The sequence below is a fragment of the Vibrio sp. 03-59-1 genome, assembly GCF_013114135.1.
GTDB lineage: Bacteria > Pseudomonadota > Gammaproteobacteria > Enterobacterales > Vibrionaceae > Vibrio > Vibrio cortegadensis.
This window is the reverse complement of the sequence record NZ_VTYA01000008.1, coordinates 115,344-203,304: the sequence shown is the minus strand read 5'-3', so window position 1 is coordinate 203,304 and position 87,961 is coordinate 115,344. Positions and strand designations below refer to the sequence as shown.

Below are 87,961 nucleotides of genomic sequence, written 5' to 3'. Positions count from 1 at the left end.
CGCTTAAGAGAATATGGTGGAGGGGGACGGATTCGAACCATCGAAGGCAGTGCCGTCAGATTTACAGTCTGATCCCTTTGGCCACTCGGGAACCCCTCCAGGGTATTTCTTACTTCTTTATAAGAAGTAAACTAAAAGAATGTTTTCCCAACTCATCCCTCAAGTGCGGAGCGCATCATAGCAAACTCGTTAAAGCTGTAAAGGATTTTTCGTATGATTTTGAGTTGAATGCTGCCTTTTTGGGCAAGGAAGCCGGAAAATGCGCATTTTGTCTATTAAGACAGCGATATTTATACGAGGTAATTGAGATTGATGTCTCTATTTCTTTGGTTCTTTTACATTTTATCTATCGGCTTTACATTCCTTGACGAACAAACCGTTAATCTGTTGGTAAACTAGAGTCATCAATATTGGTAATAACCTCTTTTATATAAGTAGTCGTATGAAAAAAAATACAATAGTGGCGCTCTTCGCCATTTCAGTTGTTGCATTTAGTTCGGTTTCTAACGCTAAGCGTCCATCTACAGGAGGGAGAACGGTAGCCGTTGTTGCTCAAACTGTTTCTCAGCACGATATATCTCAATCGCTTTCACTGATTGGAAAACTTGAGGCCAAACAATCTGTGGTCATTTCTCCTGAAGTTTCAGGAAAAGTAGAGCAAATTGCGATTTACGCAAATCAGAAAGTGAAACAAGGCCAGTTATTGGTTCAGCTAAATGATGACAAAGCGAGTGCCGCAGTTAAAGAGGCGAACGCTTATTTAAAAGATGAGCAGCGAAAGTTGAAAGAGTTTGAACGTCTGGTGAAGCGAAATGCGATCACTCAAACGGAAATTGATGCACAAAAAACCAATGTTGATATTGCTCAAGCTCGTTTAGAAGCGGCAAACGCAAATTTACGCGATTTACACATCAGTGCGCCATTTGCTGGAACTGTCGGCTTTGTTGATTTCAGCCTGGGTAAAATGGTGAGTGTCGGGAGTGAACTCATCACATTGGATAACCTTTCTCTGATGCAGCTCGATTTACAAGTGCCTGAACGTTACTTATCTAAGCTATCAACTGGTATGAAAGTGATCGCGACGAGCCAAGCGTGGGGCGATCAGTCTTTTGCTGGTGAAGTGGTTGGGATTGATTCTCGTATTAACCAAGAGACACTTAACCTGCGCGTACGAATCGAATTTGCTAATCCGGAGAGTAAACTCAAACCGGGCATGCTAATGGCGGCTACTATCGATTTCCCTGCAATCAGCGCACCCATCATCCCAGTACAAGCATTGCAATACTCGGGAACGAAACGATATGTATACATTATTGATGACCAAAATAAAGCACAGCGTCAAGAAGTGCTTCTAGGTGCTCGCGTAGGTAATGAAGTCGTTATCGAGAAAGGATTAGAGATCGGGCAAAACATTGTTGTTCAAGGCTTGGTTAATATGCGTGATGGCGTTGCGATTAAACTGGTTAATGCTGCCGGAGAGCCTGTTGAAAAAAATGATGCATCTGCAATGATCAGCAACGAACCAGCTTCAAGTGTTCATGCTGAGAAGGAGCAACAATAATGTGGTTGTCTGATACAGCGGTAAAAAGGCCAGTTGTCGCGATTGTTCTAAGTCTATTGCTTTGTGTATTTGGTATCGTGTCATTTAACAAACTTGCTGTTCGTGAGATGCCTGATATTGAAAATCCAGTGGTGTCGGTCAGTACTCGCTATGAAGGGGCGTCTGCCACCATTATGGAGAGTCAGATCACCACAGTACTTGAAGATCAGCTTTCTGGGATCAGTGGTATTGATGAAATCAGTTCAACCACAAGAAATGGCAGTTCTCGAATCACCATCACATTCGATTTAGGTTACGACTTAAATACTGGGGTGAGTGACGTTCGAGATGCAGTTGCGCGGGCTCAGCGTGGTCTTCCTGATGAAGCGGATGATCCTATCGTTTACAAAAATAACGGTAGTGGCGAAGCGTCGATGTACATCAATTTAAGCTCCGACATCATGGATCGCACTGAACTGACCGATTACACCGAGCGTGTATTAATGGATAGGTTCAGCCTGATCTCAGGAGTGAGTTCGGTCGATATCTCTGGCGGCCTTTACAAAGTGATGTATGTGAAGTTGAAACCTGAACTGATGGCAGGGCGCGGTATCACCACCACTGATATTACCAATGCTTTACGTTCAGAGAATATCGAAAGCCCGGGCGGTGAAGTTCGTAATGATTCGATTGTCATGTCAGTAAGAACGGAACGTCTTTATCAGCAAGCGGATGATTTCAACTACCTTGTAGTGAAAACCACCAGTGATGGTACGTCGATTTACCTTAAAGATGTTGCTGATGTATTTCTTGGCGCAGAGAATGAAAATTCTACGTTTAAAAGTGATGGCGTAGTCAACGTAAGTATGGGCATTGTGCCTCAGTCGGACGCGAACCCATTAGAAGTAGCAAGTCTCGTTCACGAAGAAGTCGCTAAGATCCAACAATTCTTGCCAGAAGGTACTCGCTTAGCGGTTGATTATGACTCTACCGTGTTCATCGACCGTTCAATTTCAGAAGTCTACAACACACTATTTATTACAGGTGGATTGGTCATACTGGTTCTGTATGTCTTTATTGGGCAAGCAAGAGCGACGTTGATTCCCGCAGTGACGGTGCCAGTATCGCTGATCTCCTCATTTATGGCGGCATACTATTTTGGTTTCTCGATTAACCTGATCACTTTAATGGCACTCATATTATCAATTGGTTTAGTAGTCGATGATGCCATTGTGGTGGTTGAAAATATTTTCCATCACATTGAAAAAGGTGAAAAGCCATTACTCGCGGCATATAAAGGTGTACGTGAAGTGGGCTTTGCGGTAGTGGCAACCACCTTAGTTTTGGTCATGGTGTTCTTACCTATCTCCTTTATGGACGGCATGGTCGGTTTGCTCTTTACTGAATTTTCAGTGTTGTTAGCGATGTCCGTTATTTTCTCTTCACTCATCGCACTGACGTTAACGCCAGTGTTAGGGAGTAAGATCCTTAAAGCCAATGTGAAACCAAATCGCTTTAACCTCTTTATAGAAAGAATCTTTGCCCGTCTTGAAGAGGGATATCGAGGTTTAGTGAAAAGAGCCGTGCAGTGGCGATGGATAGCTCCAATCATCATCATGAGTTGTATTGGTGGTAGCTTTGCTTTGCTTAATCATGTTCCCGCTCAACTGACACCGCAAGAAGACCGAGGTGCGATCTTTGCGTTTGTTCGTGGTGCGGATGCAACCAGTTACAACCGCATGAGCTCTAACATGGACTTAGTTGAGCAACGTCTAATGCCACTGTTGGGCCAAGGCGTGTTGAAGTCATTCAGCATTCAGTCTCCAGCATTTGGTGGAATGGCGGGTGACCAAACCGGCTTTGTCATCATGATTTTGGAAGATTGGGGAGACAGAGACCAAACCGCGCAACAAGCATTAGGCTTGATCCGTAAAACCTTGGTCGATATTCCAGATGCCAGAGTCTTCCCTATGATGCCGGGGTTCCGTGGTGGATCGAGTGAGCCCGTTCAGTTTGTCTTGGGCGGCTCGGACTATAAAGAGTTACAAAAATGGGCAGAGATACTCAAAACAGAAGCCAACAATAGTTCACTTATGGAAGGCGCAGACATCAACTACTCAGAGAAAACACCTGAGTTGGTGGTGTCCGTTGATAGAGATCGTGCGTCACAGCTCGGCATTAAAATTTCCGATATTTCCGAAACACTCGAAGTCATGCTCGGCGGCAAAAGTGAAACAACCTTTGTTGATCGCGGTGAAGAGTACGATGTGTACTTACGTGGTGACGAAAATAGCTTCAACAATGCGGCGGACTTGAGCCAAATTTACATGAGAACCGCGAGTGGCGATTTAGTGACTCTTGATACGGTCACGAAGATCGAAGAAGTCGCGTCATCGATTCGACTTTCTCATGTCAATAAACAGAAATCGATCACGTTGAGTGCTAATTTAATCAATGATGCAACGCTTGGCGAGGCATTGGATTTTCTTGATGCAAAAGCCATTGAACTCTTGCCTGGCGATATTTCAGTTGATTACACCGGTGAATCTAAAGACTTCAAAGAGAATCAGTCGAGTATTTTAATCGTATTTGGTCTAGCACTGCTGGTGGCGTACTTGGTACTAGCGGCTCAGTTTGAAAGCTTCATTAACCCAATGGTGGTGATGTTTACCGTTCCAATGGGCGTCTTTGGCGGCTTCCTCGGGCTGGTTGTGATGGAGCAAGGGCTTAATATTTATAGCCAAATCGGCATGATCATGTTGATCGGGATGGTGACCAAAAACGGAATATTGATAGTTGAGTTTGCAAACCAATTAAGAGACCGTGGTATTGAATTTGAACAAGCGATTGTCGATGCCGCTGCTCGTCGTTTAAGGCCAATATTGATGACTGCATTTACTACGCTAGCAGGCGCAATACCATTGATTATGTCAACGGGCGCTGGTTATGAAAGCCGAGTCGCGGTTGGTACGGTGATCTTCTTTGGTATGGCGTTTGCGACACTAGTGACACTGTTCGTGATTCCTGCGATGTATCGCCTGATTTCGGGTCATACCCAATCGCCTGGTCATGTAGAAGCAGAGCTGAATCGAGAATTAGATCACGACACAAAAGGGCGAACAAGCCACGGATAAATGAAGTAAACAGTGCTAACATACAAGCATAAATACTAAGAAGAAAGGGAAAGTAAAGTGGCTGATTTCAAATATAAAAATCTGACTCAAGAGCAACAAGACAAACTAGATGCAGCAGCATTTCGACGCTTACTGGCGCATTTAGATGATAATAAAGATGTGCAAAATATCGATCTGATGATCCTCGCGGGTTTCTGCCGTAACTGTTTTAGTAAATGGTATAAGGCAGAAGCTGAAACCCAAGGATTGGATCTCGATATTGATGATGCCCGTGAACGAGTGTATGGCATGACTTATGATGAGTGGAAGCAGAATCATCAGCCCAAAGCAACGCCAGAGCAACTTGCTGCCTTTGACGCAAAACAGAAGTAGTTAATCAGACATCAGTAAACGTCATAAGATAAAAGCCTACAGCACATTGTTCTTTCAAATTGAAAGTGTCTGTAGGCTTTTTTAATCAACGTATTTTAGGATGAGATAGAGCGAGCGTAAACGGCTGCTCAATATAAACGGCTACTCAATATAACCCGTCAACTCAAATGCTTCTAAACGTTCCAAGTAAGGTTGAAGATCACCAATATTATTCGCGACCCACTCAGGGTTGTAATAAGTATCTAAGTAGCGCTCGCCACTGTCACATAACAGCGTAACAATGGATCCCGTTTCTCCTTTGGCTTTCATTTGAGCCGCCAATTGTAGAACGCCATATAGATTAGTACCTGTTGATGCGCCTACTTTTCGGCCCAATACTTTTTCTAACCAGTGAGCAGTAGCCACACTTGCAGCATCAGGGATCGTCTGCATTTCATCAATCACACCTGGGATGAAACTCGGTTCGACTCGTGGCCTGCCAATGCCTTCAATTTTACTGCCGCAATCTCCGGTGAGGTTGGTATTGCGAGTACGATAATAGTCGTGGAAAACAGAGTTTTCAGGGTCAACCACGCATAGCTTGGTGTTGTATTTTTGGTAGCGAATGAAACGGCCAATCGTTGCTGATGTCCCTCCTGTTCCGGGGCTCATTACAATCCAAGTCGGTTCTGGGTGATCTTCCAGTTTCATTTGGCTAAAGATTGAATTGGCAATGTTATTGTTTCCGCGCCAATCTGTTGCGCGTTCAGCGTAAGTAAACTGATCCATATAATGGCCGTTTAATTCATCGGCTAAACGGCGAGATTCCTGATAGATCTCATCGGTTCTATTCACTAAGTGGGCAGTACCGCCATAGAATTCAATTTGTTCGATTTTCTTACGTGCGGTGCATTTAGGCATCACTGCGATAAAAGGTAAGCCAAGAAGACGGGCAAAATAAGCTTCAGATACCGCAGTGCTACCAGACGATGATTCAATAACCGTCGTCTCTGGCCCAATCCAACCGTTACTGATCGCGTATAAGAAGAGAGAGCGAGCCAAACGGTGTTTCAATGAACCCGTCGGATGGGTACTTTCATCTTTTAGGTAGACATCCACTCCTTCAATACTAGGAAGTTCAAGCTTAATAAGATGAGTGTCCGCAGAGCGTTGAAAATCGGCTTCTAATTTGCGAATTGCATTGTTTATCCATTGGTGATCAGTACACATGAGCTATCTCCTAACTTGGTATAAGATTAATTTACCTACAAATTGGGAGAAAAACTTCACAAAAAAGACTCTGATTCTGGTAAAAAGGAGAATATATTTCTCTGTGAAAGGTTTTTGATGAAATGGATCTTGATAACGCTGATAAGAAAATTCTCTCAATGCTGCAAGTTGATAGCACTTTGTCATTAAATGATTTGGCTGAGGCGGTGAATTTAACCACCACACCTTGTTGGAAACGGCTTAAACGATTGGAAGATAAAGGGATCATTGAAAAGCGAGTGGCGTTGCTGAACCCTGAAAAGCTTGGCTTGTCTTTTACCGCTTTCGTAATGGTTAAGACCAGTAATCACTCACATGAATGGTACAGCCAATTTGTTGATACGGTGACGCTTTTTCCAGAGGTGATGGAGTTTTATCGCATGGCAGGGGAGTATGACTACATGCTCAAGGTTCTCGTTAAAGATATGAAATGCTTTGATAAGTTTTACAAGCGATTAGTGAACAGTGTTGATGGCATCTCAAATGTCACCTCGACTTTTGCGATGGAACCGCTGAAATACACAACGGCGCTCCCCATTTAATCATTCACAATGAATGTAGTTTGCGCCGTATGAAAGGAATTCAAAACATAGCGTTATTCATTAGCATTATTTCGTAAAGCGCATCACCCCTTCTTGCACGGCAGTTGCCACTAAATCACCTTGGCGATTGTAAATTTCACCACGTACCAGTCCACGGTTGTTACTTGCCGTCGGGCTCTCAATGGCGTATAGCAACCATTCATCGAGCTTAAATGGGCGATGGAACCAAATGGAGTGGTCGATGGTAGCCACTTGGAATTTTGGCGTCATCAGTGATACTTCATGCGGATGCAATGCCGTGACCAGAAATCCCCAATCAGACGCATAAGCCAGCAGGTATTGATGAATTAAATGGTTATCGGGCATCTCACCATTGGCTTTGATCCATAAGTACTGCTTTGGCTCTGTTTTCTTTGGAGCAAGTGGGTTGACGATAGTGACTGGGCGCATTTCGATCGGTTTTTCACCACAGAATGTCTTACGTAATTTTTCAGGTAAGAATTCAGCAATATGGCTAGCAAGCTCAGATTCAGACGCAAAGTTTTCAGGGCCGGGAACCTCTGGCATCGTATTTTGGTGTTCGAATCCTGGTTCGTTACCATGATAAGAAGCAGTGAGATAAAAAATAGGACGTCCGTTTTGAATCGCTTTCACTCGGCGAGTGCTGAAGCTTCGCCCATCCCTTAAGTTTTCCACATCGTAAATGATAGGTTTTTCCGGATCGCCAGGGTAAAGAAAGTAGCTGTGGAATGAGTGAACAGAACGGTCATCCTCTACAGTATAGCGCGAAGCAGAAAGTGCCTGACCAAGAACTTGTCCCCCATAGACTTGTGGTAAGCCTAAGTTTTCGCTCTGGCCTCTAAATAGCCCTTCTTCTAGCTTTTCGAGTTGCAGTAAGCTTAGTAACTCTTTAAGTGGTTTACTCATTTTATATACCTTAATAGAAGCTTTCAAAGAGCTTAAAATTTGTGAATTAATGGTTCAGTCAAAGTTCTGTCAATAAGTTACAAACATTCAAGACATAGTGACAAAGCCTATCTATAATTACGCTCATTACAATATATATCCTGAATTCAATACGTTAAGAGAGTATTCATGAAAAAGGCACTTTTACTTGTTATATCTGTTATCTTCGGTGGCGCATTATTTGGCTGTCAGACTTCGCCACAACCTGAGTTAGAGACCAGTGCCGTACAAACGATTACTGGTAGTGTGGCATATCGTGAGCGTATTGCATTACAACCGGGTGCGTTAGTGACCGTTATTTTAGAAGATATTTCATTAGCTGATGCGCCTGCTAAAGTGATAGCGAAACATCGCTTTGAAACAAACAGCAAGCAAATTCCTTTAGATTTCCAGCTTGATTATGACAGCAGGAAAATTCAAAGTAATCATACTTACAATGTTCGTGCAAAAATTGAAGTGGACGGTAAGTTACGTTTTATTACCGATACGGTTACCCCTGTAATCACTGATAATAACCAAACACAACACGTCGCTTTAATGCTTAAAGGTATTCGTAACTAAAGTTAGAACGCAATTTTTTCGACATTAATCGATTCATTTTCATCAATGGCAGCCAATCAAGGCTGCCATTTGTATAATCTTAGCTTTATTTTTCCTATCGAGCTCACCTCAATTCCTTCCGCTTGCAATTGGCTTTTTTGCCGTTCAAACGCATCACCCTTCAGTGAGATTTCTCCTTTACTGTTTATGACCCTAAACCAAGGTAATTTACTGCCTTCAGGAAGATTCCCGAGTGCTTTACCTACATGCCGAGCATAGCCTGGGAAACCAGCAAAACGGGCCACTTCTCCATAAGTGGTGACTTTCCCAAAGGGAATTTGGTGAATTACAGCAAAGACTTGCGGTAAAAAATGATCCATAATAAAAATTCCTAGTTCAAGTTGCCACGGATTGGTAGAAGGAGGAGCTATGGTATTTTCAACAATTCAGTTCTTGATCACAACAATATTAGCGATTGTTTGTGCGCTTGCCATTAGCTTAAGCGCTGGAGACATTCCTGTTATCGCTTTAATTATCCCTGCTTTATGGGTTTTACCTCAAGGTGGAGTCGCAGGGCTAGTATTTCTCGCCGCGATGACGATTTACGGGCTCACACTTCCAATGCAGTCAATTACACTTTCTGTCAGTGTTTGGGTCCTGTTCCCTCTATTAATGGTGGCATTTTCGAAGCGAAGTTCGTTGGGAATATTACTGACGGCAAGTTTGGTGGTGTTGACTCTTCAAGTCGGGATCATGGTGACACAAAATGCAGGCAAGCTGGACGGAACACCGTGGGTTACGATCATCCAAACACTCGTCGTTGTTGCCATATGGTGGGTAGCGAATTATTGGAAAAGTGAAAACCGAAAAATTGTCAGTCGGCACAGCTGGTGGTCTTTGGGGTTAATTATTCCGTTGTGGGCGGCGGGTTTATCTCATGCCGCATTGGTTTCCCTTTGTATTGTGGGCATCATTGCCTCAATGGAAATGCTGACAAAATCAACAAAATTCAAGTGGAACCAACTTCTCTGCTGGACGCTACCGACGGTCGGTTTTGCTGCATTAATTATCTCCCCGAATGTGGATGTCCCTAATCCGGTATTTGTTGTCTGGTTATGCTTACTAGGAACCGCTTGGATGACCGATTATATTATTCGTTCAGATGAAGAGCCTAGCGAGCTTTGATCTCGTCACGCCTTGATTTTGGCAGGGTACGGGTCTAGAAAAAGAAGTAATTAAAGCTTGAGCCATAAAGTTCTAATTACTTAGAAAGCTTTAATTACCTAGAAACTGGATTTATTGAGAGATTGGAAACAGTAGAGATTAAATAGTCTAGACGTATACATATCTTCAATATATGGTTAAGTGCATAAGATACCATATGAGTATTCAGTGTGGTGTCATCAAAACTATCTTTAGGGTATGTTTAGTGGCGAATATATTTCGAAATCTGCGACCAATCTTATGGTTCGTCGTTTGGGTCTCCATCGGCTTTAGTGGTGTATTTCATGCTACGGCGAGCGAAAGTGTTCCACAAAGCAAAATGCATTACTCCGTGGCAACCGAAGCGGATGATATTGTCACACGTATTCTGTTTGACGCCCTCGCTGAAGAGTTTGAACTCTCTATTCAATATGTCGATTACCCAAGCTTTGATTCAATTTTACGAGCGGTAGAAGTGGGGGAGAGTGACTTCGCCGCGAATATTACTCACACAAAATCTCGTTCGCTACGTTTCGATTTTTCCCGCCCTACCAATATAGAATATACTTTTCTTTATAGTCGGCTAGATACAGAGTTGGCCGACATTTCAAAGCTTGGAGTGCCTAAAAATACAATTTATGGCGATCTGATTCAGGTTAACTACCCACAAATAGAGTTGATTGAGTATGACGGCACCCATCAAGCGTTGGCGTTGCTGAATAACCATTCGGTGGCGGGGGTTGTGGATGCGATAAATCAATTGGAGCCAATGCTGAGTCGTGGGTTCGATGCAAAAATGTTGAACGATAAGATCTCGATTAAGCCTGTGTCTATCGTTTCGATGAAAGGCACTCATGCATCCGAGCTTTCCTATTTTGTCGATTACTTACACTCAGAGAAAATACAGAAACGTTTAAGAGAGAAGGTTGAGCAGTATCAGTTCGATTTACGCCAACAGGCACTAAGGCGCGAAGTCTTCAATAGTGGATTAGATCTTCGTAAACCTTTACTTGTTAAACTAGAAAATATGACTCCTTTTGCTATATACCAACCTGATGGTTCAGCGAAAGGCAACAGTGCGGACGCCATTTTCCAAGCATGCGATATTTTAGGGTTTCAATGCCAACTGGTCAGTTCCGCAGAAGAGACATGGGAAAGCATGTACCAAGATTTACTGATGAATCGAATTGATGTGCTTGCTCCACTGAATATCTCTGAACCACGTAAAGCTTTAGTTAATTTTAGTACTCCGCACTACACAGCAGAATCCCTGCTAGTCAAGCGTATAGGTTACAAACCAGATGTTTACCGAAACGCATCAGAGCTGATTACCGAAAACATTGGAGTCATAAAAGGTGATTTTTTCGATGAATTATTGACTCAACTTTTACCTCAAAAATATCTGTTTCGCTATCGCAACGATGGAGAATTAGTGGATGCATTACTTGATGCCGAGGTTGACTATATTGCGCTTAATAACGCTACGTTAAGCGCTTTATTGAAAGAAAAAAGTTTGCTTCCGATCACAAGAGATCACTCAATCGACAAACTCTTCCGTTCCGATGTTGCTCTCGGTTTCCCAAAAACGGATAGAGGTGAGAAATTAGCGTTTTTCTTCTCAAGAGCGTTACAGGTTATTGATACTGATAGACTGAATAGATTCTATGATCAGGCTCCAGATTGGCGAAGTACTCATGAAGCGGAGCAGAAACTGGCTAGTCGAACGCAAAGTGTTTTTATCGTCCTACTTTGCTTTATGTTTTTGGTGGCGATTTATTTACACACCCAATCGAATACAGATAGCTTAACCAAACTTGGAAATCGGCGCAGTTTACGCCATCGCTACCGAAGAGGATTAAAGCCATCTCAAACATTGGTGTATTTAGACATTAATAAGTTTAAGCAGATTAATGATACTTATGGCCACCATGTCGGGGATCTTATCCTTCAAGAGTACGCTCAGCTGATTAAAAGAGAGTGGCAAGGACGTTGTTTCCGAATTGGTGGCGATGAATTTATTTTGGTTGGAGAAGTTCCCGAACATAAGCTATCCGAATTGCTCAATCGCTTAGGTAGTTTTAACTTTCAACGGCCAAAAGAACAGATTGAATTTGCAGTAAAAGTTTCTATGGGGATCTACTTGCCTAGAGAAGGCGAATGCAGTTTAAGAGAAGCGCTGAGGAAAACAGACCGCTCAATGTATGATGCTAAAAATAGCGAAGGTACTGAATTTATGTTTGTTAACCCTAGAATTGTGGTGAACGATGAGGGCGGAATGGCTTCGAATGTATAGTGATTATACTAAGCGATGTTTTATTGCGCACTTGAACTAAAAAGTTGGCTTTCGTACCTTGTGGGGCTTGCATTAGTGTCAGGGATGCTTGATAATCCCCTCACTCTTTGACGAGACGCTCGTTTAAGAAAAAGAATCTATGGAGGCCCTGGTCCTCCCGCAACACTAACTTGTGAACTCGGTCAGATCCGGAAGGAAGCAGCCGCAGCAGGCGACGTGTGTGCCGGGATGTGGCTGGGGCTTCCACCCATTAAAAATGTCGCTGAAATCATATCCTGTCCCAAAAAAACTATAACCTGTCCTTTTAAAAGTCAAAAAGTGTCCTATGCTTAATTTAGTTGTTTTCTTACAACAATTAGGGGCGCACATGTATATCCGTAATCTTCGTAAACCATCACCGAATAAAAATATCTTTAAGTTTGCTAGTACAAAGAACAAAGATACGATTATGTGTGAGGGAAGCCTAGAAAAAGATTGTTGCTACCATTTTGAGTACGATTCCGAAGTTGTGAGTTTTGAATCCCAACCTAAAGGGTTTCTCTATGACTTTGATGGCAAGAAACTTCCTTATACACCTGATTTTTTAGTGATTTATACTGATGGTTGTTATAGCTTTGTTGAAACCAAACCCTATTCAAAGACATTAAGCAAAGAATTTAGACTGAAGTTTCAAGCACGTAAGCAAGCCTCCAAAAAGCTTGGATTTGATTTGATTTTGGTCACAGACAAACAGATTCGAACGGGTTATTTCTTAAAAAATAGTGAAATGGTGCATCGCTACAGTGGGTGTATTGAAGGTGATACGTTAACGGATACAGTATTTGAAGTACTGCTGCTTTCAAAAACAACTAAAATTTATGAGTTAGTCCAAGATACAGGCTTTTCTATCGGTGAGGTGTTTGCTTCAGTACTCCGGTTGATTTCTGTTGGAAAAGCTAGAGCAAATTTTGACTTGGAAGTGCTAAATGGGAACAGCACTATTTGGGTTAACTAAATGAGCCGACACTTTAAGGATGAATTCGACCCTATCATTTCGGAAGAGGCAGAACAGGAGTTTTTATTACTGCCTGAGACGAAACGAACTCAGCTCCAATATGACTCGTTAAATAATACAAAGACTTATGATCGGGATTTAGATTCCTTCCCTCCGGAACAAAAAGAAAAAGCTCTAGAACGGTATAAATTGCTTTGTTTAGTTAATAAAGATCTCAAGGGTGGTTGGACTCCCAAAAATCTCAACCCGTTGATTGACCTACATTTCGATAAGATATCCCTCCCTAAGCCAAGCTATAAGACGCTAATACGGTGGCATAAAGCTTTCAGTGATAGCCATGGTAACTTTACAAGTTTGGTTGATAAGAATCACCTGAAGGGTAATCGGGGGCCGAGGGTTACTGGAGATGAAGTTTATTATGAAAGTGCTTTAGAGCGGTATCTCGATGCCGTTAGACCTTCAATCAGTGCTGCGTTTCAAGTTTATTGTGACGAAATAACCATCGCGAATGAAACATTAGTTTCAGATCAAATACCTATGGTGTCATATGAATCTTTTAAGAATAGAATCAAGAAAGAACAGCCTTATAGCGTAGCGCTAGCTAGGCATGGAAAGTATTATGCCGACAAGCTTTATAACTACTATCAGTCAGTTAAAATGCCTACTCGGATCCTAGAACGTGTTGAGATTGACCATACGCCATTAGATCTAATACTACTTCATGATGATTTGATGATTCCCTTAGGTAGAGCCTATCTAACGCTTCTAGTCGATGTATTCAGTGGTTGTATCATTGGTTTTCATTTAGGTTTCAAAGCTCCAAGTTATGTATCTGCTTCAAAAGCTATTCTCCACTCTATCAAGAAAAAAGACTACATTTCGTCGTTACCTATTGAATTTCAAAATGAATGGCCTTGTCGAGGGAAGATAGAAAATTTGGTTGTTGATAATGGTGCTGAATTTTGGTCCAAAAGCCTGGAGGATGCTTGTACTGAATCAGGTATTAATATTGTTTTTAATAAGGTAAGAAAGCCATGGCTAAAACCTTTCGTAGAGAGAAAGTTTGGTGAAATAATTCAGGGTATAGTCGGTTGGGTTCCTGGAAAAACATTTTCTAATGTGCTTGAAAAAGAAGACTATAAACCAGAAAAAGATGCAGTTATGCGCTTTAGTGTATTTGTTGAAGAATTGCACCGGTGGATTGTTGATGTACACAATGTTAAAGCAGATACGAGGCATACTCGTATCCCTAATTTGTATTGGCAGAAAAGTTTCGAAGTACTGCCACCAATGCAGCTTTTAGCGGAAAAGGAAAAATCTTTTAGCATCGTTATGGGTATTCTTCATATTGGAGCGCTAACGAGTAAAGGCATTAAATTCAAGCATCTGGAGTACGATTCGGAAGCCCTGTCGCAATATCGAAAACAATACCCACAATCTAAAGAGTCTAGAAAAAAGAAAATAAAAATTGACCCTGATGACCTCTCTACCATCTATGTTTTTCTTGAAGAGTTATCAAGCTATTTAGAGGTGCCTAGTAAAAATGCTGATGGGTATACAGACAAACTGAGCCTGTGCGAGCATCAAAGGTTAGTGAAAATACACCGAGATTATATTAAGGGAGAGATCAACGCGCTATCGCTAGCAAAAGCAAGAATGGCGCTACATGCTCGTATTCAGAGTGAGCAAGTAAACCTAGCGCAGATGTCGTTACCGGAAAGAACACGAAAGGCAAGTGGAACTAAAAAAACAGCTGAGTTAACAGGGGTTAATAGTGATAGCTCGGGCAATCAGTCAAACGTTCACACTTCAATTACTAACGAAAAGGAATCAAGCGAAAAAAAGGTGGAACCGCTTAACGATTTTCGTTCTAGGTGGAATCGACGCAAAAAAGAGAGGAATAGTTAGTGTCTCAACCAATGTCCAACTCTCCAATTGATCTAGTTTTGTCGGATTATCATGATTCCTTCACTATCTACCCCGAAGTAGAGAAAGTATTTGCAGGTCTTGATTGGTTAATTAAGCGTAGGAAGTTTGGAGCGTTCGTTCCTTCTATGTTATTAACTGGCGGTACAGGTGCAGGAAAATCAGCTTTGATTAAGTATTATGTTGCTAACAACCTTTCAGCAAAGGAGGTGCTGATAACTAGAGTTAGGCCAACACTACATGAAACCTTGCTTTGGATAGCGAAAGAACTCAGTGTTTATAAAAACCGTAAAGCTAAAGCGTCAGATATTGGTTTGGAGACGCATGTCAGTACGTGTATTAAACGAACTGATTTAAAATTACTAGTGATCGAAGAGTGCCAGGAACTGTTTGAATGTACAACACACAAAGCAAGGCAAAATATCAGGGATCGTCTTAAGATGATCAGTGATGATTGCCGGCTGCCGATTGTTTTTGTAGGTATCCCAAGCGCTAAGTTGATATTGGAAGACTCTCAGTGGGAACGACGGATTATGGTTAAAAGAGAGTTGCCATACATAAAAATAACAGATGAGGCATCAATAGATCGTTACATGGATTTATTGGAGGCGATGGTAAACTCAGTGCCTATGCCTTTTGAGATCGATCTAACAGATGTCGATCTTGCAATGAGGTTATTGGCGGCCAGTCATGGAATGGTGGGAATGCTGAAAGAACTCATTGCATCAGCCCTAGAGTCAGCATTATTAGCAAAACAGCCAGTTATTCGAGTTGGTGACTTTGCCATAGGTTATGAAGCGATTTTTGGGATAGATGTATCAAACCCTTTTATTATTGAAATTGATGATTTAGCGATCAAGCAGATCGAATCCTATGAGGAATACGTGCCTGATGCAGAAACTGGTGAATTGAAATTTGTCGGTCAAATATTCAATAATCTCTCAATGAAGCAACTATTGGGTTAAAGCTAGCTTTTCAGATTCTCCAACAAAGCCACCTTCTCTTCATCACTCATCTTATCAATCGCACACGCCAAATCAGCGCTCAATTCGCTCCTACAGAAAAAGTAATTCAGAGGAACATCTAGTTCTTCAGCCATGCGCTCAAGCGTACCAATATCAGGTACATGTCTGCCTTTCTCGTAATGATTCATACGACCGCTAGCAGAACTTTGTTCCATACCAATTTTCACCCCTAGATCTTTTTGGGTGATTTTGGCTTTTTTACGCGCAGCTTTGAGCCTCGCGGGGATTGGGTTGTTTTTTTGCACTTACACATTTCTTTTCAACCTTTAGATAACTTAGATTGTCTAAGTTTTACTGATTTTTGTATACTTAGCAATCCTAAGTTTTTAAGTGTGTAGATGTTCAAATGAAACAACCAACAAAAATAAATAGTGATATGTTTAACCTATTGATAGAAAAAGAGATGAATAACTTTACTGTCATAGAGGCCAGAGATGCCTTTGCGCTAACAAATAATCGTTTCGAAAAAATAGACGATGCAAGAAAGTATGTTTATAGGCAAATACTCTCATTTGAACGGAAGGGGTGGATCTCATCAAAGGGTTCTGGACGGAAAAAAAGATACTCAAAAACAACACTTTTTTTGCAGAATTCATTTGCTCCTAGAGGTTCTAAAAAGAGAAGTCGTAACTTGATTGAAATGATACAAGTTGGCGCTGATTTTCCCCTTAACAAATTGGTTGCGGAAAAAAATCAACATGAAGGAGAGCTAGCGATCATTCTTGGCGAGGTTGAAGAATATCAATTGCTTATGGAAAGGTTCCCTCACTTGAAAGAATCATTTATGCCATTGTTTTCAGAGGCAAAAGATCGATCTGCAAAACGACTAGGTAAAATTAACGCTCTATCAAACATCCTAAAGGTAGTAAGTTCCAGGACTGTAACATGCTAAGAAAATGGCAATCTCACTGTGTTGATGCAGTAATCAGAAAGTATTCACAAGACCAGCCACATTTTTTATGCCAAGCAACTCCTGGTGCGGGAAAGACTGTTATGGCCGCAGAAGTGGCAAAACGACTATTTGATGAAGGTAAAATTGATTTAGTGGTTTGTTTCTCTCCATCTTTAGCGGTCGCCGAGGGCATGAAAAACACCTTCTCTTGGAAGTTAAAGTGTTCTTTTAATGGCGGACTCGGTTCGCTTGGGGCGTCTTATACTTATCAAACGATTCGTTTTCTGGATGACACTTTTTGGAACACAATAAAAAAATACCGAGTGCTTGCTGTTTTCGATGAAATTCATCATTGCTCATCAGATTGTCATGGGCAAGCGAACGTCTGGGGAGAGCAAGTATTAACGAAGATCCAAGGTATGGCTAAGTTTACGTTAGCCTTATCAGGAACACCTTGGCGTTCTGATTCTGTCCCTATTGCCATGGCTGAATATACTGATCCCGAAGGGCAATTAATTTGTGACTATCAATATTCACTTAAGCAAGCGATAGAAGACGGTGTATGCCGTGCTCCTCAAATAGCTTTAATTGATAATGAGCATCTAACCATTGTTGAAGGCCGTGAAACTAAATCCTTTTCATCCATACTAGAGCTCCTTAAACAATCTGATGCTTCATATCAAAGTGTTATACATAATGAAGCAGCAATGAATTATGTGCTTGAGTGCGGCTGTAGAAAATTAAATCAAATACGATTGGAGTCGCCTAGAGCTGGCGGATTGATCGTGGCTGCGTCCATCAAGCATGCAAAACAGATTTTAGCCAAATTAGTTGATAAGTTTCAGCAGTCTGCATGCATCGTGACTTACCATCACGATGAACCATTAAAAGAAATTGAAGCGTTTAGGCATTCAGATACTCAATGGATAGTGAGTGTAGGCATGATCAGTGAAGGAACAGATATTCCTCGCTTACAAGTCTGTTGCCATATGAGCTCGATAAAAACAGAACTCTATTTTAGACAAGTTCTCGGGCGAATATTAAGAATCAATGATTCACCCAATCAAGAAGCGTGGCTGTATACCTTTGCTGAAGAAAGTTTGATTGGGTTTGCTGAAAGAATTGAGCAGGATATTCCTGATAGCTGCATGTACATTAAACAAGAGAGTAATGTGCCAAGTACTATTGATGAAAAGCGCCTGCCATCAAGCACTGTAGTTGAAAGCGTTCAATCTAATCACTCCCAACCAAGTTTACTCAGTTGGGGAGAAACTTCAGATGTCATTAATTCACATAATGCAGGGCTAGCTTTAGCATGGGATGAATTGCGCTTGGGCCAATTTAAAGAGCGAGTTATCGCCGCGTTTATCTAAATAGATTCTGCTTCAATCTCTTTCAGTGTTTTTCCGGTAGGACTTCTCCAGTAATCAGGGCCGCTGCAAGGGTAACCGAGTAGTACTGCGGCGGCTTGAGAGGCGCTAGTAAATAGAATGTCTTCGGCTGCTACTAGGCGGTCTCCTGATGACGCTAGAATCCCCTTATCTTCTAGGTTACTACGTAGCTTCGTATAGCCTTTAGATAAACTAGGTTGAGCTATTGTTAATGCCTGAGAGCCTTTCAAAACGACAATACCTTCATCCGTAAGCATTGCCTTAGCATTGACTTTTTTTACCTTGAGCTGCAGCACCATACTCTCTGGTTCGCTTGGTAAGGGAGCATTCGTTTGAGACACCTTCGATTCCAACAGCTTGTGCCCTAAAGAACCGATAACAGTGCGAATGTTGTCAATAAAAGTCTCCATCGCATCTCTTTCACCTCTGGGCAATGAAGATGTCGGTGGCTGCTTGTCATTATCGAGGTCATATCGTTTTGACTCTAAGATAATTTCGATCAAACGAGCTTCAAGGTACTTAACGTGTGCTTTCGTTAAGTTTTCATCTTTGTTGGTAAAGCAAATGGCTTCATTCCAGAACTCTTTGCCTGCTAAATGTTGTGATAAGCGTTTTTGAATATGTTCAGCTTCTCCAACGTAAACAAGGCTATTGCCACTCTCTGCGTTGTAACCAAATAAAAAGTAAACCCCGGGCCGCTGAGTTTCTTCCCATTCAGAGAGTTCTTTGATGTGTACTCTAGGAACCGCAATAGCCTGACCCGTCCAGTTCACAATTTCAGCATGTCGAATACCTGTCACAGAGCCGTTCGCCAAGTATATTTTGAGTTGCGTTCCTCTAGTCATCATCATTCTCTTTTAACAACAATCGATGCGCTAGATACTATCTAACTGAATAAAAAATAGCACTTTTATTTATGATCAATTCAATGTGATGCACATTAACGTATAGCTGGCTATGTATGATAAAATCGCGCGATAGACCTACACATCACTAAGTTGTTTTCTTCTTGTTAAGAAGGTAACAATTTATCAAAGAGAATCATCATGCTAACAGGTAAAATTCGTAATCAAATCGACCAAGTTTGGGAAATGTTTTGGACAGGCGGCGTCGCTAACCCAATCTCCGTTATCGAGCAGATCTCCTTTCTTCTATTTATTCGTCGATTAGATGAACTGCAAAAGACGGCTGAGCGTCGTAGCCAAGCGACAGGTCTACCAATGAACAACCCAACCTTTTCGCCTGATGAGCAAGTGCTTCGTTGGAGCAGCTTCAAAGATAAAGATCCAGACGTGATGATGGAAATCGTCCGCGACCGTGTGTTCCCTAAAATCAAGTCCCTACAAAATGAAGGCAGTTTTGCCGAGCACATGAAAGATGCGATCTTCATGATCCCATCTTCAAAGTTATTGTCACAGGTCGTGGATTTACTTAGTGCAATCGACATGAATGACAAAGACACCAAAGGCGATCTGTACGAGTACTTGTTAAGCAAATTGCAACAGTCGGGCGTGAACGGTCAGTTCCGTACCCCGCGTAACATCATCCAAATGATGGTCGAGCTGATGCAGCCTAAAGTGGGCGACACCATTTGTGACCCGTCATCGGGCACCTGTGGCTTCTTGATGGCGGCTGTGGAGTATGTTGAAGAACATCATGCGAAAGAAGTGAACAAGCCTGATAACCGCAAGCACTTCAACAATGAAATGTTTACTGGCTTTGACTTTGATAAACACATGCTACGCATTGGTGCTATGAACATGCTGCTGCACGGCATTGAAAACCCAAGCGTGCATTACCGTGACAGTTTGCAAGACCAAGGTGACGAGAACATCTCAGAAGCCTATAACCTTATTCTGGCAAACCCGCCGTTTAAAGGCTCTGTTGATTTTGACATTGTCGCGCCAGATTTGCTGCGAGCGTTAGGTAAAAACCCTGTAGTCAAACAACCTAAGCCTACATACAAAATTGAAAAAGACGAAAACGGTAACGACATTAAAGTCGAGGTGAAAAAGAAAAAGCCAACTGAGAAATCAGAACTGCTGTTCTTAGCTCTAATTCTTCGCATGCTCAAAGTGGGTGGTCGTGCGGCGGTTATCATCCCTGATGGCGTGCTATTTGGTTCGACTAAAGCGCATAAAGCGATTCGTGAGCAAATTGTATCTAAGCAGAAATTAGAAGCGGTAATTTCACTGCCTTCTGGTGTATTCAAGCCCTACGCTGGGGTAAGTACTGCCATTCTTATCTTCACTAAAACTAACAGTGGCGGTACGGATAATGTTTGGTTCTACGACATGCAGGCCGACGGTTACTCACTCGATGATAAGCGTACTCCGCTTTTCAAAGACGGTGAAGCAGCTACGCACGAGCAAAGCAATATTACCGATATCATCGCACGCTTTAACACGCTAACTAACGAAGACAACACACCAAACAGCAACAGCCCTGAATACTCGCGCAAAAAGACCGAGCAGAGCTTTATGGTACCTATTGATGCGATTACCAGTAACGACTTTGACCTAAGTCTTAACCGCTACAAAGAAGTGGTGTACGAAGAAGTTCAACACGATGCGCCGCAAGATATCCTGAAGCGTATTAAAGCCTTGCAGGACAAGATGACGAAGGGTGTAGCTGAGCTGGAGAAATTGCTGTGAGTTTATTTAAATCCCTTGGCCAGATTGCAAAGAAAAAAGGTCTTATGGTCGATGGGGATTGGATCGAGAGTAAAGATCAAGACCCTAATGGTTCAGTTCGCTTACTTCAATTAGCTGATGTAGGTGTGTGTCGCTTTGTAGATAAATCTTCACGTTTTATGACTGAAGAAAAAGCAATAGAGTTGAGGTGCACCTTTTTAGAAGAAGGCGACATATTGATAGCCAGAATGCCAGACCCTATTGGAAGGGCCTGTATTTTCCCCGGTAGTCATCAAAAGTGCGTTACTGTGGTCGATGTTTGCGTATTGCGAGTTGATCCTGAAGAGTTTGATAACCGTTGGTTGATGTACATGATCAATTCCACTGGCTTCTATCATCAAATATTGGAGTTTGTTTCTGGCACAACCCGTCAAAGAATCGCCAGAAAGAAGTTAGAGTTGCTTGGACTTGAATGCCCCCCACTAGAAACCCAAAAGCAAATCGCAGCGGTGCTAGAAACTGCCGACCAACTGCGTAAAGACTGTCAACAAATGGAGCAAGAGCTAAACAGCCTCGCTCAGTCAGTGTTTATCGATATGTTTGGTGATCCGGTGACGAATCCGAAGGGCTGGGATAAAGCGCCACTATCAGCAATTATTGAGGAATTCTTGGGTGGAAAAAGCTTAGTTGCTGCTGATGATCAAAATACAGAGTATAAAAATCGAGTACTAAAGATTAGCGCTGTTACATCAGGTGAATTTAAACCTAAAGAATCTAAACCACTACCTAATGATTATGAGCCTCAAGGTGAGCATTTTGTTAAAACGGGAGATTTGCTATTTAGTCGTGCTAATACGACAGAGTTGGTGGGTGCGACAACAATGGTTTTTGATGAGCATACAGGCTTAGTCCTTCCCGATAAACTATGGCGTTTTGTATGGAAAGATGAGAAGTCACTTTCTCCTGTATTTATTTGGCAACAGTTATGCGAAGCCGGTGTTCGAAAGGAAATTAGTAAGCTCTCGTCAGGTTCTGGTGGTTCAATGAAGAATATCTCGAAAGGCAAGTTAAACACTCTTCAAATAGTTTTGCCTCCTTTGGAATTACAGCAAAAATTTGAACGTATTTATCTGAAACTAAGAGTTGAGCTGAGCAATAACCAGCAGCAAGCTAAATTTGCTGTTCAAGCTTTTAATTCCCTCATGCAAAAAGCCTTCAAAGGCGAGTTAAACCTATAACGAATAATAGCTTTTACCTAAAGAGCTGTGATGTAAAAAGGAAATTCAATGTCAGATACGGTTAACGGTTCAACGAGCAACTTCGGCTTTATGGATGTTGCCCTTAACGGTGGCAACGATGTGTACACCACGCGTTGTGCCGAGATTCAAACTCGCGCCAAAAATGCGGAAAGTAACATCAAAACCGATCCTCGTATTGCAGGCTTTTACGCCCGTAACGCACTGGAATTGATGGTTGAAACCGTATTTGACATTGATAATTGGCTTACTCGTCCACGTCATGATGCGACGTTAATGTCGCTTATTCATGATAAGGACTTTAAGCAAAATTTAGAAACTCACTTGTTTCCCAAGCTCAAGCTAGTGATCCAAGTGGGTAACGAAGCGGTACACAGTAAAACGACGCTGCCACAGCGTGATGCCCTACAAGCTGTAAAAGAGCTGCACCATGTGCTGTATTGGTTTATTCGTACCTATACGCCCGCCTTTGCAAACAGAGAGTTGAATCGTAACCAATTTGTCGTTCAACCGTTTGATGAAGCGCTTATTCCACAACAAGTCTCAATTGATGCCACAGTTGCGACCAAAGCTCTGAGCAGCATTAAACGGGTTAAAGAGCTAGAGAAGCAGCTAGAGCAAGACGATAAAGTCGAGCGTGAAGCCTACTTACAGCAGCTTAAAGAGAACGAAACGTTAAAAGCAGCAAACCAAGCATTACTTGAGCAGATAGAGCAAGCTAAGCAAAGTGCTGAAAAAGTCACGGATGCGCACGACTATAACGAGGAAGAAACTCGAACTTATCTTATCGATGTACTTCTACACGAAGCTGGCTGGAAACTAGAACATAAGCGAGACCGTGAATACCCTGTATCAGGTATGCCAATTTCGCAAGCTAACCCTAATGGGAATGGGTTTGTTGACTACGTTCTATGGGGTGACGACGGTACAGCGTTAGCGGTTGTTGAAGCAAAACGCACTCATCGCCGTGCAGAAGACGGACAACAACAAGCAAAGCTCTATGCTGACTGTTTAGAAAAAAAGTGTGGTGTGCGACCAGTTATCTTCTACACCAATGGCTATGATACCCATTTGTGGGATGATCATTTCTACCCGCCGCGTCAAGTTCAGGGCTTTTATACCAAGGCCGAACTTGAGCTTATGGTAAAGCGTCGTACCGATCGCAAATCCTTTTTCGAATGCGGCATGCCTAACAGCAATCTTGTTATTAATAACGAGATCACCAACCGTCACTATCAAAAATCAGCCATCACCAAATTATTGCAGGACTTTGAGCTAGAACATGAGCGTAAAGGGTTATTTGTAATGGCAACGGGTACGGGTAAAACGCGTACCGTGATCAGCCTTGTTGATTTGTTGGTGAAAAACGATTGGGTTAAGAACGTTCTGTTCCTTGCCGACCGTAACGCATTGCTTACCCAAGCTAAGAAGAACTTCGTTAAGCTACTGCCTCGTGTAAGTTGTTCTATTTTGGATTCAGGGCAGAGCAAGAATAACATCGACAGCCGTTTGTATTTCTCTACCTACCCAACAATGAAGAATCTATTGGATCGTGGCTCAGATGAACGCCCGTTTGGTGTCGGTCATTTTGATTTGATTATTGTTGATGAAGCGCACCGCTCAGTCTATTCCAAGTATCGCCAAATTTTTGAGTATTTTGACGGCTTCTTAGTGGGCTTAACCGCGACACCAAAAGATGAAGTCGAAAAAGATACTTATGGCATTTTCGAACTACAAAAAGGGATGCCAACCTACGCTTATGAAGACGATAAAGCGTATGACCAAGGCTACCTTGTACCACCGACCAAAATCTCTGTTGCGACTAAGTTTTTACGTGAGGGCGTGAAGTATAAAGACCTGTCAGACGAAGAGCAGGAAGAGTGGGAAAACAAAGCCGAACTCGAAGATCGCGACGAAGTGTTGCCGTCAGAAGTGAATAAGTTTCTGTTTAATGAAGATACCGCAGAAAAAATGTTTGCTCAGTTAATGAGTAAAGATGATCGCGGTGGTATCCATGTTGAAGGTGGTGATGTCATCGGTAAAACCATCGTTTTTGCAGCCAATAATGATCATGCCGTTTTCCTTGAGAAGATGTTCAATAAGAACTATCCGAAATGGGCAGGCAAGCTCGCACGCGTCATTACTTTCAAAGAAACCTACGCCCAAAGCCTAATCGATGAATTTGGTGGTGACGAAAACAAAATTGATGAGTTCGACCCGAAGAACCCAACCTGCCGTATCGCAATTTCTGTAGATATGTTGGATACCGGTATTGATGTACCGGAAGTGGTCAACCTTGTGTTCTTCAAAGTGATCCGCTCTAAAGTGAAATTCACACAGATGATTGGCCGTGGCACACGTTTGTGTAAAGACCTCTTTGGTCCTAATGACGACAAAAAGACGTTCAAGGTCTTCGATTACTGTCAGAACTTTGAGTATTTCGATGCTAACCCCGAAGGCATAGCTGTGGGTGTAGCAAAACCCGTGACTCAACAGGTATTCGAGAAGCGCGTTCTGCTTAGTACATTGCTCAATGACCAGCTAAACAATGAAGAGTTTCGCGAACAAAACCCTGAAGATTGTCAGCGCTATACAGAGCTAAACCGCTATCAACTAGACATGTTGCACCACCTTGTGAGTGGCATGAATCTCGATAACTTTATCGTAAGACCAAAGCGCCAAGCGGTAGAGCCCTTCTTAGAAAGAGAGCATTGGGACAATATTGATGATACCAAGTTTACCGAGCTAGAGAGCCAAATCTCTGCGCTACCAACTGAAGCTGAAGCGTTTAATTCTGATGAGCAACTTAATCACTTATCACACCGTTTCGATAGTTTGGTGTTAACCATGCAATTGGACCTGCTAGAGAAAGGTATGTTGTCTGAAACAAGCCGCGGACGAGTGGTTGAGTTTGCGGAGCAGCTTGAAGCGAAATCGACGATTCCAGCAGTACAAGCGCAGCTGCAACTTATCCAAGATATTCAGACCCAAGAGTTTTGGCAGGATATCCATTTAGTGACGCTAGAAGATATCCGTCGTAAGTTACGAAATCTAATGTTTGCGTTGGACAAAGATAAAAAAGAGATGGTGTACACCAACTTTGAAGACGAAGTTCAAGGTGTCCATGACGTGACAAACGTGTACAAGAATCCAAGCGTTGATTTAGCCCAGTATCGCAAGAAAATTGAGCTCTATATTCAAGACCACCAAGATCAGCTAACGATTCAAAAGCTCAAGCGCAATAAATCCATCACTCAAGCCGATTTAGACGTCCTAGAAGGCTTACTACTGGATGCAAGCGGTATGAGTGACGTGGAAGCTTACCGTGAGAAGATCTTACAAGAGAAGCCGCTAGGCACGTTTATCCGTGAACTCATAGGTTTAGACATGAATGCAGCCAAAGAAGCATTCAGCAGTTTCCTTGATGAAGAGTCTTACAACGCTGAACAGATTCAATTCGTCGATCAAGTGATCGATTACTTAGTTAATAACGGCATTATCGATATGTCACAACTCTTCGAGCCACCATTTACAGATAACCACGGCGAAAGCGCCTACGGCTTCTTCGATGAAGGGACCGTGGTGGAGCTGTTTGGAGTGATTCGCAAAGTAAATGCGAATGCTGTGGTTGAAGAGAGCAAGAGTGCTTAGGTCGAAATAGAATTACTTAATTTATAAGCAAATTATAACAATGAACCAGAATTTATATACGTCAATGACCAATTTGTTCTCGGTTAGCTAGTGTAATACTTTTTAGAGGACAAAGAATGGAAATAAAATGTTTAGACCCTTTAGGGATTAATGGTTACGAAAGAGAAGCGAATGAAAAGCTAGAGGTGACTTTACCTAACAATTGGAAAGGTTACTCATCCCTAGAGATGCGGGGGAGACAGAGTGGTGAATTTGAAGGTGATCTAATCCTTATAACGCACGATAGAATAATAAATGTTGAGTTTAAAAAATGGTCTGGCAGGATATTTTCTCGTGATCGCAAATGGGTTGTTCAGTTTCCTGGAGGTAGGGAAGAACATCGGACGAATGGTGTTAGTCAGGCCAACAGGTCTGCGAAGATATTAGCGAGCAAGTTACGGGAAAGATTAAACAACAAGTTTATACCTTATGTCGATCATTGTGTTGTGTTGTGCGGAACAGCAACCAAATATGATCTTCCACAGGATGAGCAGGATTATGTATTTTCACTAGAAGAGTTTTCGACCATTGGTGATCCTAAAGTTTACAGCAAGTACTTTGGTGATAAGTCTAAGAGGATCACTAGAAAAGAAGATGCACCAAACAAAAACCTAAAGCAATGGGATAAAATCTTTTCTAATAACAGCGCTGACTTCAAAGCAAAAAATTACTCTGCTAATAATTATGTATTACAAGGACAGCCTCTATTTCAGCATAGAGATGGACTATATTCGGAATACCATAGCCAACGTTCTGATAATCATAATTATAAAGCGCTGATGCGCAGGTGGAACTTTACTTCTCCTTGTATCGTCGAACATGCTAGAACACCTGAGCAAAGATCTCTAATTGCACACAGAGAAAGTGATGTACTTGGTTATATCGCCAATCAAGATGAAGAGCTTAAAGATACATATCTTCGACTAGAGTATTTACCTAGCGAGTTATCTTCTGATTTTGTTGAATTGTATGAATGGCCGAATAAAAAAGACCGTCTCGATACATTTATTAGAAAGAACAGTACAAAACTGACTGAAGAAAATAGACTCAATCTAATTCAGGCTCTGGTAAGTCGTTTAGCTAGTCTTCATGATATTGATGTGGCGCACCGGGACCTTGGCAACCACAGTATCTGGGTATCGCTTCCAAGTAAGGTCGTATTGTCTAATTTCCTAACAGCAACCTATCCAGACCCGCAAAATAAAACAGTGTCTAATATTCGTAAAATCCTTCAGCACAACCAGATTGCGACACCTGAAGAGTTGTACGATGATTCTGACGGTACACATTTTACTCGTGATGTGTATCTAGCTACTGCTGCATGTCACTATATTGCATTCGGTAAGCCACCTATAAAAGAAGATGGTATTTACCTCTGGGAGCCAATTAAAGATAGTTCGATATGCCAAAGACTCGAGAAATGGTTTGAAAGGGGGCTGGAGCTTGAAGCTGCTGCTCGTTTTAAGGATCTTCGAGAAGCTCTTACTGAACTTAATAAATTATTGAATGTAGGTGAGTCTGCCGGTGAAGATAAACTAGGTCTATTAGCAAACTATCATTCTTCAAAAAACATCTATGTTGATTTTGGAGGCACTAGCCCAGTAAAGGTTGATGGCACATTCAATTTTTTAAAAGCTATCGATGATTCATTTGGTCTGAAATCTTGGTTTGGGGTGAGTGATGTATCAGCTGATGGTGGAGTTAATAGTCAGCTGCTGTCATTTTTTAATAGGTTGGACATTAGAAAAAATGCAGATATAAAGTGCCTTCCTAAAATTATTGACTATGGTTTAAACCCACAAATGACCTGTGCCTTTTTCCAATTTGAGTGGATAGAAGGCAGTACCTGGAAACAATTTGTTGAGACACAATCAATTGATGATCCTACGTTAAAGGTCAAGCAGTTGCTATCGTCACTAATTGAGTTACATTCGGCAAGCATCCATCATGGCGATATCCACCCAGAAAATATAATTATCAACGACAATGGCTTGGTATTTATCGACATTATCGAGCTGGATGAGAGTAGATATACCCCTACTTACTCTCCTGACAACCATGAAAATATTTCTAAGGCAAACATAGACCGTTACGCTATTGTGAAGATAATTAGTGAATTGTCAGTCGCAAAACAGCTAACTCATCTAGGCAAATATGTAAACCAACTGCTTGAACTTCCTGAAATATCAAGCCAAGAAATTATAAAACTGCATGATGAGTTAGAGGGCATCATTAGTCCTTCTCCTCTCAAGTTGGTGAATACTTTTAAAATTTTTCATAAAAAACTTCAACTCAGACAGAGAAAGCTTCTGTCTGATGATGGTAAATATTACCTAGATTTAGAAATAAACAAAGGCAAAGATGGCGATTTAGTTTCTGTTCGAATCACCGGTGTGAAACATCGCTTGAGCATGCTGATTCATCCAGAAAAGAAATTTGTTGTTTCAGCCAATTTTGATGAGATTAGACATAACGATTTCATCAAAAACAAGAAAAGATCAATCCTAGAGCTAAGTGGAGAGATTCATTTTTGCAAATCTGAGGGCGAAGCTTCTGAAGCGTTTTTTGATGAAATACTTGAAAGTCCGGTATACCAAGAACTTTGTAAAGGTGTTGAAAGCTCGGAGGGAAGTAACTCTAACCAAGGCACACTTGCGTCAACCAACATAAAAGGCTCCAAAGTAACGGACGCAAGAGATGTTTGGAAAGCACTTGTTGAAACCGAGCACGAAAGTAACCCAAAAATTGAAATATCTACAGACCCGCGAATTCAAGGTGATAAGTATACATTCCAATATACTAGTGAAAGCGCATCTTTAGATTTTAACCTTAATACAGAACGTGTTTTTGTATATGCAGAAAGGCATGGAGAGCTTAGAAGAGTAGGAATTGTCGTTGATATTGGTCCAAATTCGATGGCCATAAACATCAGAGGTAAAGTGAGAATTGAGCTAGGTGATACCTTGGTTCTTGAAGGTGCACTGACGGCATCATCATTAAATAAAAGGAAATTAGCGACGGAAAATTTGGTAAATAACAGAAGTGTTATCAGTAATATTGCAGATTACTTTTCCCCAGGAGTGGCAGTTAAACCAACTGAACAAGCAGAACCAACTGATGCAGAGTTAAACGCGTATACCGAGTTAGATTGTGATGAAAACGTGATCTTTAGGCTAAATGAACAGCAGAGAGAAGCTTTCAAAGGGTTGTATAAATATGGTCCAGTAAGCTTGCTTCAAGGTCCCCCTGGTACGGGTAAAACGGCATTTATTGGCTCTTTCATCCATTACTGTATTTCTAATGGGGCAAGAAGGGTCCTCTTAGTTAGTCAATCTCATGAAGCTGTCAATAATGCAACTGAGAAAGTGAGGTCACTATTTGGGAGAAATGATACTGAAATAGATATTGTTCGTCTTGGTGATCAACATGTGCTTTCAGAGCAGCTTGATGATGTTGGAGAGAAGGCACTTCAAGAGCATTATAGAGATAGGTTTAAAGCTGAATATGAGGAGCGTATTACGAGGGTTGCTCGAGAACTAGGTATTGATGAAGAGTTTACGAAAATTGCTACTGAATTTGAGAGGTCATTTGGCAAGCAACTAGATGGTATTATTTCTCGTATGAAAGATACAGATAGTATTACGTCAAATACACTGACGAAGAAAATTGAAGTGTTTGACAAAAAGTTACCTGAATTCTTTTCTCGTAAAATAGGTATGGAATTGAACCTTGGCAGTATTGAGCTCAATTGTTATCGAGAATTTATTTATTCGGCGTTATCTAGACACTATGAAATTTTTTCGGGTGACTTGGTGTCAAAGTTTAAAAACATCATTTCTATATCAAATGAGTGGCTTAGTGTTATGGCTTCAAGTCAGTCTCAATTCCAAAACTTTCTATCAAAGACTCGGACTTTAGTGTGTGGTACTTGTGTTGGTATAGGGCGTAATCATTATGGAATCCAAGAGAACATTTATGATTTAGTTGTTATTGATGAAGCTGCTAGATCACCAGCAAGTGAACTTGCAATAGCAATGCAGGTAGGGCGTAAGGTTCTTTTAGTTGGAGATCATAAGCAACTCCCTCCCTTGTTTGATGAAGAGCATATCAAGGCTGCCAAAAGAATTTTACCAACAGTTAGTACTGATGAATTCAAGCGTAGTGATTTTGAAAGAGCATTTGTTTCCAGCTATGGAAAAACTGTAGGGCGTTTTTTGAAAATTCAATATCGAATGATACCGGCTGTTGGTAACCTAGTATCGGAATGTTTTTACTCAGAAGAAGGTGGTTTAGAGACTGGCAGGGGCGTAACGAAAAAAGCTTATTTAGAGCTATTTGAAGAGACCTGTACGCCAGTGACTTGGATTGATACGAGTAAAGCTAAGAGGAAGTCTTTTGAGTCTAAATCAACAGCTAAGAATGCAAATAAGAAAAGTTACGTCAATCGATACGAAGCTGAAATTATATTAGAGCTTCTAAGTAAGCTATTTGGCCATAAAAATGCGGAAACTCTCCTTGTAGAAGGTGATGATCCTAAGATCGGCATTATTTGTATGTATGGTGAACAAGTTAAGTATCTAATTCGTGAAATTAATGGCGTAGCATGGGCTCGAACGTTACTAGAAAGAGGAATAATAAAAGTAGATACGATCGATAGTTACCAAGGTAAAGAGAACGATATTGTTATTGTTTCTTTAGTCAGAAGTAACTCCAGCGGCAGTCAAGGTCATGTTTCTTCAGAGAACCGAGCAAATGTAGCACTCTCTCGTGCTAAGGAAGCATTGTTCATAATTGGTAATTCGGATATGTGGCTGAATCACAATGAAGGTTCTGCGTTTGGTCGAGTATATAAGTATATTTCAGAGCACAGTGGTAAAGAGTACTCGATTGTAAATTCTCAATCTCTGGAGGCTAAAAAATGAAGATTCAATTAAGTAAGGTTTGTTTTGGCTTACCAATGAAATCTTTTTTTATGGATTACACCGTTAGTAAGAAGCGTGAGTTACCAGTTGTTAAAGAGTTTGTGATCAGACTTATTTATTCATTGACTTCCACGAGTTTGGAGACGATTCAGGATTACTTTGGTTTAACGAGTAAAGAAATGTTGGCGATTGTTGATGATCTACAAGAAGAAAATTTGGTTAAGTGGGAAGATGGGAAGATAAAACTTACTTACTATGCGATGAGTAAGTTTACAGAAGAAGATGGGAATTTGAGACCTACTTTCTTTGAAGTCACTGATGAAGCCTCCGCTGTTGAATTTGAATTGTACAGTTTTCAAATGCTGTCGACTGATGTGAAACGTTCTGGATCTCAAGACTTTAGCATTTCACTCAGTTTACCCGACGAATGTTATCGTCATCTACTGAGTAAAGCACAAAGTGCTTTTGACAAAAATTTCAATTTGTTTAGAGAACTAGTGTTGAAAGAGGATGTTTTTTCTGAGGTAAAAGAACTTTATAAAATCAACCAAGTGTCAGACAGGTACGATTCAACCCTTCCTCTAGAGGTTGAATATTTTGTGGACACGGATTTTCCTAATGCCCTAAAAATGGAGTACGTTTCAAATACTATTGATGAGTGGGATGAAGATAAAGCAATGTTCTCACTTATGGACTCTACGATTGAAGTTGATACGAAGAAGGATCAGCATGATAGTTTTAACGAATACCTTGAAGCATCAAATGATCCACTTCTTGTTCAGTATTGGGATGACAGCACAAGAACACTCAATATTAAAGCTTTAGTAAACCATTATGAAAATGGCTTAACAAAACTAAATGATGATACATTTATGCTACTTGGTAACTTTTATACTGAGAGTAATCGAGACATTATAACGAGTCGACTTGAAACTATATTTGAAGATAAACCAGAGAATTCAGGTTTGATTTGGCTTACCAATGCTGAATCTAAAACGTGGGGGAAAACTACTGACTTAAGTAAATTAGTAGATGAAGTTTACAGTCTCTTCGATAGAAGGAAGAAAACGTCAAAAGTAGTTTTAGGTATGACTTGTGAGAGTTATCAAGAATCGATGACTCTTAGGAATAATTTTTGGAAGTTATCTGATGCTGACCTCATGGATTTACCAGGTAGATTTGGTGGTGAAGATGCAGAGTTTATGATTATTCCAGGCCTAATGGTTGCAAGCCTGTTCCATGTACAATTAGATGATCAACGTGATGTTTCATTTCCTGTAGGTTATGTGAGTTTTGAACCAAAGTTTATTTCCGAAATTTCTAGCAAACTTCTAGATTGGACAACGCTTCAACCTAAATATAATGATTTTTTTGAGAAGAAAGGTGTGAAAGAAGAACAAAAAGTTCGGAATAAACTCTTTATGCCAATACTTCAACAAGACATAGTATAACAGGATATGGAGCAACCTGAGAGCTTCGCAGGTTGTTCTTTTTTCTGCTCTAAATCTTTTCCTAGTTTAATCACAATTTCCCTTAAATTAATTTGATTTATGGTGGTTAACGGTAATACTAAAACTTAGATACTCTAAGTTTTAGTGGTGACATGTGAATACGAACATTCAACTTTACACTGACGAATCGCTCGAAAGCTTCTTGTTGCGCTTATCGCTGGAGCAAGGCTACGAGCGATTTTCTCATTTCGCCGAAGACATCTGGTTCGACACGATGGATCAGCATGAGGCGATGGCTGGTGCTTTCCCCCTAGAGCTCAACCGAGTCAATATCTACCACGCTCAAACCACAAGCCAAATGCGAGTTCGTGTTCTCATCCATCTTGAGAACCAATTAAGGCTTAATAACTTTGGTGTACTGCGCCTAGCGTTATCACATTCAAAAGCTCAATTTTCTCCTGAATATAAAGCTGTTCATCGTTTCGGCGTTGATTACCCTTATGCTTTTCTTCGTAAACGCTTCACTCCTATTTGCCCTAAATGTATTGGCGAAGCACCCTATATTCGGCAGCAATGGCACTTAATTCCTCACCAAGTATGTGCACATCATGGTTGTAAGCTCATTCATCATTGCCCTGAATGCAACTCACGGTTTGAATATCAACATTCTGAGAGCATTAGCCAGTGTGAATGCGGTTTTGAACTCCGAAACTCGTCAGTAGAAGATGCGCCAGAGGCTGAGTTCTTGGTCGCTCGATGGTTGTCAGGAAATGATTCAACCCCCTTGGGATTGATGAAGAGTGAAATGACGTTATCTGAGCGCTATGGCTTTTTACTTTGGTATGTAAATCGTTATGGCGATATTGATAACATTAGCTTTGAATCATTTGTGGAATATTGTCGCTCTTGGCCAAAGGCATTATCACAAGACCTTGATGCATTGAAAGAGAAAGCAGAGCTTGTTCGAATCAAAGATTGGAAAAAGACGTTCTTTAATGAAGCTTTTGGCAGCTTGCTGAAAGATTGTCGCCACTTACCGAGTCGAGAACTAAACAGAAACGTTGTACTTACCGAAGTGCTCCATTATCTGACGGAGCTTGTAACGGATAACCCCGTGTCATCTAAGGGAAGCATTGCAGATGTGTTGTTAAGTCCTCTAGAGGCTTCCACATTGCTTTCCTGCGCAACGGATGAAGTGTATCGGTTATACGAGTTTGGGGAAATAAAAGCAGCTATCAGGCCGAGAATGCATACTAAAATAGCCAGCCATGAATCAGCATTCACGCTGAGGAGCATCGTAGAAACAAAGTTAACTCGGATGTGTTCTGAATCCGATGGTTTTAGCGTTTATTTACCGGAGTGGTAAGTATGACAAAGTTAGTCGGTTTACTAGAAATTGAAGACACTGCTGTAAAACAGGCGGTATTGAAAAAGTGGTTCATGCCTTACACTGCGGATGTTGAGGTTGATGGGTTTGAGGAAGACGCGTTAATCGTACTACTTAACCTGAGCTCTCACCATAAAGGCGATAAATGTAACGATTGGTTAGATGAAGAGCGTGCAAAAAAGTATTTAAGTAATGCAAAAGATTTCGATTCATCACTGGCAGAATTGAAATGGTTCCACACTCATAACCTGAAGTTTCCGGATTGTCGGGTGCGAGAGCAGCGTTTGATTGCGAAGCCACTACCTACAGATGAAGTTTTTATTTCGGGAAGAAGTCTTGAATCCAGTTTGGGCTGGGCGCATAACTCGGCATTCTATCGGCATGTTTTGTGGTTATTGAATCCTTTTAGTTGGCAATCAAAATCAACGAATATTCTCACGCTTATTCGAGAGGGCAATCCCATTTGGTTGGATTTATTGCAAGGCTTTGGGTTAGGTGTTGAATCTCTCGTTGTTTTGCAAAAGGCAATTAACGTCCAAGTTCCTGATTCAATCTTTCCAATGGCTGTGAGTTCGTATAGTAAGCAATTACGATTTCCGTGGGGTGATGACTATATTTCCATAACACCTGTTGTGAATCATTCGGTTCAGAGGGAGCTAGAAATTAGGGCGCGAGATAAAGAGGGTAAGTTCAGCTTTGTTACGTCATCACTGCCTAATTCAGCAAGCATTGGAAACCTATGCGGCAGCCTCGGTGGGTATATGAAAGCGATGAACTATCCGCTTGAGGTCAAACTTGCACCGGAAGCAAATCTAGCGGCTAGCCGTAACAAAAGTGGCCGTTACTTTGATGACTATCAGGTGACGAATTATAAGATATGTCAGGTATTAAATAGACTCAGTGGCGCTGAACCACTGAAAACTAAAAAGCAAAGAGATAAAGCGCGTAATGTCCAAAGCAAGTTACTAAGAAAGCAGATAGCGTTGTGGATGTTGCCGTTGATTGAGTTACGAGATCGAGCTGATTTAGCTCCAAGTGAATGGCTTTCGGAGCATGGTGATACTTTAGCTCGTGATTTTTTGACGTTGCCAGAATCCGACCTTAAATCACTTGCAACACAGTTTAACCACCGACTTCATTATGCGTTCCAGTCTAATAATTTTACCCATAAGTTCGCTTATCACCCAAGGTTGTTACAGGTCGTAAAATCTCAAATCGTATGGATACTGAACAAAATGAGCAAGCCAAGTGTTGACGATGATATCGGCCAAAGCGAGCAATACATTTATTTGTCTTCGATGCGAGTTCAGGATGTCGTGGCAATGAGTTGTCCATATTTGTGTGGCGTACCATCACTCACCGCGATATGGGGATTCATGCACCATTATCAAAGAGAGTTTAATCATCTAGTTGAAAGTGATTCAGCGTTTGATTTTTCAAGCTTTTCCTTTTTTATTAGAAGTGAAAACATTCGGCCAACAGCAAAATTGACCGAACCTAACTCAGTTGCTGCTAAACGAACTATTTCTAATGCCAAGCGGCCAACGATACGTAGTGAGCATCTTTCCGATTTAGAGATAGATATGGTAATTAGAGTCAACGGCAACGAGAGGTTGTCAGACTACTTAACCGAGTTGAAGGCGGCGTTACCTACTGCTTTTTCGGGAGGCTACTTATTCCAGCCGTCGATCTCATCTGAGGCTAACTGGCTGACAACATTTAGAAGTCAATCTGAGCTATTTCATACCATCAAGGGCGCTCCAGCCTACGGGCGTTGGTTGTATCCTAGTGAGCAGCAGCCTATCAACTTTGATGAACTTGAGGATAAGGTTACCTCCGACAGTGACATTATTCCGGTCTCAATTGGCTATCATTTGCTGGAAATCCCCAAGCAGCGTGATAATACGATAACAGGACTCCACGCTTATTCAGAAAATGCGATAGGTATAGCAAAGCGTGTAAACCCTATTGAAGTTCGATTTAGTGGGCGAAGTCACTATTTTGATCGTGCTTTTTGGTCGCTAGAATGCAATAGCGAAACTATTCTTATAAAAAACTATAGGAATTAAATGCTTATGGATTTGTGTAGCCAACTTAATTATGTGCGTTCACTTTCTACTGGTAAGGCGTATTTTTACTACCTATCAAAAGATGATGAAATGCGGCCTATTGGTGTTGATAGAACGCGATTACGAGCACCAAAAGGAGGGTATGCTGAAGCGTACAAAGGTAATAACTTTTCTCCTAAAAATGTAGCTCCCCAAGATCTAGCTTATGCCAATCCTCAGTATATTGAAGAGTGTTATGTCACCCCTGGTGTTGATGACGTTTATTGTGCTTTTCCACTTCGCATTCGCGCCAATTCACTAAGTCCTGACGTTTGCAATGACGATAGTGTGCGTGATGCTTTACTGACGTTGGCTGCCACCTATAAAGATCTTAATGGTTATCAAGAACTGGCTCATCGTTACGCAAAAAATATCCTGTTAGGTACATGGCTATGGCGAAATAAAGAGTGCCGATCTTTGTCTATCGAAGTGGTGACTAGTGATAAGGAAAAAATCGTGCTTGAAAATTCAACCAACCTTTCTTGGTATGGACGCTGGGATGAGAAAGCCACAGAGAGCCTTGAATTATTGACGGCTTACCTTACGCGAGCGTTAACTGATCGTTCTGAATATTTCTACATGGATATTCGAGCCAAGTTATCTGTTGGTTGGGGGGATGAAATATACCCAAGCCAAGAGTATCTCGACAGCCGAGAGGATGGGGTCCCTACCAAGCAATTGGCAACGGTAGAACTGAAAAATGGTAAAGAAACGGCTGCCTTTCATGGCCAGAAGATAGGAGCGGCATTGCAATCAATCGATGACTGGTGGCATGAAGATGCGGATAAACCTCTGCGGGTGAATGAGTATGGAGCCGACCGAGAGTATGTGATTGCGAGAAGGCATGTTGCATTGAAGAATGACTTTTATCACTTGCTTAAAAACACTGAGAGTTGGACGAAGCAAATGAAAAAAACAAACGTCATCCCAAATGAAGTTCATTTTATTATGTCTGTTTTGGCCAAGGGTGGCCTCTTTAATGGTTCAAGTGGTAAGGCTAAGCGAGGACGAGTATGAAGCAACGGTATTACTTCTGTATACGTTACCTTCCGGATCGTGCCGACTGCGGGCTTCTAGCAGGGCGGTGTATCAGCCAAGTGCACAAGTTTATGGTCAATAATCAGCAGGCGGTGAATCAAATAGGAGTGAGCTTTCCGAACTGGGGAGTGGATTCGATCGGGAATACCATCGCTTTTGTTTCAGAAGATAAAGAGCTTTTGATTGGACTATCATTTCAGCCTTACTTTTCTGTTATGAAAGAAGAAGAGCTTTTTGACGTGTCAGTTGTAAGCGAGGTTATCGACGGTATCTCTGAAGTGAGATTTGTCCGAAATCAGACGATTGGGAAAAGCTTCATTGGATCTAAAAAAAGAAGGATGAAACGAAGTATGGCTAGAGCAGATCTAACAGGTACAGCACGATTACCTGTTGCAAATGAAGACCGGGAAGTTGAGCATTTCCATCGAGTTCTAATTTCTAGTGGCACATCCAGACAGGATTTCATCTTACATATTCAAAAAGAACATGTTGGAGACCGTAATATAGCGAACTTTAATAGCTATGGATTAGCGACCAATCAAGATAAACGAGGGACAGTTCCTGATATTCACTGTTGACCCTTTTCCTATGAGAGCTTTTAGATGCAATAAAAACAAAGAGTTACATCGGTGACGCAGATAAAGGTATTTTTTGATTTTTGTGATGAATATAGATGGCTATCAGGTGGTTAGTGCCTATAGTTAATAGTGACCTGTCGCATAGACAGCTAGGAAAAAGTAGCCGGATTAGTAGCCGGATTTTTATTAAGTGACCTGTCGCATAGACAGCTAGGAAAACAAATAACCCAATCCTATATACTAACCTCATGTGACCTGTCGCATAGACAGCTAGGAAAGACATTAGCTGTTGGTGTTGTTATATCTCGTGGTGACCTGTCGCATAGACAGCTAGGAAATCACTTAACTGAGCATCAATTATTTATGAAGAGTGACCTGTCGCATAGACAGCTAGGAAATGACTTCTAGAGGAATATCGTTCATAAACACAGTGACCTGTCGCATAGACAGCTAGGAAATTGTAGTACTCAAGGTAGGGCAATCTAGACTGGTGACCTGTCGCATAGACAGTTAGGAAAACTGCCGAAGCCCACTTTAGACACATATCATCGGGACCTGTCGCATAGACAGCCAAGAATAGATCAGGAAGAAAGCAACCAATCTGCTGAACAAGCAGAAATAATTAAAACCACTGGGCCTCGGCTTGGTGGTTTTTGTTTGTGCTAGATGCAACTTATTTGTATCCATAAGTATTCATAACGTATCGCTATTGGTAATAGAACTGGCTAATGTGCAAAACATGCCATTGCTTATTAACAACTTCTGAACATTCCTCGTCAGATGAACTGTTGCAAAATTTGCAACAGTTCATATCTGCCCTTTTCAATTCAGGACATCTTCTCATCATACTTTGCGGAAGGTTGCTTGACCTATATTTTCGAATCAGTGTAGTGTCTACTGATCTGGGTTCCTACTAGTTTGTCTTCTAATGAAACTTTCATGTCATCAGTTGAATTGACGAAATTACGATCTTTGTTTATCTTAATATGAACACCAACCGATTCACTCACGATACGTGAACACTAGTACTAATAGTCAAGGTAACCAAGTAGGTAGAAGACTAGGGCAGCTCCCATTACTAGTGCGTATTTCGGCTGACGTGACCCCTGATTTCGTTTTTAATCGACCACCTTTTTAAGCCTCTCTTTTCTCTTCCTTAGTTTTACTCCAAGTGGTCGATTTAAGCCAGTTTTCTCATTGATTCCCCCCGTAACTCGATTCTATGACTTTGATGAACCAACCTATCTAAGATCGCATCAGCGATCGTCGAGTTGTCGATCATCTCGTGCCATTCTTTTACAGGAAGTTGGCTGATAATGATCGTGCTGCACTCTTGGTATCTATCTTCTAGCACTTCGAGAAGGTTACTTGCATGCTCTTGGCTGAGTTTTTCCATTCCCCAGTCATCGATAACCAACAGTTTTTTCTTAGACAAGCTCAGTAGCAGCTTTTGATAGCTGCCATCAAGGCGGCTACTACTCAGGTCATCAAGTAAACGATTTAGGCGATAATAACGACTTGGGTAGTGTTGCTCACACGCCTGCTCGGCAAGCGCACAAGCAACATAAGTTTTACCTGCACCTGTTGCACCTGTAATCAGGACGTTCTGTCGTTTTTGTAAATAAGTGCCTGATAATAACTCTCCCATCATTGCTCTTTTTAAGCCTCGCTCTGGGCGGTAGTCCAGTTGATTACCGCTAGCGCTTAGGCGCAGCTTGGCTTGTCGTTTAAGTCGTTGGATTTTGGTTTGCTCTCGGTTCACCAGTTCATGATCAAGGATTAGTCCTAACCTTTCTTCGAAGCCTAGTTCTGCATAGGTAGCGGGTTGTGTCCTTTGTTGTTCCAGTGCATCTGAAGCATGGCTTAGGCGTAGTGATTTTAACTGTTGGATTAATGCGTCCATATCGTTTCTCCTAGTGGTAGTAGTTGGAACCACGAACATTAGTGTGCTTAAGGTTTGGGGTGTCAGGTGAAGGCTGTGAGAGTGTGCCTTCACGATGGTTCTTCAATAAGTTTTTGACGAAGCTAAGGTATGGCTTCCCTGCCATTAAAGCATCTCGACAAGCTTGTTCTAACCGAGCGTCTGAGTGCTTTTTGGCAAGGCTTAGTAACCCAAAACAACTTCTAAAGCCCAATGCTTCATGCTCTGGGCGTTTGAGCAGTATCTGAGTAAGTTCGCCTGCCGCTGGCCCAATAGTTTTTCCCCAGCGGATAAAGCGCTCAGATGTCCATGACTGGTATTGATGGTTGCTTGGCATATGCTCGTGAACGGTAGAAAGTGCATATTCCTTCTGGCTTGTGCAGTGTTGAGCAACGATGCTCCCTTTGTGATAGATACGTATTATTTGGTGAGTTGCTTCAAGCTCAACTTGTTGCCCAACAAGTTGGTGTGGCACTGAGTAGAAGTGCTTTTTATATTGGATGTGATAATCAGGGGAGACGGTTGCTCGTTTAGTTTCGATATACACATATGGTTGCGATGGCAGTGGCTTTAACGCTGGGCGGTCAACTTTGTTGAACAAGTCATGTCGATTGACACCAAGCTGCTTCATCTCTCGTTGGTTTAAGTCATGCATCAGCTCTCGGATAGCCAGATTCAGCTCCGCCATTGTATGGAACACTTGATGACGAAGGCGCATCATTATCCAACGCTCTACGATGAGAACTGCGTTCTCAGCTTTAGCTTTATCTTTTGGCTTGTAAGGTCTGGCAGGCATCACGGCTACACCGTAATGTTGTGCCAGTTTTCGGTAGCTCTCATTGAGAATAGGGCTATGACGGTCTGCTTTCGTTACGGCAGATTTCAGGTTATCAGGTACAAGTAGATTCGGAGCACCACCAAAATGATTAAAGGCATTCACATGAGCCATGAGGAAGTGTTCAAGCCCTTGGCTCTCACTAGCCTCGACATAGGTGTAATTTGAGGCCCCTAAAGTGGCGACAAATACCTGAGCATGTCGGCATTCTCCTGTATCAGGATTCACAACAGGGATCGTGGGGCCACAGTAGTCAATGAAGAGCTTGTCACCAGCATGGTGAAGTTGGCGCATGCTGCGTTTTTGTGTCTTTAGCCAACGCCTATACAGTTCGCAGAACTGCGTATACCCATAGGCTTTGTCTTGATGTTGATGACAATACTCTTCCCAAAGCAAAGCTTTGGTCATCCCTTTACGCTTTAACTCTAAGTAGCAGAGAGTAAAATCAGGCATCACTTTATGCTGAGAGGATGAGCGACCATCAAACAAGGCTTGGGTGATTTGATTTTCATGATGAGCCTCTTCCAGTGGCCACGTGAGGCCACTCGATTTAAATCGAGACAGATGCTGAGATACAGTGGAATGAGCAATATTGAGGCAAGCTGCGATCTGTCGATTGGAAAGATTGCACTCGTATCGGAGGCGTAAGATTTCCTTAATTTTATTCATTGGCATTCTCTTTTTCGGCATGATTTATCCTTAGTGCTCTCAACATGAAAGACTCAGGTTAAACCTATTGATTTAAAAGAGAAAAGAGGTTTATTTCGGTAAATCGACCACCGATTTCGGAAATGCACCGAAAAGTGGATGATTAAAAACGAAATGAGTGGTCGGTTAAAAACGGATTTGGTGGTCGATTAAAACCGAAATAGGCGGTCGGCTAGCTCCGAAATGTGCAACTAGTTGATGAGATCTCAATAGAGCCATTGTGAATCCTAATTGAAGTTATCCTATAAGGGAGGCTTCGCTGACCGTCTTGTGCTAAAAAGACACTCAGCATGTAATTAGGATATTACTATGCCTGTAAAAACACTCCACACTTCTTCTGAAGCTAAAAAACACTACAAAAGCATCTCTTACGAAACCCTATTAGCAAGCTGGCTATTACAAGATGGTTGGGAAGTATTTATGCCCATGATCGATCATGGCATGAAGACCGATGTGCTTATTTCTGATGGGAACAAATTCTACCGTCTTCAAGTGAAGTCGGTGGAGTGCTTTGATGAAAGCACGGTTGTTACTGATCAATGGCAGAATGCACAGATTGATTATGTAATATATTTCTCAAGATGTTCAAATTGGGGATACATTACGCCGCCTTTTAAGGGAAGGAGGAGGGTTAATCACCCCGAGCATGTAAGGTTTCACCAACACCCAAAGAACTTTCTTAAAGCTTTTGGTCGGGCTTAATAAGCTCTATTCAGCATGAAAAATCGTGAATAGTTGGTTAATAACATACTACTGACTAACTTTGTTTACACACCGACAGAATCGCTTGGTGATCACAAGTGGAAGTACGGACTTTGTGACTCGGAAATGCCCCTTTCCTTGACAGCTGCGTTCAGACTCACAAATCATAGTGAGGTGATTTGACCTACTTTTTCTTATCTGTGTAATGTCTACTGCGTGAGGGTCGTACCAATATTCACCGATATAAAATTGAAGACAGTCTTCCGTCTACATTGTGATGTACCGCACCGTGAGTACTTTGATTGGCTAACATGTTTTCGATAGAGGTTTTTGTAAGGTGATGATTAGGTAATGGACCTATATGAATAGCAATAATAGCCTCTGGAGGAAAAGCTAGTTTTATACACGGAATAACAACGTTGTCTTTAACACGGAAGTACACATCTTGTGATCGCGGTAGTAAAACTACCGTTCGCTTTTCTGATTCTTCCCTAAAACCGTGATTCTTCATCCTTAAAGCTGCGCGGCAGTAAGCTGACAAGTCATTTCAAACGAATAACGACCAGCCAGCTTTCTCAGTACTCCATTCTTCAAAGTGTAGCTTAGTAAGCCAATTTTCGAATAGCTCATGTATTATCTGCGCTTTATCGGCCTCATCATATGAAGTCAGTGAAATTTAAACTTTTAGGTCTAATAATGTGATATGGATAAAGAAATTGTCATTATGTTGTTGTATATTTGACCTTCACTCTCCTTTGTTCACTCTAGGAAATGAGATTCATGAAGAAGATTAAATTAGGAATTTGGTTGGCTATCACCTCAGGTGGCTTAGTGGGTTGTCAATCTACAATTATGGAAACACTTGAAGAGCACAACATTTTAGTAATAAACAAAGATGCAAGCCTCTTCGGACCCGGATCCGGACCTTCCGTTAAACAAATTGATACACACGGCAAGCTAGCTGGCTATCCTTATCTGTTGGAAAAACATCCAGATATAGGGAAAATCCCATATGCTTATAAGCACAAACCTCATGTGATTAAAATGACCGAAGTGTATCTTGGTATGCCAAGGGAGGAGCTTGGCAAAATAGCAAAAATACACCCTTTGCAACGAAAAATGGAGTATGTGGCAAATATTATTCCGCCAAGAGATAGGGTTGATAAGCAATTCTATGGTTTTGAGAAGCCTATTGCACCAGCAGGTCGGAACAGCATAAACAATTGTCCGCATGTAAAAGGTGAGTACAAAGACTATAATTCTGTCTTAGGCTACAGTTCTTGTGGGGAGTTTCCTTTACGGGGAATAAGCACAAAATCAATTCCTGCACTAAGGTACGCTCAAGATATTAAAAATGCAACTGGCTACGGGTTATACAAGGCTCAGTATGATGAAGTATATAATGGATTTAGCTTCGCTAAAGGTTATGCATTTAAACCAGAAGAATTGTATTACTCCTATCGAGTAACTACTGATATGCATGATAGAGTGGTTGCGTTTTCAGTAACTAAGCGTTTTCCTTTCAAAGCTGGCTTTTTTGAAGAGAAAGAAGCTGGGCTTAAGGAACAAGCCAAGCTGCTAAATGTGCCATTCAAAGAGTTTAGCGAGGGCTTTAATGTCTCTGGATTACGTTCAATTGCCTATACTGTTGGTGCAGACCAGGGTTATATGCTAATGAGAAACCCGTGGGGCTATGCCGTAAAATATGCAACAATTCCACTATACATGGTCTCAACTATAGAAGATGACATAAAATATGGCATACTTTCAAGTAAAACTCGTGCTCCATACGAAATCACATTATCTTGTGATTTAGATAATAAGGACTACTGTTACGTAAATTACCAACAAAACGCTATTTTCAGTTCGTACCAAGCGTCTGCTGAAATATTGACTAGTAAAAACAAAGCGAAAATAAATGAAAAAGTTCTTGAGTACGTTAACAAATAGAAGAGAATATAAGAACCCGTAACAATGCGTAATGCCGATGAGTTAAGGCATTAATTAACGGTTCAATTGAACGCTCCTATCAATGTGTAAGAATCCGATATCAGAGAACTGATATCGGATTCTTTTATGCGTTTTGAAAGTGAGTTGGCAATAAAACCCAGATGGGCTTTATTTGCAACGTATACGTCTGAGCACATACTTGAATTATGTGTGTAGTAATATTTGCTGAATATAAATAATCTGTTTAAGAGTGACTCGCAATACGTGGAATTTTCACTATGCGTTGGTTTTAGTGTTCAAGGTGGTATGCAGTAGCGCTTGTACTGCGTTGCTCATCCCTTAACAGGGGGTTCTTTTCCATACGTGAGCTAATCCGTTACACCCTAATTTAGTAATATAACTGACTCAGTTTTATCCAAAAGTGATTTTGGTGGCGTTTAAAGTGGTAGCTGTGCTCTTATCCAAGTTTGTAAGGCTAAGAGCTGTTGAGCATTTTCAGTACAGGTTTGCAGGTTAGCCACATCTTCCGCTAAGACTTCGGCATTTCGCTTATATGCAGAGGTTGGGGCGGAACCATTAACGAGGGAGGCGGGTTGCTGAATACCGATTGCTCGATTATGCGCTCGCACTGATTCGGCGCGGATGTGCAACCACTCAGCATCATTAGCAACACACTGCTTATCATTGTTATTTTGAGCATACTCGATCACCTTTTTTTCTATCTCTCGATATTGAATTCGTATATCTGGCTTTTGGTTGGCAAGTTTTACCGCTAACTGAAACGCCTCATCCTGTTTCTTCTCTATTTTTTCAAATAGCGCATCTTGCGTTTTTGCGGCTTTGGCGTGAGTACTTATCACGCCATAGTCGTAAGAGTAATACGCGACTAAGCCAAGAACGGCGACCACGCATAGGGTTTTAAATAGGGTTAGATAGCTTGCCAACATTATCACCATCCATTCAAACAAACGTGTTGTTCTTTGTTTCGACGTTTAGGAATACCCCCGCAATTACTTTCAACAATTAAGCAGTTTTTACCATTGACGTAAATCCACCTTGGGTATTGATTACATGCTGCGATGCTATCGCCTTGGTTGAACAGTTTAAGCAAGGTGGAATCTGCAAAGTTTCCTGCGCCAAGGTTATAGACAAAACTCACCATCATGTCGAACTCGCCTTGGCTTGGCGTTTGAGTGATATGCTGATTCACCACTCGCTCAGCAGCAGCGATATCTTCAACAAAATATTCTGCAACTTGTTGTTCGGTCAATATGACTTCAGGGTTTACGCCTTGAGTATGACCAAGACCAGCCGTCCAAACGTCAGCACTACATTGATAAGGTTTAAGGCGGCACCCTTCTTCACCAGCAACATGACGAAGACCATTTTCACTTGTCTTGAGCTCTGAGCCGACATTGAAGACGATGGCCAGCACGGAGGCGATCGAACACACAACGCCTTTTATCGCTTTGGTTTTTAGGCTCATGCGGCACCGTCCTGTTCATTTAGCTTAGCGAGTTTCGCTTTATTCAATTGAATGGATACGGCGTAGTGCTTAATCGCCATAATGCCAGTGACAATACCCACTGCCGCTGCGACTAATTGTGCAATGTCATCTACGCCAAAACTCAACATCGTGGACATAATTGATGTGACAGCTTTCTTAAGTCCGGTGGCATCTAACAGTGATAATACGAATGCTTTCACTCCAGTGTCGTTCATTAATTTCTCTCTCGTCGCTTGTGATTAGTGCCCCCATTAACAAGTTTAAAGCGTTGAGTTTTAAAGAGTAGCGGTTGGGTTTCTAGTGAAGAGATATAGAGGTAGGCAAAAGAAAACCCAGCAAATGCGCTGGGTTTAGGTTAGTTAATTATCGGCATTCCGCTTTGAGTAGTAGGACGTTCAGGTCGAGTACAATAAGGGAAACCGTCAACGTCTGGGTAATCCCGCAACAATTGTAAGTAGTTATTGAGTTCAATGAGATAGGGATGATCAATTTCTTTTTTGAGTTCGGAGACAATCAAGATTTCCGAATTACGCCATTCTCGCTCTTCTGTAATTTTCGATTCTAAGCGAGTCGCGTCTGTGGAAGCTACCGACTCGATGACAACAGCCATAGCACCATCAACCCAACGCTCTTCAGTATAACGCTCTCCATTTTGAGGTTTCTCATTCACCTCTTTATTGTCCAAAAGTTTGTTACACACGTCCACAATGTGTGTGTGATCACCAAGCGATTCTGTCGTACCTTAATTACTAGGTTCTGCTTATAGCAAATTGTGGTCGCTCTTGGTGTTGTGTAACTTTCTTACACTCAACTCTCGTGCTGTTGTTGAAGTTTATTAAAAGGACACCTTATGGTTTTAATTTTGGACGTATTATGCTTTTAGATATTGAGTAAGTTATTGAAAAACAAACAAGTGGTTGGACGCTTTATGGTTTCAGCGACAAAAAAAGCCGCTCTTTATGAGCGGCTTTTTGCTATCTGTCGTTTGTCAAATAACAGAGTAGGTGTTTTCATATCCTTGTACATGATCGCCAACAACATCCCCAATGCGTGCACTCTCACTTCAAATATTAAAAACTTTTTCCGTGACAGAATTATTTGGTGCTCACAATGAGCGTAGATATTCTGTAACTCGGAAATGCCCATTGTTGGTTAAGTGTTAGAGTTTAAACAAGGTTGATCTTTTAACGTTGACTTACAAAAAGTAATGAGTGGAAAAAGATAAGATATGCCTCAATATATGATCGTGTTTTATAAGTACTGCTGTAACAAAAAAGCTCGACAAAACCGAGCCTAGTTGTTATGAAATTTTTCATGAGGCCTTTTCATTTAGCTTTACGAGGGTATCAAGACCTTGACGCCGCCTCTGCCGCTTGCTTTGCTTGATATGGAACTGCATCCAATAGCCTCTCATACAGTGACATTGCTTGATCCTTAATAGACGGAGTGGTTCTTTGTAAAGTAACTGTTAGCTCAATTAATTTATCTACATCTTGAATATAGCCACGAGGTTTTTCTGCTAGTTTCTTATCAATAATGGTTTTTACTATCAGTAATATCGCTCGTAATGCTTTAGGCCGAGGATTAATCTTTACTAGTGCCTCAAGCAAGTTGTGTCCTTCTGCTAAATTAGCATTCCACAGATTAGTTCATTAGTTTTTTTTGATTTGACATAAACTAGAAATAATAGGCACCTTCCATTAAAATCCTTTTTTCTATAAAAACTCGGTGGGAAATATGGCAGTGCGAGACGATCCAATAGAGTGGTTTATAGTTCTGATTGTTGTCGTTGCTTGGGTATTAGGATTAGTAATTATTCAATGGAGAAATGAAGTGCTTAATGACATTGTTGCATATTTTACGATCATTGGTGCAGTCGCAGCAGTCTTTGCTACTGTAATAACGGCCTACGCCGCATGGTTTGCTATATCTACCTTTAGCAGCTTTGAAACACAAAAACGAAAAGATACCATCGAGAATACTATTCTTGATTTGGTTGTTAACTGTCAAGATTCAATTCGATATCTATACGAGGTAATGGATGCAATATGTGCCAATTATGAGCGTCAAAATATTTTAGAGTACGATAATGAACTGAGAGAGAAACTATCCCAATTAAATGACCCACAAACTCTATCTAATGTCTCTGATGCTGATCTCGCTGTCAGATTGGTAGCAAGCCAAAAATTACGCAAAGAAATATCCTCAAAGAGACGAACCTTGCTACTTGAGCAAGGTGTTCAACTTCAGATGAGCCAGCTTAATGCAAAAGTAAACAGTGCAAGACGGCTGTTAGTGAACCTGAAAAAATTTAGTATTGAGGAAGACAGAATTCAAAAGATTAAAGAAATTCATATTGCGGTTACCGTAGCCAAGAAAGGGCTTGAAAATTTAGATTTTAGTGGTTTACGTAACTATTTGGGTGAAACTTCATTACGGCTAGATACTGGCTTAATCGCAAGTCAGCATTACTATAATTCACCAAAAGAAATGCAAGATGGCATGTGTCTAATTGGTCTAAAAATGAATGGCACCTTAGCATACGTACCAAATTTATCATCGATGCGGTTACATGATATAGAAGATTTAATCTCGGACGAAGCTTTCAAAAATAAGGGGGACTGATAGTCAGCGTAATGCTATCTTCTTTTAAATCTTCAGTAAGTGATTTTACTGATATAGCCTTTGTCCGCATAGAGCTTACAATGAAAAGTGATCTGCTCCTGTGATACTGGCCACTCACGTAAGCGACTTTTTCCATACTTTTAATAATTCATGCTTTGCTACATTAGCAAAAGACATAACTCGGATTTGTCCAGAAGTATGCTGCAGGTGGCTTCAGGTGATTTTCCCACTAGCTCTAATAGAGGTTGTGGGAAAGATCTCCTAGGGGGATGATGAGCCTACCGCCATTATGCCCCAGATTTTGTTCTCTTCTCGACAGAGCGACACTTGCCTTTATCCTAGGTTTACCAATCTCATTACTAACAATATACCTCTACACATTCTTGTAATTTCTCTCGTTAAGGTTCAAAATATAACTGTACAAATAAACAGTGATATTTTATGAATGTTATCCCTATTTCTGCGAGTGCAGGCATTACTGGTTTTGAAAGCCCGGCTTCGGAATACACTCAACTGGCTTGTGATTTAGATGAACTATTAGTGGATCATCCAAGCGCGACCTTTATAGGCAAAGCGTGTGGTGATTCGATGGAAGGTGTCGGTATTTTTGATGGAGATCTATTGATTGTCGATAGGTTTGTCACGGCCGTTGATCAAGACGTGATTGTCGCCAATTTGAATGGTGAATTCGTGTGTAAGCTGCTTGATACCAGTAGAAGGTTACTTGTATCAGCAAAAGAAAAAATACAGCCAGTGCCTATTAATGATTACGATACCTTTAGCATTGAAGGCGTAGTCGTTCGCTCTATACGCTGCCACAGGCCAAGTTATTTATTGAGGGAAAGATAGTGTTTGCGCTTGTTGATGCAAATTCCTTTTATTGCAGTGCAGAACAGGTGTTTCGTCCGGATTGGCGTGGAAAGCCGATTATCGTTTTATCCAATAATGATGGTTGTATTGTTGCGGCAAATCGACAAGCGAAAGAGGCGGGTATCCCCAAGTTTGCTCCCTATTTTAAAGTCAGAGAGATGTGTGAGCAGAAAGGCGTGATTGCTCTCTCTTCTAACTATGAATTATATGCCGATCTCTCTAGTAAAATGATGGAGGTAGTCGGCCGTTTTGCCCCAGATCAACACATCTACTCTATCGATGAATCATTTCTCTCTTTCGAACGAAGTCACCTTGCTATCCCTTGTTTAAGAACGCATGGTTTACAGCTCAGAAGATCGGTTTGGAAAGAGTGTCGATTAGCGGTGAGTGTCGGGATGGGCACCACACTCACCTTAGCCAAAATCGCTAACCATGCCGCTAAAAAAATTGAGGGTTATCATGGTGTTTGTGTTCTTGATAATGAACAGGAACGAAAAGCGGTGCTTGCTCAACTTGATGTCGGTGATGTATGGGGAATAGGGCGTAAGTTAACCCAGAAACTGAAACTCGTTAATATTCATACAGCCCTCGATTTAGCCAAGTTTCCGGTGGGTTTAGCCAGAAAAGATTTCAACATTGACGTTGAACGAACCGTGAGAGAGCTAAACGGGCAACAGTGCAAAGGGTGGGATAGTGCAAGGGCAGACAAAAAACAGATTTACTCTACAAGAAGCGTGGGTGAACGTATTGTGGATCTTGAATCTTTGCAGCAAGCACTGAGTAAACATGCCGCCATTGCTTCCCAAAAGGCCCGTAAGCAGGGATCACTATGTAAAGTGATGCTCTGTTTTGCGGCAAGCTCTCCCTTTGATAATAAACCCGCCAGTTTTCGTGCGATTCATCGCTTTCCATATGCGACATCTGATGTGACTCAAATTACCCACGCGGCAAATCAGTTGGCGATTGAGCTTTATTCTGAGGGGGTTCAATACTACAAGCTAGGCGTTGGATTGATCGAGTTAGTGGATGGCCGTCATGAGCAGAAAGATCTGTTTAACCCGAACCCAAATAATGATCCGCTAATGGCAGTGTTTGATAATTTAAACCAAAAGTATGGGAGCGATACTCTGTTTTTAGGTGCTCAAGGTATTGATCAGAAGTGGGGAATGCGCCGTGAAATGCTGACGCCGCAATACACCACAAAATGGCGAGACTTACCAAAAGTTAGGTGCTAGCCATGACGGTATTCTGGCAGAATACGTGAGACGCGTTGTTATAAATAATGGATGGAATCCGAATGATTGAATCTTTATCACTTGATCAAGCTAGGAAGCTGGTTTTACACGCTCAGAAAATCCCCCCAAGAAAGCAGAAAGTTAGCGGATTAGAGGCGACGTTATCCGCGATAGAGCACTTGGGCTATATTCAGATTGATACTATCTCTGTGGTGCAAAGAGCCCATCATCACACGCTTTGGAATCGCAGTCCGCGATACCAACCTGCACATTTAGATCAGCTATTATCCGACAAGAAAGTGTTTGAGTATTGGTCTCATGCCGCTGCTTATTTGCCGATGAGTCAATATCGTTTTAGTCTATTGAGAAAGAAAGCATTTGCCTCCGGAGAGCAGAGTCATTGGTATAAATGTGACTATCAGTTAATGGATTCAGTGCGACAACGAATTGCGGATGAAGGGCCGTTGATGGCGAAAGACTTTGACGGTGCAGATAAAAGCAGCGACGGGTGGGGAAGTAAGCCAGCGAAACGAGCATTAGAAAACTTGTTCATGCAAGGTGAACTCATGGTGCCAGAGCGGAGAAATTTTCATAAAGTCTATGACCTGACAGAAAGAGTGTTACCGACGGAGGTAGATACCAGTGTGCCAAGTAAAGAGGAGTACGCACGCTTTTTGATTTTGTCGTACATTGCTGCGAATGGGCTTGGGACGGCATCCGAGATGACGTATCTTCTTAAAAATATTAAGCCGCTCCTTAATGCAACCATTAAAGAGATGACAAGCAATGGTGACATTATTGCCGTTGATGTTGGAAAGCAGCGCTATTATACGACTTCAGAATCGCTTGAACTGCTTAATCAACCTCTTAATCGTAGCCAAGTTAAAATCCTTTCACCATTTGATAATCTGCTCATTCAGCGTAAACGAATGAAAGCGCTATTCGAATTTGATTATCTTTTAGAGTGCTATGTTCCTGAACCAAAGCGTCAATATGGCTATTTTAGTTTGCCAATTCTCTGGGATGGTAAACTTGTCGCCCGGATGGACTGTAAGAAAGACAAAAAATTATCAGTGTTGAATGTTTTGCACTTATCTATTGAGCCTAGCATCCAGAAAAAAGATCAATTCCTCTCAAAGCTACCCCTAGAGCTCACTAATTTTGCTCACTTCAATGGGTGCAAAGCGTTCAAAATCCATCGAACTACTTCATGATAGTAGAAAAGAGAGCGGAGAACTCTTCAATCTTCTTGCGGTTAATGCGATAGCACATTCTAGGTGGGAAAGGTTTTGCAGATATAAACTCAGCCTGCTTCAGAATGCGTAGATGTTCCGAAACTGTAGATTGTGCCAACCCTAGTTCAGAAACGAGATCACTGTTTAAACAGCCCCCTAAGTTATCTAAATTTAAGAGAATTTTTAGGATCCTTACGCGAGCAGGATGAGAAAGTGCTTTCGATAACACAGCAAAATGTTTTTCTTGTTCAAGATCTTGCTCTGTAACAGAGAAAGCTTGAGCGGTTGCTTCTATGCAGCTCATACCCATTATTGTGACTCAAAGTTTATCGTCGAATTGCGATTGAATATACCTATCAAGCGCTGAACGATCAAGTATTGGTTAGATTGATTAGGCGATGTCGTGTTTAAGATTAATTTGATATTGAGGTTTGTATCAGCCGAAGAAATGCGAAGTAAGGCATTGTTGTTATAAATAGAGTCGCTATCAAAAATAATGAAATACGCCACTTTTTTCTCGAATATTATATTCACTACGTTTTTATTTTATTTATTAAAATGAAAATATACAGATATTAAGATCCCATTAACATTTAAATATAATTCTAGTCATTTTTGTCTTGTTTGATGTAAGAATTCATTCTCATTCGTGTTTATCTGGTTGCCTATTGGATACTATTGGGCGTTAAAGTGACTTTCTTTGTTTCCAAAATAAGCTTAATTACCTTTTCGATAAAGTTATAAAAATCACTAACTAACTGTTTTTATTTGCATTGTTGTATTTTTCGTATGTTTTGAGTGGTTTAATGTCACAAATGATACTGCTTTGTTAATTGTTATGAGTATTTAGAGGTAGTCAGACGGTTTTAAATGTCTAGAATATATTTCACAAGAGTGATTATTGAAATGAATTCTTGGTAATAAAAATATTACTAACAGCAAAAAAACAATAACTATTAGTGAACAATATCATGTTAAATTTGATTATCTCTACAATACCGATTGTCCTTTTAATTTGGATGATGACCAAGAAAAATGCATTACCATCCCATTTTGCACTGCCTATCACTGCATTACTGGTCGGAATATTTCAACTGTTTTACTTTGGCGCAAACCTGACGGACCTTAGCGCGAACATCATTGCTGGTAGCCTTTCGGCTATCACTCCAATCTCAATTATCGCAGGGGCTATTTTACTAAACAGAACGATTGCACTGTCAGGGGCGGAGACCGTTATTCGCCACTGGCTAGAGAGCATCAGCCGTAACCAAATCGCGCAACTGATGATTATTGGCTGGGCATTTGCCTTCATGATCGAAGGGGCATCCGGTTTTGGAACCCCTGCGGCCATTGCGGCGCCTATCCTTGTCGGTTTAGGTTTTCCTCCACTAAGAGTGGCAATGCTAGCACTTATCATGAACTCGGTTCCGGTTTCGTTTGGTGCGGTAGGAACTCCGACATGGTTTGGTTTCGGTGGCCTGAATTTAGATGAAGCATCACTGCTCACTATTGGTCAATATTCTGCGTTTCTACATACCGTGGCTGCGACCGTTATTCCTGTGATAGCTCTGAGCTTTGTCGTCGATTGGCGTGCGATTGCTAGGAACTTTATCTTTGTCCAATTGAGTATTTTTTCATGCACAGTGCCATATTTGCTGTTCGCTCAGTGGAACTATGAATTCCCAGCATTAGTCGGTGGAGCCATTGGTCTATCTATCTCAATTTTGCTTGCTCGATTCAATATAGGGATGGAAAAGCAGGACGCGAGTGATGAAGCGCCTGCCAAAAAGATTCCATTTGCTCAAGTTATCAAAGCCATGAGCCCGACATTATTGCTGATTGCTATCTTGATTGTGACTCGAATTCAGCAGCTAGGAATCAAAGCCTTGCTGGTGGATGCCACACCAATGCTGCATTTCAACCTAGGTTGGTTTGGCGAGTTCAGTGTAAGCCATGCGTTGATCATTAAGTTTGCCCATATTCTCGGAACCGACACCAGTTGGGCATATAAAACGCTATATGTCCCTGCTCTAATCCCATTCTTTCTTGTGGTGATGATTTCAGCTGTCATTTTTGGCATGTCGAAATCACAGATGAAGCAAGTGTTTACCGAAACTGGTAGCCGAATCAAAGTGCCATTTATCGCGCTTGTTGGAGCATTGATTATGGTTAAGTTCATGATGATGGGGGGCGAAAACTCTCCGATTATGACAACAGGTCGTGCGTTCTCTGATCTTATGGGCACAAACTGGCAATTCTTTGCTTCATACCTTGGTGCTTTAGGGGCTTTCTTCTCTGGGTCTGCAACGGTATCTAACCTGACTTTCGGGGGCATTCAACAGAGTATTGCGCAAAACGTGGGCTTATCGGAACACCTGATTTTAGCGTTGCAATCGGTCGGTGGCTCAATGGGTAACATGGTCTGCATTAATAACATTATTGCGGTATCAACCATCTTGGGTATTTCCAATAAAGAAGGTTACATCATCAAGCGGACTGTCGTTCCTATGATTTTATACGGCGTAATCGTGGCTGTGGTGAGCTTAGCAATCTAAACCAATTTGGCTCACCCACCTGTAGTAGGGGCTTTGGAAACAGAGCGCGAGGGTGAGCTTACTTCTATATTTGTTAAAGAAACAATTTGCTAAAGAAACAATTTATTAAAGCAATAATTTATTAAAGAAAAAATCTATTAAGAAAATGGATCTTTTAACTGGAGCAATACTATGAAGGTTAACTTTTTTGTTACTTGTCTTTGTGACACGGTAAAAGCAGATGTCGCGAAAAAAACAGTCCTTTTACTTGAAGATCTTGGCTGTGAAATTATTTTTCCAAAGCAACAGAGCTGCTGTGGTCAACCTTCTATCAATAGTGGTTACATTGATCAGAGCAAGCCGGGAATGAAGAACTTAATTACGGCATTTGAAAGTAATGACTATCCAATTGTGACTCCAGCGGGCTCTTGCGCGGCATCGATAAAAAAATACCCTGAGTACTTGGCTGATGAGCCAGAGTGGGCAGAAAGAGCGCAAAAAGTAGCGGATCGTTTTTTTGAATTAACACAATTTATTGTTAACCACCTTGGTGTGACGAACGTTGGTGCTCGCTTGAAAGGGCGTGGTGTCTATCATCCATCATGCAGCCTTATCCGTAAATTAGGGGTAAGGGAAGAGCCACTTAAGCTTTTGGCAAATGTGGAAGGCTTGGAGATGGTCCCAATTAAAAACCAAGAGACATGCTGTGGATTTGGCGGAACATTTTCGGTCAAGATGTCTGAAATTTCAGGTGAAATGGTAAAAGAGAAAGTCCAGCATATTAGTGCCGTAGAGCCTGAATATCTTATCGGGGCGGACATTAGTTGTTTGATCAATATTGGTGGCCGTATGACTCGTGAAGGGCAGCCAATTAAAGTAATGCACATTGTCGATGTTCTGTTAAGCCGATAGGAGTTAAGAACCATGTCTATGAAAACCAGTGACGTTAAGTTCAAGCAACGAATTGACGTACAGATGAAAGATGACTTCATGCGTAAATCTGTCGCGAATGCGCAAGAACGTATGTTTACTAATCGCCAAATTGCCGCAGATAAACTTGGTAATTGGGATCAATGGCGTGAGATGGGGATGGACGTCCGTAATCATGTGCTTGAAAATTTAGATTACTATTTGCATCAGCTCAGTGAAAAGGTGCTCGATAATGGTGGGCATGTCCATTTTGCGAAGACAGCGCAAGAAGCGACGGATTACATTGAACAGATCATCAAAGATAAAAACGCTCAAAAAGTCGTGAAATCAAAATCGATGGTGACTGAAGAGATCGGCTTGAATCAGATGATCGAACGTAATAACTGCGAAGTGATCGAGACGGATTTAGGCGAATATATTTTGCAAGTGGATGATTGCGATCCACCTTCACACATTGTGGTGCCAGCGCTGCATAAAAACAGAACTCAAATTAAAGATATCTTCAAAGACAAATTGAATTATCAAGGCAGTAATGATCCTGAAGAGATGACGCGCTTTGTTCGCGACCATATTCGTCACGATTTCTTAGAAGCGGATATTGGCATTACGGGTTGTAACTTTGCGGTCGCAGAGTCAGGCACTGTCGCCTTGGTGACCAATGAAGGCAATGCTCGCTTAGCGACGAGTTTGCCGAAAACCCATATTGCCGTGATGGGCATGGAGCGAATTGTTCCAACATTTGAAGAGTTAGATATTGTTATCAGCTTACTGTGCCGTAGTGCGGTTGGTATCCCTTTGACGGGGTATGTGACTGCACTTACAGGGCCAAGAGAAGATGAGCAGTGCGATGGGCCAGAAGAGTTTCATCTGGTGATTGTCGATAACGGTCGCTCGGATATTTTAGGTTCTGAGTTTAAAGATATTCTACGCTGCGTTCGATGTGCGGCGTGTGTGAATACGTGCCCTGCCTATCGCCATATTGGTGGTCAATCTTATGGTTCGATCTATTCAGGCCCAATTGGAGCGGTGTTGTCTCCTCTGCTGGGTGGATACGATGATTTCAAAGATCTTCCTTACGCATGTAGCTTGTGTAAAGCCTGTCATGACGTGTGTCCGGTAAAAATTCCGCTTTCCGATCTGCTGATGAAGCACCGTGAAAAAATGGCGGAGCAGGGCATCACACCATTAAGTGAACGAGCGGTAGTTCGTGGATTCAATATACTAAATGCTACCCCGATGTTGTGGAATACCGGGGTGAAAATTGGTGCCTCAGTGGCTGGTAAAATTATCAAAAACGGAAAAATGCCGCTGAACGTTGGTGCTATTGGTAAGTGGGCACAAACCCGTGATCTACCAGAGCCGGATGGACAATCATTCCGAAGCTGGTTTGAAACAAGAAATAAGAAGTAGGAGCGGTGGTTATGTCATGTGATAAAACAGTAGATAGAGAACAACGCCTCCATAATCGAGAGTCGTTTTTAAACAATATTGCGAGCAAACTTGGTCGGGATAAGCCATTAGAGCAGGTCGAACGTCCAGAGTTAAAACATACTTGTCACAAAGAAGTGATGGCAACGTTAAGTCAAGATGAGCTGAAAACAGAATTACTGCATTACACTCAAACGGCTCTTGGTGCAAAAGCCATCGTAACAACGGCATCGCAACTAGAAGCGACTCTAAAAGAGGTCTGTTTGTCGTACTGCGAAGATGATCAAGGTGAACCAGTCGAAGGCGACACACTTTTTTCTGCATCTGAGCGTTTATTAGCGTTGATTTCACCTCAAGCGCTGGCGACAGATCGCCATCATGTTCATGTTTGGGACCAAAGCGCAGGCTATGATGCCAACATTTTGATTGCTGAACGCGCGAAAGTAGGGGTGGTGTTTGCTGAACAAGCGCTTGCTGAGTCTGGAACGATGGTGTTGTACAGCCATCCAGCGCAAGGCCGTGCGATAAGCTTGTTACCTGAAGCCTCGGTTTTTGTCGTACCGAAAAGTACGCTGGTGGCGCGGCTAACTCAAGCGACCGATGTGTTGCACGAAAAAGCCAAGCGTGGCGAACGTTTACCGTCATGCGTCAATTTTATCTCAGGGCCAAGCTCAACGGCAGATATTGAATTGATCAAAGTGGTTGGGGTGCATGGGCCAATTTACGCCACTTATATCGTCATTGATGACATGTAATCGAATGGTCTGGCTCATGATTGCTTATTTGTAAGATGATCGATCCATTCGATGAGTAAGAATTTACCTTTCGGGAGCAGGGTAAGTGGGCACATTCACTAGAAAGAGAGAAGTGAATGTGCCCTTTTTATTTGCTGAGACAAACGTTTCGTAACTTTTCGTGAAGTCAGAGTAAATCTTATGAGGGGCATGCGTCGTTTAAAATGAGAGAAATGTATATACTCAATTTATCATTACAAAAGCTAGAGATACGTAAATGCCACAGATAGATGACCTTGTTTTGTTTACTCAAGTTGTTGAATTTGGTTCATTTAGCAAGGTTGCTGAAGCGAACAACATTACAAAATCAATGGTAAGTAAGCGGGTGAGTAAATTAGAGGCAGATTTAGGTACTCAACTTTTGTATCGCACTACAAGAAAACTTACATTAACAGAGGCGGGAGAGGTTCTCTATTATCGAGCGAAAGACATTAACTCCGCAGCGAAAGCGGCTTTTGATGCGATAACTGGGTATAACGAAAACTTATCTGGTCACATTCGGATGTCTGTCCCTACGATATCGGGTGAGTTATTGCTGGCGAAAGCAATTTCAGACTTTTGTCAGGAGCATCCTGGGCTAACTGTTGATATGTCGATGGACAATAATTTTGTCGATTTGGTGGCGGATAATTATGATCTCGTCATTCGAACGGGGTACTTGGAAGATTCCAGCTTGATTGCCCGCTACATTTTTAATTCACATTGGATAATCTGTGCGTCTCCTGAATATTTACAAGAGCATGGCATCCCTGAAACACCCAAAGATTTACGCCATCATAACTGTATTGGTTACACTCATGAAAGCAGCGGAACATTTGATTGGCAATTCAAAAATAATAGCGATGTATACACATTAAAAGTGACGGGTAATTTCTCGTCTGATAACTCTGCGGCATTAAGGCAGTGCGCCCTTGCCAATAATGGGGTGGCGTACCTTCCAACCTGTTTGGTGTATGACGATATTCAGCAAGGAAAGTTGGTTGAAATATTAAAACCATACAGCAATAAAGTGGTCGGTATTTATGCGGTATACCCTTATACAAAAAAACCAGCTAAACGTATTCAGGCGCTCATTGAACACATTCGTCAGCGCTATATCGATATACAAGAGTGCTTTTAATCGATAAGTAACGACAAATACAGTGAATCATCACTCATCAACTATTGCCAAGTGATTAAACTCTAAAAGCCACACTATCTATTAACGCTTTAAATAAAGATTGAGCCGCAGGACCTGTCTTTGCACCTTTAGGGAGAGTGAGGTGTAAAGGGACTTGGTAGCGTTGTGCATTTTCTACATTGAGAATGACAACACTGTCATCGTTTTTGGATTTAATCACATGCTCAGGTAGGCGACAAAACCCTACGCCTTGTTGTACGGCTTGCCAAGCGTGATCGAAATTGTCTACGGTAATTCTCTGGCGTGCTTTTAACCATCCAACATCTTGCGCAGTATCTTCCCCTAAATCCCTTACAACAATTTGGCACGTGGTTGTGAAATCATTTAAGTTAAGCAGCTCCTTTTGGGCTAACGGGTGATGTTTTTCTATTACAGGCAGCATGGTAGCGATTCCAAAAGCTTCAGATGAATAGTTAGTGATAGGCAGAGTAATGATCGCAATGTCGGCTTGTTGAGTCACCACCATCTCTGTTGTTTTGGATAGCGATGTTTCGACGACTTGAATAGAAGTACTGCTATTTTGTTCAAGGTAGCGCGAGAGCGGTTCATAAAGCCATTGCCGATCGCATAGGTGATCAATCGCAATGGTGATCTCCGATTCAATGCCCTGAGCCAATTGAGTGCTGATCTCTTCTAGCTCTCGTGCTTGCTCAAGCATTGAACCAGCCCGACGTAATAAAGACTTTCCACTATCCGTGAGCACGGCTTTTCGTCCTACGATTTGAACGAGGGATACCCCAAGCTGATCCTCAAGTTTACGTAATGCATAAATCAGGGTGGTGTGGCTTTTATTGAGTTGTGCCGCCGCAGCTTGAATGCTTCCAGCACGGTCAATCTCATATAAGGTTAGCCACTGATCTAAGGTCGTTTTTAATCTCATTGGTCTAATTTTTCTACAGTAATGTACGGTTTTATGAACTTTAATGTTTAATTTATACAGGTATTATTATTGCACACCGAGTCAATCAACGGATGAAAAATATTCTGATTGGGCGGTTTTGTTCAGTATTGATATTAAATTTGGAGACACATGATGAATAAATTACTACAAGTTGATTTTGATTACTCAGGCCCATTTGGTGAAGAGATGGCGACAATGCTAGTCGGGCTTGCTGAATCCATCAACCATGAACCAGGAATGATTTGGAAAATCTGGACTGAAAGTGAAGTGCTACAATTAGGCGGCGGTATCTACCTGTTTGAAGATGAAGCAAGCGCAAAAAATTATTTGGAAATGCACAGTGCTCGTTTAGGCGAAATGGGTATCACCAATATCGTTGGTAAAACTTTCGACGTAAACGAAACGCTTTCCTTGATCAATAAAGGCCCAATTAGCGCGCGTTCATAAATGTGCTGGTTGAGGTAAAAAGGTTGATGTGAGGAAGAGGAGTAACAGATGAATAATAAAATGTTTTTAACAGTGCACGGTGCTATCTATACTGTATTTGCAATCGCACTGTTCGTGGTCCCTAGCATAATGTGGCCAATGTATGGCTTGGAAATTAATGATCAATACGCCTATTTTCTTTCCCAACATACGTCGATATTTCTGGGTGGGATTGGTGCAATAAGTCTATTACTACGAGATATTGAAGTCGGAAAATTGGCGAGGAATCTGTTTCTTGCTCTGACTATTCTCAACCTGTTAGGCGTTGCGATTACTTTGTACGCTGGCATTATCGGCATTTTCACCGGTTTTGGTTGGAGTGATCCAGCATTTTTTAGTCTGTTATCGCTATTTAGCTATCTCCAATTTAAAAAGCAGTAATGAAGAGTAGGCACCTAGAATGCAAAAGAGGGTGAGAGTAGATGATACTCTCACCCTCTTTTTGTATGTGTCATATACAAAGAGAACTGTTTCTGCTTTTAAATATGACAGATACAAAAAAGGCCGCTCAATGAGCGACCTTTTGAAATTCTTTACTTAAAGTAAGAATTACTCAGCAACAACGTTTGCTGCTTGAAGACCTTTAGGGCCTTGCTCTACTTCAAAAGACACTTTTTGGCCTTCAGCAAGAGTTTTGAAACCTTCAGAAGCGATTGCACGGAAGTGTACGAATACGTCAGCGCCGCCGTTGTCTTGAGTTAGGAAACCGAAACCTTTAGTTTCGTTGAACCATTTTACGCTACCAGTTGTTTTAGACATATTATGTCCCTTATATAAATTCGTTGAGGAAAAAAATCGCCAATGCGATTTGCTGAGATTCGAATTATCGATGTTACGATGAAGCCAAGGGAAACTCTTAAAACACAAACGGTTACGCAAATGAATCTAGGTCTTTCTTTACTTACTTGTTTCATTAATAACTCTGAACTACAGAGTGAGCGCTATCATATAGAGTTTTCGAACCGTGTAAAGCTTTTTGGTAAGTTTTTTCAAAAGATACGCAGTAAAAAAGCGAATAAATCAGTGACTCTTTGTATTTGCTCAGTTTATAAAATTAAGGGTTGAACAAATTCGTCTAAAAATATTCAACCCATTTCAATCGACTAGCGGACTTGTGCGGCAATCACTGAAATTTCGACCAGCAGTTCTTCTCTTGCCATACTCGCTTCTACACAAGCACGAGCAGGAGCATGACCTTCTGGTACCCAAGCATCCCATACTGCGTTCATCTCAGCAAAGTCAGCCATTGTTTTCACATAGATAGTGGCAGAAAGCATACTTTCACGGTTTGAACCGTAGTTCGTTAGCAATTCATCCACTTTGTCCAACATGGTTTGAGTTTGCTCTGTAATGTCTTTTGTTGAGTCTTTCGCTACTTGCCCACAAAGGTAGATTACTCCGTTATGCACAACGGCACGGCTCATACGCTGTTTGGTTTCGTTTCTTTCAATTTTTGTATTTAGTTTTGACATCATTTATTCCTATGCATAGCGTTTGAATTGAACGTAGATGAATGGCACAAGCTTTCAATTCCACTTAATCGGCGCAATCATCCCTGTTTACTATGGGAGATTCAAGTGGCTTAAAATCAAATTGATTCCTTTGTGATAATAAGTTGTTTGAGTGAGCTTTTCGCCATAGCATGTTGTGATAACTGGGTACTTAGATCGTAGAGGAAAGGATGAGCATAATTTTAGAGTGCATACGAGCGGTTGGTCGAGGTGAGCGAGGGAGAAAACCTCTCTCATTTGAGCAAGCGTATCAAGTCATGGATGAATACCTTGATGGCCAAGTGGGCGATGACCAAATGGCGATGCTCCTTATGCTGATTAGAGTGCAGAATGAGACCAATGCTGAAATTGCTGGTTTTGTTAAAGCGTTTCAATCAAGAGTGCCAAACATGGGTGTCGATATTGATTGGCCATGCTATGCCGGTAAGCGTAATGATAAAAGCAGTGCGAAACCTTGGCATCTGTTGGCTGCTAATATCCTTGCTCATAATGGCTTCAGGGTCTTAATGCATGGTTATATGGATAAACCGAGTGGGCGTGAACACGCTGAGAGCTATCTACATTTGTTTAATATTGTCCCTGCTGAATCGGTCGAACAAGCACAAGAGCATCTGAGCCAATCCAATATTGCTTACTTACCTTTAGACAGTTTTGCTCCACAAGCGAAAACAATGTTAGGTTGGAAAAACCGCTATGGCCTACGTACGCCAATTAACACAGTCGTAAGAGCACTGAACCCTGGCGGGGGGCGTTTGGGGCTTCGTGGTAGCTTTCATCCCGGTTTTCAACAGCTTCATGCAGAAGTTGAGCATGTGATTGGGATTAAGTCACACTCAGTTATCTCTTTTAAAGGTCAGTCCGGTGAATCTGAATATAACCCTAAAGTGAGTCAAACGGTGTGGATGAGCACGCCTGAAGGTGTTGAATCGTACTACTGGCCAGAAATGATGTCAGAGGATATCCCACTGCCGTCTTCATGCATTTTAGGGACGCCTGACAGCGAGTTGGTATTAATGGCGAATGCCGTGGTTGATACGATGAGTGCGGTTTTGTTTGCAGATCTGCACGATAGAGAATTGGCCTATAAACAGGCTCTTGAATATTGGCAGTCATATTGCCAATCAAACGGATAAGACTTTGAGCTGATCATCCACATTGCACTTATTTTTAAGTTAATAAGTAAGTGCAATGTGCCTACCTACTTTACTCGCATAAGTTGGTGGTGTTGATCGCCAAATTGGAAGGAATTCACCTGCGATATTGCCATTTTTTCTACTTGTTCTAACATTTCGACAGAATAATTACGCTGTTTCATCCACTGTAGAGATTCACTAAAACTATCTTCATTAATAATGAATGACTGATCTTTAAATGTACTTTCAGTAATACGGATAACCCAGATCCTAGATTGAAAGTCTAAAGCGTCCATAATGTGGTGAGATATCCCTTGGTAGAGCTTAGTGAAATAGTGTTTCATGGTATTAGTCAACTTTCTTAGTTTCGTCGTGGAAGGCGTCACATTGTTCATTCAAACGTTTGTCACCATACTTACTCTTATTGGCAAATACAATTAATGCACCAATGCCATTGAGCATGAGTGACACCAGTTAGCCGTTTACAAACAAATGGAGAAGACTATGCCGAAAGTGCTATATAAGCGGGCGTTTATCATTGCTTTGGTGGTAGGCAGCATTTTGAATGTAATCAATCAGTATGATGCAATTTGGGGACTAGAGGTTTTTAGTTGGACCAAAGCGCTGCTAACTTACTGTGTCCCCTTTATTGTTTCACTCGTGAGCGCAGTGTTCACCATGCGAGATGTAGAAAAAACACGATGAGAAAAAAATAAATTTCTCTATTAACCCTCCCCAAGCCCTTTTATTTCAACGTTCTTGCTAGTGATAGGTTTTGCCTATTAATAAAATTGTTGTAATCCATTTAGTAAAATCAAGAAATTAGACAACAATTACTCTATAGGCAGCATAATGTGGCTGTATAAGGAGATAGATATGGAATCATTGAGAGTTCGAGATTATATGACTCAGCGCGCGGTAACATTCACCGTTGATATGCCTTTAAGTGCCGCTTTAGACAAAGTCATGAAAACGGACCATTTAGGCGGCCCTGTTATTAATGATGCCGAAGAGGTCATCGGTTTCTTATCCGAGCAAGATTTACTCGATAAATTGGTGAAGGTGAGCTATTTCTGTCAAGACACGCATATTGTTGGTGACTGTATGCATGCAGAGGTTTTGTCTGTGAGCCCTGATATGACTATTATCGATTTAGCGGGGATGATGAAAGTAGGAAAGCCGAAAGTGTACCCAGTGATTGATAATAAAAAACTGGTTGGCATTATTACTCGTCGTGATGTTCTAAGAGCGATAGGTAAAAATCTCGAAGAGTGTTTCAAGCACCCAGTGTGATGGATTTATTCTGTAGAGAAATAGAGAAATAGAGAAATAGAGAAATAAGCAAGGGGCGCCAAGAGCGCCTTTTGTTGTTCAAGCGATATAATGATAGTGATAAAAACGATGATGACGGAGAGTCAATGACCACACAGAACGCTAAGTTTGTTGAAGGCTCAACAATGAAACACATTCTAGTAATGACAGGGTCAGGCTCTATCGGCTTGATGGCGCTGTTCGTGGTTGATCTATTAGATATGCTGTTCATTAGTATGTTGGGACAAGTGGAGTTAGCGGCTGCGGTTGGTTTTGCTGGAACATTGACCTTTTTTACCACCTCCGTTTCAATCGGGACTTCAATTGCGATGGGGGCGTTGGTTTCAAAGTCCATCGGAGCAAAACAGGCACAGACCGCTAGGCAATTAAGCGTCAGCATATTGATTACTGCATTTTTTATTAGTGTCTTAGTGACAAGTGTGATGTTCACTTATATACCTGAGCTGTTGTCTGCAATAGGCGCAAAAGGTCTTGCGGCAGAAAGAGCAGAAGCGTATTTGCGTATTTTATTACCAAGCAGTCCTTTTATTGCATTAGCGATGGCGGCAGGAGCAGGGCTAAGAGCGGCAGGCGATGCCAAGCGTTCAATGTGGGCGACGCTGTCTGGCGGTATTGTTAATGCGATCCTTGACCCCATTTTTATTTTTGGTTTTGGTTGGAACGTTGAAGGTGCAGCATTGGCATCTGTATTTGCAAGAGCAACGGTTCTCTTCTTTTCCCTATACCCTCTTATTCGTGTTCATAACTTAGTCGCGGTTCCCAATTTCTCAGCATGGCAACTGCATATCAGGAATATTCTGGCCATCGCATTGCCCGCCATTCTGACTAATACCGCGACACCTATTGGTAATGCCATAGTGACCTCAGCCATCGCGCAATTTGGAGAAGACTTTGTGGCTGGCTACGCGGTTGTCGGGCGTCTGACTCCTGTCTGCTTTGCGGTGATATTTGCACTGTCTGGTGCTGTTGGACCGATCATTGGTCAAAACTTTGGTGCCAATAAAATCACGCGAGTGAAGGAAACGTTGAGTAACTCTTTGGTGGTGACCACTGTTTATACGATGGTGGTTTGTAGCGTTCTTTATTTGGTGCAAGATTTCATTGTGGCAGCGTTTAGTTTGCAAGGGGATGCCGCTGTCATGTTAAAGGCCTTTTGTACATACGTTGCGATCACTTTTGTGTTTAATGGGGCACTGTTTGTTGCGAATACGTCATTCAATAATTTGGGCAAACCCATCTATTCAACGGTTTTAAATCTGGGGAAAGCGACATTAGGCACGCTACCATTTGTTACCCTTGGAGCATATTGGCACGGGGCCCTTGGTGTACTATATGGTCAAGCGATAGGTAATATTCTATTTGGCTTAATTGCGATATGGGCTTTGCGTCATCACATTGCTGAAATAATGAAAAACAGTGACGTTCCTGATGAAGACGATGATGATCCCGCCATCATTTGTATCAATACACAGCCATTTTGTTCACATGATGCCATTTTGATTGATGAAGTTGCGATTGATGAAGATGAAATCGAAAAAACGAATGTAGCACGATAGTTTTTCTTGACCTTGGAGCTAACTCCAAGGTGTATGATTTATTCATACTTTAATAAGGATAACTATATGTGTACTAAACATGATGCGTGCTGTTCAAGCAAAACAGGTGTTAATCCCCCTAGCAAGGGAAGTTGTTCAAGCCCAACCATTACGACGATTTCTGCTGAAGGCACGGCACAAACGGCAGGTTGCTGTGAAACAGAAAGTGGTGGTTCAAGTTGCTGTGGTACAGACCCCGCGGAAGAGGACAGTCAGCCCTTAACATCAAATAGTCACTACTCTCAAAGCTGGAAAGTTTCAGGGATGGATTGCCCATCTTGTGCTCGAAAGATTGAAACGGCGATTCAGAACGTTGAAGGTGTCGTTAACGCTAAAGTCTTATTTGCCACAGAAAAACTGGTCGTCAACTTTGATGATCCATCGCTTGCCGAACATATCGAAAAAGTGGCGAAAAAAACGGGCTTTCCTCTGCGGTCAACAACCGCTCCCAGTTCCGAACCTCAAACTTCTGGTTGGCAGTCTGTATTAAAGGCCAATGCTCAAATTATTGCGATAGCCTCAGCGATGGCAATAGGTGCTTTGATCAAACCTATTGCTCCAGAATTTAGCCAGTGGGTCTTTATCCTTACCTGCTTACTCGGCTTGTTCCCCGTAACAAAGAAAGCGATCACTTTAGCCAAGTCAGGCACGCCATTTGCGATTGAAACCTTAATGAGTGTCGCAGCGCTTGGGGCTTTGTACCTTGGTGAAACCGTTGAAGCAGCAATGGTACTGCTACTATTCCTTATCGGAGAACGACTTGAAGCCTTTGCCGCTTCGAGGGCGCGTAGTGGTGTACAAGCATTAATGGCATTAGTACCAGAGTCGGCAGTGAAAATTGTTAACGGTGAGCGAGTTGAAGTCTCAGCTAGTGAACTAACACCAGGTGATGTCATCGAAGTCTCTCCAGGTTCGCGTTTACCCGCAGATGGTCAGTTACAAGACAGTAACGCCAGCTTTGATGAGAGTGCATTAACAGGTGAGTCGATCCCTGTTGAGCGTTTTAAAGGCGAAGGTGTGATGGCAGGTGCCGTAGTAGTCGATAAAGTGGTGCGCTTTTCTATCACTTCTAAGCAGGGCGAAAACGCGATAGATCGAATTCTGCACCTAATAGAAGAGGCGGAATCTCGTAAAGCACCTCTTGAGCGATTTTTAGATAAGTTCAGTCGTTGGTATACGCCACTCATGATGTTGGTCTCACTGCTGGTTATCATTACGCCGCCACTATTGTTTGCTCAACCTTGGGAAACTTGGGTTTATCGCGGTTTAGCATTGTTATTAATTGCATGTCCTTGTGCACTAGTGATTTCAACACCAGCGGCGATTACTTCAGGGCTAGCGGCAGGGGCGAGACGAGGTGCTTTAATTAAAGGTGGCGCGGCGCTGGAACAGCTAGGAAAAATTGAAACGATTGCTTTCGATAAAACCGGTACTTTAACGAAAGGCAAACCAGAAGTAACCGATGTGATCACTCTGAATGGGTGGCAAGAAGAGGCTTTTTTACGGGTGGTTTCGGCAATTGAAGTCGGTTCAAGTCACCCGCTTGCAATCTCTCTAGTTAGAAAAGCGGAGAGCTTGGGGATTGATATTCCTGAAGCCATCAATAAGCAGGCTTTAGTTGGAAGTGGCGTTCGAGGAGAACTCGATGGGGCGGAATATTATATTTTAGCGCCAACGAAAATGAACGTTGAGCTAGAGAGTGATGTTCTAGATAGGATCCACCAGCTTGAAGAGCAGGGTAAAACCGTTGTTGTCGCCAGTTCAGATACCGCGGCGATTGGTATTATTGCGTGGCAAGATACTCTTCGTGAAGATGCTCATCAAGCTATTGAAGCACTGAAAAAATTGGGTATTAACTCCGTTATGTTGACAGGAGATAATCCGCGTAGTGCTGCAGCCATTAGTCAGAAAATCGGGATTGATTTTAAAGCAAGCCTACTGCCTAAGGATAAAGTGACCTATGTGGATAAGCTATCGGCAGACTCTGTCGTTGGTATGGTCGGTGATGGGATTAATGATGCTCCAGCAATGAAAGCCGCGAGCGTCGGTATTGCGATGGGCGGGGGGACTGATGTCGCGCTGGAAACGGCAGACTCAGCCTTGACTCATAATCGACTGATTGAGCTTGCAGGTATGATTGAGTTATCACGTGCGACACTCAATAATATTCGTCAAAATGTCATTTTGGCGCTGGGCTTAAAGAGCGTATTTCTGGTCACAAGCCTGTTAGGTATAACAGGGTTATGGGTTGCAGTATTGGCAGACAGTGGCGCAACGGCTTTGGTGACACTTAATGCTTTACGTCTTCTTAAATTTAAATCGAAAATAGATGAATAAAATAAAACTACGGTTTTGAACTTACTGAAAGTATAACTCAATCATAGTTATTCAAAGGTGTTGAACTTCTTGGGTTCAACACCTTTTTTATGTTCGACGATAAATGCCTAGGAAAATAAATAGATAAGCAGATAAAAGAGGCTTTTTGTCATATTCAGTGCCTATACTTTGTTCGGTTTAATGTTTTTCTATCTCAAATTTATGCAACCTAGTTTTCTTTGTATGATAAAAGTGTGATGCCAACCGATTTTATGTGAAAGCGCATGTTACATCTTGCTGTTGGTTGTGATGTATATCACTCTTTATTCTTCTAAGGTTGGTTAGAGTTGTTGTGTACCCCAACCAATTTAATACGTGCTTAGCCAGCGAAGCGAAGAACTCGTTAACTAAGCCATAAAGGAGTGACTTATGTCTCAAGCTGTTTTCCACCTAGGTATTACTGAAGCTGATCTAAATGGCGCTACTCTTGCTATCATCCCTGGCGATCCGGCTCGTGTACAAAAGATTGCTGAAGAAATGGAGAACCCAGTTTTCCTAGCTAGCCACCGTGAATATACTCTTTACCGTGCAGAGCTTGATGGCAAGTCTGTTGTTGTATGTTCAACTGGTATCGGTGGTCCTTCAACTTCTATTGCTGTAGAAGAACTAGCACAGCTTGGTGTTCGTACTTTCTTACGTGTTGGTACTACTGGTGCGATTCAATCTCACGTAAACGTAGGTGACATGATCGTTACTACTGGTTCTGTTCGTTTAGACGGTGCAAGCTTGCATTTCGCTCCTATGGAATTCCCAGCTGTGGCTGATTTCGAAATCGCAACTGCAATGAAAGCTGCCGTTGAAGAGTCTGGCGCAGCCGTTCACATGGGTGTAACTGCTTCAAGTGATACTTTCTACCCAGGTCAAGAGCGTTACGATACGTTCTCTGGTCGTGTAGTTAAGCGTTTCCAAGGTTCAATGCAAGAATGGCAAGATATGGGCGTTCTTAACTTTGAAATGGAATCAGCAACATTACTTACAATGTGTGCAAGCTCAGGTCTTAAAGCGGGTTGTGTAGCGGGTGTTATCATTAACCGTACACAAAAAGAAATCCCAGATCACGCAACGTTGAAAGAGACAGAAGCGCGCTCTATTAAAGTCGTTGTAGCAGCGGCTCGTAAAATGCTTTAATTTTCTGTCCTCCGATAGATAAATAAACACGAAAAGAGCAAAGGGAAACCTTTGCTCTTTTTGTATTTTTGGACCAAATGTAAATAACTTTTAAAACAATAACTTACATTGATTATTTTATAAATTTGAACTGCCTCGAAAGTTTATTATAACCACAGGTTATAAGTTAATAGCAATTGGAATATGAATCGCTTGAAGTGATGTGAGTAATTATGCTGATAAGGTGGGTTTATTTTTCTTGTGAGGTTTTCTGATTACTTGTTATTACTGGATTGGTTAATGTTATGGGTTCTTTTTTCTGACTAAAATGTGAGTAGTAATGTGTTTTTTATGTGCTGCTAGAAAATTAAAGGTATGCGAGTCATTTAACTGTTTTTATTGAGTTTTCTGATTAATCATTCTGAAAGAGTCATTTGTGGCTGAAATTAATTCCTGTTAGCTTTTCCCGGCGCAGCTAGGACGGCGTGCGCTATTAAGGATAATAAAGTCACAGGACAGTAAAATGAAAAAAACACTTCTAGCAGTAATCATCCCTTCTCTTTTCGTCGCTGGTGCCGTATCAGCCGCAGAAATCTATAAATCAGATGAGGGCAAAGCTGAATTTTATGGTCAGCTTCGTACAGAACTAAAGAAAAACCCAGATAAAGACATCACTCTTGGTGCCGGTTCATCAAGAGCGGGTGTAAAAGCAGAGTACCAGTTGGTTGAGGGGATTAATGTTTTTGGTAAAGTTGAATTTGGTCTGCAAGGTAAAGGCGACTATACAATGAAAAACCGCCTGCATTATGCGGGTGTGAGTGGCGATTTCGGTAAAATTACCGTAGGTCGTCAGTGGGTTGTATCGGACGACACTTGGGGCGCGGATTACTCGTACTTCTTTGGTGGCACTGGTTTACGCCATGCGACACTTTCAGGTGCCCGTCATGACTCGTTGATTAAGTATAACTATGAAAGCGATAGCTTCTGGGTAGCGGCGAACCACGGTTTAGATCAAGACGATACCAACCAAGAGCTGACAGAACTTTATGCTGGAACATCAGCGGGTGATCTATCTCTACACTTTGGTGGTGGTACCAATACATCAAAAGGTCATGTAGTCGGAGATAACTCAGGTACAGATATCGTTGCTGATTTAAAAAATACTTTCTTCGAAGGTACGGTCGAATACACAATGGGTGATGCGCTTGTCGGTTTCACTTATTACAACGCACAGCTTGAGGATCTTAACTCATCTGGGAAAATTAAGGAGAATGCATTCAGCTTAGGTGGTACATATGCCTTTACAAAGAAAACGAGTGCTTATTCTGGTGTTGAGTATGTAGAGCAAAAAGCTGGCAGCTTAGAAGGCGACGGCAAAAATGCTTACTTAGGCGCGGTACACAAGTTTAATAGCTGGTCACGCATTTATGCAGAAATGGGTTATAGCAAAGGTACAACCACAGGTTACACCAATCAAGGATCTGACGTTTTCGTTGGTCCAACGAAGAATGATGGCGAAAGTCGCTTTGCTATTGGTGCCCGTGTTTACTGGTAAAAACGTTTAAAAGATTATGCCTTTTCTTTTGCCCAACCATGATTGATGGTTGGGCTTTTTTCTGTGACTTGCTTTTGTGACTGGCTATTGTGACCAGGCTTTGTGATTAGCTATTGTGACGCGTTACTGCAAATCATCGTATCCGCCAGCTTCTTTAAACCAAGCGGTCAGATAATGTTTTAAGTTTTTAAGTTCATCAGGGCCGATCAGCGCAAGTCCTAAATCTTCTGCACGAGTGATATCGTTATGGCGTAAAGGGCGGAAACTGACAAGCATTGCACGAGCTTGCAGGCCGCCGAGGAGATCGCGTAATGATTCAAGTTTGTAGAGGGTGTCATCCCCATCATCTCGCATGCCCTTGGTTTTACACTCGATAATATGCAGTTTGTTATTGACCACTGAGGCAACGTCTAATTCATTGCGAACTTCGCGCTCACCAAGGTTGCGATAAACTTGAACATTTAACGAACGGTCTTGGATTGTAGGCATTTCATCTTGGATCTGTTTCACCGTGCTATGAACTAGAGTTTCTAGCCATTCACCATTTGAGAAACGACGCGCATCCTCATTGGCAAAGGTAAGAATACCATTTTCATAGGTCGCGATATTGGCATCCACTAAGTCAGTCAGAAGCATGTTGAGCTCACGATAGCCTTGTTGCTTTTCCGATAGTGGCACATCAAGCTTCTGTTCTTTACGACAGGTTGTCGCTAAATAATTAAGCGTCGCTAATCCTGGGCCTAGCTCTAACGCATTTCCCGCCCAACGTTCACCAAGTTCGTAAAGTTTTTGATCAAGCTGCGGAGGCAGTTCGTGAGAGTTAAATTCACCACGAGCACCGAAAACAGTCAGGTAGTCATCAATGGTGATTCTATCTTGAACTTGTGCTTCTTCTTTTCCATCAGGGTAGAGCCAGCATAGCTTGTCGCTGTTTGGTTCAACAACAAAAATCGGCCAGTGATAAGAACGGAAAACTTCATAGACAGAAAGCAGGCGATGGCGTAGGCCACAACTCGCGTTGAGTTTCACTTCTCCGCCACGGGCTTTTAGATTTTGAGCCAGTGTTTGAATTGAGGCTTTAATGGCAGATGTATCGACTGCGGTCGGTATCTCAAAAAATTCAGAAGTGATCGAACGTTTCTCTAGAACGGCGTTTAGTCGATCATAGATATGTCTTTGATCATCATCTCCAATGAACACAATGTGAGTACTGATCGTTCGGTTATCAAGAAGCGGAGTGAGCAAGCGAATAGGGTCTTGATCGATGATGCCAACATGGACAGCCATAGGTATTCCTTAATGTCATATGGCCTGCCTAGAGTGAGGTATCAAAAGAAATTCGCAAGCCTTAGTAGACATATAATGCCGCAGCGTAAAAAAAACAAGGGCGACTTCATAGAAAAGTCGCCCTTAGTCAATAATTTACAGAACCTTTACAGACTTTATGTTTTTAATCGAACAATTGGCTCATACCAGTTACATTGAGCCCATTGTCGATTGATTCTCTATTACAACTTAAAGCGGTGTACTAATTCACCTTGCTGGTGGGCAAGTCCTGCTAAATTTTCACTGGCTTGTGCGATAGATGACATCGCTTGGTAGCTGGCATCGGCGATGTGATTAATATCTTCAATGTTTCTTGCAATGTCAGATGTCGTCTCATTTTGCTCTACCGCCGCTTGTGAGATATGAGTACTCATTTGGCTAATTTCCATAATCAGAGCTTGGATCTCTTCCATCGCACTATTAGCATTTGAAGCCTGTTCGACAGACATATCCATATCGTTCATACAGCCTTCAATCACCTTACCAGCAGATTTTGACGATGACTGAAGATTGCTGATCATCGTTTCAATCTCAGACGTAGATTCCGTTGTACGTTGCGCAAGTACCCGAACCTCATCCGCAACAACTGCAAAACCGCGTCCTTGTTCGCCCGCTCGAGCGGCTTCAATCGCGGCATTTAGAGCCAGAAGGTTGGTCTGTTCTGCAATGTTACGGATCACATCCAAAATAGAGCCAATTTGACTGCTCATTTTTTGCAATTCGCCAACAGCTTCTACAGACTCATTAAGGCGAGATTCTAATTGGTTAATAGTGGTGATGTTGTCGTTCATGATTTGACGGCCAGATTCAGATGCCGTTTCAACTTGTTGAACCATCTGTAAAGAGCTTTGCGCACTGCTCGCCACTTCTTGTACCGAGTGCGCCATTTCTGTCATCGCAGTGGCAACATTCGCTGTCTGTTCTCGCTGGTTGTTGAGCTGTTGCTGGGCATTCGTCGATGTTGTTTGGTTGGTTCCTGCCGTGTCGGTGAGGTTATCAGAGGCATCATTAAGCTTAACCAGAATATCGTGCAGGCTATCAGCAAGAGTATTAATGTGGCCGCTGACACGACTAAACTCTAGGCTGAATTTACCATCAATACGTTTGGTCATGTCACCTTCAGTGAGGCATTCCAGTACACTTAAAATGCTATTCAATGGAGTGCGAACGCTATGTGAAATATGGTAGCCAATAGCCGCAGCAAAGATGGTAACCAGAACACCAATACTGATGGCCTTTATTACACCTTGGTTATAAACGTCGCCTGCTTCAGCTAATGATGAATTCAGTTTTTCTGAAGCCGTGACATTGAATGAATCTAAAATCAGCATGGCATTATCAATTTCAGCCGCGAGATTAGCGATATTTTCATAAAGAGCCTGCTTTGCAAGAAGGTAGTTATTGTGCTGATCAAGCACCCCACCTTTTTGGCCGACATCGCGTGTGAACTGCTTTACCGATTCATCAAAGGCATCTTTAAGTGATGGAAGCTGCGCGGTTAAACCACGGTATGCGTAATTAAGGTGAGTCACTGCTTTTTTGTTTTTCGTTACCGCCTTTTGAACAAATGCAGTATCTGAACTTGCTAAAGCATCTGAGGTGATCACTTCTGCATCTTTCAATTTAATGAAATAGCTCTTCGCCATCACTTTCACTGAGATGCTGGTTTGGTCGCTCACATACTCTTTCATACCGACACTCAGTTCTGAATGTAGACGCTGGAAGTTGCGCGAAGATTTTTGCACTTTTTCTTGAGCAGAGAACATCGATTCATAATTGTTCATAGCATCAGCGGCTTCAGCGAAGTAGCGCAATTCCATTTCTCGTAATTGCGTGATTCGCTCTGTTAATGAAGGGTCTTTGTTACTTGCGGCCTCTAATTGGGAGAGAACTTGAGAGAATTGATCTTTTGCCGTAGCGAACTCACCGCGAATGACGGTCATACGCTCATCACTTTGAGTCGTTAAGAAATCCTTAAAAGATTTATCTGCAGAAAGTAACTGCACACTGGTTTGATTAGATAACGAAACTAAGGGTAATGCTGTTTTCGATACAGTTTGAAAATTGGAATGAATCTGACTCATGCCATCCATCATTATCGCAATAGTAATGGCTAACATGAGGATTATCAGTGCAAAACCAGCGTACATTCGCTTTATCACTGAGCCTTTCATAAAACTCTCCCTAGAAATACAAAAAATAAAAAGACCAACAGTCTTCAAAATAACAAAATTGTTAGCATTGTATTGATAGTGAGACACACGTTCTTTGACGCACACGTCAAAAATATCCTCGCACTATTGATGTGATAGCGATTATTATAAATGAACAGTGTTTTCTATTGAGATTTATTAATGCTTGGCGCATACTAACTAAGAGCAAATAGCATACTAATTGCGTAATAAACTTAAATATCTTGGAGAGCTTCAATGGCGGAAGAAACCATTTTCAGTAAAATCATTCGTAAAGAAATCCCGACAGATTTGTTGTACCAAGATGATCTCGTTACCGCATTTCGTGATATCAACCCACGTGCGCCAAGTCACATTCTGATCATCCCTAACAAACTCATCCCTACAACTAATGACGTCGAAGTCGAAGATGAAGCGATGATGGGGCGTATGTTTACGGTAGCAAAAAAACTCGCAAAAGAAGAAGGCATTGATGAAAAAGGTTACCGCTTGATCGTCAACTGCAACTCTCATGGTGGACAAGAGGTATACCATATTCACATGCATTTAGTGGGTGGTCGCCCATTGGGTCCGTTGTTGATGAGTTAATTTTTTAATGGTTGCCTAACTTTTTTGTTTTTCGACGGTCTCAACAAATCATCAGTCAACATAAACAATTGGCAACTATTATTCTTTAATGACCATACGAATAGAACTACAAATACAAATAGAGCTACAAATACAAACAGAACAATGGCGTGATAAGCCGGTAATTTGGAGAAGTAAGTGAGACGACAGATTCGACTATTAGCAGTTTCGACAATGTCGATCATGATTTCAGCTTGTTCGACCTTGTCGGCTGGTAATCTTTTTAGTCATTACAGCGCTCAAAATAATGCGGTTCATCAAGCTGTCGCGACCGGACAGTATCAAAAAGCTGAAGACGCATTACCTGACTATGCCGCAGGTGACATTTTGGATAATTTTGAGAGAGGGCGAGTGCTCTTTCTTAATGAACAATTTCCAGAAAGTAAATCGAGTTTAGAGCTAAGTGATCGAGCGGTAAGAGTTCAGCAAGATAAAGCGGTGATATCGGTGAGCGATTCGGTCACGAGTGTCGGTGCATTAGCGGTTAATGATAATTTGACGGAGTACACCCCAGCAGATTATGAGTTGGGCTTTCTACATCTCTATCTTGGTTTGAACTATTTGAAAGAGAATAGCTTAGAAGGCGCATTGGTTGAAATGCGTCGCGCAAACCAAGTGCAAGAGCAAGCAAAAAAAATACGAGAAAAAGAGCTACAGTCGGCACAAAGCGATATTAGATCTAAAGGTTTGTCACCAAATTTAGGCAGTGTGCTGTCTAATTACCCAGACGCAGGGAAAAAGTTGCAAGCGGTGCAAAACGGTTATTTGCTGTTTTTGTCAGGCCTTCTTTACGAAGCGTCAAATGACCCCAATGCCGCCTATGTCGATTATCGACGAGCATTGGCCGTAATGCCTGAAAACACCGAAATTATTAATAATACGATTCGTTTAGCAAAGCGCCTAGGTATGAATCAAGACCTGGCTAAATTAACGAAGCGTTACGGCTCAGTTACGAAGTTAACCAGTAATCAAGGGCGAGTTATTGTCATTGAAGAGCAAGGCGTTGTTGATGCGATGCAAAGTTGGCGTTTAGATTTACCCATTTATGACAGTCGAAGTAATGGGGCGATCTACTCTTTAGCCTTGCCTTATTATCCTAAGCAAGCGTCAGAGCGATTTTCTGCCATGCATTTGGATAACAATCGCGTAAATACTAGCCAATTAGCTAATATTAACTTAATGGCGCAAAACGATCTTTCTGAAAGGTTGCCGAGCATCGTGATTCGCCAAGCACTCCGAGTAGTAGCTAAAGATAGGATCCGCAAAGAAGCTGCAAAAGGTGATGATGTTGGGAATTTATTGTTCAATGTTTGGAATGCGTTAACAGAGCAGCCAGATACGCGAAGCTGGCAAACTCTGCCAGCCGAAGTGAATAGTGCAAGCCAAATTGTTGCGGCAGGTGAGCACTCACTACAGGTTGATGGGCAGAGCTATCAGTTTAATGTACCTAAAGGTCAAACGACTTTGGTATGGGTATCTCGCCAAGGTGGAAATGCCATTATGTGGCATAAACAACTAGGGAGATTAAAATGAAGAGATGGTTATTGGGCATGCTAACAGCACTCATGTTAGTGGGCTGTGCGGATAATACTGCTGGGTTGCGAGTGGATGGCTTAACGCAGAAAGTGCTGTTTAGCGATCATGTTCTGGGTGGTCGTTTGATTATCGATGATATTGCAACGACACAAGTTGATGGGCACACGCGAGGTGTCGTAAAACTCAGCAGTCAGTATAAAGGCGATCAGCATATTTTGTACCGCTTCTATTGGTATGACGATTCAGGGCTTGAAGTCAATTTGAAACAAGGTCCTTGGCGTCAGGCTGTTGTTCGAGGCTATGAAAGCTTTTCGATTTCAGAGGTTTCTGTCAACCCAAATGGCACCCAATATCGAGTTCAAATTCGAGCTTCAAACGACTAAATGTTTAAGGCGTTACCTTTAAATGTAACGCTTTAAGCCGTAATTATTTAGATAAATGAGTACCCTTGGTGGATAAAGGAACCAATATGAAAAAAAGTGTGATTGCATTACTAGGTTTGGCCGTAATTCTTGGTGGCTGTTCAAATAAAGTTAGCTACGGTGATGCGCAGGCTACTGAAACAACAACCATTGATTTTGGTTCTACTGATTTACAAAAAATTGCCGGAGAAATGGTTGATAGCATGATGACGGCTGGTTCTGTCGCGGTTATTACACGTGACCAACGTCCAATCGTTTTTGTTGAGCGTATTAAGAACAAGACTAGTGAACATATTGATACTGAATCGATTACCGATACCATCAGCACTAAAATGCTAAATTCAGGTAAATTCCGTTTTGTTGATATGGACCGTGTTGAGTCGGTACGCGAACAGCTGAATTTCCAAAACAACGATGAACTTGTGAATCAAAGCAACGCGATTCAGTTTGGTAAAATGGTTGGTGCGCAGTACATGATGTACGGAAACCTATCGAGCATTGTTAAAAATGCAGGTAGCGATAAAGATGTTTACTACAAGATGACCATGCGTCTGATGGATCTAGAAACCGGTCTTATCGAATGGGCAGATGAAACTGAAATCCGTAAGCAAGAATCAAAAAGCTTACTGGGATTATAGTTAGAGATAATTCAAGTTAGATCCTACCTAAAGGAAGACATCTAGTGGCTAGATTTGCGTGGATTGAAGCTAAACAGCTCGATAATACCTTACAGTCACTTGATGACTTCTTTGTTACTCCGCCAGTGACGGTTCATACCTTAACTGGCGGATTGACGAATCGCTGCTGGAAGCTGATTACAGAGTCTGATCAGTCTTACGTGTGGCGTCCTCATACCTCCATTTCTCAAGCATTCTCTATTTCTCGTCATCAAGAGTTCCAAGTTCTTAGTGCTATTGAATCGACGCATTTAGGTCCAAAGCCTGTTCTAGTGAATGAGCAAGGGTTATTGGTCTCATTTGTTGAAGGCGAATGCATGTCTGCAGGCGCTTCGTTTGATTCCATTTTAAAAACGGCGGCAAGTATTCATCGATTTGATACTTCGGCACTGCCTCTGATTCCATTTAGTTTTACCGCAAGAGTCGATCACTACTGGATGCAACTTAGCCAAAATTTCAGAACGCCAGAGTTTGAGTCCGTCTATCAGCAGTGGCGCGGAGCTCCGAATATTCCTGCTATCGAGCTTTCACTTTGCCATTTTGATTTAGGCTGCTACAACCTAGTTAAAACAGTAGAGGGAATAAAGGTTATTGACTGGGAGTATGCGACGATCTCAGATCCGAGGTTAGATTTAATGCTGACGATTGAAGCGGCGGAAGAGCCTGTGCTTGAGAGCGTTTATCGCTATTGTCTATTTAGGCAAATAGCGGATGTAGATGGCTGGGTAGAAGGAGTTCAAGCTTGGCAACCCCGAGTAAAAATGATGGGAATGTTATGGTACTTACTTGCTCATCAGTTATGGGGAGATGAACATTATTTGCACCAAGCTAATAAGTTAAGGCAAACATTCTGTAGTTAGGATCACTTTTCGAGATACTTATAGAGTAATTATTTAAGCTATCCCTTTAAAACCCTAGCTTTCATGGTAGATTGATATGAAGTGTACCAATATGGAACGGGAGAGGTACTATGATTATTTACCTACATGGCTTTGACTCAACAAGCCCAGGTAACCACGAGAAAGTGTTGCAGCTACAATTCATTGATGAAGATGTTCGTTTTATTAATTACAGCACGCAACATCCAAAACATGACATGCAACATCTGTTGAAAGAAGTGCATAAAGTCATTGAACAGTCAGACGATCCGCATCCTATTATTTGTGGAGTAGGGCTTGGTGGCTTTTGGTCTGAACGCATCGGTTTTCTCTGCGGGATCAAACAGGTTATTTTTAACCCTAATCTGCACCCAGAGAGAAATATGGTTGGTCGCATTGACCGCCCAGAAGAGTATGAAGATATTGCGACAAAATGCGTTGAGCAATATCGGATGAAAAACAAAGATCGTTGCTTAGTTATCTTGACCAGTGAAGATGACGTACACGATAACAAGCAGACTGAAGCTGAGCTTAAAGATTACTACTCAATCATTTGGGACGAAACTCAAACGCATAAGTTTAAGAAAATCTCTCAACATCTACAAGCGATGAAAGCGTTCAAAGAAGCTTAGTTTAAGTTCTTAGGCTTGAAGCTTGGATTGTCCGTTTAGCTTTTAGCAAACAGAGAAGCCAGCGATATACAAATAGAACCTTCAGATAAAGCGGTGCTTAACGGGCATCGCTTTTTTATTAGCCAAAACCATGCAAATAATAATGAAATACAGTTAATCACTGGTTGCGATGAAAATTTGGCTCTATATAATGTCTAAACTATAAATATTTTGATAAATATCAAAAAAAGTTGAGAGTAAGTAAAAAACTTACCCATTTATTGTTCTTACCCCTTATTTTGGGCGTGAGAACCTTTGAAATCCAAACGTGAACAGTTTAAGAACAACCTCTAAACCCATTTCTGTGTGACAGAAAGACAAATAAAGAATTTATCGGTTGGAGTAATCGAGCCGAACACCATTTATTCATTTTTGTAGAGGATTATATCGTGACTCGAATTATCGTTGTTGGCGGTGGCGCTGGTGGTCTTGAATTGGCGACCAAATTGGGCCGAACTTTAGGCCGTAAAAATCGTGCTCAAATCACCCTTGTTGATCGCAAAGCAAGCCATTTGTGGAAACCGTTATTGCATGAAGTTGCAACAGGTTCACTTGATGCAGGTGTCGATGCTTTAAGCTATCGCGCACATGCAAAGAATCACCATTTCGATTTCCAAATGGGTAGCCTCGCGGATATTGATCGTGAGCGTAAAGTGGTTGTATTAAGCGAACTCACCGACGAACATGGCGAGCTATTAATGCCAAGCCGTGAAATTGAATATGACATTTTGGTGATGGCGATTGGCTCAACATCAAATGATTTCAATACACCAGGTGTTCGTGATAACTGTATTTTTCTTGATAGCCCAGAACAAGCACACCGTTTCCGTACCGAAATGAACAATCAGTTCCTAAAATTGCATGCTAAAAACGGTCAAGGCACGGTAGATATTGCTATTGTCGGTGCTGGTGCTACTGGGGTTGAACTGAGTGCTGAGCTTCATAACGCAGTCAAAGAGCTAAGAACATATGGTTTTGGCGATCTTGATTCAAGTAAACTAAACGTCAATTTAGTGGAAGCGGGTGAGCGCATTCTGCCAGCATTACCGCCACGAATCTCATCGGCAGCACACCAAGAGCTTGTTAATCTCGGCGTGACAGTTCGTACCGCTACTATGGTGACTGAAGCTGATGCAACAGGCTTAACAACCAAAGATGGCGATAAAATCTCGGCACAGATAATGGTTTGGGCTGCTGGTATCAAAGCGCCTGATTTCATTAAAGATATTGGCGGGCTTGAAACCAACCGCATTAATCAGCTAGTAGTAAAAAATACCCTACAAACGACTCGTGATGACAACATTTTTGTTATTGGCGACTTGGCTCAGTGTACCCAGCAAGATGGTAAGTTTGTGCCACCTAGAGCACAAGCGGCTCACCAAATGGCAAGTATGGCATTTACGAATATCGTTGCTAAGTTAAATGGAAAAGACCTTAAAGACTACGTTTATAACGATCATGGTTCGCTTGTATCGTTAAGTCGATTCTCAACGGTTGGCAGCTTAATGGGAAATTTAACCAAAGGTTCTATGATGGTTGAAGGACGCATTGCGCGAGTGGTTTATATCTCACTGTATCGGATGCACCAAGTGGCATTGCACGGATTTGTGAAAACTGGATTAATGATGCTAGTGGGTCGAATTAATCGAGTGTTACGTCCTAACTTAAAGCTGCATTAAGCGATTGATCAAACCGGATCTTAATTGAATGAAGAGCTCTCTTGTGAGCTCTTTTTTATTTTTATATTTTCAGCTGAAGTGACCTTAAGTATGTAACGAACTTACCTATCTCTCGGGTATGATTGAGTATACAACGCCAGCTTTAGGTTTGCCGTTAAAGAGGAAGCGGTTTCTAGCGACTCCTTCTTTTATTCCACCACATTGCTCAATTAATGCTTGGCTAGGCATATTATCTGGGTCACACACTATCTCTAAGCGGGTAAGCATTAATTTTGCAAAGCAGAACTCTGTTAGTGCGTTTAATGCTTCTTTCGCGTAGCCATGGCGCTGGTGTTTATCGAGAACCCAATAACCCATACTCGCCATATTAAAGGTGTGGTAGAACTCATTAATGGCAACCATACCGATAAGCGCTTGATCGGACTTTCGAAAGATACCAAACCCAAAAGAGGTCGCTTTTGCCCAGTTTAATCGTGTTGCTAGTAAAAATTGTCGGCTATCTTCGACTGAAAAGTGAGGAGTACACCAATCAATCCATTGATGTAGGGAGGGTGAGTGGGCCACCTCGGTAGCAAAAATTTCTTCTTCCGAGTGATCGATTAACCTTAAACATAACCTTTGGGTAATGATCTGAAAGTCAGGGCTCATACCTCTCCTTTTAAAAACAAATGGTCAAAAGGTATCGCCCTCAAAGTATGAGGGCGATAGCGGAATACTTAAGTTTGGCTTGAGTCGAAATGTGGTGCCTATCTACGCTAACGTGTACTCGTTTGTTTTCAGCTTTTAGCTCTTTTAGTCCTTTAGCTTAGATATTAGAGCTGCGAGCCTAATAAATAGCCTCTCTACGAGTCTGTTTGCGCCACTTTTCTTACTTGAATAATCACGCCTAATAATGGGTTGTCTAAATAGTGAGTTTCACTGCTACGCATGCGACGTTTTTGCTTCATACGGTAGCTTTTCAAGAACTCCTCAACTTCAATCGTAGGTGAGATATTCTCTAAATTGCCAATTTGAACATTTGACTCTACTTCTAATGGGTCATCCGAAGTGAGGTCAATTTGTTTAGCTTCAATCGTAACCTCTCTGACACTCGGTGCTTTTAGATCTAAGGTTGTATCGGCATACAAGTAATGCTGCACATAAACTTGCAGCTTTCCATCAAGCTCATAGAGTGGTTGGTCAATGGTCTCTTCAGTTATGCTGTCAGAAGACAAGCTTTGATCAACAAAAGCGATTTTTTCAGACCCATCGGTATTAAATTTAGCAGAGTAATCTTTGCCACCTTGAATATGGAAAACAGGGGCTGCAGATTTGCCTTCATCACCTTGTCGCCAAGCGGTATGCAGCAATACTTTAAAGCCCGCATGTTTTTTCAATGCGTTACGTTGGTCGGTGAGTTGATATTCACTCGCTGGCAGCATGGTTACGCCTTTTTTGCTGCGGTACTCCGAATTTTGGAAATCGCCAACGTTATCCATTTTGATTGAGGGTAGTTGATTTGGCCAAGATTCATTGACCTGTTCAGCATCTACCGCACGTTTAAAAATGATCACTTCTATGTCAAATTGTCTCTGAGCCAAACTTGGCAAAGAGACAAAAAGAAGCAGTAGTGGGATCAGTATTCTCATTTTGACTCCAGTCATAGATACATACTCTCTACGTATCTCGTTTCAATAGTTTAATTACCGTGAGGCTTGCCGCTCTCGAATCACGATAAGCGCAAGCCTCTGGATTGCAAGCCATTAACTTAAGCTGGTATTGACTTAAGCTGGCATTAAATTTTGCCGAAATTCATTTAACAGATCTGCGATGAACTGAATTCGTTTACGTCTATCAACCAATGGTATCGTAAACTTCAGTTTAGTGGGTCCTTCCATTGCAAATTTTTGTGGTTGAGATTGCAATAGTTTAACCAAATACATTGGATTTATGTCAGCATCTGGATAGAACTCAATGTATCCACCTTTATCGTGGGCTTCAATTTTCTTCACTTTAATTGGGGCCGCTGCGACTTTTAGTTCAGAAACAGAAAGCAGGTTCTTCGTGGCATCAGGAAGAAGCCCGAATCGGTCAATCAGTTCGACTTTAAGCTCTGAAAGATCGGAGGCAGACGACACACTTGCGATACGTTTATACATCGAAAGACGAGTATTCACATCGGGAATATACTCATCAGGTAATAAGGCCGGAATCCGCATCTCCACTTCTGTTTGTTCACGAAGCAGATCATCGAGTGATGGCTCTTTCCCCTCTTTTAATGCTTCAACCGCTTGTTCAAGCATCTCCATATATAAACTAAACCCAATGGATTGAATTTGACCACTTTGCTCATCACCGAGGAGTTCACCTGCGCCACGTATCTCTAAATCGTGAGTTGCCAGAGTAAAACCAGCCCCGAGATCTTCAAGAGAGGCGATGGCATCTAAACGCTTAATGGCATCTTTTGTCATCGCTTTAGGGTGAGGAGTGAGCATATAAGCATAAGCTTGGTGATGTGAACGCCCAACACGACCACGAAGTTGGTGCAATTGAGCTAAACCTAAGCTATCAGCACGATCCATGATGATGGTGTTCGCGGTGGGAACGTCGATTCCAGTTTCAATGATCGTTGTACAGACCAATAAGTTGAATCGTTGGTGGTAAAAATCATTCATGATCTTTTCCAATTCACGTTCACGCATCTGCCCATGAGCCACGGTTACGCGTGCTTCAGGGATTAACTTCTCTAAATCGGCCGCCACTTTCTCAATGGTGTCGACTTGGTTGTGCAGGAAGTAAACTTGACCACCGCGCATTATTTCACGCAAAACTGCTTCACGAATCACGGTGTCGTCGCTTTCACGAACAAAGGTCTTAATGGCGAGACGCCTTGCGGGTGGTGTCGCGATAATTGATAGGTCACGCATCCCACTCATTGCCATATTCAGCGTTCTAGGGATTGGCGTTGCGGTGAGTGTTAAAATATCCACATCAGCACGCATCGCTTTGACTTTTTCTTTTTGTCTTACACCAAACCTGTGCTCTTCATCGACGACCAACAAGCCTAAATCTTGGAATGAAATACTGCTTGAAAGTAACTTATGAGTGCCGATCAGAATGTCGACTTTACCTTCTGCGGTATCCGCGAGAATTTGTTTCTGTTCTTTAGCACTTTTGAATCGAGATAATACTTCAACTCGAATCGGTTGGTTAGCAAAACGGTCTCGGAAATTTTCGAAATGTTGCTGAGCAAGCAGGGTTGTAGGAACTAATACTGCGACTTGTTTATTGTTGTCTGTGCATACAAAAGCTGCACGCATGGCGACTTCTGTTTTACCAAAACCTACATCACCACAGACTAGACGATCCATTGCTTTGGCTTGGCACATATCCGACATCACAGCGTTAATCGCCATCGCTTGATCTTCGGTTTCATCAAATGGGAAACCAGCTTTGAATGTGGCGTACTGGCCTCGATCTAATGCAAATTTGTGACCGGGTTTAAGTTCTCTTTTTGCGTATACATCAAGAAGCTCAGCGGCAACATCTCGCACTTTTTCGGCGGCACGTTTTCGAGCCTTAACCCAAGCATCGCCACCTAACTTATGCAGTGGCGCGGTCTCTTCTGCACCACCTGAGTATCGCCCAATCAGATTAAGTGAGGCGACAGGCACATAAAGCTTGGCATCATTTTGATACTCCAGCGTTACGTACTCGGTGAGCATTCCGCCCGCTTCAAGAGTTTGGAGGCCAATAAAGCGGCCGATACCGTGATCAATATGAACGACGGGCTGGCCTGCTTTTAGCTCGGCTAAATGGCGAATGACCGTATCGCTATTGACCGCTTTTTTATCTTTTTTGCGTCGTTGAATAACGCGATCGCCTAATAAATCACTTTCGCAAATAAAGGCAATGTTCTTTTCTGGTTGAGTGTCGTCACGGTAGGAGAAACCATGTTCAGCCGAGCCTAATACTAAATTGAACTTATCTTTTGAGGCCAGCGCGTGAGCAAAGCTTTCTGTGGCAATCGGACGTAACTTTATCTGCTGTAATAGCTCGGTAAGCGCTTCTCGTCGACCTTCCGATTCAACGGAAAAAATAATCTTACCTTGATAGGTCTCACTGAATTTACGTAAAGCCGCTAGAGGTTCTTTGTTGTTGTGCTGCACGGCTAAATCGGGAAGTGATTCAATTGGCAGGTTAATACGACCCTGTTTAGCGGTGATTTCATCAATGTGAAGCTGAACTTGAGGGTGAAGTTTAAAGCGGCTGAAAAGCTCATCTTTCTTCATCCACAGCTGCGAAGGTTCAAGCAACGGTCTTAGCGGATCTATTTTCCGTTGGTCATAACGGTGATCAACATCCGCTAAGAAAGTATCAATGGACGTTTCAAGATCGCCGATAGTGATGAGTTGACTGCCTTCGGCAATGTAATCAAATAAGGTTTCTGTCTCATCGAAGAAGAGTGGTTGCCAATACTCGATGCCCGCTGGCCATGTTCCTTTTGAAACTTGCATATAAATGGATTCAGGTTCACGACGGGTTTCAAACTGTTGACGCCAGCGAATACGAAAATCTTCGATGGCAGTTTCAGTGGTCGGAAACTCGTGCGCTGGCAGCAGTCTTATTTCGCTGATGTCTTCTTTTGAACGCTGGTTTTCTGGGTCAAACGTTCTAATCGTGTCTATTTCATCATCGAAGAAATCGATTCTGTAAGGGTCGTGACTGCCCATAGGAAACAGATCGATGATCGAACCCCTGTTTGCGTACTCACCGGGACCGAAAACTTGATCAACGTGGCGATAACCGGATTTCTCTAGCTGTAAGCGCAATTTTTCAAGAGAAAACAGATCGCCTGCTTTCACCATTAAAGTGTGCTGCATTAAGAAATCACGTGGAGATTGTCGCTGCAGTAACGTGCTGATTGGCACTATGGTGATACCAGACGTTTGGGTCGGTAACTGATACAGGTGCGCAATGCGGTCTGAAATTATCTCTTGATGCGGTGAAAAATTGTCGTAAGGAAGCGTTTCCCAATCAGGAAAAAGAGATACTTGCGCAGAGGTGAACTGCTCAATTTCAGCGAGTAATTTAAGTGCGATTTGGGGATCGGGGACCGCAAGCAAAGTATGGCTATCGTGTTGCTCTGCAAGCTCCGCAATGGCAAGGGCGAGTGCGGAACCTTGTAGGTTGCCTATGTGTTTTTTATCGCCCATCCCTTTCGGGTTAATGAGAGAAAGAAGTGCTGATTTTGTCATGATGCTGGATACTTATTTGTTTTCTCGATCTAAAGAACGTTGGCGCAGCAATTTTTGCTGTTGATATAGTGCAGCTTTGATGAGTAAGTCCTGATCTGAATCTCTAAGTAGATCATATTTCATCTGAATTTCATGGGTACCATTGTCTGCCTCTTTTACGCTGGTGACACTAGCATAACAGTAGATTGCAGCAGGAGGGTGTTCAAGAAAGAGTTTTGCTCGGACCACTTGACCAACCGCAAGAGGCTGCTGTGCTAAATAGGTGAACTGACTGGCTCCAAAGCTTAATGTTTGACCACGAAATTCTGCTTGGTCTTGCTGAGACAACATAAATGTCAGGAGCAAGTTGAGTTTGGTATTTTGTGTATCAAGCAAATTGATTACATGCTTAAAGTCGTTATTTTTTAGTTCAGAACGTGCATTCTCAGTTAGCTGATCAAGCTGGCTAAATTCACTCGCAACAATAAATGGTGCGGGAATTTCTGCAACAAACTGCGTCATTGATGGCAGAGTATAATCCGCAGCCAGTGGCTCTATATTGACCGTCAAGCTGTGATGAACAGTAAAAAAATCGTTTTGTGTCATACTCTACTTCCTTCTAGTTAACCTATTGATTATCGTCATGTAGGCTAACTAATCAAGATAAGTTACATTTATCAGCGCGATATGAGTCGTTTTGATAAGAAGTTAACAAATTAGAGCTACACTCATCGAGCGTTTACCGTTACATTATCTCGCATAACTTATTGTTGGTTTTGACTATGTTTCACCCCATTTCCCTATTTATCGGCTTGCGTTATTTAAGAGGTCGATCTGGAGACAGATTTAGCCGTTTTGTCTCTTATATGTCTACTGCGGGTATCACCATTGGTGTGATGTCTTTAGTGACGGTACTTTCCGTTATGAATGGCTTCGAAGCTCAGCTCAAAGAACGAATTTTAGGGGTTCTGCCACAGGCTGTGATTTCTCAAACAGATGGAAAAACGCCGCGCTTGGATGAGTCTCCTGAGTTTATTCGCCAGTTATCTAAGGATAAGCATGTTGAGCCGATTGTTCGCAGTGAAGCGGTTATTCAGAGTTCATCTCAGCTTTCTGCGGGTATGTTGATTGGTATTGAACCGACGGATAATGATCCGATTCAAGACTATTTGATTGCAGGCCGGTTAAGTAACCTGAAAGCGGGCGAGTATCGAGTCTTCGTTGGTCATACTTTGGCGCGTTCGCTCAACGTGTCGGTAGGAGACAGAGTTCGTTTGATGGTGACAAGCGCAAGTCAGTTTACGCCTTTAGGTCGGATGCCGAGTCAACGTAACTTTACGGTTGCGGGTATATTCAATACAGGATCTGATGTTGATGCTCAACTAATGGTTTCGCATATACAAGATGCGGGTCGATTGATGAGGTTTAAGCGTGACACGATCTCAGGCTGGCGTCTGTTTTTTGATGATCCTTTCTCAGTTTCAGCGCTTTCCAATACGCCATTGCCTGACGGTTGGGTGTGGAGTGATTGGCGTGAACAACGTGGTGAGCTATTTCAAGCGGTTCGGATGGAAAAAAACATGATGGGCTTAATGCTCGGGCTGATCATCGGTGTCGCAGCGTTTAATATTATTTCTGCGTTAATTATGGTCGTTATGGAAAAACAAGCCGAGGTCGCGATTTTAAAAACCCAGGGTATGACCAATGGCCAGATTCTGTCGATATTTATGGTGCAAGGTGCGAGTAGTGGTGTCATCGGTGCATTAACCGGGGGGGCCTTAGGTGTCTTGCTAGCTGATAACTTGAACCCACTGCTGGAAGGTATGGGGGTGGCTCTGTTTACCTTTGGTGGGCAGTTACCCGTTCTTATTAATCCTGTTCAAATTATGATTGTAGTGGTGCTTGCGATTGTACTCAGTCTGCTTGCGACGCTTTTCCCATCTTATCGTGCATCTTCTGTTAAACCTGCTGAGGCCCTCAGATATGAATAATCTTTTACAATGTCGTGCTGTTCGTAAAACCTATCGTGAGGGTTCGTTAGATACAGAGGTACTTAAAGGCGTCAGTTTTGATATCGATAAAGGGGAGTTAGTCTCTATTATTGGTACATCCGGCTCTGGAAAAAGTACTTTGTTGCATGTCTTAGGGGCTCTAGATGATGCGACTGAAGGCAAGGTGACTTTTCTGGATCATGACCTCGCGACGTTAAGCTCGAATAAGCAAGCGAAAGTGCGAAATCGTCATTTGGGGTTTGTTTATCAATTTCATCACCTTCTTTCTGATTTCTCTGCGTTAGAAAATGTGGCGATGCCGTTATTAATTGGTGGCATGAAGTCGTCAGAAGCTAAAGCGGCGGCGCAACAACTGCTGGAGAAAGTAGGATTAAGCCATCGTGTTGATCACCGCCCATCAGAGCTCTCTGGCGGTGAACGTCAGCGTGTTGCGATTGCCAGAGCATTAGTGAATAAACCTGATTTAGTCTTGGCAGACGAACCTACGGGTAATTTGGATCACAACACGGCGTTGGCGATTTATGATTTGATGCGAGAGTTGAATAAAGAGTCGGGGACGGCTTTTCTTGTCGTGACTCATGATGGCGAATTAGCCGGAAAAATGGATCGCCAACTTCATATGCGTGACGGCCTTTTGGTTGACGTAAATCAGGAGGCGCAATAGGTGTTTCCTTCTTTATCATTACTGATTGGCGGTCGATTTAGCCGCGCCAAACAACGTAATAAACTTGTGTCATTTATTTCTCTCTCTTCAACCATTGGAATTGCGGTGGGTGTCGCGGTGATCATCATTGGTTTATCGGCGATGAATGGTTTTGAAAGAGAGTTGCAATCTCGCGTGCTGTCAGTGATCGCCCATGGTGAGCTGGAAGGTGTAAATAAGCCCATTGGTGAGTGGCAAAATGTCATTAAACAGGCGACGAGCCACGACAAAGTGCAAGCGGCAGCACCATACATTCGTTTAACGGCTCTGGCTGAAAAAGGGCAACAGTTAAAAGCGATTGAAGTGCGGGGTATTGACCCTCAAATGGAACAAGCCGTTTCAAGTTTACCGCAATTTATCGAACCACAAGCATGGGCTCATTTCGTTCCGGGAGAGCAGCAAACTATTTTAGGTAAAGGAGTGGCTGATAAGCTGGGTGTTAA

The 87,961-nt window shown here is 42.0% G+C and carries 74 protein-coding genes, 1 tRNA gene, 1 other RNA gene and 1 CRISPR repeat array (1 of these 77 running past the window's edge); of the genes, 52 read left to right on the top strand and 24 right to left on the bottom strand.

The window, feature by feature from the left end; all coding sequences use genetic code 11:
- Positions 1–14: 14 nt before the first annotated feature.
- Positions 15–99: transfer RNA gene (locus tag F0249_RS10580), tRNA-Tyr, on the bottom strand.
- A gap of 343 nt (positions 100–442) precedes the next feature.
- On the opposite strand from F0249_RS10580, the gene F0249_RS10575 reads away from it, so the two are divergent.
- From F0249_RS10575 to F0249_RS10565, 3 genes are read left to right on the top strand one after another with little or no spacing between them, the layout of a single operon-like run.
- A complete protein-coding gene (locus F0249_RS10575) occupies positions 443–1,561 on the top strand; it encodes an efflux RND transporter periplasmic adaptor subunit (protein ID WP_171756638.1) in 1,119 nt (372 codons plus the stop codon).
- Complete coding sequence (gene vexH / locus F0249_RS10570) at positions 1,561–4,674, top strand: vibriobactin export RND transporter permease subunit VexH (protein ID WP_171756637.1); 3,114 nt, start codon at positions 1,561–1,563, stop codon at positions 4,672–4,674. The genes F0249_RS10575 and vexH overlap by 1 nt, the downstream gene beginning before the upstream one ends.
- Before the next feature lie 57 nt (positions 4,675–4,731).
- Entirely contained in the window at positions 4,732–5,046 is a 315-nt protein-coding gene (locus F0249_RS10565) for a DUF1244 domain-containing protein (protein ID WP_017053629.1), read from the top strand.
- Positions 5,047–5,187: 141 nt separating this feature from the next.
- Here F0249_RS10565 and F0249_RS10560 read toward each other — a convergent pair whose 3' ends face one another.
- Complete coding sequence (locus tag F0249_RS10560; protein ID WP_171756636.1) at positions 5,188–6,255, bottom strand: PLP-dependent cysteine synthase family protein; 1,068 nt, start codon at positions 6,253–6,255, stop codon at positions 5,188–5,190.
- A gap of 122 nt (positions 6,256–6,377) precedes the next feature.
- Here F0249_RS10560 and F0249_RS10555 point away from each other — a divergent pair, with 122 nt between their 5' ends.
- Entirely contained in the window at positions 6,378–6,836 is a 459-nt protein-coding gene (locus F0249_RS10555; RefSeq protein WP_171756635.1) for an Lrp/AsnC family transcriptional regulator, read from the top strand.
- A 66-nt stretch (positions 6,837–6,902) separates the two neighbouring features.
- On the opposite strand, the gene tesB is transcribed toward F0249_RS10555, so the two are convergent.
- Complete coding sequence (gene tesB / locus F0249_RS10550; RefSeq protein WP_136993694.1) at positions 6,903–7,763, bottom strand: acyl-CoA thioesterase II; 861 nt, start codon at positions 7,761–7,763, stop codon at positions 6,903–6,905.
- A gap of 168 nt (positions 7,764–7,931) precedes the next feature.
- Here tesB and F0249_RS10545 point away from each other — a divergent pair, with 168 nt between their 5' ends.
- Entirely contained in the window at positions 7,932–8,363 is a 432-nt protein-coding gene (locus F0249_RS10545) for a YbaY family lipoprotein (RefSeq protein ID WP_017052698.1), read from the top strand.
- Between the two features lie 56 nt (positions 8,364–8,419).
- Here F0249_RS10545 and F0249_RS10540 read toward each other — a convergent pair whose 3' ends face one another.
- Positions 8,420–8,722, bottom strand: a complete 303-nt coding sequence (locus tag F0249_RS10540; protein ID WP_171756634.1) for an MGMT family protein — start codon at positions 8,720–8,722, stop codon at positions 8,420–8,422.
- Positions 8,723–8,771: 49 nt separating this feature from the next.
- On the opposite strand from F0249_RS10540, the gene F0249_RS10535 reads away from it, so the two are divergent.
- From F0249_RS10535 to F0249_RS10510, 6 genes are all read left to right on the top strand, one after another.
- Entirely contained in the window at positions 8,772–9,527 is a 756-nt protein-coding gene (locus F0249_RS10535; RefSeq protein ID WP_017052696.1) for a hypothetical protein, read from the top strand.
- 196 nt (positions 9,528–9,723) lie between these two features.
- The gene (locus tag F0249_RS10530) at positions 9,724–11,838 is read left to right on the top strand and encodes a GGDEF domain-containing protein (protein ID WP_171756633.1); all 2,115 of its coding nucleotides are present in this window, start codon (positions 9,724–9,726) and stop codon (positions 11,836–11,838) included.
- A 146-nt stretch (positions 11,839–11,984) separates the two neighbouring features.
- Positions 11,985–12,081, top strand: an RNA gene (gene ffs, locus F0249_RS10525) — signal recognition particle sRNA small type.
- A gap of 82 nt (positions 12,082–12,163) precedes the next feature.
- Positions 12,164–12,832 (top strand): Tn7 transposase TnsA N-terminal domain-containing protein, encoded by a 669-nt coding sequence (locus F0249_RS10520; RefSeq protein ID WP_253825305.1) that lies wholly within the window; start codon positions 12,164–12,166, stop codon positions 12,830–12,832.
- Positions 12,833–14,740, top strand: coding sequence for a Mu transposase C-terminal domain-containing protein (locus tag F0249_RS10515; RefSeq protein ID WP_171756632.1), 1,908 nt, complete (start codon positions 12,833–12,835; stop codon positions 14,738–14,740).
- Positions 14,740–15,723 carry a TniB family NTP-binding protein gene (locus F0249_RS10510; RefSeq protein WP_367613433.1) on the top strand — a complete coding sequence of 328 codons (984 nt, stop codon included), beginning with the start codon at positions 14,740–14,742 and terminating at the stop codon, positions 15,721–15,723. The genes F0249_RS10515 and F0249_RS10510 overlap by 1 nt, the downstream gene beginning before the upstream one ends.
- Before the next feature lie 2 nt (positions 15,724–15,725).
- Here the strand turns inward: F0249_RS10510 and F0249_RS10505 are convergent, their stop codons facing one another.
- A complete protein-coding gene (locus F0249_RS10505) occupies positions 15,726–16,028 on the bottom strand; it encodes a helix-turn-helix domain-containing protein (RefSeq protein ID WP_171756631.1) in 303 nt (100 codons plus the stop codon).
- A 101-nt stretch (positions 16,029–16,129) separates the two neighbouring features.
- On the opposite strand from F0249_RS10505, the gene F0249_RS10500 reads away from it, so the two are divergent.
- Both F0249_RS10500 and F0249_RS10495 read left to right on the top strand, forming a co-directional pair.
- Complete coding sequence (locus F0249_RS10500) at positions 16,130–16,675, top strand: hypothetical protein (protein WP_171756630.1); 546 nt, start codon at positions 16,130–16,132, stop codon at positions 16,673–16,675.
- Positions 16,669–18,048 (top strand): DEAD/DEAH box helicase, encoded by a 1,380-nt coding sequence (locus F0249_RS10495; RefSeq protein WP_171756629.1) that lies wholly within the window; start codon positions 16,669–16,671, stop codon positions 18,046–18,048. Before F0249_RS10500 ends, F0249_RS10495 begins: the two co-directional genes overlap by 7 nt.
- Here F0249_RS10495 and F0249_RS10490 read toward each other — a convergent pair.
- Positions 18,045–18,911, bottom strand: coding sequence for a GIY-YIG nuclease family protein (locus tag F0249_RS10490; RefSeq protein ID WP_171756628.1), 867 nt, complete (start codon positions 18,909–18,911; stop codon positions 18,045–18,047). The two genes, F0249_RS10495 and F0249_RS10490, sit on opposite strands and share 4 nt — an antisense overlap.
- A gap of 201 nt (positions 18,912–19,112) precedes the next feature.
- On the opposite strand from F0249_RS10490, the gene F0249_RS10485 reads away from it, so the two are divergent.
- The 9 genes from F0249_RS10485 to cas6f all read left to right on the top strand — a co-directional run bounded on the left by F0249_RS10485 (position 19,113) and on the right by cas6f (position 37,129).
- On the top strand, positions 19,113–20,720 hold the full coding sequence (locus F0249_RS10485; protein WP_171756627.1) for a class I SAM-dependent DNA methyltransferase: 1,608 nt from the start codon (positions 19,113–19,115) through the stop codon (positions 20,718–20,720).
- Complete coding sequence (locus tag F0249_RS10480) at positions 20,717–21,937, top strand: restriction endonuclease subunit S (RefSeq protein WP_171756626.1); 1,221 nt, start codon at positions 20,717–20,719, stop codon at positions 21,935–21,937. The genes F0249_RS10485 and F0249_RS10480 overlap by 4 nt, the downstream gene beginning before the upstream one ends.
- 48 nt (positions 21,938–21,985) lie before the next feature.
- Positions 21,986–25,606, top strand: a complete 3,621-nt coding sequence (locus F0249_RS10475) for a DEAD/DEAH box helicase family protein (RefSeq protein WP_171756625.1) — start codon at positions 21,986–21,988, stop codon at positions 25,604–25,606.
- Between the two features lie 116 nt (positions 25,607–25,722).
- Positions 25,723–30,567: an AAA domain-containing protein gene (locus F0249_RS10470; protein ID WP_171756624.1), complete on the top strand. Its 4,845-nt coding sequence runs from the start codon at positions 25,723–25,725 to the stop codon at positions 30,565–30,567.
- A complete protein-coding gene (locus F0249_RS10465) occupies positions 30,564–32,018 on the top strand; it encodes a hypothetical protein (RefSeq protein WP_171756623.1) in 1,455 nt (484 codons plus the stop codon). The genes F0249_RS10470 and F0249_RS10465 overlap by 4 nt, the downstream gene beginning before the upstream one ends.
- Positions 32,019–32,172: 154 nt before the next feature.
- The gene (locus F0249_RS10460) at positions 32,173–33,384 is read left to right on the top strand and encodes a TniQ family protein (RefSeq protein WP_171756622.1); all 1,212 of its coding nucleotides are present in this window, start codon (positions 32,173–32,175) and stop codon (positions 33,382–33,384) included.
- Between the two features lie 2 nt (positions 33,385–33,386).
- Positions 33,387–35,474, top strand: coding sequence for a type I-F CRISPR-associated protein Csy2 (locus F0249_RS10455; protein ID WP_171756621.1), 2,088 nt, complete (start codon positions 33,387–33,389; stop codon positions 35,472–35,474).
- Positions 35,475–35,480: 6 nt separating this feature from the next.
- Entirely contained in the window at positions 35,481–36,530 is a 1,050-nt protein-coding gene (gene csy3, locus F0249_RS10450; RefSeq protein ID WP_113797695.1) for a type I-F CRISPR-associated protein Csy3, read from the top strand.
- Positions 36,527–37,129: a type I-F CRISPR-associated endoribonuclease Cas6/Csy4 gene (gene cas6f, locus F0249_RS10445; protein WP_171756620.1), complete on the top strand. Its 603-nt coding sequence runs from the start codon at positions 36,527–36,529 to the stop codon at positions 37,127–37,129. Before csy3 ends, cas6f begins: the two co-directional genes overlap by 4 nt.
- A gap of 129 nt (positions 37,130–37,258) precedes the next feature.
- Positions 37,259–37,707: direct repeats of the CRISPR family, unit length 28 nt; unit sequence GTGACCTGTCGCATAGACAGCTAGGAAA.
- A 602-nt stretch (positions 37,708–38,309) separates the two neighbouring features.
- Here cas6f and istB read toward each other — a convergent pair.
- Complete coding sequence (gene istB / locus F0249_RS10440) at positions 38,310–39,032, bottom strand: IS21-like element helper ATPase IstB (protein WP_171756619.1); 723 nt, start codon at positions 39,030–39,032, stop codon at positions 38,310–38,312.
- Between the two features lie 10 nt (positions 39,033–39,042).
- Positions 39,043–40,575, bottom strand: coding sequence for an IS21 family transposase (istA, locus tag F0249_RS10435; RefSeq protein WP_171756618.1), 1,533 nt, complete (start codon positions 40,573–40,575; stop codon positions 39,043–39,045).
- Between the two features lie 327 nt (positions 40,576–40,902).
- On the opposite strand from istA, the gene F0249_RS10430 reads away from it, so the two are divergent.
- Both F0249_RS10430 and F0249_RS10425 read left to right on the top strand, forming a co-directional pair.
- Complete coding sequence (locus tag F0249_RS10430) at positions 40,903–41,295, top strand: hypothetical protein (RefSeq protein ID WP_171756617.1); 393 nt, start codon at positions 40,903–40,905, stop codon at positions 41,293–41,295.
- A gap of 780 nt (positions 41,296–42,075) precedes the next feature.
- Positions 42,076–43,245 carry a hypothetical protein gene (locus tag F0249_RS10425; protein WP_171756616.1) on the top strand — a complete coding sequence of 390 codons (1,170 nt, stop codon included), beginning with the start codon at positions 42,076–42,078 and terminating at the stop codon, positions 43,243–43,245.
- A gap of 437 nt (positions 43,246–43,682) precedes the next feature.
- Here F0249_RS10425 and F0249_RS10420 read toward each other — a convergent pair whose 3' ends face one another.
- The 5 genes from F0249_RS10420 to F0249_RS10400 all read right to left on the bottom strand — a co-directional run bounded on the left by F0249_RS10420 (position 43,683) and on the right by F0249_RS10400 (position 46,362).
- The gene (locus tag F0249_RS10420; protein ID WP_171756615.1) at positions 43,683–44,192 is read right to left on the bottom strand and encodes a hypothetical protein; all 510 of its coding nucleotides are present in this window, start codon (positions 44,190–44,192) and stop codon (positions 43,683–43,685) included.
- A 2-nt stretch (positions 44,193–44,194) separates the two neighbouring features.
- A complete protein-coding gene (locus F0249_RS10415; RefSeq protein ID WP_171756614.1) occupies positions 44,195–44,731 on the bottom strand; it encodes a lysozyme in 537 nt (178 codons plus the stop codon).
- Positions 44,728–44,967 carry a hypothetical protein gene (locus F0249_RS10410; protein WP_171756613.1) on the bottom strand — a complete coding sequence of 80 codons (240 nt, stop codon included), beginning with the start codon at positions 44,965–44,967 and terminating at the stop codon, positions 44,728–44,730. Before F0249_RS10410 ends, F0249_RS10415 begins: the two co-directional genes overlap by 4 nt.
- Positions 44,968–45,107: 140 nt before the next feature.
- On the bottom strand, positions 45,108–45,422 hold the full coding sequence (locus F0249_RS10405) for a hypothetical protein (protein WP_171756612.1): 315 nt from the start codon (positions 45,420–45,422) through the stop codon (positions 45,108–45,110).
- A 676-nt stretch (positions 45,423–46,098) separates the two neighbouring features.
- The gene (locus F0249_RS10400; protein WP_171756611.1) at positions 46,099–46,362 is read right to left on the bottom strand and encodes a hypothetical protein; all 264 of its coding nucleotides are present in this window, start codon (positions 46,360–46,362) and stop codon (positions 46,099–46,101) included.
- 127 nt (positions 46,363–46,489) lie between these two features.
- Between F0249_RS10400 and F0249_RS10395 the strand changes: the two genes are divergently transcribed.
- The 4 genes from F0249_RS10395 to F0249_RS10380 all read left to right on the top strand — a co-directional run bounded on the left by F0249_RS10395 (position 46,490) and on the right by F0249_RS10380 (position 50,696).
- On the top strand, positions 46,490–47,377 hold the full coding sequence (locus tag F0249_RS10395) for a hypothetical protein (protein ID WP_171756610.1): 888 nt from the start codon (positions 46,490–46,492) through the stop codon (positions 47,375–47,377).
- A 441-nt stretch (positions 47,378–47,818) separates the two neighbouring features.
- Entirely contained in the window at positions 47,819–48,226 is a 408-nt protein-coding gene (locus F0249_RS10390; protein ID WP_017052693.1) for a S24 family peptidase, read from the top strand.
- Entirely contained in the window at positions 48,226–49,482 is a 1,257-nt protein-coding gene (locus F0249_RS10385) for a DUF4113 domain-containing protein (RefSeq protein ID WP_171756609.1), read from the top strand. The genes F0249_RS10390 and F0249_RS10385 overlap by 1 nt, the downstream gene beginning before the upstream one ends.
- Positions 49,483–49,547: 65 nt before the next feature.
- Positions 49,548–50,696 (top strand): winged helix-turn-helix domain-containing protein, encoded by a 1,149-nt coding sequence (locus tag F0249_RS10380; RefSeq protein ID WP_367613435.1) that lies wholly within the window; start codon positions 49,548–49,550, stop codon positions 50,694–50,696.
- Here the strand turns inward: F0249_RS10380 and F0249_RS10375 are convergent.
- On the bottom strand, positions 50,686–51,021 hold the full coding sequence (locus F0249_RS10375; protein ID WP_241807262.1) for a helix-turn-helix transcriptional regulator: 336 nt from the start codon (positions 51,019–51,021) through the stop codon (positions 50,686–50,688). The two genes, F0249_RS10380 and F0249_RS10375, sit on opposite strands and share 11 nt — an antisense overlap.
- A 667-nt stretch (positions 51,022–51,688) precedes the next feature.
- On the opposite strand from F0249_RS10375, the gene F0249_RS10370 reads away from it, so the two are divergent.
- From F0249_RS10370 to F0249_RS10350, 5 genes are all read left to right on the top strand, one after another.
- The gene (locus F0249_RS10370) at positions 51,689–53,272 is read left to right on the top strand and encodes an L-lactate permease (protein WP_171756607.1); all 1,584 of its coding nucleotides are present in this window, start codon (positions 51,689–51,691) and stop codon (positions 53,270–53,272) included.
- A gap of 171 nt (positions 53,273–53,443) precedes the next feature.
- Positions 53,444–54,163, top strand: a complete 720-nt coding sequence (locus tag F0249_RS10365; protein ID WP_017052688.1) for a (Fe-S)-binding protein — start codon at positions 53,444–53,446, stop codon at positions 54,161–54,163.
- Positions 54,164–54,175: 12 nt separating this feature from the next.
- The gene (locus F0249_RS10360) at positions 54,176–55,591 is read left to right on the top strand and encodes a LutB/LldF family L-lactate oxidation iron-sulfur protein (protein WP_113797573.1); all 1,416 of its coding nucleotides are present in this window, start codon (positions 54,176–54,178) and stop codon (positions 55,589–55,591) included.
- An 11-nt stretch (positions 55,592–55,602) separates the two neighbouring features.
- A complete protein-coding gene (locus tag F0249_RS10355; protein ID WP_171756606.1) occupies positions 55,603–56,364 on the top strand; it encodes a lactate utilization protein C in 762 nt (253 codons plus the stop codon).
- Positions 56,365–56,620: 256 nt separating this feature from the next.
- A complete protein-coding gene (locus tag F0249_RS10350) occupies positions 56,621–57,523 on the top strand; it encodes a LysR family transcriptional regulator (RefSeq protein ID WP_017052685.1) in 903 nt (300 codons plus the stop codon).
- 55 nt (positions 57,524–57,578) lie between these two features.
- Here the strand turns inward: F0249_RS10350 and F0249_RS10345 are convergent, their stop codons facing one another.
- Positions 57,579–58,463: a LysR family transcriptional regulator gene (locus F0249_RS10345; RefSeq protein ID WP_136993687.1), complete on the bottom strand. Its 885-nt coding sequence runs from the start codon at positions 58,461–58,463 to the stop codon at positions 57,579–57,581.
- A gap of 153 nt (positions 58,464–58,616) precedes the next feature.
- Between F0249_RS10345 and F0249_RS10340 the strand changes: the two genes are divergently transcribed.
- Both F0249_RS10340 and F0249_RS10335 read left to right on the top strand, forming a co-directional pair.
- Positions 58,617–58,931 (top strand): monooxygenase, encoded by a 315-nt coding sequence (locus F0249_RS10340; protein ID WP_171756646.1) that lies wholly within the window; start codon positions 58,617–58,619, stop codon positions 58,929–58,931.
- A 48-nt stretch (positions 58,932–58,979) separates the two neighbouring features.
- The gene (locus F0249_RS10335; RefSeq protein WP_113797567.1) at positions 58,980–59,351 is read left to right on the top strand and encodes a hypothetical protein; all 372 of its coding nucleotides are present in this window, start codon (positions 58,980–58,982) and stop codon (positions 59,349–59,351) included.
- Positions 59,352–59,519: 168 nt separating this feature from the next.
- Here the strand turns inward: F0249_RS10335 and F0249_RS10330 are convergent, their stop codons facing one another.
- Together F0249_RS10330 and F0249_RS10325 are read right to left on the bottom strand one after the other, a co-directional pair.
- Positions 59,520–59,729 carry a cold-shock protein gene (locus tag F0249_RS10330; RefSeq protein ID WP_017052680.1) on the bottom strand — a complete coding sequence of 70 codons (210 nt, stop codon included), beginning with the start codon at positions 59,727–59,729 and terminating at the stop codon, positions 59,520–59,522.
- A 344-nt stretch (positions 59,730–60,073) separates the two neighbouring features.
- Positions 60,074–60,442: a RidA family protein gene (locus F0249_RS10325; protein WP_171756645.1), complete on the bottom strand. Its 369-nt coding sequence runs from the start codon at positions 60,440–60,442 to the stop codon at positions 60,074–60,076.
- A 209-nt stretch (positions 60,443–60,651) separates the two neighbouring features.
- On the opposite strand from F0249_RS10325, the gene F0249_RS10320 reads away from it, so the two are divergent.
- On the top strand, positions 60,652–61,614 hold the full coding sequence (locus F0249_RS10320) for a glycosyl transferase family protein (RefSeq protein WP_113797563.1): 963 nt from the start codon (positions 60,652–60,654) through the stop codon (positions 61,612–61,614).
- Between the two features lie 65 nt (positions 61,615–61,679).
- On the opposite strand, the gene F0249_RS10315 is transcribed toward F0249_RS10320, so the two are convergent.
- On the bottom strand, positions 61,680–61,958 hold the full coding sequence (locus F0249_RS10315) for a hypothetical protein (protein WP_050988736.1): 279 nt from the start codon (positions 61,956–61,958) through the stop codon (positions 61,680–61,682).
- 160 nt (positions 61,959–62,118) lie between these two features.
- Between F0249_RS10315 and nrtS the strand changes: the two genes are divergently transcribed.
- The 6 genes from nrtS (at position 62,119) to F0249_RS10285 (ending at position 69,579) form a co-directional block, all read left to right on the top strand.
- The gene (nrtS, locus tag F0249_RS10310) at positions 62,119–62,319 is read left to right on the top strand and encodes a nitrate/nitrite transporter NrtS (RefSeq protein ID WP_171756605.1); all 201 of its coding nucleotides are present in this window, start codon (positions 62,119–62,121) and stop codon (positions 62,317–62,319) included.
- 171 nt (positions 62,320–62,490) lie between these two features.
- A complete protein-coding gene (locus tag F0249_RS10305) occupies positions 62,491–62,907 on the top strand; it encodes a CBS domain-containing protein (protein ID WP_017052674.1) in 417 nt (138 codons plus the stop codon).
- 125 nt (positions 62,908–63,032) lie between these two features.
- Positions 63,033–64,502: an MATE family efflux transporter gene (locus F0249_RS10300; RefSeq protein ID WP_171756604.1), complete on the top strand. Its 1,470-nt coding sequence runs from the start codon at positions 63,033–63,035 to the stop codon at positions 64,500–64,502.
- A 66-nt stretch (positions 64,503–64,568) separates the two neighbouring features.
- The gene (locus F0249_RS10295) at positions 64,569–66,878 is read left to right on the top strand and encodes a zinc/cadmium/mercury/lead-transporting ATPase (RefSeq protein ID WP_171756603.1); all 2,310 of its coding nucleotides are present in this window, start codon (positions 64,569–64,571) and stop codon (positions 66,876–66,878) included.
- A 408-nt stretch (positions 66,879–67,286) separates the two neighbouring features.
- Positions 67,287–68,045: a uridine phosphorylase gene (gene udp / locus F0249_RS10290; RefSeq protein WP_017052671.1), complete on the top strand. Its 759-nt coding sequence runs from the start codon at positions 67,287–67,289 to the stop codon at positions 68,043–68,045.
- Between the two features lie 502 nt (positions 68,046–68,547).
- A complete protein-coding gene (locus tag F0249_RS10285) occupies positions 68,548–69,579 on the top strand; it encodes a porin (RefSeq protein WP_171756602.1) in 1,032 nt (343 codons plus the stop codon).
- A gap of 123 nt (positions 69,580–69,702) precedes the next feature.
- Here the strand turns inward: F0249_RS10285 and F0249_RS10280 are convergent, their stop codons facing one another.
- Positions 69,703–70,866, bottom strand: a complete 1,164-nt coding sequence (locus F0249_RS10280; RefSeq protein ID WP_171756601.1) for a DUF1887 family protein — start codon at positions 70,864–70,866, stop codon at positions 69,703–69,705.
- 221 nt (positions 70,867–71,087) lie between these two features.
- Positions 71,088–73,079 carry a methyl-accepting chemotaxis protein gene (locus F0249_RS10275; RefSeq protein ID WP_171756600.1) on the bottom strand — a complete coding sequence of 664 codons (1,992 nt, stop codon included), beginning with the start codon at positions 73,077–73,079 and terminating at the stop codon, positions 71,088–71,090.
- 255 nt (positions 73,080–73,334) lie between these two features.
- On the opposite strand from F0249_RS10275, the gene hinT reads away from it, so the two are divergent.
- The 7 genes from hinT (at position 73,335) to F0249_RS10240 (ending at position 79,587) form a co-directional block, all read left to right on the top strand.
- Complete coding sequence (gene hinT, locus F0249_RS10270; RefSeq protein WP_017054478.1) at positions 73,335–73,685, top strand: purine nucleoside phosphoramidase; 351 nt, start codon at positions 73,335–73,337, stop codon at positions 73,683–73,685.
- A 177-nt stretch (positions 73,686–73,862) separates the two neighbouring features.
- The gene (locus F0249_RS10265; RefSeq protein WP_017054477.1) at positions 73,863–75,257 is read left to right on the top strand and encodes a COG3014 family protein; all 1,395 of its coding nucleotides are present in this window, start codon (positions 73,863–73,865) and stop codon (positions 75,255–75,257) included.
- A complete protein-coding gene (locus F0249_RS10260) occupies positions 75,254–75,643 on the top strand; it encodes a YcfL family protein (RefSeq protein WP_171756599.1) in 390 nt (129 codons plus the stop codon). Before F0249_RS10265 ends, F0249_RS10260 begins: the two co-directional genes overlap by 4 nt.
- Before the next feature lie 86 nt (positions 75,644–75,729).
- Entirely contained in the window at positions 75,730–76,320 is a 591-nt protein-coding gene (gene lpoB, locus F0249_RS10255; RefSeq protein ID WP_017054475.1) for a penicillin-binding protein activator LpoB, read from the top strand.
- Positions 76,321–76,364: 44 nt separating this feature from the next.
- Positions 76,365–77,219 (top strand): phosphotransferase, encoded by an 855-nt coding sequence (locus tag F0249_RS10250; protein WP_113797549.1) that lies wholly within the window; start codon positions 76,365–76,367, stop codon positions 77,217–77,219.
- Positions 77,220–77,329: 110 nt separating this feature from the next.
- Positions 77,330–77,869, top strand: coding sequence for an alpha/beta hydrolase YcfP (gene ycfP, locus F0249_RS10245; RefSeq protein ID WP_113797547.1), 540 nt, complete (start codon positions 77,330–77,332; stop codon positions 77,867–77,869).
- A gap of 428 nt (positions 77,870–78,297) precedes the next feature.
- A complete protein-coding gene (locus tag F0249_RS10240; protein ID WP_171756598.1) occupies positions 78,298–79,587 on the top strand; it encodes an FAD-dependent oxidoreductase in 1,290 nt (429 codons plus the stop codon).
- A 105-nt stretch (positions 79,588–79,692) separates the two neighbouring features.
- Here the strand turns inward: F0249_RS10240 and F0249_RS10235 are convergent, their stop codons facing one another.
- From F0249_RS10235 to F0249_RS10220, 4 genes are all read right to left on the bottom strand, one after another.
- Positions 79,693–80,235, bottom strand: a complete 543-nt coding sequence (locus F0249_RS10235; RefSeq protein ID WP_171756597.1) for a GNAT family N-acetyltransferase — start codon at positions 80,233–80,235, stop codon at positions 79,693–79,695.
- A gap of 194 nt (positions 80,236–80,429) precedes the next feature.
- Complete coding sequence (locus tag F0249_RS10230) at positions 80,430–81,215, bottom strand: peptidoglycan binding protein CsiV (RefSeq protein WP_171756596.1); 786 nt, start codon at positions 81,213–81,215, stop codon at positions 80,430–80,432.
- A 135-nt stretch (positions 81,216–81,350) separates the two neighbouring features.
- Positions 81,351–84,824: a transcription-repair coupling factor gene (mfd, locus tag F0249_RS10225; protein WP_171756595.1), complete on the bottom strand. Its 3,474-nt coding sequence runs from the start codon at positions 84,822–84,824 to the stop codon at positions 81,351–81,353.
- Between the two features lie 12 nt (positions 84,825–84,836).
- Complete coding sequence (locus F0249_RS10220; protein ID WP_017054274.1) at positions 84,837–85,409, bottom strand: hypothetical protein; 573 nt, start codon at positions 85,407–85,409, stop codon at positions 84,837–84,839.
- Positions 85,410–85,585: 176 nt separating this feature from the next.
- On the opposite strand from F0249_RS10220, the gene lolC reads away from it, so the two are divergent.
- The 3 genes in view from lolC to lolE are tightly spaced (each overlapping or abutting the next) and all read left to right on the top strand, a layout consistent with a single transcriptional unit that may run on beyond the window.
- Positions 85,586–86,794 (top strand): lipoprotein-releasing ABC transporter permease subunit LolC, encoded by a 1,209-nt coding sequence (lolC, locus tag F0249_RS10215; protein WP_171756594.1) that lies wholly within the window; start codon positions 85,586–85,588, stop codon positions 86,792–86,794.
- On the top strand, positions 86,787–87,479 hold the full coding sequence (gene lolD, locus F0249_RS10210; RefSeq protein WP_136993726.1) for a lipoprotein-releasing ABC transporter ATP-binding protein LolD: 693 nt from the start codon (positions 86,787–86,789) through the stop codon (positions 87,477–87,479). The genes lolC and lolD overlap by 8 nt, the downstream gene beginning before the upstream one ends.
- Positions 87,480–87,961: the 5' portion of a lipoprotein-releasing ABC transporter permease subunit LolE gene (lolE, locus tag F0249_RS10205; RefSeq protein ID WP_136993727.1), read on the top strand. 763 nt of this gene lie beyond the right edge of the window; 482 of the gene's 1,245 nt are visible here — the first part of the coding sequence; its start codon is at positions 87,480–87,482; the stop codon falls past the right edge of the window. It begins immediately after the preceding gene.

Excerpts from the sequence above, each read along its gene's own strand:
- F0249_RS10575 (WP_171756638.1), top strand. The coding sequence starts at position 443 with ATGAAAAAAAATACAATAGTGGCGCTCTTCGCCATTTCAGTTGTTGCA.
- vexH (WP_171756637.1), top strand. The coding sequence starts at position 1,561 with ATGTGGTTGTCTGATACAGCGGTAAAAAGGCCAGTTGTCGCGATTGTT.
- F0249_RS10560 (WP_171756636.1), bottom strand. The coding sequence starts at position 6,255 with ATGTGTACTGATCACCAATGGATAAACAATGCAATTCGCAAATTAGAA.
- F0249_RS10555 (WP_171756635.1), top strand. The coding sequence starts at position 6,378 with ATGGATCTTGATAACGCTGATAAGAAAATTCTCTCAATGCTGCAAGTT.
- tesB (WP_136993694.1), bottom strand. The coding sequence starts at position 7,763 with ATGAGTAAACCACTTAAAGAGTTACTAAGCTTACTGCAACTCGAAAAG.
- F0249_RS10545 (WP_017052698.1), top strand. The coding sequence starts at position 7,932 with ATGAAAAAGGCACTTTTACTTGTTATATCTGTTATCTTCGGTGGCGCA.
- F0249_RS10540 (WP_171756634.1), bottom strand. The coding sequence starts at position 8,722 with ATGGATCATTTTTTACCGCAAGTCTTTGCTGTAATTCACCAAATTCCC.
- F0249_RS10535 (WP_017052696.1), top strand. The coding sequence starts at position 8,772 with ATGGTATTTTCAACAATTCAGTTCTTGATCACAACAATATTAGCGATT.
- F0249_RS10530 (WP_171756633.1), top strand. The coding sequence starts at position 9,724 with ATGAGTATTCAGTGTGGTGTCATCAAAACTATCTTTAGGGTATGTTTA.
- F0249_RS10520 (WP_253825305.1), top strand. The coding sequence starts at position 12,164 with ATGCTTAATTTAGTTGTTTTCTTACAACAATTAGGGGCGCACATGTAT.
- F0249_RS10515 (WP_171756632.1), top strand. The coding sequence starts at position 12,833 with ATGAGCCGACACTTTAAGGATGAATTCGACCCTATCATTTCGGAAGAG.
- F0249_RS10500 (WP_171756630.1), top strand. The coding sequence starts at position 16,130 with ATGAAACAACCAACAAAAATAAATAGTGATATGTTTAACCTATTGATA.
- F0249_RS10495 (WP_171756629.1), top strand. The coding sequence starts at position 16,669 with ATGCTAAGAAAATGGCAATCTCACTGTGTTGATGCAGTAATCAGAAAG.
- F0249_RS10490 (WP_171756628.1), bottom strand. The coding sequence starts at position 18,911 with ATGACTAGAGGAACGCAACTCAAAATATACTTGGCGAACGGCTCTGTG.
- F0249_RS10485 (WP_171756627.1), top strand. The coding sequence starts at position 19,113 with ATGCTAACAGGTAAAATTCGTAATCAAATCGACCAAGTTTGGGAAATG.
- F0249_RS10475 (WP_171756625.1), top strand. The coding sequence starts at position 21,986 with ATGTCAGATACGGTTAACGGTTCAACGAGCAACTTCGGCTTTATGGAT.
- F0249_RS10470 (WP_171756624.1), top strand. The coding sequence starts at position 25,723 with ATGGAAATAAAATGTTTAGACCCTTTAGGGATTAATGGTTACGAAAGA.
- F0249_RS10465 (WP_171756623.1), top strand. The coding sequence starts at position 30,564 with ATGAAGATTCAATTAAGTAAGGTTTGTTTTGGCTTACCAATGAAATCT.
- F0249_RS10455 (WP_171756621.1), top strand. The coding sequence starts at position 33,387 with ATGACAAAGTTAGTCGGTTTACTAGAAATTGAAGACACTGCTGTAAAA.
- csy3 (WP_113797695.1), top strand. The coding sequence starts at position 35,481 with ATGGATTTGTGTAGCCAACTTAATTATGTGCGTTCACTTTCTACTGGT.
- cas6f (WP_171756620.1), top strand. The coding sequence starts at position 36,527 with ATGAAGCAACGGTATTACTTCTGTATACGTTACCTTCCGGATCGTGCC.
- istB (WP_171756619.1), bottom strand. The coding sequence starts at position 39,032 with ATGGACGCATTAATCCAACAGTTAAAATCACTACGCCTAAGCCATGCT.
- istA (WP_171756618.1), bottom strand. The coding sequence starts at position 40,575 with ATGCCGAAAAAGAGAATGCCAATGAATAAAATTAAGGAAATCTTACGC.
- F0249_RS10430 (WP_171756617.1), top strand. The coding sequence starts at position 40,903 with ATGCCTGTAAAAACACTCCACACTTCTTCTGAAGCTAAAAAACACTAC.
- F0249_RS10425 (WP_171756616.1), top strand. The coding sequence starts at position 42,076 with ATGAAGAAGATTAAATTAGGAATTTGGTTGGCTATCACCTCAGGTGGC.
- F0249_RS10420 (WP_171756615.1), bottom strand. The coding sequence starts at position 44,192 with ATGTTGGCAAGCTATCTAACCCTATTTAAAACCCTATGCGTGGTCGCC.
- F0249_RS10415 (WP_171756614.1), bottom strand. The coding sequence starts at position 44,731 with ATGAGCCTAAAAACCAAAGCGATAAAAGGCGTTGTGTGTTCGATCGCC.
- F0249_RS10410 (WP_171756613.1), bottom strand. The coding sequence starts at position 44,967 with ATGAACGACACTGGAGTGAAAGCATTCGTATTATCACTGTTAGATGCC.
- F0249_RS10395 (WP_171756610.1), top strand. The coding sequence starts at position 46,490 with ATGGCAGTGCGAGACGATCCAATAGAGTGGTTTATAGTTCTGATTGTT.
- F0249_RS10390 (WP_017052693.1), top strand. The coding sequence starts at position 47,819 with ATGAATGTTATCCCTATTTCTGCGAGTGCAGGCATTACTGGTTTTGAA.
- F0249_RS10375 (WP_241807262.1), bottom strand. The coding sequence starts at position 51,021 with ATGAGCTGCATAGAAGCAACCGCTCAAGCTTTCTCTGTTACAGAGCAA.
- F0249_RS10370 (WP_171756607.1), top strand. The coding sequence starts at position 51,689 with ATGTTAAATTTGATTATCTCTACAATACCGATTGTCCTTTTAATTTGG.
- F0249_RS10365 (WP_017052688.1), top strand. The coding sequence starts at position 53,444 with ATGAAGGTTAACTTTTTTGTTACTTGTCTTTGTGACACGGTAAAAGCA.
- F0249_RS10360 (WP_113797573.1), top strand. The coding sequence starts at position 54,176 with ATGTCTATGAAAACCAGTGACGTTAAGTTCAAGCAACGAATTGACGTA.
- F0249_RS10355 (WP_171756606.1), top strand. The coding sequence starts at position 55,603 with ATGTCATGTGATAAAACAGTAGATAGAGAACAACGCCTCCATAATCGA.
- F0249_RS10350 (WP_017052685.1), top strand. The coding sequence starts at position 56,621 with ATGCCACAGATAGATGACCTTGTTTTGTTTACTCAAGTTGTTGAATTT.
- F0249_RS10345 (WP_136993687.1), bottom strand. The coding sequence starts at position 58,463 with ATGAGATTAAAAACGACCTTAGATCAGTGGCTAACCTTATATGAGATT.
- F0249_RS10340 (WP_171756646.1), top strand. The coding sequence starts at position 58,617 with ATGAATAAATTACTACAAGTTGATTTTGATTACTCAGGCCCATTTGGT.
- F0249_RS10335 (WP_113797567.1), top strand. The coding sequence starts at position 58,980 with ATGAATAATAAAATGTTTTTAACAGTGCACGGTGCTATCTATACTGTA.
- F0249_RS10330 (WP_017052680.1), bottom strand. The coding sequence starts at position 59,729 with ATGTCTAAAACAACTGGTAGCGTAAAATGGTTCAACGAAACTAAAGGT.
- F0249_RS10325 (WP_171756645.1), bottom strand. The coding sequence starts at position 60,442 with ATGTCAAAACTAAATACAAAAATTGAAAGAAACGAAACCAAACAGCGT.
- F0249_RS10320 (WP_113797563.1), top strand. The coding sequence starts at position 60,652 with ATGAGCATAATTTTAGAGTGCATACGAGCGGTTGGTCGAGGTGAGCGA.
- F0249_RS10315 (WP_050988736.1), bottom strand. The coding sequence starts at position 61,958 with ATGAAACACTATTTCACTAAGCTCTACCAAGGGATATCTCACCACATT.
- nrtS (WP_171756605.1), top strand. The coding sequence starts at position 62,119 with ATGCCGAAAGTGCTATATAAGCGGGCGTTTATCATTGCTTTGGTGGTA.
- F0249_RS10305 (WP_017052674.1), top strand. The coding sequence starts at position 62,491 with ATGGAATCATTGAGAGTTCGAGATTATATGACTCAGCGCGCGGTAACA.
- F0249_RS10300 (WP_171756604.1), top strand. The coding sequence starts at position 63,033 with ATGACCACACAGAACGCTAAGTTTGTTGAAGGCTCAACAATGAAACAC.
- F0249_RS10295 (WP_171756603.1), top strand. The coding sequence starts at position 64,569 with ATGTGTACTAAACATGATGCGTGCTGTTCAAGCAAAACAGGTGTTAAT.
- udp (WP_017052671.1), top strand. The coding sequence starts at position 67,287 with ATGTCTCAAGCTGTTTTCCACCTAGGTATTACTGAAGCTGATCTAAAT.
- F0249_RS10285 (WP_171756602.1), top strand. The coding sequence starts at position 68,548 with ATGAAAAAAACACTTCTAGCAGTAATCATCCCTTCTCTTTTCGTCGCT.
- F0249_RS10280 (WP_171756601.1), bottom strand. The coding sequence starts at position 70,866 with ATGGCTGTCCATGTTGGCATCATCGATCAAGACCCTATTCGCTTGCTC.
- F0249_RS10275 (WP_171756600.1), bottom strand. The coding sequence starts at position 73,079 with ATGAAAGGCTCAGTGATAAAGCGAATGTACGCTGGTTTTGCACTGATA.
- hinT (WP_017054478.1), top strand. The coding sequence starts at position 73,335 with ATGGCGGAAGAAACCATTTTCAGTAAAATCATTCGTAAAGAAATCCCG.
- F0249_RS10260 (WP_171756599.1), top strand. The coding sequence starts at position 75,254 with ATGAAGAGATGGTTATTGGGCATGCTAACAGCACTCATGTTAGTGGGC.
- lpoB (WP_017054475.1), top strand. The coding sequence starts at position 75,730 with ATGAAAAAAAGTGTGATTGCATTACTAGGTTTGGCCGTAATTCTTGGT.
- ycfP (WP_113797547.1), top strand. The coding sequence starts at position 77,330 with ATGATTATTTACCTACATGGCTTTGACTCAACAAGCCCAGGTAACCAC.
- F0249_RS10235 (WP_171756597.1), bottom strand. The coding sequence starts at position 80,235 with ATGAGCCCTGACTTTCAGATCATTACCCAAAGGTTATGTTTAAGGTTA.
- F0249_RS10230 (WP_171756596.1), bottom strand. The coding sequence starts at position 81,215 with ATGAGAATACTGATCCCACTACTGCTTCTTTTTGTCTCTTTGCCAAGT.
- mfd (WP_171756595.1), bottom strand. The coding sequence starts at position 84,824 with ATGACAAAATCAGCACTTCTTTCTCTCATTAACCCGAAAGGGATGGGC.
- F0249_RS10220 (WP_017054274.1), bottom strand. The coding sequence starts at position 85,409 with ATGACACAAAACGATTTTTTTACTGTTCATCACAGCTTGACGGTCAAT.
- lolC (WP_171756594.1), top strand. The coding sequence starts at position 85,586 with ATGTTTCACCCCATTTCCCTATTTATCGGCTTGCGTTATTTAAGAGGT.
- lolD (WP_136993726.1), top strand. The coding sequence starts at position 86,787 with ATGAATAATCTTTTACAATGTCGTGCTGTTCGTAAAACCTATCGTGAG.